General features: G+C 60.5%; 89 protein-coding genes, 4 tRNA genes, 5 pseudogenes and 1 riboswitch. Of the genes and pseudogenes, 69 read left to right on the top strand and 29 right to left on the bottom strand.

Annotation, left to right across the window (positions count from 1 at the left end; translation table 11 throughout):
- Together HBO24_RS10690 and HBO24_RS10685 are read right to left on the bottom strand one after the other, a co-directional pair.
- Positions 1-185: pseudogene (locus HBO24_RS10690) on the bottom strand (ribonucleotide-diphosphate reductase subunit beta); the annotation flags it as partial.
- A gap of 496 nt (positions 186-681) precedes the next feature.
- Complete coding sequence (locus HBO24_RS10685) at positions 682-951, bottom strand: DUF2790 domain-containing protein (RefSeq protein WP_057444078.1); 270 nt, start codon at positions 949-951, stop codon at positions 682-684.
- Positions 952-1344: 393 nt separating this feature from the next.
- On the opposite strand from HBO24_RS10685, the gene acs reads away from it, so the two are divergent.
- The 14 genes from acs to astE all read left to right on the top strand — a co-directional run bounded on the left by acs (position 1345) and on the right by astE (position 17361).
- Entirely contained in the window at positions 1345-3300 is a 1956-nt protein-coding gene (gene acs / locus HBO24_RS10680; RefSeq protein ID WP_057439717.1) for an acetate--CoA ligase, read from the top strand.
- Positions 3301-3883: 583 nt separating this feature from the next.
- Positions 3884-4669 (top strand): ABC transporter substrate-binding protein, encoded by a 786-nt coding sequence (locus HBO24_RS10675; RefSeq protein ID WP_170059670.1) that lies wholly within the window; start codon positions 3884-3886, stop codon positions 4667-4669.
- Between the two features lie 91 nt (positions 4670-4760).
- Positions 4761-5450 carry an ABC transporter permease gene (locus HBO24_RS10670; protein ID WP_029294434.1) on the top strand — a complete coding sequence of 230 codons (690 nt, stop codon included), beginning with the start codon at positions 4761-4763 and terminating at the stop codon, positions 5448-5450.
- Entirely contained in the window at positions 5447-6145 is a 699-nt protein-coding gene (locus HBO24_RS10665; RefSeq protein WP_029294436.1) for an ABC transporter permease, read from the top strand. Before HBO24_RS10670 ends, HBO24_RS10665 begins: the two co-directional genes overlap by 4 nt.
- A 1-nt stretch (position 6146) precedes the next feature.
- Positions 6147-7259 (top strand): succinylglutamate desuccinylase/aspartoacylase family protein, encoded by a 1113-nt coding sequence (locus tag HBO24_RS10660; RefSeq protein WP_057439715.1) that lies wholly within the window; start codon positions 6147-6149, stop codon positions 7257-7259.
- Between the two features lie 27 nt (positions 7260-7286).
- A complete protein-coding gene (locus HBO24_RS10655; protein ID WP_029294441.1) occupies positions 7287-8051 on the top strand; it encodes an ATP-binding cassette domain-containing protein in 765 nt (254 codons plus the stop codon).
- 228 nt (positions 8052-8279) lie between these two features.
- Positions 8280-9260, top strand: coding sequence for a GlxA family transcriptional regulator (locus HBO24_RS10650; protein WP_057439714.1), 981 nt, complete (start codon positions 8280-8282; stop codon positions 9258-9260).
- Between the two features lie 241 nt (positions 9261-9501).
- A complete protein-coding gene (locus HBO24_RS10645; protein WP_057439713.1) occupies positions 9502-10722 on the top strand; it encodes an aspartate aminotransferase family protein in 1221 nt (406 codons plus the stop codon).
- A 194-nt stretch (positions 10723-10916) separates the two neighbouring features.
- Positions 10917-11936, top strand: a complete 1020-nt coding sequence (gene aruF / locus HBO24_RS10640; protein WP_032861580.1) for an arginine/ornithine succinyltransferase subunit alpha — start codon at positions 10917-10919, stop codon at positions 11934-11936.
- Positions 11937-11987: 51 nt separating this feature from the next.
- On the top strand, positions 11988-13013 hold the full coding sequence (astA, locus tag HBO24_RS10635) for an arginine N-succinyltransferase (RefSeq protein WP_057960449.1): 1026 nt from the start codon (positions 11988-11990) through the stop codon (positions 13011-13013).
- Positions 13010-14479 carry a succinylglutamate-semialdehyde dehydrogenase gene (gene astD / locus HBO24_RS10630; protein ID WP_169961313.1) on the top strand — a complete coding sequence of 490 codons (1470 nt, stop codon included), beginning with the start codon at positions 13010-13012 and terminating at the stop codon, positions 14477-14479. Before astA ends, astD begins: the two co-directional genes overlap by 4 nt.
- 204 nt (positions 14480-14683) lie before the next feature.
- Positions 14684-16030 carry an N-succinylarginine dihydrolase gene (astB, locus tag HBO24_RS10625; protein ID WP_057439710.1) on the top strand — a complete coding sequence of 449 codons (1347 nt, stop codon included), beginning with the start codon at positions 14684-14686 and terminating at the stop codon, positions 16028-16030.
- A gap of 23 nt (positions 16031-16053) precedes the next feature.
- Complete coding sequence (locus tag HBO24_RS10620; RefSeq protein WP_029294458.1) at positions 16054-16344, top strand: hypothetical protein; 291 nt, start codon at positions 16054-16056, stop codon at positions 16342-16344.
- A gap of 12 nt (positions 16345-16356) precedes the next feature.
- Positions 16357-17361 (top strand): succinylglutamate desuccinylase, encoded by a 1005-nt coding sequence (astE, locus tag HBO24_RS10615; protein WP_170059669.1) that lies wholly within the window; start codon positions 16357-16359, stop codon positions 17359-17361.
- A gap of 130 nt (positions 17362-17491) precedes the next feature.
- Here the strand turns inward: astE and HBO24_RS10610 are convergent, their stop codons facing one another.
- Positions 17492-18001, bottom strand: a complete 510-nt coding sequence (locus HBO24_RS10610) for a 6,7-dimethyl-8-ribityllumazine synthase (RefSeq protein WP_170059668.1) — start codon at positions 17999-18001, stop codon at positions 17492-17494.
- 113 nt (positions 18002-18114) lie between these two features.
- A riboswitch (FMN riboswitch) is annotated at positions 18115-18284 on the bottom strand.
- Between the two features lie 185 nt (positions 18285-18469).
- Here HBO24_RS10610 and ltaE point away from each other — a divergent pair.
- The 8 genes from ltaE (at position 18470) to mgtE (ending at position 26246) form a co-directional block, all read left to right on the top strand.
- A complete protein-coding gene (gene ltaE / locus HBO24_RS10605; protein WP_170045737.1) occupies positions 18470-19474 on the top strand; it encodes a low-specificity L-threonine aldolase in 1005 nt (334 codons plus the stop codon).
- 146 nt (positions 19475-19620) lie between these two features.
- Positions 19621-22239 carry an alanine--tRNA ligase gene (gene alaS / locus HBO24_RS10600; protein ID WP_170059667.1) on the top strand — a complete coding sequence of 873 codons (2619 nt, stop codon included), beginning with the start codon at positions 19621-19623 and terminating at the stop codon, positions 22237-22239.
- Positions 22240-22327: 88 nt separating this feature from the next.
- Entirely contained in the window at positions 22328-23569 is a 1242-nt protein-coding gene (locus HBO24_RS10595) for an aspartate kinase (protein ID WP_057439706.1), read from the top strand.
- Positions 23570-23752: 183 nt separating this feature from the next.
- Positions 23753-23941, top strand: a complete 189-nt coding sequence (gene csrA / locus HBO24_RS10590; protein ID WP_003178872.1) for a carbon storage regulator CsrA — start codon at positions 23753-23755, stop codon at positions 23939-23941.
- Positions 23942-24003: 62 nt separating this feature from the next.
- Positions 24004-24094: transfer RNA gene (locus HBO24_RS10585), tRNA-Ser, on the top strand.
- A gap of 108 nt (positions 24095-24202) precedes the next feature.
- Positions 24203-24279, top strand: a tRNA-Arg gene (locus tag HBO24_RS10580).
- 72 nt (positions 24280-24351) lie between these two features.
- A tRNA-Arg gene (locus HBO24_RS10575) sits at positions 24352-24428 on the top strand.
- A 375-nt stretch (positions 24429-24803) separates the two neighbouring features.
- Positions 24804-26246 carry a magnesium transporter gene (gene mgtE, locus HBO24_RS10570; RefSeq protein ID WP_057960442.1) on the top strand — a complete coding sequence of 481 codons (1443 nt, stop codon included), beginning with the start codon at positions 24804-24806 and terminating at the stop codon, positions 26244-26246.
- A gap of 96 nt (positions 26247-26342) precedes the next feature.
- On the opposite strand, the gene HBO24_RS10565 is transcribed toward mgtE, so the two are convergent.
- From HBO24_RS10565 to HBO24_RS10555, 3 genes are all read right to left on the bottom strand, one after another.
- Positions 26343-26669, bottom strand: coding sequence for an Arc family DNA-binding protein (locus tag HBO24_RS10565; RefSeq protein WP_057439705.1), 327 nt, complete (start codon positions 26667-26669; stop codon positions 26343-26345).
- Positions 26670-27081: 412 nt separating this feature from the next.
- On the bottom strand, positions 27082-27261 hold the full coding sequence (locus tag HBO24_RS10560) for a PA3371 family protein (RefSeq protein WP_057439704.1): 180 nt from the start codon (positions 27259-27261) through the stop codon (positions 27082-27084).
- A gap of 11 nt (positions 27262-27272) precedes the next feature.
- Positions 27273-27497: a hypothetical protein gene (locus tag HBO24_RS10555; RefSeq protein ID WP_170045736.1), complete on the bottom strand. Its 225-nt coding sequence runs from the start codon at positions 27495-27497 to the stop codon at positions 27273-27275.
- Positions 27498-27827: 330 nt separating this feature from the next.
- Here HBO24_RS10555 and HBO24_RS10550 point away from each other — a divergent pair.
- Both HBO24_RS10550 and HBO24_RS10545 read left to right on the top strand, forming a co-directional pair.
- Positions 27828-27904 (top strand) — tRNA-Arg (locus tag HBO24_RS10550).
- A 190-nt stretch (positions 27905-28094) separates the two neighbouring features.
- Positions 28095-28727 (top strand): hypothetical protein, encoded by a 633-nt coding sequence (locus HBO24_RS10545; protein ID WP_169961308.1) that lies wholly within the window; start codon positions 28095-28097, stop codon positions 28725-28727.
- An 82-nt stretch (positions 28728-28809) separates the two neighbouring features.
- On the opposite strand, the pseudogene HBO24_RS10540 reads toward HBO24_RS10545, so the two are convergent.
- Positions 28810-29422 (bottom strand): annotated as a pseudogene (locus tag HBO24_RS10540) (recombinase family protein).
- A 206-nt stretch (positions 29423-29628) separates the two neighbouring features.
- Here HBO24_RS10540 and HBO24_RS10535 point away from each other — a divergent pair.
- A complete protein-coding gene (locus tag HBO24_RS10535) occupies positions 29629-30276 on the top strand; it encodes a hypothetical protein (protein ID WP_170059666.1) in 648 nt (215 codons plus the stop codon).
- Positions 30277-30448: 172 nt separating this feature from the next.
- Here the strand turns inward: HBO24_RS10535 and HBO24_RS29515 are convergent.
- A pseudogene (locus tag HBO24_RS29515) lies at positions 30449-30745 on the bottom strand (tail assembly protein); the annotation flags it as partial.
- On the opposite strand from HBO24_RS29515, the pseudogene HBO24_RS10530 reads away from it, so the two are divergent.
- Both HBO24_RS10530 and HBO24_RS10525 read left to right on the top strand, forming a co-directional pair.
- Positions 30733-30912: pseudogene (locus HBO24_RS10530) on the top strand (IS3 family transposase); the annotation flags it as partial. The pseudogenes HBO24_RS29515 and HBO24_RS10530 sit on opposite strands and share 13 nt — an antisense overlap.
- A 33-nt stretch (positions 30913-30945) precedes the next feature.
- Positions 30946-31234 (top strand): annotated as a pseudogene (locus tag HBO24_RS10525) (integrase core domain-containing protein); the annotation flags it as partial.
- 40 nt (positions 31235-31274) lie between these two features.
- Here the strand turns inward: HBO24_RS10525 and HBO24_RS10520 are convergent.
- Positions 31275-32198 carry a universal stress protein gene (locus HBO24_RS10520; protein ID WP_170059674.1) on the bottom strand — a complete coding sequence of 308 codons (924 nt, stop codon included), beginning with the start codon at positions 32196-32198 and terminating at the stop codon, positions 31275-31277.
- Positions 32199-32461: 263 nt separating this feature from the next.
- On the opposite strand from HBO24_RS10520, the gene HBO24_RS10515 reads away from it, so the two are divergent.
- The 3 genes from HBO24_RS10515 (at position 32462) to HBO24_RS10505 (ending at position 36114) form a co-directional block, all read left to right on the top strand.
- Entirely contained in the window at positions 32462-33535 is a 1074-nt protein-coding gene (locus tag HBO24_RS10515; protein ID WP_057444072.1) for an NAD(P)-dependent alcohol dehydrogenase, read from the top strand.
- Positions 33536-33850: 315 nt separating this feature from the next.
- Positions 33851-35089 (top strand): DUF4010 domain-containing protein, encoded by a 1239-nt coding sequence (locus HBO24_RS10510; protein ID WP_170059665.1) that lies wholly within the window; start codon positions 33851-33853, stop codon positions 35087-35089.
- A 101-nt stretch (positions 35090-35190) separates the two neighbouring features.
- The gene (locus tag HBO24_RS10505; protein WP_170059664.1) at positions 35191-36114 is read left to right on the top strand and encodes a universal stress protein; all 924 of its coding nucleotides are present in this window, start codon (positions 35191-35193) and stop codon (positions 36112-36114) included.
- A 54-nt stretch (positions 36115-36168) separates the two neighbouring features.
- Here the strand turns inward: HBO24_RS10505 and HBO24_RS10500 are convergent, their stop codons facing one another.
- Complete coding sequence (locus HBO24_RS10500) at positions 36169-36732, bottom strand: GNAT family N-acetyltransferase (RefSeq protein ID WP_170059663.1); 564 nt, start codon at positions 36730-36732, stop codon at positions 36169-36171.
- 280 nt (positions 36733-37012) lie between these two features.
- Here HBO24_RS10500 and HBO24_RS10495 point away from each other — a divergent pair, with 280 nt between their 5' ends.
- Positions 37013-38401 (top strand): MBL fold metallo-hydrolase, encoded by a 1389-nt coding sequence (locus HBO24_RS10495; RefSeq protein ID WP_170059662.1) that lies wholly within the window; start codon positions 37013-37015, stop codon positions 38399-38401.
- A 384-nt stretch (positions 38402-38785) separates the two neighbouring features.
- The gene (locus HBO24_RS10490; RefSeq protein WP_057960434.1) at positions 38786-40165 is read left to right on the top strand and encodes an MFS transporter; all 1380 of its coding nucleotides are present in this window, start codon (positions 38786-38788) and stop codon (positions 40163-40165) included.
- A gap of 60 nt (positions 40166-40225) precedes the next feature.
- On the opposite strand, the gene HBO24_RS10485 is transcribed toward HBO24_RS10490, so the two are convergent.
- From HBO24_RS10485 to flgA, 4 genes are all read right to left on the bottom strand, one after another.
- Entirely contained in the window at positions 40226-40975 is a 750-nt protein-coding gene (locus tag HBO24_RS10485) for a flagellar brake protein (protein WP_057439692.1), read from the bottom strand.
- Positions 40976-41070: 95 nt separating this feature from the next.
- Positions 41071-41538: a flagellar protein FlgN gene (locus HBO24_RS10480; protein ID WP_170059661.1), complete on the bottom strand. Its 468-nt coding sequence runs from the start codon at positions 41536-41538 to the stop codon at positions 41071-41073.
- A gap of 48 nt (positions 41539-41586) precedes the next feature.
- Positions 41587-41904: a flagellar biosynthesis anti-sigma factor FlgM gene (flgM, locus tag HBO24_RS10475; protein ID WP_057439690.1), complete on the bottom strand. Its 318-nt coding sequence runs from the start codon at positions 41902-41904 to the stop codon at positions 41587-41589.
- A gap of 141 nt (positions 41905-42045) precedes the next feature.
- Positions 42046-42810 carry a flagellar basal body P-ring formation chaperone FlgA gene (gene flgA, locus HBO24_RS10470; RefSeq protein WP_170059660.1) on the bottom strand — a complete coding sequence of 255 codons (765 nt, stop codon included), beginning with the start codon at positions 42808-42810 and terminating at the stop codon, positions 42046-42048.
- Positions 42811-42891: 81 nt separating this feature from the next.
- Between flgA and HBO24_RS10465 the strand changes: the two genes are divergently transcribed.
- From HBO24_RS10465 to HBO24_RS10430, 8 genes are all read left to right on the top strand, one after another.
- A complete protein-coding gene (locus tag HBO24_RS10465) occupies positions 42892-43824 on the top strand; it encodes a chemotaxis protein CheV (RefSeq protein WP_057439688.1) in 933 nt (310 codons plus the stop codon).
- Between the two features lie 43 nt (positions 43825-43867).
- Positions 43868-44695: a protein-glutamate O-methyltransferase CheR gene (gene cheR, locus HBO24_RS10460; protein WP_057439687.1), complete on the top strand. Its 828-nt coding sequence runs from the start codon at positions 43868-43870 to the stop codon at positions 44693-44695.
- Positions 44696-44909: 214 nt separating this feature from the next.
- Complete coding sequence (locus HBO24_RS10455; RefSeq protein WP_170059659.1) at positions 44910-45815, top strand: hypothetical protein; 906 nt, start codon at positions 44910-44912, stop codon at positions 45813-45815.
- Between the two features lie 308 nt (positions 45816-46123).
- Positions 46124-46531, top strand: coding sequence for a flagellar basal body rod protein FlgB (gene flgB / locus HBO24_RS10450; RefSeq protein WP_057439685.1), 408 nt, complete (start codon positions 46124-46126; stop codon positions 46529-46531).
- A gap of 3 nt (positions 46532-46534) precedes the next feature.
- On the top strand, positions 46535-46978 hold the full coding sequence (flgC, locus tag HBO24_RS10445; RefSeq protein ID WP_029294486.1) for a flagellar basal body rod protein FlgC: 444 nt from the start codon (positions 46535-46537) through the stop codon (positions 46976-46978).
- Positions 46979-46994: 16 nt separating this feature from the next.
- Complete coding sequence (gene flgD / locus HBO24_RS10440) at positions 46995-47726, top strand: flagellar hook assembly protein FlgD (RefSeq protein WP_057439684.1); 732 nt, start codon at positions 46995-46997, stop codon at positions 47724-47726.
- A 31-nt stretch (positions 47727-47757) separates the two neighbouring features.
- Complete coding sequence (flgE, locus tag HBO24_RS10435) at positions 47758-49077, top strand: flagellar hook protein FlgE (RefSeq protein ID WP_115128765.1); 1320 nt, start codon at positions 47758-47760, stop codon at positions 49075-49077.
- Positions 49078-49293: 216 nt separating this feature from the next.
- Complete coding sequence (locus HBO24_RS10430; protein ID WP_262153273.1) at positions 49294-50289, top strand: hypothetical protein; 996 nt, start codon at positions 49294-49296, stop codon at positions 50287-50289.
- Positions 50290-50390: 101 nt separating this feature from the next.
- On the opposite strand, the gene HBO24_RS10425 is transcribed toward HBO24_RS10430, so the two are convergent.
- On the bottom strand, positions 50391-53282 hold the full coding sequence (locus HBO24_RS10425) for a ribonucleoside-diphosphate reductase subunit alpha (RefSeq protein ID WP_115128763.1): 2892 nt from the start codon (positions 53280-53282) through the stop codon (positions 50391-50393).
- A gap of 787 nt (positions 53283-54069) precedes the next feature.
- Between HBO24_RS10425 and HBO24_RS10420 the strand changes: the two genes are divergently transcribed.
- Together HBO24_RS10420 and HBO24_RS10415 are read left to right on the top strand one after the other, a co-directional pair.
- Entirely contained in the window at positions 54070-54795 is a 726-nt protein-coding gene (locus HBO24_RS10420; protein WP_115128762.1) for a response regulator, read from the top strand.
- Complete coding sequence (locus HBO24_RS10415; RefSeq protein ID WP_170059657.1) at positions 54792-56402, top strand: ATP-binding protein; 1611 nt, start codon at positions 54792-54794, stop codon at positions 56400-56402. Before HBO24_RS10420 ends, HBO24_RS10415 begins: the two co-directional genes overlap by 4 nt.
- Before the next feature lie 18 nt (positions 56403-56420).
- Here the strand turns inward: HBO24_RS10415 and HBO24_RS10410 are convergent, their stop codons facing one another.
- Positions 56421-57137, bottom strand: a complete 717-nt coding sequence (locus tag HBO24_RS10410; RefSeq protein WP_170059656.1) for a 4'-phosphopantetheinyl transferase superfamily protein — start codon at positions 57135-57137, stop codon at positions 56421-56423.
- 148 nt (positions 57138-57285) lie between these two features.
- On the opposite strand from HBO24_RS10410, the gene HBO24_RS10405 reads away from it, so the two are divergent.
- Complete coding sequence (locus HBO24_RS10405; RefSeq protein WP_057960423.1) at positions 57286-57963, top strand: response regulator transcription factor; 678 nt, start codon at positions 57286-57288, stop codon at positions 57961-57963.
- Positions 57960-59306: an ATP-binding protein gene (locus HBO24_RS10400; protein WP_057439679.1), complete on the top strand. Its 1347-nt coding sequence runs from the start codon at positions 57960-57962 to the stop codon at positions 59304-59306. The genes HBO24_RS10405 and HBO24_RS10400 overlap by 4 nt, the downstream gene beginning before the upstream one ends.
- Before the next feature lie 118 nt (positions 59307-59424).
- Here the strand turns inward: HBO24_RS10400 and HBO24_RS10395 are convergent, their stop codons facing one another.
- Positions 59425-60423 (bottom strand): AraC family transcriptional regulator, encoded by a 999-nt coding sequence (locus tag HBO24_RS10395; RefSeq protein WP_057960421.1) that lies wholly within the window; start codon positions 60421-60423, stop codon positions 59425-59427.
- A gap of 334 nt (positions 60424-60757) precedes the next feature.
- Here HBO24_RS10395 and HBO24_RS10390 point away from each other — a divergent pair, with 334 nt between their 5' ends.
- Positions 60758-62089, top strand: coding sequence for a dicarboxylate/amino acid:cation symporter (locus HBO24_RS10390; RefSeq protein WP_057439678.1), 1332 nt, complete (start codon positions 60758-60760; stop codon positions 62087-62089).
- Between the two features lie 151 nt (positions 62090-62240).
- Positions 62241-63422 carry a CaiB/BaiF CoA-transferase family protein gene (locus HBO24_RS10385; protein ID WP_057439677.1) on the top strand — a complete coding sequence of 394 codons (1182 nt, stop codon included), beginning with the start codon at positions 62241-62243 and terminating at the stop codon, positions 63420-63422.
- Between the two features lie 804 nt (positions 63423-64226).
- Here the strand turns inward: HBO24_RS10385 and HBO24_RS10380 are convergent.
- Together HBO24_RS10380 and HBO24_RS10375 are read right to left on the bottom strand one after the other, a co-directional pair.
- A complete protein-coding gene (locus HBO24_RS10380; RefSeq protein ID WP_057960419.1) occupies positions 64227-64721 on the bottom strand; it encodes a SprT family zinc-dependent metalloprotease in 495 nt (164 codons plus the stop codon).
- Positions 64722-64849: 128 nt separating this feature from the next.
- Positions 64850-65452 (bottom strand): Yip1 family protein, encoded by a 603-nt coding sequence (locus HBO24_RS10375; RefSeq protein ID WP_057439628.1) that lies wholly within the window; start codon positions 65450-65452, stop codon positions 64850-64852.
- Between the two features lie 363 nt (positions 65453-65815).
- Here HBO24_RS10375 and ttcA point away from each other — a divergent pair, with 363 nt between their 5' ends.
- Positions 65816-66640: a tRNA 2-thiocytidine(32) synthetase TtcA gene (gene ttcA, locus HBO24_RS10370; protein ID WP_057439627.1), complete on the top strand. Its 825-nt coding sequence runs from the start codon at positions 65816-65818 to the stop codon at positions 66638-66640.
- Positions 66641-66707: 67 nt separating this feature from the next.
- A complete protein-coding gene (locus HBO24_RS10365; protein ID WP_057439626.1) occupies positions 66708-67379 on the top strand; it encodes a DNA-3-methyladenine glycosylase I in 672 nt (223 codons plus the stop codon).
- Between the two features lie 35 nt (positions 67380-67414).
- On the opposite strand, the gene HBO24_RS10360 is transcribed toward HBO24_RS10365, so the two are convergent.
- The 3 genes from HBO24_RS10360 to arsC are packed head-to-tail and all read right to left on the bottom strand — an operon-like array spanning position 67415 to position 68782.
- Positions 67415-67834 (bottom strand): DUF2069 domain-containing protein, encoded by a 420-nt coding sequence (locus HBO24_RS10360; protein ID WP_057439625.1) that lies wholly within the window; start codon positions 67832-67834, stop codon positions 67415-67417.
- Positions 67818-68432, bottom strand: coding sequence for an NAD(P)H:quinone oxidoreductase (gene wrbA / locus HBO24_RS10355; RefSeq protein ID WP_057439624.1), 615 nt, complete (start codon positions 68430-68432; stop codon positions 67818-67820). Before wrbA ends, HBO24_RS10360 begins: the two co-directional genes overlap by 17 nt.
- Positions 68429-68782 (bottom strand): arsenate reductase (glutaredoxin), encoded by a 354-nt coding sequence (gene arsC, locus HBO24_RS10350; protein ID WP_057439623.1) that lies wholly within the window; start codon positions 68780-68782, stop codon positions 68429-68431. The genes wrbA and arsC overlap by 4 nt, the downstream gene beginning before the upstream one ends.
- A 115-nt stretch (positions 68783-68897) precedes the next feature.
- Here arsC and HBO24_RS10345 point away from each other — a divergent pair, with 115 nt between their 5' ends.
- Positions 68898-69359: a TlpA disulfide reductase family protein gene (locus tag HBO24_RS10345; protein ID WP_057439622.1), complete on the top strand. Its 462-nt coding sequence runs from the start codon at positions 68898-68900 to the stop codon at positions 69357-69359.
- Positions 69360-69413: 54 nt separating this feature from the next.
- Here the strand turns inward: HBO24_RS10345 and HBO24_RS10340 are convergent, their stop codons facing one another.
- The 5 genes from HBO24_RS10340 to HBO24_RS10320 all read right to left on the bottom strand — a co-directional run bounded on the left by HBO24_RS10340 (position 69414) and on the right by HBO24_RS10320 (position 74916).
- The gene (locus HBO24_RS10340) at positions 69414-69818 is read right to left on the bottom strand and encodes an META domain-containing protein (RefSeq protein WP_057439621.1); all 405 of its coding nucleotides are present in this window, start codon (positions 69816-69818) and stop codon (positions 69414-69416) included.
- Complete coding sequence (locus HBO24_RS10335; protein WP_057439620.1) at positions 69815-70255, bottom strand: hypothetical protein; 441 nt, start codon at positions 70253-70255, stop codon at positions 69815-69817. The genes HBO24_RS10340 and HBO24_RS10335 overlap by 4 nt, the downstream gene beginning before the upstream one ends.
- Positions 70256-70326: 71 nt before the next feature.
- Complete coding sequence (locus tag HBO24_RS10330) at positions 70327-71316, bottom strand: 2-hydroxyacid dehydrogenase (protein WP_057439619.1); 990 nt, start codon at positions 71314-71316, stop codon at positions 70327-70329.
- Positions 71317-71427: 111 nt separating this feature from the next.
- Entirely contained in the window at positions 71428-74181 is a 2754-nt protein-coding gene (locus tag HBO24_RS10325) for a response regulator (protein ID WP_057960410.1), read from the bottom strand.
- 219 nt (positions 74182-74400) lie between these two features.
- Entirely contained in the window at positions 74401-74916 is a 516-nt protein-coding gene (locus tag HBO24_RS10320) for a DUF2062 domain-containing protein (protein WP_057439617.1), read from the bottom strand.
- A 136-nt stretch (positions 74917-75052) separates the two neighbouring features.
- Here HBO24_RS10320 and HBO24_RS10315 point away from each other — a divergent pair, with 136 nt between their 5' ends.
- The 12 genes from HBO24_RS10315 to HBO24_RS10260 all read left to right on the top strand — a co-directional run bounded on the left by HBO24_RS10315 (position 75053) and on the right by HBO24_RS10260 (position 86499).
- Positions 75053-77308, top strand: coding sequence for a DNA internalization-related competence protein ComEC/Rec2 (locus HBO24_RS10315; protein ID WP_170059655.1), 2256 nt, complete (start codon positions 75053-75055; stop codon positions 77306-77308).
- 75 nt (positions 77309-77383) lie between these two features.
- The gene (locus tag HBO24_RS10310; protein WP_029299724.1) at positions 77384-78019 is read left to right on the top strand and encodes a MotA/TolQ/ExbB proton channel family protein; all 636 of its coding nucleotides are present in this window, start codon (positions 77384-77386) and stop codon (positions 78017-78019) included.
- Positions 78016-78444, top strand: coding sequence for a biopolymer transporter ExbD (locus HBO24_RS10305; RefSeq protein WP_170059654.1), 429 nt, complete (start codon positions 78016-78018; stop codon positions 78442-78444). The genes HBO24_RS10310 and HBO24_RS10305 overlap by 4 nt, the downstream gene beginning before the upstream one ends.
- Positions 78444-79454 (top strand): tetraacyldisaccharide 4'-kinase, encoded by a 1011-nt coding sequence (lpxK, locus tag HBO24_RS10300; RefSeq protein ID WP_057439615.1) that lies wholly within the window; start codon positions 78444-78446, stop codon positions 79452-79454. The genes HBO24_RS10305 and lpxK overlap by 1 nt, the downstream gene beginning before the upstream one ends.
- A gap of 24 nt (positions 79455-79478) precedes the next feature.
- A complete protein-coding gene (locus HBO24_RS10295) occupies positions 79479-79664 on the top strand; it encodes a Trm112 family protein (protein WP_003174668.1) in 186 nt (61 codons plus the stop codon).
- The gene (gene kdsB, locus HBO24_RS10290) at positions 79661-80425 is read left to right on the top strand and encodes a 3-deoxy-manno-octulosonate cytidylyltransferase (protein WP_120733916.1); all 765 of its coding nucleotides are present in this window, start codon (positions 79661-79663) and stop codon (positions 80423-80425) included. The genes HBO24_RS10295 and kdsB overlap by 4 nt, the downstream gene beginning before the upstream one ends.
- Positions 80425-80889 (top strand): low molecular weight protein-tyrosine-phosphatase, encoded by a 465-nt coding sequence (locus HBO24_RS10285; protein ID WP_057439613.1) that lies wholly within the window; start codon positions 80425-80427, stop codon positions 80887-80889. The genes kdsB and HBO24_RS10285 overlap by 1 nt, the downstream gene beginning before the upstream one ends.
- Complete coding sequence (murB, locus tag HBO24_RS10280) at positions 80886-81905, top strand: UDP-N-acetylmuramate dehydrogenase (RefSeq protein ID WP_170059653.1); 1020 nt, start codon at positions 80886-80888, stop codon at positions 81903-81905. Before HBO24_RS10285 ends, murB begins: the two co-directional genes overlap by 4 nt.
- Before the next feature lie 244 nt (positions 81906-82149).
- Positions 82150-82620 (top strand): (2Fe-2S)-binding protein, encoded by a 471-nt coding sequence (locus HBO24_RS10275; RefSeq protein ID WP_169990639.1) that lies wholly within the window; start codon positions 82150-82152, stop codon positions 82618-82620.
- On the top strand, positions 82617-84938 hold the full coding sequence (locus tag HBO24_RS10270; RefSeq protein WP_057439611.1) for a xanthine dehydrogenase family protein molybdopterin-binding subunit: 2322 nt from the start codon (positions 82617-82619) through the stop codon (positions 84936-84938). Before HBO24_RS10275 ends, HBO24_RS10270 begins: the two co-directional genes overlap by 4 nt.
- Positions 84938-85924: an XdhC family protein gene (locus HBO24_RS10265; protein ID WP_057439610.1), complete on the top strand. Its 987-nt coding sequence runs from the start codon at positions 84938-84940 to the stop codon at positions 85922-85924. The genes HBO24_RS10270 and HBO24_RS10265 overlap by 1 nt, the downstream gene beginning before the upstream one ends.
- Positions 85921-86499: a nucleotidyltransferase family protein gene (locus HBO24_RS10260; protein ID WP_057439609.1), complete on the top strand. Its 579-nt coding sequence runs from the start codon at positions 85921-85923 to the stop codon at positions 86497-86499. The genes HBO24_RS10265 and HBO24_RS10260 overlap by 4 nt, the downstream gene beginning before the upstream one ends.
- Positions 86500-86636: 137 nt before the next feature.
- On the opposite strand, the gene rne is transcribed toward HBO24_RS10260, so the two are convergent.
- Positions 86637-89867 carry a ribonuclease E gene (rne, locus tag HBO24_RS10255; RefSeq protein ID WP_170059652.1) on the bottom strand — a complete coding sequence of 1077 codons (3231 nt, stop codon included), beginning with the start codon at positions 89865-89867 and terminating at the stop codon, positions 86637-86639.
- 701 nt (positions 89868-90568) lie between these two features.
- Here rne and rluC point away from each other — a divergent pair.
- From rluC to sppA, 3 genes are read left to right on the top strand one after another with little or no spacing between them, the layout of a single operon-like run.
- Positions 90569-91528 (top strand): 23S rRNA pseudouridine(955/2504/2580) synthase RluC, encoded by a 960-nt coding sequence (gene rluC, locus HBO24_RS10250; RefSeq protein WP_170059651.1) that lies wholly within the window; start codon positions 90569-90571, stop codon positions 91526-91528.
- Positions 91515-92177 carry an HAD-IIIA family hydrolase gene (locus tag HBO24_RS10245; RefSeq protein WP_057439607.1) on the top strand — a complete coding sequence of 221 codons (663 nt, stop codon included), beginning with the start codon at positions 91515-91517 and terminating at the stop codon, positions 92175-92177. The genes rluC and HBO24_RS10245 overlap by 14 nt, the downstream gene beginning before the upstream one ends.
- A 21-nt stretch (positions 92178-92198) precedes the next feature.
- On the top strand, positions 92199-93188 hold the full coding sequence (gene sppA / locus HBO24_RS10240) for a signal peptide peptidase SppA (RefSeq protein WP_057439606.1): 990 nt from the start codon (positions 92199-92201) through the stop codon (positions 93186-93188).
- Positions 93189-93320: 132 nt separating this feature from the next.
- Here sppA and HBO24_RS10235 read toward each other — a convergent pair whose 3' ends face one another.
- Positions 93321-93899 (bottom strand): nucleoside triphosphate pyrophosphatase, encoded by a 579-nt coding sequence (locus tag HBO24_RS10235; protein ID WP_170059650.1) that lies wholly within the window; start codon positions 93897-93899, stop codon positions 93321-93323.
- Positions 93900-94004: 105 nt separating this feature from the next.
- Between HBO24_RS10235 and HBO24_RS10230 the strand changes: the two genes are divergently transcribed.
- The 5 genes from HBO24_RS10230 (at position 94005) to fabG (ending at position 97573) form a co-directional block, all read left to right on the top strand.
- Positions 94005-94535 (top strand): YceD family protein, encoded by a 531-nt coding sequence (locus HBO24_RS10230; protein ID WP_057960396.1) that lies wholly within the window; start codon positions 94005-94007, stop codon positions 94533-94535.
- Positions 94536-94548: 13 nt separating this feature from the next.
- Entirely contained in the window at positions 94549-94731 is a 183-nt protein-coding gene (gene rpmF, locus HBO24_RS10225; RefSeq protein WP_004371305.1) for a 50S ribosomal protein L32, read from the top strand.
- 4 nt (positions 94732-94735) lie between these two features.
- The gene (gene plsX, locus HBO24_RS10220; protein ID WP_081044296.1) at positions 94736-95746 is read left to right on the top strand and encodes a phosphate acyltransferase PlsX; all 1011 of its coding nucleotides are present in this window, start codon (positions 94736-94738) and stop codon (positions 95744-95746) included.
- A gap of 127 nt (positions 95747-95873) precedes the next feature.
- The gene (gene fabD, locus HBO24_RS10215; RefSeq protein WP_170059649.1) at positions 95874-96812 is read left to right on the top strand and encodes an ACP S-malonyltransferase; all 939 of its coding nucleotides are present in this window, start codon (positions 95874-95876) and stop codon (positions 96810-96812) included.
- Positions 96813-96829: 17 nt separating this feature from the next.
- Entirely contained in the window at positions 96830-97573 is a 744-nt protein-coding gene (gene fabG, locus HBO24_RS10210; protein ID WP_057439602.1) for a 3-oxoacyl-ACP reductase FabG, read from the top strand.
- Positions 97574-97697: the final 124 nt, after the last annotated feature.

Raw genomic sequence — 97697 nt, 5'->3', positions numbered from 1 at the left:
AAGGCAGCCTTGGCGCGCACGATGGCGGCGGAGTCGTTGGCGGTGACGGCGCGGGCTTCGATGGCAGCGGCAGCGCCGGCACCGTCGAGGCGGTCCATGTTGGCTTCGGTGGCGTGGCCGGCGTTGGCGCCTTTAGCGGCTACTTCGCCTTCTTCTTCTTTGTCGAATTCGTCCCAGCTCAGCATGACGTGTCGTCTCCTGCGTGTGGGCCAATGGTGCCCGTGTGAAACCGGATGGTTGGGTGTTCACACGGCCCAAGGGCCGCGGTGGATCTTTAAGGAATCGTTTGTTGCAACAGCTCGCGCAGGCACTAAACGGAATAGGGCTACGGGTGTTCTGCTTGAGGCCTGAGGGGCGGAGCGACAGTGTCGTACTCCTGCGGGGCCTCAGGTCTGGCTCGTTATCCCATGTAAAGGGATATTGCAGGCCCGATTTACCCGCGCATTATAGGGAAAAATTTGCCTTTGTGTTGCGGCGGATAGCCTCAGTCGAGGGGCAAAATGAGGGTATTTCCGGCCGGGGCACGGGTTTACAAGGGTTTGCCGGGGTAGGATTTTTTTGACGGGCGGTGAGGGATTTTTGAAGCAGGGGGCAAGGCGAGGATTTTGCGGGTGATTCTTTGCCGCAAGGACAATTCCTTGCGGCGAACATTGCCAGGTTAAGTTCTAACTAACTAAGTTATTAACCGTTAGAGCAACCATTACCCATGACTTTGTAATTAAGAATATGACGCTGGCCCTGGTGGTCTTCATATTCCATGCGCGCTGGAACAACTTCGCAGACATTCGGGATGGCGCTCATGGACACCACTTTGGCGATATCCAGATCGGTGGAGTAGGTGTATTCCTCAACAATGGCGGTGTGCTGGCTGGCTACGTCAGTCGGGATCTCGTCGGCCAGGGCGGCGGTGGCGCACAGGCTGGCAAGGGCCATAACTAATAAAGCTTTCATTTCCAATTTACCTTTTTACAGTCGAAGGGGGGCACGGGGCCCTTGTGAGGCCACGTGTGTAACTTGAGTAGTGAGTTCGGATTAACGTGCCTTCGTGGGGGCTGCAACTTGGTTAATCACGGTGCCTTGTTGGCGAGGCTGATTTTAGGCGCCTGGGTTGCATTCATATACCCGTGCTTTTGATAAACACTTTTGGCGGTTTTCGTAACAATCCACCACAGAGGTTTTTTTAGAGGCTGAGAAAAGCGCCACAAGCCCCGAGCCAGAGCATTGCAAGGGGATATCAGGGTAATTTGTAGGGGCTTGTTACTACCATCGTCGAATGGTTCTATAGGCCTACCCCGGCTAAAACAGGGGCATACAACAACAACTATTGTCACCGAGGTAAGAAAGATGAGTGCGGCTTCCCTGTACCCCGTTCGCCCCGAAGTAGCAGCCAATACGCTGACCGACGAGGCGACCTACAAGGCCATGTACCAGCAGTCGGTGGTCAACCCCGACGGCTTCTGGCGCGAGCAAGCCAAGCGTCTTGACTGGATCAAGCCTTTCACCACGGTCAAGCAAACCTCGTTCGACGACCACCATGTCGATATCAAATGGTTCGCAGACGGCACCCTCAACGTTTCCTACAACTGCCTGGACCGTCACCTCGCCGAGCGTGGCGACCACGCGGCGATCATCTGGGAGGGCGACGACCCTTCCGAGAGCCGTACCATCACCTACCGTGAACTGCATGAACAAGTCTGCAAGTTCGCCAACGCCCTGCGTGGCCAGGATGTGCACCGCGGCGACGTGGTGACCATCTATATGCCGATGATTCCCGAAGCCGTGGTCGCCATGCTGGCCTGTACCCGCATCGGTGCGATCCACTCGGTGGTGTTTGGCGGTTTCTCGCCTGAGGCCCTGGCCGGTCGCATCATCGACTGCAAATCCAAAGTGGTGATCACCGCTGACGAAGGCATCCGTGCCGGCAAGAAGGTGCCGCTCAAGGCCAACGTCGACGACGCGCTGACCAACCCGGAAACCAGCAGCATCCAGAAAGTCATCGTGTGTAAGCGCACCAATGGCCAGATCAAGTGGAACCAGCATCGCGACATCTGGTACGAAGACCTGATGAAAGTGGCGGGCACTGTCTGCGCGCCAAAAGAGATGGGTGCGGAAGAAGCGCTGTTCATCCTTTACACCTCCGGTTCCACTGGCAAGCCCAAGGGCGTGCAGCACACCACCGGCGGCTACCTGTTGTACGCGGCCCTGACCCACGAGCGCGTGTTCGACTACCGCCCGGGCGAAGTCTACTGGTGCACCGCTGACGTCGGTTGGGTCACTGGCCACACTTATATTGTCTACGGCCCGCTGGCCAATGGTGCTACCACGCTGCTGTTCGAAGGCGTGCCGAACTACCCGGATATAACCCGGGTCGGGAAAATCGTCGACAAGCACAAGGTCAATATCCTCTACACCGCGCCGACGGCGATCCGCGCAATGATGGCTTCCGGCACCGCCGCCTGCGAAGGCACTGACGGCAGCAGCCTGCGCCTGTTGGGTTCGGTGGGTGAGCCGATCAACCCGGAAGCGTGGGACTGGTACTACAAGAACGTCGGCCAATCCCGTTGCCCGATTGTCGATACCTGGTGGCAGACCGAAACCGGCGCGACCCTGATGAGCCCATTGCCGGGCGCCCACGCGCTCAAGCCGGGTTCGGCGGCACGCCCATTCTTTGGTGTGGTGCCGGCGTTGGTGGACAACCTGGGCAACATCATCGAGGGCGCCGCCGAAGGCAACCTGGTGATCCTCGATTCGTGGCCAGGCCAGGCGCGTACCCTGTACGGCGACCATGACCGTTTTGTCGACACTTACTTCAAGACCTTCCGTGGCATGTACTTCACCGGCGACGGCGCGCGTCGCGATGAAGACGGCTACTGGTGGATCACCGGCCGCGTGGATGACGTGCTCAACGTTTCCGGGCACCGCATGGGCACCGCCGAGATCGAAAGCGCCATGGTTGCCCACCCGAAAGTCACGGAAGCAGCAGTGGTTGGCGTACCTCACGACATCAAGGGCCAAGGCATCTATGTGTATGTCACCCTGAAAAACGGCGAGGAGCCGACCGAAGCGTTGCGCCTGGAGCTGAAGAACTGGGTGCGCAAAGAGATCGGCCCGATTGCTTCGCCGGACGTGATCCAGTGGGCACCGGGTCTGCCGAAGACCCGTTCGGGGAAAATCATGCGCCGTATCCTGCGCAAGATTGCCACGGCCGAGTATGACGGGCTGGGCGATATTTCCACCCTGGCCGATCCAAGCGTGGTGCAGCATTTGATTGATACCCACAAGACCATGAACGCCGCGTAAGCGGGTTGATGGGACCAAGCCCCATTCGGTGTAGGCCGGGTGGGGCTTTTTTGTGGGAATTCACTTTGAAGTACCAGCAATGTGGCAGTTGGCGGCTGACAGACTGCTCTCAGCAGCAAGCCAATAAATATCGGTTTATCTCGTAGGGCATTTCTGAATGTTACCCAGCGGTGCAAATGTGTAACCTTGCGCCCAAACATGAGGCAAAGTGCTACATCAGCGCCTCGAAAATGCCCGTTTTAGACGCCCGGCGAAATAAGATCAAACGCTACACTTGCCGGGATAGAAGGGTTTGCGAATAATAGGCCCGCAATTTGCAGCGTTAATAGGTTTAGTATCTTTTGCCTCTGCATAAATTTCAGGGGTTGTCAATGTGTTGGAGTCGCTTTCTCGGTGCTTCTGTAAATTGTTGTCGCATTGAGGAAATATCGGCTTCCGGCCTGTCGTTAGAATGCCGATCACTCGCTCGTCGTCGCCGTGTTGAACTGGTGTAGGACGCAGCACCGCTATTCGGTTTCACTCAGTCGCATCGTGGGCCATGGCTCATACTGCTGTTTTTGTCCTATACCGATGGAGTCCCAAGATGAAGAAACTCGTGCTGTTGGGCGCCCTGGCGCTGTCCGTGCTGTCCATGCAAGCCTTCGCTGAAGAGAAGCCGCTGAAAATTGGTATCGAAGCAGCCTACCCTCCGTTTGCCTCGAAGGCGCCGGACGGCAACATCGTCGGTTTCGACTACGACATCGGCAATGCCCTGTGCGAAGAGATGAAGGTCAAGTGCACTTGGGTCGAGCAGGAATTCGACGGCCTGATCCCGGCGCTCAAAGTCCGCAAGATCGACGCGATTCTGTCGTCCATGTCCATCACTGATGACCGCAAGAAGTCCGTGGACTTCACCAACCGCTACTACCTGACCCCGGCGCGCCTGGTGATGAAGGGCGGCGTTGCCGTCAGCGACAGCCTGGTTGAGCTCAAGGACAAGAAGATCGGCGTACAGCGCGGTTCGATCCACGACCGTTTCGCCAAGGAAGTCCTGGCGCCTAAAGGTGCGACCATCGTTCCTTACAGCACCCAGAACGAAATCTACCTGGACGTGGCTGCCGGTCGCCTTGATGGCACCGTGGCTGATGCGACCCTGCTCGAAGACGGTTTCCTGAAGACCGACGCGGGCAAAGGCTACGCGTTCGTAGGTCCTGCGTTCACCGACGCCAAGTACTTCGGCGACGGCATCGGTATCGCAGTGCGTAAAGGCGACAAGGCCAACCTGGAGCGCATCAATGCAGCCATTGCTGCGATCCGCGCCAATGGCAAGTACAAAGAAATCGAGAAAAAGTATTTCAACTTCGATATTTACGGCGCTGACGCCAAGTAAACCTTCGCAGTTGTCTGTCCAGAATGGCGCAAGCACCAGGGTCTCTGAAGTTTGCGCCATTTTTTCATCCGCCTTTTCGAGGACCTGAATCATGTTGAAAGGCTACGGGGCCGTTATCCTCGATGGCGCATGGTTGACGCTTCAGCTCGCCTTGTCGTCCATGGCCTTGGCCATTGTTCTGGGTCTGATCGGGGTTGCATTGCGCCTGTCGCCGGTCCGCTGGCTGGCGTGGCTGGGCGACCTGTATTCCACGGTGATCCGCGGGATCCCCGACCTGGTGCTGATCCTGCTGATTTTCTACGGTGGTCAGGACCTGCTCAACCGCGTCGCGCCGCTACTGGGCTACGACGACTATATTGACTTGAACCCCTTGGCCGCCGGTATCGGCACCCTGGGTTTCATCTTTGGCGCCTACCTCTCGGAAACCTTCCGTGGCGCCTTCATGGCCATCCCCAAGGGGCAGGCCGAGGCGGGCATGGCTTATGGCATGAGCCCGTTCCAGGTGTTTTTCCGGGTGATGGTGCCGCAGATGATCCGGCTGGCAATCCCCGGCTTTACCAACAACTGGCTGGTATTGACCAAGGCCACTGCACTGATTTCGGTGGTGGGCCTGCAAGACATGATGTTCAAGGCCAAGCAGGCGGCGGATGCCACCCGCGAACCTTTTACCTTCTTCCTCGCGGTGGCGGCGATGTACCTGGTGATCACCAGCGTCTCGTTGCTGGCCCTGCGTTACCTTGAGAAGCGCTACTCGGTAGGCGTAAAGGCGGCTGATCTATGATCTTCGACTACAACGTCATCTGGGAGGCCATGCCGCTGTACCTTGGCGGCTTGCTGACCACCCTCAAACTGCTGCTGATCTCGCTGTTCTTCGGCCTGCTCGCCGCCGTGCCCCTGGGCCTGATGCGGGTGTCCAAGCAGCCGCTGGTCAATGGCGCGGCCTGGCTCTACACCTATGTGATCCGCGGCACGCCGATGCTGGTGCAGCTGTTCCTGATCTACTACGGCCTGGCCCAGTTCGAAGCGGTACGCGAGAGCTTCCTCTGGCCGTGGCTGTCCAGCGCAACCTTCTGCGCCTGCCTGGCCTTTGCCATCAATACCAGTGCCTACACCGCAGAAATCATCGCCGGCAGCCTCAAGGCCACGCCCCATGGCGAGATCGAAGCCGCCAAGGCCATGGGCATGTCGCGCTACAAGCTGTACCGCCGCATCCTGCTGCCCTCGGCCCTGCGCCGGGCACTGCCGCAGTACAGCAATGAAGTGATCATGATGTTGCAGACCACCAGCCTGGCCTCCATCGTTACCCTGATCGACATCACCGGTGCCGCGCGCACGGTGAACGCCCAGTACTACCTGCCGTTCGAAGCCTATATCACCGCGGGCCTGTTCTACCTGTGCCTGACGTTCATCCTGGTGCGCCTGTTCAAGCTGGCCGAGCGTCGCTGGTTGAGCTACCTGGCTCCACGGAAGCACTGATATGGAACGCATCGACCACGTATTGCCCTGGGGGCACCTGGGCTGCGAGCGCCAACTGACGGTGTTCCGCTTCGGCCACGGCGAGCGCAAGGCGTATCTGCAGGCCAGCCTGCACGCCGATGAGTTGCCGGGGATGCGCGCGGCCTGGGAGCTGAAAAAGCGCCTGCTTGAGCTGGAGCAGCAGGGTGCGCTCAACGGGGTGATCGAACTGGTGCCGGTGGCCAACCCGATGGGCCTCGGGCAGTTGCTGCAAGGCAGCCACCAGGGGCGTTTCGAGATTGGCAGCGGCAAGAACTTCAACCGTGATTTCGTCGAGTTGAGCGCGCCGGTGGCGGCCCTGCTGGAAGGCCGGCTGGGCGACGATCCTCACGCCAACGTGCGCATGATCCGCCAGGCGATGAGCGATGCGCTCAATGCATTGCCCGAGCCGAGCAGCCAGTTGCAAGGCATGCAGCGGGTCTTGCTGAGCCATGCCTGCACCGCCGATGTGGTCCTCGACCTGCACTGCGATGCCGAAGCTGCGCTGCACATGTACGCGCTGCCCCAGCACTGGCCGCAGTGGCGTTCGTTGTCGGCGCATTTGAATGTGAAGGTCGGCCTGTTGGCGGAAGACTCCGGCGGCAGCTCGTTTGATGAAGCCTGCTCGTTGCCGTGGCTGCGTTTGTCGCGGGCGTTCCCCGAGGCGCAGATCCCCCTGGCTTGCCTGGCAACCACCCTGGAGCTGGGCGGTCAGGCCGACACCGGTCGGGATGAGGCGATTTTTCACGCCGAAGGCATCCTCGCGTTCCTCGCCGAGCAGGGCCTGATCAAGGGTGAGTGGCCGGCGCCGCAACATGAGCCGTGTGAAGGGGTGCCCTTTGAAGGCACCGAATTGCTGTTCGCACCCCACGCCGGGGTGATCAGTTACCTGCGTAAAGCCGGTGACTGGGTGGAAACCGGCGAACCGATTTTTGAAGTGATTGATCCTTTGGCCGACCGCGTCAGCATTGTCTGTGCCGGTACGTCGGGGGTGTTGTTTGCCGTTGAACGGCTACGTTATGCCCAAGCGGGTTTCTGGCTGGCCAAGGTGGCGGGGCGCGAAGCGCTGCGTCACGGGCGCTTGCTCAACGACTGACCAACTGTTTTTGTGAGAACCGACCGCATGTACAAACTTGAAGTCCAAGACCTGCATAAACGCTATGGCAGTCATGAAGTGCTCAAAGGCGTGTCCTTGGCCGCCGCGGCCGGTGATGTGATCAGCATCATCGGGTCCAGTGGCTCGGGCAAAAGTACCTTTTTGCGCTGCATCAACCTGCTGGAGCAGCCTCACGCCGGCAAGATCCTGCTCAATAACGAAGAGCTGAAGCTGGTGGCCAACAAGGACGGCGCGATGAAGGCCGCCGACCCCAAGCAGTTGCAGCGCATGCGTTCGCGCCTGTCCATGGTGTTCCAGCATTTCAACCTGTGGTCGCACATGACCGCCCTGGAAAACGTCATGGAAGCCCCGGTACACGTGCTGGGCATGTCGAAAAAAGACGCCCGCGAAAAGGCCGAGCACTACCTGGCCAAAGTGGGCGTGGCCCACCGCAAGGACGCCTTCCCCGGCCATATGTCCGGTGGCGAGCAGCAGCGCGTGGCAATTGCCCGGGCGCTGGCGATGGAGCCTGAGGTGATGCTGTTTGACGAGCCGACTTCGGCCCTCGACCCGGAGCTGGTCGGCGAAGTCTTGAAAGTCATGCAGGACCTGGCCCTGGAAGGCCGGACCATGGTGGTGGTGACTCACGAAATGGGCTTTGCCCGTGAAGTGTCGAACCAGTTGGTGTTCCTGCACAAAGGCATTGTCGAAGAGCGCGGCAACCCGCGTGAAGTGCTGGTCAACCCGCAGTCCGAGCGGTTGCAGCAGTTCTTGTCCGGCAGCTTGAAGTAAACAGGGCTGCGTTTATGCACTGAAATAGTGCATGCTTCGCAGCCTTGAGGTTGGCCTCGATTCCCTGTGGGGGCGGGCTTGCCTGCGATGGCGAGGTGACTGGCCCGCCGCTGTCGCAGGCAAGCCAGCCCCCACATCAGATCTCTGTTTGTGTTGAGTTTTGTGTTTACTTACGGGCTAGCATTGGCCCATGCCTCTACTCCCGTTTTTCGTTTCGGATAGCATTCCATGACAGCCCATCGCATCGGTTTCCTGATTTGGCCCAGCACTAAAGCCCTGACGCTTGCGCTGGCTGAGGAGGCCTTGCGCGTTGCCCAGCGGGTGCATCCGGATGTGGTCTACGAGGTGTCATTCCTGCAGGCCGAGCCGCCGGTCGAGGGTGAGTGGAAATTGCCCGGCGAACCCTGGGCCGGCAAGCTGGAAGGTTTCCAGAAGCTGTTCCTGCTGGCCGATGAGCCGCCGACGGTGATCGCCTCGCAACTGGGCTCTGCGCTCAAGCAGCTGGTACGCGCCGGCTGCGTGATCGGTGGCTTGTCGGCAGGGGTGTATCCCCTGGCGCAACTGGGGTTGCTCGATGGCTATCGGGCTGCCGTGCACTGGCGCTGGCAGGACGACTTTGCCGAGCGTTTTCCCAAGGTCATTGCCACCAGCCATTTGTTCGATTGGGACCGCGATCGCCTGAGCGCCTGTGGCGGCATGTCGGTCCTCGACCTGATGCTGGCAGTGCTGGCCCGTGACCACGGCGCCGAACTGGCGGGCGCGGTCTCCGAAGAACTGGTGGTGGAGCGCATCCGTGAAGGCGGCGAGCGCCAGCGCATCCCTCTGCAAAACCGCCTGGGCTCCAGCCATCCGAAGCTGACCCAGGCGGTGTTGCTGATGGAGGCCAATATCGAAGAACCGCTGACCACCGACGAAATCGCCCAGCATGTGTGCGTGTCGCGACGACAACTGGAACGGATCTTCAAGCAATACCTCAACCGCGTTCCCAGCCAGTACTACCTGGAACTGCGCCTGAACAAGGCGCGCCAGATGTTGATGCAAACCAGCAAGTCGATCATCCAGATCGGCCTGTCCTGCGGCTTCTCCTCGGGGCCGCACTTCTCCAGCGCCTACCGCAACTTCTTCGGCGCCACCCCGCGTGAAGACCGCAACCAGCGTCGCAGCAGCAGCCCGTTCGAGTTGTCGTCGGTACCGTCCGAGCGCGGCTGAGCAGCGTCTTGTCCGGCGCATTCAACTGAGCAAAATTCCCACGGCACTGCCGCAACCGCCTGTCTTCTGTTTAAACTGCGCCATTGCGAAGCTATTTGTCGCATTGGCGTAAACCCACGTAAAACGGGGGTTGGCGCTATAAGAAGTTGTCGCTTGGCGGCAAGGCCGCGCTGAAAACTGTCCTTACAATCCCTGCATCGCCCGCCAGTTTCAGGCAGGCGTTCCTCTTCAGGAGACTCCGATGTCCGTTGAGCAAGCCCCGGTGCAACGTGCCGATTTCGACCAGGTCATGGTGCCCAACTATGCCCCTGCCGCCTTTATCCCTGTGCGTGGCGAAGGTTCCCGTGTGTGGGACCAGTCGGGTCGCGAGCTGATCGACTTTGCCGGCGGCATCGCAGTAAACGTGCTGGGCCATGCCCACCCGGCGCTGGTCGGTGCACTGACTGAACAGGCCAACAAGCTGTGGCACGTCTCCAACGTGTTCACCAATGAGCCGGCCCTGCGCCTGGCCCATAAGCTGATCGACGCCACCTTTGCCGAGCGTGTGTTCTTCTGCAACTCCGGCGCCGAAGCCAACGAGGCCGCCTTCAAGCTGGCCCGTCGCGTGGCGTTCGACCGTTTCGGCAGCGAGAAATACGAGATCATCGCCGCACTGAACAGCTTCCACGGCCGCACCCTGTTTACCGTCAACGTCGGTGGCCAGTCGAAGTACTCCGATGGCTTCGGTCCTAAAATCACCGGCATCACCCACGTTCCTTATAACGACCTGGACGCGCTGAAAGCCGCGGTGTCGGACAAGACCTGCGCCGTGGTGCTGGAGCCGATCCAGGGTGAAGGCGGCGTGCTGCCGGCCGAACTGGCCTACCTGCAAGGTGCCCGCGACCTGTGTGACGCCAACAATGCACTGCTGGTGTTCGACGAAGTGCAGACCGGTATGGGCCGTAGCGGCCATCTGTTTGCCTACCAGCACTACGGCGTGGTGCCTGACATCCTTACCAGCGCCAAGAGCCTGGGCGGTGGTTTCCCGATTGCCGCGATGCTGACCCGTGAAGACCTGGCCAAGCACCTGGTGGTCGGCACCCACGGCACCACCTACGGCGGCAACCCGCTGGCATGCGCGGTGGCGGAAGCGGTGATCGACGTGATCAACACCCCTGAGGTGCTGGCCGGCGTGAATGCCAAGCACGACCTGTTCAAGGCCCGCCTGGAGCAGATCGGCCAGAAATACGGGATCTTCACCCAGGTGCGTGGCATGGGCCTGCTGCTCGGTTGTGTATTGAGCGATGCCTTCAAAGGCAAGGCCAAGGACGTGTTCAACGCGGCCGAGAAAGAAAACCTGATGATCCTGCAAGCCGGCCCGGACGTGGTGCGCTTTGCGCCGAGCCTGGTGGTGGAAGATGCGGATATCACTGAAGGGCTGGATCGTTTTGAGCGTGCTGTAAAAACACTGACGCAAGCCTGATAGATACACATTTATCTAACGAACCGGATCAAATGTGGGAGCGGGCTTGCCCGCGATAGCGATCTGTCAGTCGACGTTGTTGTGACTGGCCCACCGCAATCGCGGGCAAGCCCGCTCCCACATTGGAACCTGGGTGATTCCAGGTTCGGTGTCCGGCATTTTTTTATGAAGTTTTCGAGTTAAGGAGTGACACCATGCTGGTGATGCGCCCCGCGCAAATGGCTGATCTGGGCGAGGTACAGCGTCTGGCTGCGGACAGCCCGATTGGTGTCACCTCCCTGCCGGATGACGTTGAACGCCTGAGCGACAAAATCGCCGCCAGCGAAGCGTCCTTCGCCGCCGAAGTGAGTTTCAACGGCGAAGAAAGCTATTTCTTTGTTCTCGAAGACACCGTTGCCGGCAAGCTGGTGGGCTGTTCGGCCATCGTCGCCTCGGCCGGTTATTCCGAGCCGTTCTACAGCTTTCGCAACGAGACCTTCGTCCACGCCTCCCGTGAACTGAAGATCCACAACAAAATTCACGTCCTGTCCCAGTGCCACGACCTGACCGGCAACAGCTTGCTGACCAGCTTCTATGTGGTGCCGGAGCTGGTGGGGTCGGCCTGGTCGGAGCTCAACTCCCGTGGCCGCCTGTTGTTTGTCGCCAGCCATCCGGAGCGGTTTGCCGATTCTGTGGTGACCGAGATTGTCGGCTACAGCGATGAGAACGGTGACTCGCCGTTCTGGGACGCCATCGGCCGCAACTTCTTCGACCTCAACTATGCTGCCGCCGAGCGCCTGTGCGGGTTGAAGAGCCGCACCTTCCTCGCCGAACTGATGCCGCACTACCCAATCTACGTGCCGCTGTTGCCGGATGAAGCCCAGGAAGCCATGGGCCAGGTACACCCGCGTGCGCAGATCACCTTCGACATCCTGATGCGCGAAGGCTTTGAAACCGACCATTACATCGACATCTTCGACGGTGGCCCGACCCTGCATGCGCGGGTCTCGGGCATTCGTTCGATCGCCCAGAGCCGCGTGGTGCCGGTGAAGATCGGCGAGATGGTCAAGGGCGTCGGCCGCCAGTACCTGGTGAGCAACGCGCAGTTGCAGGATTACCGCGCGGTCATGCTCGAACTGGACTACGCGCCGGGCAAGCCCGTGACCCTGGACCTGGAAGCGGCCGAAGCCCTGGGCGTCGGCGAAGGCGCCAGCGTGCGTCTGGTCGCGGTTTAAAAGCAGAGTTTCGCGGGTGGCTGCAGCCAGCGGCCCGTTTGAGGAGATAGCATGATCGTTCGTCCCGTACGCAGCAGCGATTTACCGGCCCTGATTGAATTGGCGCGCAGCACTGGCACCGGTCTCACCACCTTGCCGGCCAACGAAGAGCGCCTGACCCACCGGGTGGGCTGGGCTGAAAAAACCTTTCGCGGCGAAGCCGGGCGCGGGGATGCCGACTACCTGTTTGTGCTGGAAAACGACGAAGGCCGCGTGGTGGGGATTTCCGCGATTGCCGGCGCCGTCGGCCTGCGCGAGCCGTGGTACAACTTCCGGGTCGGCCTGACGGTCAGCGCCTCCCAGGAGCTGAATATCTACCGCGAGATTCCTACGCTGTTCCTGGCCAACGACCTGACGGGCAACTCCGAGCTGTGCTCGCTGTTCCTGCATGCCGATTACCGCAACGGCCTCAACGGTCGCATGCTGGCCAAGGCGCGGATGCTGTTTATCGCCGAGTTCCCGCAGCTGTTTGGCAACAAGATCATCGCCGAGATGCGCGGGGTGTCCAATGACGCCGGGCGCTCGCCGTTCTGGGAAAGCCTGGGCCGGCACTTCTTCAAGATGGAGTTCAGCCAGGCCGACTACCTCACCGGCGTGGGCAACAAGGCGTTTATCGCCGAACTGATGCCCAAGTTCCCGCTGTACACCTGCTTTTTGTCCGAGGACGCCCGCAACGTGATCGGCAAGGTTCATCCCGACACCGAGCCGGCCTTGAGCATGCTCAAGAGCGAAGGCTTCAGCTACCAGGGTTACGTCGATATCTTCGACGCAGGTCCGGCGGTGGAGTGTGAGACCAGCAAGATCCGCGCGGTGCGCGACAGCCAGGCGCTGGTACTGGCCATTGGCACGCCGGGGGACGACGCCACGCCGTTCCTGATGCATAACCGTAAACGTGAAGAGTGCCGCATCACCGCCGCACCGGCGCGCCTGGCTGCCGGCACGCTGGTGGTCGATCCGCTGACCGCCAAGCGCCTGCAACTGGTGGCTGGTGATCAAGTGCGTGCGGTACCGTTGTCTGCTGCCCGGGAGTCGAAATAATGAATGCGTTGTATATCGCAGGGAGCTGGCTGGCTGGCCAGGGTGAACGCTTTGAGTCGCTGAACCCGGTGACCCAGCAAGTGGTCTGGGCCGGCAATGGCGCCAGCGTCGAGCAGGTCGAATCCGCGGTGCAGGCCGCACGCCAAGCGTTCCCGGCCTGGGCCAAGCGCCCGCTGCAAGAGCGCATCAGTGTGCTGGAAACCTTTGCCGCCACCCTGAAAAGCCGTGCCGATGAAATCGCCCGCTGCATTGGCGAGGAAACCGGCAAGCCTCTGTGGGAATCGGCCACCGAAGTCACCAGCATGGCCAATAAAATCGCGATCTCGGTGCAAAGCTACCGCGAGCGTACCGGCGAGAAGAGCGGCCCCCTGGGCGACGCCACCGCTGTATTGCGCCACAAGCCTCACGGTGTGGTCGCAGTATTCGGCCCTTACAACTTCCCTGGCCACTTGCCCAATGGGCATATCGTCCCGGCCTTGCTCGCGGGTAATACCGTATTGTTCAAACCGAGCGAGCTGACCCCTAAAGTGGCCGAGCTGACGGTGCAGTGCTGGGTCGAAGCCGGCCTGCCAGCGGGCGTGTTGAACCTGCTGCAAGGCGCGCGCGAGACCGGGATTGCCCTGGCCTCAAATCCAGGTATCGACGGGCTGTTCTTCACTGGCTCCAGCCGCACCGGCAACCACCTGCACCAGCAATTCGCCGGGCGCCCGGACAAGATCCTCGCGCTGGAAATGGGCGGCAACAACCCGCTGGTGGTGGACCAGGTGGCCGATGTGGACGCTGCGGTCTATACCATCATCCAGTCGGCCTTTATTTCCGCCGGCCAGCGCTGCACCTGCGCCCGGCGCCTGCTGGTACCGGAAGGCGCCTGGGGCGATGCACTGCTGGCGCGCCTGGTGGCGGTCAGCGCGACCATTGCCGTCGGTGCCTACGACCAGCAACCGCCGCCGTTCATGGGCTCGGTGATCTCCCTGGCGGCGGCCAAGGCCTTGATGGAGGCCCAGGAACTGATGCTGGCCAACGGCGCCGTGGCGCTGCTGGAAATGACTCAGCCCCAGGCGCAGGCAGCCTTGCTGACGCCAGGCATCATCGACGTCACGGCCGTGATCGAGCGCGAGGACGAAGAGCTGTTCGGCCCGTTGCTGCAAGTCATTCGCTATACGGATTTTGAAGCGGCGATCAGTGAAGCCAACAACACCCAGTACGGCCTGGCCGCCGGTCTGTTGTCGGACTCCGAGGCGCGTTACCAGCAGTTCTGGCTGGAGAGCCGGGCCGGTATCGTCAACTGGAACAAGCAACTGACCGGCGCCGCCAGCACCGCGCCCTTTGGCGGGGTAGGGGCATCGGGCAATCATCGCGCCAGTGCGTATTACGCGGCGGATTATTGCGCGTACCCGGTGGCGTCCCTGGAAACCCCGAGCCTGGTCTTGCCGGCCGCGCTGACTCCGGGTGTGACGCTGATCTAAGTGTGGCAGCTGGCGTGTGTGGGAGCTGGCTTGACTGCGATGCGGACACCTCGATCTTTCAGTCAGATTGAGGGGATGCCATCGCAGGCAAGCCAGCTCCTACACTCGCCGGCGCCTACAGTTGATCGGGTTTGCAGAGACAGATTTGTGGTGTGTTGAAGACCTTTGATGCCTATAAAAACAGATGTTCGTGGAGCCTCGCCGATGAAATCCTGTGAAGTCAATTTTGACGGTCTCGTGGGGCCGACCCATAACTACGGCGGTTTGTCCTACGGCAACGTCGCGTCCCAGAGCAACAGCCAGCAATCTTCCAACCCCAAGGAAGCGGCGTTGCAGGGCCTGGCGAAAATGAAAGCCCTGATGGACATGGGCTTTGTGCAAGGCGTGCTCGCCCCCCAGGAACGCCCGGATGTGGGCGCCTTGCGCCGCCTTGGCTTTGCCGGTAGCGACGCCCAGGTGATCCAGCAGGCGGCCAAGCAGGCCATGCCGTTACTGGTGGCCAGTTGTTCCGCATCGAGCATGTGGGTGGCCAACGCCGCCACGGTTAGCCCGAGCGCCGACACGGCCGACGGCCGCGTGCATTTCACCGCCGCCAACCTCAACTGCAAATACCACCGCAGCATCGAACACCCGACCACCAGCCGCGTGCTGGGGGCGATGTTTGCTGACCAGAAGCACTTCGCCCACCACGCCGCGTTGCCGGCCGTGGCGCAGTTCGGTGACGAAGGCGCGGCTAACCACACGCGTTTCTGCCGCGAATATGGTGAGGCGGGCGTGGAGTTTTTCGTGTTTGGGCGCAGTGCGTTCGACACCCGTTACCCGGCGCCGCAAAAGTACCCGGCACGCCAGACCCTCGAAGCGTCCCAGGCGGTTGCCCGTTTGCATGGCCTGCAGGATGACGGTGTGGTCTACGGCCAGCAGAACCCGGCCGTGATTGATGCCGGTGTGTTCCACAACGATGTGATCGCGGTGGGCAACGGCGAAGTGCTGTTCTATCACGAGGATGCGTTCCTCAATACCGAGCAAATGCTGGCTGAGCTGCAGGCCAAGCTGGGCAAGGTTGGCGGCAACTTCCAGGCGATCTGCGTGCCCCGCGCTCTGGTCAGCGTCGAAGACGCCGTGCGCTCTTACCTGTTCAACAGCCAGTTGCTGAGCCGCGCCGACGGTTCGATGCTGTTGATCGTGCCCGAAGAGTGCCACAACAACGAGCGCGTCTGGCACTACCTGCAAAGCCTGACCCGTTCCGGTGGGCCGATCGGCGAAGTGAAAGTCTTCGACCTCAAGCAGAGCATGCAGAACGGCGGCGGCCCGGCCTGCCTGCGTTTGCGCGTGGCGCTGAAGGAGGCTGAACTGGCGGCGGTCAACCCAGGGGTTATCATGACGGCACCGCTGTATGAAACGTTGACCCAATGGGTCGGCAAGCACTACCGCGACAGCCTGCGCGAAACCGACCTGGCTGACCCGCAGTTGCTGCTCGAATGTCGCACGGCATTGGATGAACTGACGCAAATCCTTAAACTGGGCTCGGTTTATCCTTTCCAGATCAATTAAAGCCCCACGGCTGAGACCTATTTATGACCACCGATACCCTGAAGCTGATCCTTGAAGACACCGACGGCACCCAGCTGGAAACCTCCTGCACCCGCCTCGCCGTGGTGTGGCAGGGCAAGGAAATCTGGATCCAGCACGACGGCCGTGGCCAACTGCTGATCGGCGTGGACGTGGAAGAGGGTGATGCCGAATACGCCAACCTGCTGATGCGCCCCCTGGCGACCAACCTGATGAGCCTGCAACTGGAAATGGAACCGGCCGACGTTGAAGGTGATGACGACGATCACGTCCACGGCCCAGGCTGCAACCACTAAGGAAGCTGCTCTATGCTCGCCCTCGGCAAACTGCTTGAACTGACCCTCGCCGGTCGTGAACCGGCGCAAAAAATTCAACTGACTGTCGACGGCGTGCAGATGCGCTGGCTCAGTGAGGGCGCCCTTGAAGTGCGGCCTCCCGAAGCCCGGGACAACGGCGCCGATGTGCTGTTGTCGTCCGGTATCCATGGCAACGAAACCGCGCCGATCGAATTGGCCGACCGCTTGTTGCATGGCATCGCCCGTGGGGAGGTCAAGCCTCGCACCCGTATTCTGTTCCTGTTCGGCAACCCCGAGGCCATACGCCGCGGCGAGCGTTATCTCGAGCAGGACGTCAACCGGCTGTTCAACGGCCGTCACGAACAAAGCATCGGCCCTGAAGCCATGCGTGCCGCCGAGCTTGAGCAGTTGGCCCGCACCTTCTTCAGCGTGCCCGGCCGTAGCCGCTTGCACTACGACCTGCACACGGCCATCCGTGGCTCGAAGATCGAACAGTTCGCCCTGTACCCCTTCAAAGAAGGCCGTCAGCACTCACGCGCCGAACTGGCCCGTTTACGTGCGGCTGGCATGGAAGCGGTGCTGTTGCAGAACAAGACCTCCATCACCTTCACCGCGTTTACCTACGAGCAACTGGGCGCCGAGTCGTTCACCCTGGAGCTGGGCAAGGCCCGGCCATTTGGGCAGAACCAGGGGGTGGATGTGTCGCGCCTGGAAACCCGTCTCAAGCAGATCATCGAAGGTACCGAGCCGGCCACCGAGGGCCTGGACGGCCTGAAGTTGTTCAGCGTGGCGCGGGAAATCATCAAGCACAGTGACGCCTTCACTCTGCATTTACCGGCGGACGTGGAGAACTTTTCAGAGCTGGAGAAGGGCTATCTGCTGGCCGAAGACATCGCCAAGACCCGCTGGGTGATCGAGGAGGAGGGTGCGCGCATCATCTTCCCCAATCCGAAGGTCAAGAATGGCTTGCGGGCGGGGATATTGATTGTGCCGACCACAGATGTTGGCCTGGCCTGAACCCCGAGACTGACTCGGTCGAATGTGGGAGCGGGCTTGCTCGCGAAGGCGGAGTGTCAGTCAATACCTGTATGACTGATCCAGCGCTTTCGCGAGCAAGCCCGCTCCCACATTTGCTTTGCCGTGTCGCTTAAACCGCTACAGCACGCGGCTCATTGCGACGGATCGCGCGGATCTTGTGCAGGGTGTCGGCGCAGGTCTGCGCGGCTTCCTTGCCCTTGTGCACAAAGTGCTCAAAGAAGAAGTTGTGGTGCTCGCTGCCCGCGTGGAAATGATGCGGCGTGAGGGACACCGAGAACACCGGCACTTCGGTTTCCAACTGCACCTGCATCAGGCCGCTGACCACCGATTGCGCGACGAACTCATGGCGATAGATCCCGCCGTCTACCACCAGGGCGGCAGCGACGATGCCGGCGTAACGGCCGGACTTGGCCAGCAGCTTGGCGTGCAGGGGAATTTCAAAGGCGCCGCCGACTTCAAAGAAGTCGATATCCGACTCCTGGTAGCCCTGGACGAGCATTTCGGCGAGGAAGCCTTTACGGCTTTGATCAACAATATCTTTGTGCCAGCAAGCCTGGATAAACGCGACGCGCTCACCGTGGTGGTTTTTGCTCTTGCTGTCGATTGCGGTGGGTTGCATGTTCTGACTCCTGTTTATGAAAAAAACAGGGCGTTATGAATCGAATGGGATTTAAGGGTGCGAGCGGCTGGGGCATGCAGGCATGCCATCAGCGTTCGGCCCTTAGGCGCCAATCCCGTTCTCTCTTCATCCGGACTATGACCGTCGGCCCCGGGATCACACCGGGTCTGCTGACCTTGCCGCCGTCCTGCGTGAGCAGTTCGAGGCGCCAAGCGCTCGCGGGCTATGCGCATTGCGCGCAATTACCGCCGGTGGGGAATTACACCCCGCCCTGAGAACGTTGCCGCCAGAACCCTGGCGGCGGAGAGTTTTTACCATACATTTCGAAAAACTGCATAGGGTGCTTGTTAATATCGACTATCGACAGGTTTGCTGGCAGCTCCATCCAGGAGCCGGCTTGATATTTGCCGGTGATGCCCGCAGTAATCGGTTACAACAGGGAACTCCCCACTCGCAGAGGCAGATTTGATGTCGGTTATTGATCTTCGTAGTGACACCGTGACCCAACCCACCCCTGGCATGCGAGCTGCCATGGCCGACGCCCCCAGCGGCGATGATGTCTACGGTGAAGACCCCAGCGTCAACCTGCTGGAGGCCGAACTGGCCAAGCGCCTGGGCTTCGCTGCGGCGCTGTTCGTGCCTACCGGCACCATGAGCAACCTGTTGGCGCTGATGGCCCACTGCGAGCGGGGCGAGGAATATATCGTCGGCCAGCAGGCCCACACCTACAAATACGAAGGCGGCGGCGCGGCGGTGCTGGGTTCGATCCAGCCGCAGCCTCTGGAAGTGCAGGCCGACGGTTCGCTGGACCTGGCCCAGGTCGCAGAGGCGATCAAGCCGGACGACTTCCACTTCGCCCGCACCCGGCTGTTGGCCTTGGAAAACACCATGCAGGGCAAAGTCTTGCCCATCAGCTACCTGGCCGCTGCCCACGCATTTACCCGTGAGCACGGCCTGGCCCTGCACCTGGACGGCGCGCGCTTGTACAACGCGGCCGTCAAGCTGGGCGTGGATGCCCGGGAGATTACCCAGCATTTCGATTCGGTTTCGGTGTGCCTGTCCAAGGGCCTTGGCGCGCCGGTTGGCTCGGTGCTGTGTGGCTCCAGTGCGTTGATCGCCAAGGCCCGTCGTTTGCGCAAGATGGTCGGCGGCGGCATGCGCCAGGCCGGCTCGCTGGCGGCGGCCGGGCTGTATGCCCTGGACCATCAGGTGGCGCGCCTGGCCGACGACCATGCCAATGCCCACTGGCTGGGCGACGAGCTGCGCAAGGCCGGCTACAGCGTGGAGCCGGTGCAGACCAATATGGTCTACGTGCAGATCGGCGAGCAGGCCCAGGCCCTGAAGGCGTTTGCCGAGGCCCGTGGGATCAAGTTGAGCGCCGCGCCGCGCCTGCGCATGGTCACGCACCTGGACGTCAGCCGGGCGCAGATCGAGCAAGTGCTGGCGACATTTGTCGAGTTTTCCCGGAAATGACCGTGCAGACCGTCTAATTGACTGTTTCTATCGTATAAACACGCTGTACCACGGGCAAAGGGCCGATATAATGCGGCCCTTTGCCGTCGCTCCGTCTGATGACGTTTAGCACTGGCCTTTGGCCGCAGCCTCCGTGGAAGAACCTAATGAAAAGCGCAGAAATCCGTGAAGCCTTCCTTCGCTTCTTCGAAGAGCAAGGTCACACCCGTGTCGCCTCCAGCTCCTTGATCCCAGGCAATGACCCTACCCTGCTGTTCACTAACGCGGGGATGAACCAGTTCAAGGACTGCTTCCTGGGCCAGGAAAAGCGCGCCTACACCCGCGCCACCAGCAGCCAGAAGTGCGTGCGCGCCGGCGGCAAGAACAGCGACCTGGAGAACGTCGGCTACACCGCCCGTCACCACACCTTTTTCGAAATGCTCGGCAACTTCAGCTTTGGCGATTATTTCAAGCAAGACGCGATCAACTTCGCCTGGACCTTCCTCACTGGCGTGCTGAAGCTGCCGAAGGAAAAACTCTGGGTCACCGTCTACGCCACCGATGACGAAGCCTACGACATCTGGACCCAGCAGATCGGTGTGCCGGTCGAACGCATGATTCGCATCGGCGACAACAAGGGCGCGCCTTACGCCTCCGACAACTTCTGGACCATGGGCGATACCGGCCCGTGCGGCCCGTGCACCGAGATTTTCTACGATCATGGCGCCGACATCTGGGGTGGCCCGCCGGGCTCGCCGGAAGAAGACGGTGACCGTTACATCGAGATCTGGAACAACGTGTTCATGCAGTTCAACCGCACCGCCGATGGCGTGTTGCATCCGCTGCCTGCGCCGTCGGTCGATACCGGTATGGGCCTGGAGCGGATCAGCGCGGTGATGCAGCACGTTCACTCCAACTACGAAATCGACCTGTTCAAGAACCTGCTGAGCGCGTCGGCCGCGGCCATTGGCTGCGCCAACGACAACCAGTCTTCGCTCAAAGTGGTGTCGGACCATATCCGTTCTTGCGGTTTCCTGATTGCCGACGGCGTGCTGCCTTCCAACGAAGGCCGTGGCTATGTGCTGCGCCGCATCATCCGTCGTGCCTGCCGCCACGGTAACAAGTTGGGCGCCACGGGTAGCTTCTTCTACAAAATCGTTGCCGCGCTAGTGGCCGAGATGGGCGAAGCCTTCCCGGAACTCAAGCAGCAGCAAGCCAACATCGAGCGCGTGCTCAAGGCTGAAGAAGAGCAGTTCTCCAAGACCCTGGAGCACGGCCTGAAGATCCTGGAACAGGACCTGGCTGAGCTCAAAGGTACCGTGGTGCCGGGTGATGTGGTGTTCAAGCTGTATGACACCTATGGCTTCCCGATGGACCTGACGGCCGACATCGCCCGCGAGCGTGAACTGACGGTCGATGAGGCTGGTTTCGAGCGTGAGATGGAAGCCCAGCGTGTACGCGCTCGTTCCGCGAGCTCTTTTGGCCTGGATTACAACACCCTGGTCAAGGTTGACGTAGCGACCGAGTTCACCGGCTATCACGCCACCGTCGGCTCGGCCAAGATCGTGGCTATCTATAAAGATGGCAAGTCGGTCGATGTCTTGAGCGAAGGCGAAGAGGCGGTCGTGGTGCTCGATCAGACGCCGTTCTACGCCGAATCCGGCGGCCAGGTCGGTGACTGTGGTTTCTTGCGTTCGACATCCGGTCGTTTCGACGTGCGCGACACCACCAAGACCGGCGGTGCTTTCCTGCATCACGGTGTGTTGGTGCTGGGTAACCTGACGGTCGGCGCTCCGGTAGAAACTCAGGTTGATGCTGAGGTGCGGCATGCAACCGCCTTGAACCATTCGGCCACCCACTTGCTGCACGCCGCGCTGCGCCAGGTATTGGGCGAGCACGTCCAGCAGAAGGGTTCGTTGGTCGACAGCCAGCGCCTGCGCTTCGACTTCAGCCATTTTGAAGCGATCAAGCCTGAGCAATTGAAGGCACTGGAAGATATCGTCAACGCCGAGATTCGCAAGAACACCCCGGTAGAAACTGAAGAAACCGATATTGAAACCGCCAAGAAAAAAGGCGCCATGGCGCTGTTTGGCGAGAAGTACGGCGACGAAGTGCGCGTGCTGAGCATGGGCGGCAGCTTCTCCGTGGAGCTGTGTGGCGGTATCCACGCCGCGCGTACCGGCGACATCGGCCTGCTGAAAATCACCGGCGAAGGCGGTGTGGCTTCCGGTGTACGGCGTATCGAGGCAGTGACCGGTGCTGCGGCCCTGGCCTACCTGAATGCGGCCGAAGAACAACTCAAGGAAGCGGCGACCCTGGTCAAGGGCAGCCGTGACAACCTGATCGACAAACTCTCTGCCGTACTGGAGCGCAACCGCCAGCTGGAAAAACAGCTGGAGCAGTTGCAGGCCAAGGCGGCCAGCGCCGCGGGCGACGATTTGTCGGCCTCGGCCCTGGACATCAAGGGCGTGAAGGTTCTGACTGCACGCCTGGACGGTCAAGATGGCAAGGCGCTGTTGGCCTTGGTCGATCAGTTGAAGAACAAGCTCGGCCGCGCAGTGATCCTGCTCGGCAGTGTCCATGAGGAAAAGGTCGTACTGGTTGCCGGTGTAACCAAAGACCTGACTGGCCAACTCAAAGCCGGTGATTTGATGAAGCAAGCCGCCGCGGCAGTGGGCGGGAAGGGCGGTGGTCGTCCGGACATGGCGCAAGGCGGTGGTGTAGACGCCGGAGCCCTGGACGCGGCCCTGGCCCTGACCGTGCCGTTTGTCGAGGCCGGTATTTAAGGCGCTGTTAATGAGCCCATATGGGCTCGCTTAGCTGCTGGAAGATTTGTTTATTGGGCGCTCCTTTACGGGCTGAGGCGGCTTAGAAATGGCTTTGATCGTACAGAAATTTGGAGGCACCTCGGTCGGCTCTGTCGAAAGAATCGAGCAGGTCGCCGACAAGGTTAAGAAATTCCGCGATGCCGGCGACGACCTGGTGGTGGTGCTGTCGGCCATGAGCGGCGAGACCAATCGCCTGATCGACCTGGCCAAGCAAATCAGTGGCGATCAGGCGCCGCTGGCGCGTGAGCTGGATGTGATCGTGTCCACCGGTGAGCAGGTGACCATTGCCCTGCTGGCCATGGCGCTGAACAAGCGTGGCGTGCCGGCGGTGTCCTACACGGGCACCCAGGTACGGATCCTGACGGACAGCGCGCATACCAAGGCGCGCATCCTGCAGATCGACGACCAGAAGATTCGTGGTGACCTGAAGGCCGGTCGCGTGGTGGTTGTCGCCGGTTTCCAGGGCGTCGACGAGCACGGCAATATCACGACCCTGGGCCGTGGCGGTTCCGACACCACCGGTGTGGCGCTGGCGGCAGCCTTGAAGGCTGACGAATGCCAGATCTATACCGATGTGGACGGCGTCTACACCACCGACCCGCGCGTCGTGTCCGTGGCCCAGCGCCTGGACAAGATCACCTTCGAAGAAATGCTGGAAATGGCCAGCCTCGGGTCCAAGGTGTTGCAGATCCGGGCGGTGGAGTTCGCCGGCAAGTACAACGTACCGCTGCGCGTATTGCACAGCTTTAAAGAGGGTCCGGGCACCCTCATTACTATTGATGAAGAGGAATCCATGGAACAGCCGATCATTTCCGGCATCGCTTTTAATCGCGATGAAGCCAAGCTGACCATCCGTGGCGTGCCAGACACCCCGGGCGTGGCGTTCAAGATTCTCGGGCCTATCAGCGGCGCGAACATTGAAGTCGACATGATCGTGCAGAACGTTGCGCACGATAACACCACCGACTTCACCTTCACTGTGCACCGCAACGAGTACGATGCGGCCGAACGTATCCTGCAGAACACTGCCAAGGAAATCGGTGCTCGTGAAGTGGTCGGCGACACCAAGATCGCCAAGGTCTCGATCGTCGGTGTGGGCATGCGCTCCCATGCGGGTGTTGCCAGCCGCATGTTCGAATCCCTGGCCAAGGAAACCATCAATATCCAGATGATCTCCACGTCGGAGATCAAGGTATCGGTGGTGATCGAAGAGAAGTATCTGGAACTGGCTGTGCGTGCACTGCACACCGCTTTCGAACTAGACGCGCCGGCCCGACAGGGCGAGTAACGCGTTGCCAGGAAGGCGCGGTTGATCCGCGCCTTTCTTTTTTGTCGGGTGAGGGCGCAAGCCTGTTCTTTTGCCCGTGCTCGACAATACTAAGGCGTGCAGGGCCATGGCCGTTTGGTCATAGGCCCAGGGCCTTTTTTTGCAGACTGTTGTTCCCGAAATGAAATGCGTGAGGAGAAAGGTATGCTGATTCTGACTCGTCGATGCGCAGAAAGCCTGATTATTGGTGATGGCGAAATCACCGTGACCGTGCTCGGCGTCAAAGGCAATCAAGTGCGGATTGGGGTCAATGCCCCCAAAGAGGTGGCCGTCCACCGTGAGGAAATCTACCTGCGGATCAAGAAAGAGAAGGACGACGAACCAAGCCATTAATTTTTATCGTTTTTTATGTTTGCAAACGGGGATGAAGCTGGTTAATATACGCCCCGTGTTGCGGAGAGCTGGCCGAGTGGCCGAAGGCGCTCCCCTGCTAAGGGAGTACACCTCAAAAGGGTGTCGGGGGTTCGAATCCCCCGTTCTCCGCCATTATTTGCTTAGTACGTTGCAATCTGGTTTTTTCGCTAAGTGCTTGAAACTAAACGAAAAAATAGCTTTACATAGAGATTGAACGGCCTATAATGCGCGGCAACAAATGCACTCGTAGCTCAGCTGGATAGAGTACTCGGCTACGAACCGAGCGGTCACAGGTTCGAATCCTGTCGAGTGCACCATTTAAGAGTTAGTTGCAGCAATGCAGATAACTTGGCTTCAACCAGTTGTGATCTGGTATAAAACCACAATCTGCACTCGTAGCTCAGCTGGATAGAGTACTCGGCTACGAACCGAGCGGTCACAGGTTCGAATCCTGTCGAGTGCACCATACAAACAAAAAGCCCGCCTAGTGCGGGCTTTTTGCCGTCTGGGGTTTTTATTTTCCCGTGGGGGTGTGCTTGTGTAGGAATCGTCTGCGGCCTGCATGTTTTTCTCTCGGCCATGTGTTTTCTTTTCTGTCAGCGTCGTCGCAGTTTCATACGTGCGGCCAACACTCAGCTTTGTTGCGCAAGCGCTTGTTCTTTCCAGTTTTTTAACGTTTAAAACGGCCGGGCGGTGTATCATTGCGCCCGTCAGCCCCGCCGGGGCTTGTGGAATACCTCCATGGACTTACCCAGTAGTTACTCAGTACCCCGTTTTACCAATCATGAATTGACTGATTGATCCTTCCGGCGTGCCCCGCTGCTGGGAGTGGAGTTCGCCTATGACCGAAGTAGAAGTAAAGAAAACACAAGAAAGCCTGCAGGATCGCCTGGCTCAAGTCGTTGAGCTGCTGCAGCGCCAGCGTGTGGTCGAAGATCTGACCCATCGCCAGGAAGGCCCTCATCAAGACCGGGTCGAGAACCTGGTCCATCGGCAGAATCTCGTCGAGTTGCAGCGCAAGCTCGATGACCTGCACTCTGCCGACGTTGCCTACATCCTTGAAGCCCTGCCGCTGGACGACCGTCTGACGCTTTGGCAGTTGGTCAAGGCGGATCGCGATGGCGACATCCTCCTCGAGGTATCCGATTCGGTTCGTGAAACCCTGATCGCCGACATGGACGATCACGAGCTCCTGGCCGCCGCCAAGGAGATGGACGCTGACGAACTGGCCGACCTGGCCCCTGAACTGCCCCGTGATGTTGTCCATGAGCTGATGGAGACCCTCGACGGTCAACAGCGTGAGCGTGTGCGCTCCGCGTTGTCCTATGACGAGGAACAGGTCGGCGCATTGATGGACTTCGAAATGGTCACCATCCGAGAGGATGTCAGCCTGGAAGTGGTCTTGCGTTACCTGCGGCGTCTCAAGGAGCTGCCAGGGCATACCGACAAGCTGTTTGTGGTGGACTACGACGGCATCCTCAAGGGCGTGCTGCCGATCAAGCGCCTGCTGGTCAATGACCCGGACAAACAAGTGGCTGAGGTCATGGCCAGTGACCCGGTGAGCTTTCATCCTGATGAAGACGCCTACGATGCCGCCCAGGCATTCGAGCGTTATGACTTGATCTCGGCCCCGGTGGTTGACAAGAACGGCAAGCTGATTGGCCGTTTGACCATCGACGAGATGGTCGACCTGATCCGTGAGGAAAGCGAAAACGAAGTCCTCAACATGGCGGGTCTGCGTGAAGAGGAAGATATTTTTGCGTCAGTCTGGCGCTCCCTGAGCAACCGTTGGGCGTGGCTGGCGGTCAACCTGGTCACTGCGTTCATTGCCTCGCGGGTGATTGGTCTGTTCGAGGGTTCCATCGAGAAGTTGGTGGCGTTGGCGGCACTGATGCCGATCGTCGCCGGTATTGGGGGTAACTCGGGTAACCAGACCATCACCATGATCGTGCGGGCGATGGCCCTGGATCAGGTAAGCACCGGCAACACCTCGCGCCTGATGCGCAAGGAGCTGGCTGTGGGTCTGATCAATGGTCTGGTATGGGGTGGCGTGATCGGCGTGGTGGCCTACCTGCTGTATGGCAGTTGGTCCCTGGGCGTGGTCATGACCGCGGCCATGACCCTTAACCTATTGCTGGCGGCACTGATGGGGGTATTGATCCCCATGACCCTGGCGCGCCTTGGGCGCGATCCTGCGATGGGGGCCAGTGTGATGATCACGGCCATGACCGACAGTGGCGGCTTCTTCATCTTCCTGGGCCTGGCGACGATCTTCCTGCTTTGAACCTACTGGGAGCCGGCACGCCGGCTCCTGCACAAAAGTAAAAATCCCGGGCAAAAAAAAGCCAGCGCAAGGCTGGCTTCAGCTTTCAGTTGCCGATTATTCGGCTTCTGCGGCTGCCTCAACGTCATGAGCAATCAGCGACACAAGCGCATTTTGCTGACGGTGGGACAGTTGGCGAAACCGCTGTAGCAGCTCGCGCTCGTGCAGTGACAGCTCCGGGCTGTCCATACGCATGCTCGGCTCATCACCCAACGCGCCTTCCTGAATAAGGCTTTGCTCCATGCGCGCGATGATTTCAGAGTTCATGCTGCGATGATGATTGCGAGCCACCTCGGCAATGCGTTCCCGCATTCCGTCTGGCAGACGTACGACGAACTTGTCAGCCGTACGGCTGGAATAAATTGCCTGTTTCAATGGGCGCATATATTTAACCGGTTAGTTCAGGGGAGCGGTTTTTGGAATTGGCCGCAACATGTGTGTTAGGACAAGGCTTGCGGACAAATGTTCAACCCGAATTGCAAAGAGGCCGCATCATGCCTCAGTTTTGCCGGTTCCTTGGCGTCAATTCTGTGACAAATATTGAGCTTCCTACAGGCTTTGTGCCAGTACTCATTTTCAAATTTGCGGACTGGTTGGAAAACTTTTCTGCGCAAGAACCGGGCCGCAGGCTCTCGCTAAGATGGGGTTTTCGGGCGCATATCCTATAGCAATGTGGCCTTTTGCCCTTAATTTTAAGACTAGTGGCAAATGGCCGATTTGCGAGCCGGGGCGACATAAGGTAGGGCGGTCAGGCGAGCAGGATTGAGACGGTGTCAATCTCTCGTCACAGGCAGGGTCAGCGCAGGATCGGGTCGAACTTGAAGCGACGCCCGACGACCATGGCGATCACCAGCGCGACTGTGAATAGGGCGCAGGCGCCCAGGCAAAGGGCTTGCCAGTCATTCGACGGAAGGTTGAGTCCCAGAATACCCGTGGCAATGGCCAGGATCAGAAATAGCCAGACTGACTTGGTCATGATGGGCTCACTTAGAAAATCAGGTGTTCAGAAGAGCTCGCGGCCTGTGCGCCCTGTGCCAGGTGCACCGATGATTGTCCATCGCCTGTCATCAGGGCCAGTTGAGGCCGTTGTTGAGCGTGGTAGCTGCCCGTTTGGCTGATCTGCGCGGAATCGCTGTCTTTGCCGGCCTGGAAGTGGAATGTCACCAGTACGGCCAAGGCCAGGGCGTTCAGAAGCAGAAGGGTGCTGTTCATGGGTGTTTCCCCGTGTTCACGTGCAGGACAGTTTTATAAGTACAAAGAGTGCAGTCATCATGCCAGCTATTATTTTGATTTAAATCCTTTTAAAACAATAACTTAAGTTGATCTCAAAAGTATGGCTCATTGCAATATGCAATGATGGCATTTCGTGCCAATGCATTTTGCACGATGGGCTCTGCAGGCTCGTGGGCAACGGCTTATCGCCGGTTGGGTGGGATGAAGGCTGACGCCTAAAAAGCTGACGGACGACATGACAAAACCCACCCTGACCGTTAACATGCACGCCGTCCGTCGCAACGCCATCTGGCCCTGCGCCTGTCATTAGTCCCAGTAGCTCAATTGGATAGAGCATCCCCCTCCTAAGGGGAAGGTTGGCCGTTCGAACCGGCCCTGGGACACCATATAATTCTACACCTCCAGCCAATGTATGTAGTTCTTGCACAGTCTCATGGGTGCATGATGGGTGCATACGCAATAATTTAGACTGAAAAAGCCGCAACAAAATCAGTTGAGGGCTGGGTGTACGTGGAGGTATGAAGAGCGGGGTGATAATTCTGCCACCATGAAAAAGTCGACAACAGGGAAGCAGTGATGCGAATTCTATTTTTTGCGATGTGCTGTTTGTTGATCACCGCCTGTTCAAGCAACCCAGCAGCACTCTTTGAAGAGCAAGTCAAAAACAGCACCACGCCGTTAGCACGGACCCCCTCTGAGGCCATGCACAACGCGCAAGCTGTGCCCATGCCGATCAACCCAGGATGGCGGCCACCCCAGTGGAAGATCACCGCTGCGGAACCGCGCATCCTGATCAGTGGGGTACCGTCGAACTATCGATTATTCAGCGTCGCGTTGACAAAGGACAAACCCTTTCATATTGACGTTAACTCCTGGTGCGTCAATGGGTGCCTGGGGTTCAGCAAGTACGCCCTGAACCCTTATTTGATCTTGATGGACGCCAAAGGCAACGTCCAGGCTGAAGGTTTTGGCAAGGCGACTGGCATAGTGGGAGTCATCAGCCAAGTGTTGAAGGGCACGGTGACAACCAGCGGCACTTACTACCTGATAGTCGCGGCGGATAACCGTGCGCCTGGGGAAACCATTGTCATCGACAACGTGCTGCTGATTGGGGCAGCGGCGAGCCCAATCACGCCGTTGCGGATTGGGATGGGTAGTTATCCGTTTGGGTCGGTTGGGCCGTTGTTGAATACGGAAGAGACGCCTTGAGGCTGTGAGGCAAGAGAGCGAACACGGCCGCTGCTAATACTGAAATAAAATCAGTGCTGGAAGAGGTGGAGAAAGTGCCGGGTTAAGCCCTATCTCTGATTCGTAATACTGTCGTAGTCGAGCAGTTAGCATGACGTGCTGTGGCACGTACACCAAGGCCGGCACCGAGCAGTTCGGTCACCCGCTTATGCAGGTCAATGTCGACGGGGCGGCCTTGATACTTGCCGGCGGCCTTGGCCTTCTCGATGCCTTGAGCCTGGCGCTCGCGCCGCTGCTCGTAATCCTTGCGCGCGATCGCGGCCATCATCTCCACCAGCATTGAGTTGATTGCTCCCAGCATCCGCCCGGTGAACTCATCACCCTTGGTGTCCTGCATTCCCTGGTGGCTGGTCGGAAGGTCGAGCGCGACGATGCGCAGCCCCTTGGAGTCGATCGCGGCCTTGAGCTTTTGCCAGTCCTCGACCGGGAGGCGGGATAGCCGGTCTATCGACTCCACCAGCAACACATCACCCTTGCGCGCATCTTTCAGAAGGCGCAGCAGCTCGGGCCGGTCGGCGGTAGCGCCGCTGGCGTTCTCCAGGTACACGCTTGCAATGACACTTGTTATGGTCGCTGGCGAACTGCTCGAGCGAGGCCCGGGCACGGCCGGCGTCTTGTTCGTCGGTGGAGGCTCGGAGGTATGCGCGGATGAACATGATGTGTGCCTGTATCAGTTAGGGCGTTCTACTAATACTGTTGCACTTTGGGTGTTACTTATAAAGCGGAAAGCCCGAAAAAGGCAAAATAAGCCTGTATCTGGATAGGCATACTCAAAAAGGAAACGAAGCGTCAGCATCCATAGGGTGTTAGGGGCTGCAGAACCTGCTTATCATCGTTTGGATTTGAAATTAGGAGCCTGATTATGGAACCGCCTAAGCAGTTGCCCGAGTTGGACCACCTCGCCGAGTGGAACAGGCTGAATATTCAAAATGCGGAAAATGGAATGGTCTCAGTGATTTTTGAGAACATTATTGAATCAACGCGATTTTTTGATAGCTACTCCACCTGGCTCACGGTCGGCACGGGTGCGGCGGCTGCGCTTCTTCTAACAAACGTAGGAACGATTCTTCCGTATTTGACTGCCGGAGGCTTCAAGCTGAGTGGCATTCTTCTGATTTTTTCGTTGCTATTTGGCATTTTATCCAAGTTTTTTGCTATTCAATGTCAGATTGCTGACGCCCAAAGTGAAGCGAAAACGAATAGAGTCGGAAATGCTTTAAAGACTTACTTTGAGGATGCGGAAAAAATTGAGGAGGCAGCGAAGTTGCAAGGACGGCAGCTAGTTACAGCGTTAAGTATAGAGAGAGTATTTACCACTTTCTTCGAGCCCTTTCCTAAGTTAATGCGTTGGTTTTTTCTCAAAAGGATGATTAAAGGCGCATCAAATCCGCACGCTGGATATTTGATACCGCTTCGTTTTTTCAGGTACCAATGTACGTCGATGATTTTGCAGCTTGTTTTCCTGTTCTCAGGGGCAGCCGCCGCATTTCTTCATGCTCAGTCCTTATAGCCGCGATGGTGTTTTGTTGTAGAGAGCTTGAGCGCATTGGAACGCCACAGTATGTAGGTTTCAACACGGTGGCGGATCAAAGGGAGGTCATACGAATATCGAGGCCAGCACTGCTGCCACCAATGCATGAAGGCTCCTTTTACGATGATGCAACAATGGTGCTGATCCAAGATCAGACTTGATCCTCGGCGTAAATCCCGGCACTGATGATCGCCCCGCCCCAGCGCCGGTACCCGCAGCAAAGAGGAACCGGGTTGCCTGATGCGGTGGTGTTTCGGGCGCTTCCAAACGCATACGATGGTGTGTTCTTCGGCGCGGCGCTGGTCTTGAGACCGCCGGCTTGGGGGCTGAGCATTTGGATCACACCGCCGGCGACCATACCCACTCCAGATGCAAATAAGCCGGCTGATACTGGAGGCGCCCAGAAGGTTAATAATGACGCGGCGATCAGCAGGGCGCCGAGGCAACTGCCATGATAACGCCGTGGCCGAGAGCTTTTTCCAACTTCTAAAGCGGGAACGGATCAAGCGGAGAATCTAGACCATGCGTGAAGATGCTCGTAGTGATGTGTTCGATTACATCGAGATGTTCTACAACGTAAAACGCCGGCATGGTTTCAACAATCAGCTGTCACCGAGCGCAGGCGTTGCGTCGAGCCGTGAGTCAGCGTATTGCTCGGGAATGTACCAAGAACTGCACACGAAACAGGGCATCAGGTGTTCGATGATGGACGGCTACGACTGTTACCAAAACGCCCTGGCAGAGCGGGTCAATGGGATATTGAAGACGGAGCTTTTGCTCCAGCGACCACAGGATTTAACGCAGGCGAGGAAGATGGTGAGCGAGTCGGTATCGATCTACAACCACGAGCGTCCGCACCTGTCTTTGAAATACAAAACGCCCGATGCGATGCATCGGGCGTTGGAATGAAACAGGTATAAACCTATTTCAGGACTAGACACCGCCCAGCCCCGCCAGACCCACATCCCACCCTGCCTTCAAATCAGCTCCTGCGGAGAAATCACCCAAACGCTGCAGGGCATCTTGTACAGCAGGTGTTCCACCGTGCTGCCGATTAATCGGTCCATGGCCCGATGGCCTATTCGTCCCATCACAATCACATCGGTTTCATAGGCACTCGCGTAGCTGGCAAGCACCTTGGCGGGGTTGCCCATGATCATGTGCTGGCGCTCCGGTGGAATACCGTTGCGCTCCGCCAGTTCGTGGAAGGCATCGGCCTGGGCATCAAACAGTGTCCGGGCTTTGCTGGAGGAGAAGAAGGTTGCGCCATTTTCGAAACCGAATTCATCGGCACTGATAGCTGAAAGGTCGTGGGCATAAATGACGTCTAGTTCTGCGTGACAGATGCTCGCCAGTTTCGCGGCCTCTTGCACAATGGTGTCGTTGAAATCTTTGTATTGCCCGTCGCGATGAAAAGGGTCTACTGCAGCGATGATCTTGCGGGGCAGCGCGTGGTGCATATGGCTGACGAAATGCAAGGGTACCGGGCATTCGCGCAACAGGTGGACATCCAGTGGCGTAAACATCAGGCGTGAAAGCAGCGATTCATGCTCTAGCGCCTTGATCAACACCGCCATGGGTTGTTCTTTGAGGTGGATGAGGATTTCCTGCAAGGGGTCGTTCACCCAGACCACTTCAGTGGTGACATGCACCCCGATTCTGCGCAACGGGCGGGCCTGGTCTTCCAACCATTGGCGATGGCGTTCGACATAGCCGATGCGCATTTGCTCCAGCGCTTGCTCGTTGACCAGCCCGGCCGTTGCCAGCCCCTCGAGATAGTCAAATGCCACGATGTGCAATGCCGCATCCGCAGCCTTGGCCAGGGCGGCGGCTCGATCGAAAGCGGGGCTGTTCTCCATCAAGGGTGGGACGACCAACATGAAGCGTGATTGATCAGACATGACATCTCTCCCGTAGGTAAATGCGCAGGTGCCCGCCCCAATCGCCGCGCAGCCATTGGAACCTGAAACCTCGCAATTAGAGTGTGGCGGACTGCGGGAGGCCGGGTTGATCTTTGTCAAACCCAGGGGGCAATCGGGTGGCAACCCGACGTGCGGTCGGTCAGCGACGAAATTGTTGACCATTATCAATCTTTCCAGTGTTTCCTCGGCGCAGTCTTATAGGCGTGCCGAACCTGGCGCACCCACAGTGGCGGAGGATCACCATGGCGACCATGAAAGCGGCTGTTTTCGTTGAAAAGAACCGGATCGTCCTGGAAGACAAACCCATCCCCACTGTGGGGCCCCTGGATGCCTTGATCCGTATTACCACGACGACCCTCTGCGGTACCGACGTGCACATCTTGCGCGGTGAGTATCCGGTGGCCAAAGGGCTGACGGTGGGGCATGAGCCCGTAGGGGTCATTGAGCAGTTGGGCTCGCAGGTGCGCGGCTTTGTCGAAGGGCAGCGGGTCATTGCCGGTGCCATCACCCCCAGCGGGCAAAGTTACGCTTGCCTCTGTGGCTGTGCTTCGCAGGATGGCCCGGACACCCGCCACGGTTTTCGCGCCACGGGTGGCTGGAAGTTCGGCAATAGTATTGACGGTTGCCAGGCGGAGTACGTGCTGGTGCCAGACGCCACCGCCAATTTGTGCCCGATTCCGGACGGCCTCAGCGATGAGCAGGTGTTGATGTGCCCGGACATTATGTCCACTGGTTTTTCCGGGGCAGAGCGCGCCGAGGTCAGCATCGGCGATACCGTTGCGGTGTTCGCCCTCGGGCCAATCGGCCTCTGTGCAGTGGCCGGCGCGCGTCTCAAGGGCGCGACTACCATCATTGGCGTCGATGCCGTACCTGCGCGGATGAGTGTTGCGCGGCGCCTGGGGGCGACCCATGTGGTCAACTTCAAGGACGGTAATGTCGTCGAGCAAATCATGGCCTTGACCGATGGCCGTGGGGTGGATGTGTCCATCGAGGCATTGGGCACGCAAGGCACGTTCGAGTCCGCTTTGCGGGTCTTGCGCCCCGGTGGTCGGTTATCCAGTCTCGGCGTTTATTCCAGTGACTTGCGCATACCCCTGGATGCCTTCGCCGCCGGGCTCGGGGACTACAGCATTGTCACGACCCTGTGCCCCGGCGGCAAAGAGCGTATGCGCCGGCTGATGGCGGTGGTTAACAGCGGCGGTGTGGACCTGTCGCCCCTGGTAACCCATCGTTTCAAGCTCGACGACATTGAAGCGGCCTATGAGCTGTTTGCTCACCAGCAGGATGGTGTGATGAAGGTCGCGATTACGCCGTGAAGATGGGGTTAGAGGGGGTCTGGAGGTCGTCAATGCTAATTGATATCACGCAGGAGCAGGCAACCGCATGCTGGGTTGTGCACATGGAAGGTGTCGCAGTGGAATTCAAAACCCTGGAAGGTGCGCAGGCATTCGTCAGGCGACTCCGGACGCGTATAGACGCGCCGCATGCCTGGCCGATCAATGTCGATCCGCCCCCTGTCCGGCGAGCGGCCCACGCAGCCCGATAGCCCGGCGACATGGTTGCAACGGTTCGGCCGACCTCGTGGAGTCACGAGTGGGTCGCAAGGCAAGGCCAGCATCGATGACAAAACCATGAATGAAACCCTCGGCATGGCAGGCGCGGCAACCGCACTGGGGATCGGTATGCTCATTGGGCTGGAGCGCGAGCGGCACAAAGGGCAGGGACAAGGCCGCGCCTGTGCAGGACTGCGCACGTTTGCGATCACCGCGCTGTTGGGTTACGTGGCGATGCAGGTCGGCGCTGGTCTGCTGGTCGGGATCGTGGCGATAACCCTTGGGTTGCTGGTCACCGTGGCGTACTGGCGCAGCCTGAGCGATGACCCGGGCGTCACCAGTGAAGTGGCATTGATCACGGTTTTGCTACTGGGGGCGATGTGCAGTACATCGCCCGAACTGGCGATCGCCATCGCCGTGGTGATCTCGGGCCTGCTGACCTATCGACAGAAGCTGCACTACTTTGCCCGTAACCAACTGACTGATGTGGAGGTGCGCGACGGCCTGGTACTGGCGACTGCCGCGCTGGTGGTGCTGCCGCTGGTCCCTGACCGCTTTATCGGCGCCTACGCCGCGATCAACCTGCGCACCATTTGCACGCTCACGGTATTGCTCATGGTAGTGGGGGCGGTGGGGCATATTGCTGTGCGCACCCTGGGCACCCGGTATGGGTATGCAATCAGTGCCATTGCTTCCGGATTTGCCTCCAGCACCGTGACCATTGCCGCCATGGGGCATATCGCCGCCAGGGAGCCGGACAACATCAAGGTCTTGAGTGCCGCCGCGATCTTCTCCAACCTGGCGACGGTCACCCAAGTCGGGCTGATCATGGGGGCGGTCGACAGCAGTCTGTTACGTCATATCTGGGGACCGCTGTTGTGCGGCGCCGCTGCCACAGCGTTGTATGGACTGTGCTTGATGTTTCCCCGGCCCGCGAATGGCGTGGGGCAACCGATCAAGGTCGGTGGCGCGTTCAATCTCAAGCTGGCGCTGGTGGTCTCATTGACCATGACCGGCATCACTTTCCTGTCGTCGGTGATGCTCAATCACTTCGGTGAAACCGGAGTCATGCTCACGGCGACCCTGTCCGGCTTCGCCGATGCCCATTCCTCGACAGCATCAATTGCGACATTGGCCAAGTCCGGTCAGTTGCCACTTAGCGCCACCACCATTCCTATACTGATTGCAGTCAGCAGTAACACGCTGAGCAAATGCCTGGTGGCGTGGATCAGCGGCGGGCGACGGTTCGCCGCTTACGTTATCCCGGGCCAGGTCTTGCTGACGCTGGCCATGTGGGCCGGGATCTTGCTTCTTTGAAACACATTCAACCTGGTACCTGATGAAGATCAAGTTGGCTGAGTCGGGTGCGTTCACTCTATAGGTGTCAGCAACCAAAAGGCCACGTGCCGAGGTGTCCCATGTCGCAGGCTCAGCGTTTACTGTTAATTGCCCCCTCAACCCTGACCCGTACACCCGCGTTCGAGCGGGCCGGCGCGTTGGCCAAGGCGATGCAAATGCCTTTGCACATTGTCGCATTTGACTACTTGCAGGCCTTGGCGGTGGCCGGCCTGTTCGCCCCTGAACAAATGAACCGGGCCCGTGACGGTTATTTGCAAAACCACAGGCAGTGGCTCACGGAGCAGGCGGGGTTGATCAGCCAGCACGGGGTGCAGGTCACCAGCGAAGTGGTGTGGGTGCAACACCCTTACGAAGAAATCATGCACTTTGTCAGTGAGATGCCACTGGCGTTGATCATCAAGGATGCGCAGGAAGAATCAGCCTTGCAGCGGATTTTTTTCGCACCGCTGGACTGGCAGTTACTGCGCGATTGTCCAGTACCTGTGCATTTGGTGACCAACGCGCTCAACCCTCGGCCGCGCAATATCCTGGCCATCGTCGATGTGCTGCGCGACGAGGAGCAGGACAATGTGTTCAACGACCAGATCATCAACGCAGCGGTAAAGCTGGCCAACGAGTGCGATGCCCACCTTGAATTGATGCATGTGTATGACTGGGCGGCGATTTACGTCCGGGACATGGGCTTTGGTGCCTTGCCCCTGGCCACTGGGATTTATGAGGCGCTGGGCACGACTCAGCGGGAAGTGTTTGCTGCCATGGCCGAACGCCATGGTGTACCGCCAGAGTATCGCCACTTCATCGAGGGCAACCCGGTGTTGAGTATTTGTGAGTTCGCTGCCGAGCATCGCACGGACATCATTGTGATGGGCACGGTTCAGCACAAGGGGTTGAACAAGTTGCTCGGGACCACCGCTGAACAACTCCTGCAGCGGGCGCCCTGCAGTGTGCTGGCAATCAAGCCCGGGCGGGTATTGCAATCCTGAGCAGGCAACGGCCCCGCGCTTGAGCGTTGAGCGCAGCAGCGCGGGGCCGTGGTTCTAGAGGTGCCGGCTATGGATCACTTGGTGGGAGTCACGGGGATCAATGCATGACTCGAAGCCCAGTGCTCTGACCAGGTTACGCATGGGGAGATTGCTGGCGGCATCCACCGAATACATCCGGCGGTAGCCATTCTTGCTGGCGGCGTTGATCAAATGTTTCATCAGTAGAGTACCCAGGCCCAGGTGCGCCCATTCATCGGCTACTGTCACTGCGCACTCACAGTCATCCTTGCCGGTAGCGGCGTAACGGCTGATGCCGATCTCGATCAGATGACCGTTTTCGTGCGCCAGCGCGATATAGGCCACTCGATGTTGATTATCGGTGTCCATCAACGTATTGAGCAGGCTGTCACTGGGCTCGTTGATCTGCGCCAGGAAGCGCATATGTCTCGATTCGGGGGACAAGCGTTTGATAAACGCATACTCACGCTCGCGATCCTTGTCCTCAAGCGGCCGTATCAGTACGTGGCGACCGTCCCTGAGCGCTTCGATCCAGTGTTCTGCGGTGACGGTGGCATAAACTGCCGCCGCCCGATCATTGTGGTCTTTGAAGGTGGGCATGGGTGAACCTCCATCTGATGTGAAAGGCCGGCGCGCGCAGATAAACCTCGCGGTGCTTCCTTTCTACGTCGTTGAGGGCTTTGGGCGCTGATCTGGATCAGCTACTTGTGTTGGCATCCTTTATTTTCGGACGACTGAGGTGGATTACGCGGCGGCCCTGGGCGGATCAGCCATTTGTGGAATTGGCGGCCCGTCACCCAGGCAGTTGTTTGAAATCAACTGCACCTGCGTCATTAAGAGCGATCAATGGCACTTGCCTTGAGTACCCATGGAGACGGCTATGCGTATGACATTTCTCGGTGCTGCGGGCACGGTCACCGGCAGTAAATACCTGCTGCAGCACCACGACCATCATGTACTGATCGACTGCGGCCTTTTCCAGGGCTATAAACAGCTGCGGCTGCACAATTGGGATGCGCTGCCGTTTCCGATTGGTGAACTCGATGCGATTGTGCTTACCCATGCCCACCTGGATCACAGTGGCTATCTACCGGTCCTTGTACGCAATGGCTATCGCGGGCCGGTCTATGCCACGCCTGCGACCTGTGACCTGCTGAAGATTCTGCTGCTAGACAGTGGTCGCCTCCAGGAAGAAGAGGCTGAGTTTGCCAATCGGCATGGCTTTTCCAAGCACAGCCCGGCGGCGCCGCTGTATACCGAACAGGACGCCGAGCGAGCGCTGAAGCTGTTACGGCCGATCGAGCTGCATAACAGGATTGAGATCGTCACCGGCATGACCCTCCAACTGCGCGGCGCCGGGCATATATTGGGCGCGGCCACGGTCGAGGTGGTCGCCGATGGCGTTACGCTTGTGTGCTCGGGAGACTTGGGGCGACCCGACGACCCCCTGATGTTCGCTCCGGAGACCATCGAGCAGGCGGACTACCTGTTGGTGGAGTCGACCTACGGTGACCGCAAGCACCCGGCCGAGCTGCCAGAGGAACAATTGGCCGACGTCATCACCCGCACCGCGCTGCGCCATGGCATTACCCTGGTACCTTCCTTCGCCGTCGGTCGGGCGCAGTTGCTGATGTATCACTTGTATCGGCTCAAGCAGCAACACTTGATTCCCGATGTGCCGATCTATCTCAATAGCCCCATGGCCACCGACGTCACCACGTTGTACCAGCGTTTTCGCAGCGAACACCGTTTGACCGCGCAGGAGTGCGAAGGCATGTGCCACGTCGCGAAGTTTGTGCGCACCACCGAAGATTCGATCCGCCTGGACCAGCAACGCACGCCGGCGGTGATTATCGCTGCCAGCGGCATGGCTACCGGGGGACGGGTGATCCACCACCTCAAGGCGTTGGCCCCCAACCCGATCAATACGTTGCTGGTTCCTGGCTTCCAGGCGGGCGGCACCCGTGGTGCGCAAATTGTCGCGGGGGCTCCTTCTGTGCGTATTCATGGCAAGGAGGTGCCCATCAGGGCCGAGGTGGTGCCGATGCAGTCCCTGTCGGCACATGCGGATGCCGATGAAATCATGCAATGGCTTCGCGGGTTCAAGCGGCCACCGAAACACACCTATGTGGTGCACGGCGAACCCAATGCCTCGGATGTGCTGCGCCGACGTATCAGCCTGGAGCTGGGCTGGTCGGTCTCGGTGCCGGAGTATCGCGATAGCGTCGAACTCAGCGCCACCGACCACCCTTCGAACACATCGGGCTGATAGCAAACAGTCCTTGCCGCTTTACGGCAGGCTCCAGACTGGACAAGCGGTTGACGCAGCCAGCCGCTGACGCTCGGTTTTTTTCCAGAAGCAGGGCCTCGTTAGCCGTTTGGCCAGTGCCGTCTGGCTGGTGGGCGCGATATATTGTGCAGACCTTGTACCTTGCCCCCGGTCTGAGTGCGTCTGACACGTAACTCACAGAAGACGGAACTGTTGGGTGTCGAGTTCATCGAAGGCTTCATGCTTCGATAAACCCGAAGTTGTCCCGCTTGTCGGATCAAAATATTCCCGGGTGCCTAAGGTGCCTGGGCTTAACGACGCTTCGCCTTCAGGCTATCGTGTAAATAGCCTGACACCCACTGCAAGGAGCCGCTCGGAACGCCGATGCGCCAAATCTGGAAATCTTTTCGAGCCCTTTATTTCGCCTCCTTGATGATGCTGATCGGCTCCGGCCTGCTCAGTACTTACCTGGCCTTGCGCCTGGCGGCGGATAACGTCGACAGCCTGTGGGTCGGTGCGCTGATGGCGGCCAACTATTTTGGCCTGGTGCTGGGGGGCAAGATCGGGCATCGCCTGATCGCCCGGGTCGGGCATATCCGGGCCTATGCCACGTGTGCCGGGATCGTCGGTGCGGCGGTGTTGGGCCATGGCCTGGTGGATTGGCTGCCGGCCTGGATCGTGCTGCGGATAATCGTCGGCCTCGGCATGATGTGCCAGTACATGGTCATCGAGAGCTGGCTCAACGAGCAGGCCGACGCCAAGCAGCGGGGCGTGGTGTTCAGCGGTTATATGATCGCCTCCTACCTGGGCCTGGTGCTGGGCCAGCTGATTCTGGTCATGCACCCCCAATTGGGGCTGGAGCTGCTGATGTTGGTGGCGCTGTGTTTCGCCCTGTGCCTGGTGCCGGTGGCCATGACTCGGCGTATTCACCCGGCGCCCTTGCACCCGGCGCCCATGGAGCCACGCTTCTTTATCAAGCGCGTGCCGCAGTCCCTGAGTACGGTGTTGGGTGCCGGCCTGATCGTCGGCTCCTTCTACGGTCTGGCGCCGCTGTATGCGGCCCAGCAGGGGTTGAGCACCGAGCAGGTCGGTCTGTTCATGGGTAGCTGCATTTTTGCCGGTCTGCTGGTGCAGTGGCCGTTGGGCTGGCTGTCGGATCGTTATGACCGTGCGCTGCTGATCCGCTGCTTCGCCCTGTGCCTGGCGGTGGCGGCATTGCCGCTGGCGATCATGACCCAGGTGCCGTTGGAAGTGCTGTTTATAGCCGGCTTCCTGTGCTCGCTGGTGCAGTTCTGCCTGTATCCGCTGGCCGTGGCATTTTCCAATGACCATGTCGAAGGTGATCGCCGGGTCTCGCTCACGGCGATGTTGCTGGTGACCTACGGGGTGGGCGCCAGTGTCGGGCCGTTGCTGGCAGGCGTGGTCATGAAGCTGTTCGGCAACCAGATGCTGTATGCGTTCTTCAGCTTGTGCGCCTTGATCCTGGTCTGGCGCATCCGCCCCAAGGCGGTGACCAATCTGCATCAGGTGGACGATGCGCCGCTGCATCACGTGGCGATGCCCGACAGCATGTCCAGCTCGCCCCTGGTGGCTGCCCTCGATCCGCGTGTGGATGAGCAAGTGGTGCAGGACCAGATGCAAACCACCGCGCCGGAACCTGCGCCCGAAGCCGAACCTGAAGTGGAGCCACAACCTGAGCCCGAGCCGCCGGAGCATCCGGACCCGGAAGACCACCCCCATGACCTGAGCCGGGCCCGTCCCTGAAACGAAAAACGGGCAGTTCCCCAAGGAACTGCCCGTTTTTTTGTGCCTGTGGTTCGGCGCTTACATATCGTCGTCTTTATCGAACCGGCGCGCCTCGCGCTGCAGTTGGTAGACAAAACGCTCAACCTGACGCTGCACCAGGCCGCTCATGTTGTGGAAACGCACACCGGCAAAGGTGGTGTTGATCCTTTCTTCAAAGTGCAGGTAACGCAACTCCACCGCCGTGGTCATGCTGCCGAAGGGCAGGGCGGCGATAAAGCGGTCGTAGACCTGGCCCAATTGCAGGCGCTCGGAGATATCACCTTCAAAGCGCAGCTTGCAGCCGGTGGCGGAGATATCCAGCAACTTGCCGCTGAGAGGCGCCTTGAGTTTCTCGCCGCCCAATTCGATATTCACCAGTTGCGCCAGTTTCAACGCCGCACGAAAGGCATTGCGGCGCTGATGGTAGACCACTTCTTCAGGCAGGCTGCCCTTGTAGATGCGGTGGCCGTCTTTTGTGCCGATGGTCAGGCTGCCATTGCTCTCCCAGGCCACGCGCACGCCTTCGTGGAAACCTTCGATGCGAAATGCTTCGCCATTTTCCAGATAGCGTTCACCTTCTGGCGGGATCATTTCGTCCAGGCTCAGGGTCTTGCTGTCCTTGTCGACATCCACCAGGTAGCTCTGGAAGCGCTGGTTGCGTTCGTGGAAGGTTATGATCAGCGGGTCGTGGCTCTCTTGCAGCAGCCGCAGGGTGCCGGCAATTTCCAGAGGGGTGGTGAGGACCTTGGGTGGCTGCGGAGCATCTTCCGCGTTGAGGGTGTTGAACACGGTTCTTCCATCTCCAGACAAAATACGACTACACGCAAGAACCGGCATTTTGCCAGTATGTGGCGCGCCTTGATAGGGCGCGCGATAAACCGGCGTCAGGCTTGGCTGAGGGTGCTGGGCTTGACCAGCCGTGAGGTGGAGCCCTGGGCGTTATACAGTGCTGGAGGTTCGCCACCGTGGAGGATGCGCAACTGGTTGGCGGTGGTGGCTTGCTGCAGTTGGATCGACTGGCCATTGAGCACATTGGCCTCCTGGCAGCTGATCAACAACTGATTGAGCGCTGCGCTCTGAGCCAGCAACTGGTCACCGATCGATGAATGGCTGGCGAGCTGTTCCAGGCCGCTGTGATCAGCGGGCAGGCCCAGGCTGAGCAGGATCTGGCTGCGTTTCTGGCCGTGTTGTTCAAGCAGGATGATCAGCGATTGCTTGCGTGCCAGGATGTCTTCCAGCACGCGCATATCGCGGCCGCACAGGGCCACGAATTCGTCTTGAAGCAGCTCCAGCAGCTGTTGCGCCGGAGCCAGGTCTTCATTGATCAGTTGCAGCAGATTTTCGTCGTGCATGGCTGGCCTTGGGGTTTAAGCGTCCAAAAGCCTGGCGCAGGCCTTGGCCTAGCGCTCGGCTTTGATGATTTTGCCGGCTAAACGGTCGTTGTCGATCTGATAGCTGCCATCGGCAATCGCCTGCTTCAATTCGGCCACACGGGCTTTATTGACCACCGGCTGATCGCGCAGCGAGTCTGTGATCTTCTGCAACTGTTGAGCCTCGTTGCTCAAATGCACCGATTCGCCACTCTGGGTCGAAGCGGTCTGTTCTGCCTTGGCAGGCTGTGCCGGGGCCTTGGCTTCAACGCTGTCCTTGGCCGCGTTGGTACGCGTGCCGCCGGGCGTTGCCTGGGCGCTGTTCAATCGGCTGAAATCAATGACCATGTTAAAAAACCTCTGGGTATTTGGACGCTTGCCATGTTTTCGGCCATACCCGGACAAACTTTAGGCGCGATCGACAATAAACCTGTACACCGCCAGATCATGCGCACAGTGTAGGAAAAGCCAGCGTCCCACGCCAGTGATCTATAGCGCCACCTCCACTTGGCCAGGGGCTGTTACCCGGGCCTTGATCACGCGCTTGGAGTTGAGGTTCTTCACGCGAATCTGCTCGCTCATCCCGCCATTGGCCAGGGCTTCCCCCGGCATTTTCACGTTCAGCCCGCCGCTGCTGGCGGATATCACCACTTGGTCGCCCTTGCGCACCACTTCTGCCTGTTCCAGGTGAACCAGGGTGATGACCTGGTCGGTGACCATTGGTCGGGTCAGTTTCTGCCCGACGGCCTGGTCCACGGAGGTGAGGTAACCCTGGCTGATCTGGCTGATGTCCCGTTCGCGCAGGGCCACGTCTTCAAAACCGATGATGCCGGTGCGCTTGAGCGGGCGGGTGACGGTCACCACGTCGCGATACAGGCGGACCTGGGCCGGCACGAACACGGTCCAGGGTGAACTGCCGTCGCAGCGCACGCGCACGGTCACGCGGCCAATGGGCTGGGCGGGGCTTTCCAGGGAGCCTGTCAATTCCTTGTCACACATGGGCATGCGCAAACGCGGGTCCAACTGGTTGACCTGGATTTCATAACGGCCCGGTGTCTGTGTGGTCGCCAGATAATCTTCTACAGTGAACTCAAGAAAGCCTTGAGTGACGCCGATAAGTAGATCAGGCAAGGTGACGTTGTCGGCACGGGCTGCAAGGCCGGTGCCCAAGGCAAACAACGCCGTCCAGGCGCAGAGCAATCTGCGGTACTGTGGCGAGCGAAGGCGTCGGGAAACTGTCGTTTTGATGTCCATGGCCAATAAATAGCAAAGCGCGTGCCGTTTTGTGTTGGGTACGCGTCGTACCCGTAAGTTTTGTAGCGTAGGAGTCTGGGCATGGCGGGTGTAATGGATTCAGTGAACCAGCGCACACAGCTGGTAGGGCAGAATCGCCTGGAGTTGTTGCTGTTTCGTCTCGATGGCAAGCAGCTCTATGGCATTAACGTCTTTAAAGTGCGGGAGGTGCTGCAATGTCCCAAGCTCACCATAATGCCCAAGTCCAACCCGGTGGTGTGTGGCGTGGCCAACATCCGGGGTGCGACGATTCCGATTCTTGACCTGGCGATGGCCACCGGCTCTTCCGGCTTGCAGGATCGTGAGAGCCCGTTTGTGATCATCACCGAGTACAACACCAAGACCCAGGGTTTCCTGGTGCGCTCGGTGGAACGCATCGTCAACATGAACTGGGAAGAGATCCATCCACCACCCAAGGGCACCGGGCGCGATCACTACCTCACGGCAGTGACGCGGGTCGATAACCAGTTGGTGGAAATCATCGACGTCGAGAAGATCCTCGCGGAAGTGGCACCGACGTCGGAGCAGATTTCGGTGGGGGTCGTGGATGAGCAGACCCAGCAAAAGGCCGTGTCCCTGCGGGTGTTGACGGTGGATGACTCCTCGGTGGCGCGCAAGCAGGTGTCCCGTTGCCTGCAGACCGTGGGTGTCGAAGTGGTGGCGCTCAATGATGGCCGCCAGGCGCTGGATTATCTGCGTAAGCTGGTGGACGAAGGCAAGAAGCCGGAAGAAGAATTCCTGATGATGATTTCCGACATCGAGATGCCGGAAATGGACGGCTATACCCTCACGGCCGAGATACGCAACGACCCACGCATGCAAAAATTGCATATCATCCTGCATACTTCATTGTCCGGTGTATTCAATCAGGCGATGGTCAAGAAGGTCGGTGCCGATGACTTCCTGGCCAAATTCCGTCCTGATGACCTGGCATCCCGGGTAGTCGACCGGATCAAATCTGCAGATCACGGCTAGGGGCTTTCTCCCTGGCGGTCACACGAGTTAAGAGGCGGTTTCATTGTCTACGGGTAATTTGGATTTCGAACAGTTCCGGGTATTCCTGGAAAAAGCCTGTGGCATATTGCTTGGTGAAAACAAGCAATACCTGGTATCAAGCCGTCTCAACAAATTGATGGAACAGCAGGGCATCAAGTCCCTGGGCGAGCTGGTGCAGCGCATCCAGGGCCAACCGCGCAGCGGGCTCAAGGAGATGGTGGTCGATGCCATGACCACTAACGAAACCTTATGGTTTCGCGATACCTATCCCTTTGAGGTGCTCAAGAACAAGGTATTGCCCGAGGCGATCAAGGCCAGCCCTGGCCAGCGCCTGCGCATCTGGTCGGCGGCGTGTTCGTCGGGGCAGGAACCGTATTCGCTGTCGATGTCCATTGATGAGTTCGAGCGGACCAACATGGGCCAGTTGAAGGCAGGGGTGCAAATTGTCGCCACTGACTTGTCGGGCACCATGCTGACCAACTGCAAGACGGGCGAATACGACAGCCTGGCCCTGGGCCGCGGTCTGTCGCCGGAGCGCCTGCAGCGTTATTTCGACCCCAAGGGGGCCGGGCGCTGGGCGGTCAAGGCGCCGATCAAGAGCCGGGTGGAGTTCCGCTCGTTCAACCTGCTGGACAGCTACGCCAGCCTGGGCAAGTTCGACATCGTGTTTTGCCGCAACGTCTTGATCTACTTCTCGGCTGAAGTGAAGAAGGACATTCTGTTGCGCATCCATGGCACGCTCAAGCGTGGTGGCTATCTGTTTCTCGGTGCTTCCGAGGCGCTCAATGGCTTGCCGGATCATTACCAGATGGTGCAGTGCAGCCCCGGTATTATCTACCAGGCCAAGTGATGGTTTGAGCCCGTTCTTCAGGACGCGGCAAGCCGTGCAAACAAGGGAGACCCGCAAGGGTCTCCCTTTTTTTTGCGCGGGATGTTCCCCCTTCTGGAACTTATGTTTCTCAGCTCGCCACGGATGGGTGGGCAAGTTCCGTTCGTTCAAAACGTAAACCGTGTTGACGAGGGCGCGAAGTCTTTATCGCCACGTTCACCGGAAGGAGGAGGGTATGGGAAACATTTCGACAGAGCATCGTCCGGGAGGTGCACGTTTTGCGTTCGATCCGGTTATTGAATCGCGGCGTGTGCAGGATCCCCCCGCAGGGGCGGCAAGGGGGTGGGCAGGTTCCAGCCCTATGCCTGGCACTCAGGCGTCCGGGGCGCCGAGCATCAGCTTTTCTCAGGTCAATAGTGGGGTTTCGAGACGGGCTTTTAGCTACGACTCTTTTGCCTCCAGTGACTCTATGCCGACAAACGATTTCTCTTCTTTTGGAGGGGGCGATTCAGTCCGTGCCGGACTCAAGGCCGGGAAAGATACCGGGGATGTTTTTGCAGGGTTTTTTCAAGGGCGAAATGGTAACTGCGCCACGGTTTCAGCCATCAAGGCAATGATGGAGCGCTATGGCAAGAAGGAGACCGACCTCTTCAAGGATGTGAAGGAAACCCAGAATGGCTACCACATCACGTTGAAGGACGGGAGTGAGGTGAATTTGACTCGCCAGGAGATGGAGGCGGCAGAGCGTCATGCCGGCTTTAAAGGTAATGATCCTGTGATGAAAAAGACCGCAGTCCTGGCCTATGCCACCAGTGCCAAGAAAGCACAGGAAGCCAACCATGAAAATTCGAAATATGACTTTTCCAAGGCCCTGGACTCTCTTGGCAATGGTGAGCACACCAAGGACGCCTTTATCCGGCTAGGCATGAAGGATCATATTCGGCAGGGGACCGTAAGCGATCTGCAGAATGGCCGGTTGGGCATCATAGAGAAGGACGTCGCGGGGCCCGGTACGGCCCATTCGATGGTGGTGGTTGGAGGGGTAGAGGACCACTGGGGGAGCAAGGGTGGCAGGGTCCAGAGGGGAACCATGACCGGAAACGGCGTCGTATTTAAGGAAAACGTAATCCTTCTGACTTGATGGCGCCTTCAAGGCACGTGATGCCGGCAGTGGAAACCTTGCAAGAAAAGACCTTTGGTTGCTCATCGTCAACCAAAGGTCCCCGGCAGTCATCGCTGGCGGCAACGCCATTGCTTATCTACCCGGCACAAAACGGCAACACCCATTGCCGCTTTCCTGACGTTTCGCGGTCAAGCGTTGCCGCTTTTCCGGCATTGCCACCGGCAATATCTCCCTAAGCCCTTGATTTATGGGGTCTGAAAAACCTGGCATGGCGCTTGCTATAACCCTGTTACAGAAAAGCAGGTCAGCCCCTAAAGGTTTCCGCCATGAGCATCAGCTTCGATAAAGCGCTCGGTATCCACGAACAGGCCCTGGGCTTCCGCGCCCAGCGTGCCGAAGTCCTGGCTAACAACATCGCCAACGCCGATACCCCGAACTACAAGGCTCGGGACCTGGACTTTGCCGCCGTGCTCGCCGCACAGAGCGACAAGACCAAGAACGGCTCCTTCGCCTTGAACATGACCAATAACCGTCATATCGAAGCGCAGGGCCTGAGCAGTGGCGATGAGTCGCTGATGTATCGCACGCCGATGCAGCCGTCGATCGACCAGAACACGGTCGACGCGCAGCTGGAACAATCGAACTACGCCGAGAACTCGGTGAACTTCCAAGCCAGCTTCACCCTGCTCAACAGCAAATTCAAAGGGCTGATGTCAGCCCTGCGCGGAGAATAAGCCATGTCTCTATCCAGTGTTTTCAATATTGCCGGTAGTGGCATGAGCGCCCAGACCACGCGTCTGAACACGGTCGCCAGTAACATTGCCAACGCCGAAACGGTGTCGTCGAGCATCGACCAGACCTACCGCGCCCGGCACCCAGTGTTCGCCACCATGTTCCAGGCCGGTCAGAACGGCGGCAGCGATTCGTTGTTCCAGAGCCAGGATGCCGCTGGCCAGGGCGTCCAGGTGCTGGGGGTGGTCGAAGACCAGAGCAACCTCGACGCGCGCTACGAGCCCAATCATCCTGCCGCGAACGAAAAGGGTTACGTGTATTACCCCAACGTCAACGTGGTCGAGGAAATGGCTGACATGATTTCCGCCAGTCGCTCGTTCCAGACCAACGCGGAAATGATGAACACCGCCAAAGCCATGATGCAGAAGGTCCTGACCCTCGGTCAGTGATAAGGGGCGCTAAAGCATGTCTGTCACTAACGATGTGTCGAGTAATTCGACGATCCAGAGTCTGTTCGACTCCAAGGTCAAGGATGCCAAGTCCACCCAGGGCAACCTGGCCGATACGGCCAAGGCGGCCTCGGGCAATCAGTCCTTGGGCAAGGATGCGTTCCTGCAACTGCTGGTTACCCAGTTGAAGAACCAGAACCCGCTGTCGCCCCAGGACAACGGCGCGTTCGTGGCCCAATTGGCGCAGTTCAGCAGCCTGGAAGGCATCAACACCTTGAACGACTCGGTGAACACCATCACCGGCAACTACAAGTCGTCGCAGGCGCTGCAAGCCTCGTCACTGGTCGGGCGTTCGGTAATTATCGAAACCAACAAGGCCATGGTCGACACCAGCAAGAGCTTCACCGGCTCGGTCGCCGTGGGTTCGTCGGTGGGCAACGTCACCGTCAAGGTCACCGACAAGGACGGCAAGCTGGTCAAGACCATCGATCTGGGTGCCCAGAGCGCCGGCAAGTCGGACTTTATCTGGGACGGTAAAAACGAAGCGGGCGAGCAGCTTGATTCTGGCACCTACACCTTCGCCGCCAGCACCAAGAATGACGCCGGTGATCCGGTCGCCCTGAAAACCTCGCTGCCGGCCACGGTCACCAGCGTGACCTTGAGCCAGACCGGCGGCGAAATGCTGCTCAATCTTTCTGGCGGCATGGGCAGCATCAAGCTGTCGCAAATTCAGACTATCGGTACATAGAGCCGGCTAAATACGGCAAGAGGAGAGAAACATGTCTTTTAATATCGGCCTTAGCGGCCTCTATGCGGCCAACAAACAACTGGACGTGACCGGCAACAACATCGCCAACGTCGCGACCACCGGTTTCAAGTCGTCCCGCGCAGAATTCGGCGACATTTATGCCGCGTCCCGCCTGGGCACCGGCAATAAAACCATCGGCACCGGCGTTAACCTGGCGGCGGTCTCCCAGCAATTCACCCAGGGTGAAATCAACGGCAGCGGCGGCGTGTTGGATATGGGCATCCGGGGCGGCGGCTTCTTCGTGCAGAAGGGCAGCGACGGTTCGCTGGAGTACACCCGTAATGGCTCGTTCCAGGCGAACAAGGACGGCTACATCACCAACAACACCGGCACCTCGCGCCTGCAGGGCTATGCTGCCGATGAAGATGGAAAAATCTCCAAGAGCGGCCTGACCGACCTGCGGATCAACCTGTCCAACTTGCCGCCCAAAGCGTCGACCAAGGTTGACTCCAGCAGCAACCTGAACTCCTCCAAGCCGGTGATCGACCAGACGACCAGCCCGTTTGACCCGACTGTAGCGAGCTCGTTTACCGAGCAGTACGGCACCACTTTGTATGACACTCAAGGCAATGCCCATGAGATGGTGCAGTACATGGTGAAAACCGGCTCCAATACCTGGAAGTCCTACACCCTGATCGACGGACGCAATCCTGACGGTACGCCGGTCAAGGGTACAGGTGCGGTTGCGCCGGTAGCCTCCACGGTGACATTTGATACATCAGGCACGCTGAAGGGGATCGTCACTCCGCCAAGCACCGTATCCAACACCACCCTGACCATCAGCAACTGGAAGCCGGGCGTCATGGATAATGGCGTGTGGAACCCTGACAACGGGGCTGCAGCCAACCCGGGCGGTATCGCGATCAACATGTCCGATATCACTCAGTACAACTCGGCCAGCTACCGTAACCCGCCGATCACTGATGGCTATGCCACCGGCGAAATCACCGGGCTGAAAATCGACGGCAGCGGTGTGCTGTTCGCCACCTTCAGCAACCAGCAGAGCAAGGCCATCGGCCAGATCTCCCTGGCCAGCTTCAACAATGAGCAAGGCCTGCAGCCTGCCGGTGGCACCACCTGGAAAGAAACCTTTGCCTCGGGCCAGCCTGGCTACGATGCACCAGAATCCGGGACCTTGGGCTCGATCGTGGCCAACTCCCTGGAGAACTCCAACGTCAACCTGACCAATGAGCTGGTGGACCTGATCAAGGCCCAGAGCAACTACCAGGCGAACGCCAAGACGATCTCCACCCAGAGCACCATCATGCAGACCATCATTCAGATGACGTGATGCGCTAGCGCTCGACAAGAAGCCCCTCGGAAGAGGGGCTTTTTTGTGGGCGTTGGAAAATCCCCCGCGACGCGTCAGGTAACGCGGTGAAATCCTTAGGAAGGAACACGTCGCTTCTGCCTTGCCACTGATTGGTCCAGAGCCCTGCGGGCTCATCAATCATGGGGGCTGAGAATGTGGAGTTCAGGGGTGTCTGCGCCAGGTGCTGGGCGCGCAATGTTTGTACCTGCAGCATCAAGCGTGCCATCGCCTGCCCAGTCCGTAAGCGCAGAGTCTACGGTCACGACGTCGCTGCGCCAGATGTTCGATGCTGAGCAAGGCGCCAGGACCCAGACGGTTCAGGATCTACGCGACAAGTTGAATGCGCTGCGCGAGAAGCTGGGTGACGAGAAATTCAAGGAAATTCTCAACAGTGAGATCAAAGACGCTGATGACAAGTTTCTTGAATTTCTCAAGCGGTTACTGGAGGAATGGTTTCCCGAGGATGTAGCACCACCGACCCCGCCATCGCCAAGAGGTGGCGGCGGGGGTGGCGGCGGCGGTGGCGGTAGAGTGAGTCCGGGTGGGTTTGGCCCCACCGAGTCCATGAGCAATAAGCCGATTACCGAAGGCTCAAAGTATTACAGCTACAAACCGGACAATAGTAACCCCGGGAAAAAACCGAGCAATATCTGGAGCGGCTTCAGCCAGGGCGATGATGGCAACTGCATTACCGTTTCGGCGATAAAGGCCGCCATGATGCGGTACGGCCAGAAACCTACGGACATCTTCAAGGAGGTGAAGGAGACGGCTAACGGCTATGAAGTGACCATGCGCGATGGGGTCAAGGTGTCTTTTACCAAGGACGAATTGAAGCAGGCGGCCACACACGCTCGTTTCAAGGGTGACGACCCTCAGATGTTGACCGATGCCAACTTCCTGTATGCCGCAAGTGCCAAGCGCGCACAGATGGAAAACAACGACGGCACGGCCGGACGCAGTTTCACGGCTGCGATGGACAGCCTCAACGATGGTGAATACTCCCGCGAGGGGTTGGATCGTTTGGGCCTGAAGGGGCTTTACCGGCCGGCGACCGATGCCGACTTGAGAAACAGCAAGGTGGGAACCGTGGAATACAACGGCCACTCAATGGCCGTGATTGATGGCCGCATCGAGTTGTGGGGGCGGCGAGGCGGTGTACCTCAGTCGGGCCTGGCGACTGTGTTGATCTAGCCTGGGCCGGGTTTCTTGCCAGGCAAAAAAAGCCCCCGATACACCACTGGGCATATCGAGGGCTTTTCAGCCTAGGGAGTTAAACCCAGGGCAGGCTCAGCTTATTGGCAAGCTTCGCAATCCGGCTCGTCAATCGCGCAGGCCTTTGGCACTGGTGCCGGGCCGGCTGGAGCAGCGAGTACCGAATCGTCACCGTGGTTGCCGCTGGATACAGCGTTCAGCTTGCCGGTGTTGATGGTCGACTTCTCGGTGCTGGTCGCGGCCAGGGCACGGAGGTAGTACGTGGTTTTCAGGCCACGGTACCAAGCCATGCGGTAGGTCACGTCGAGTTTCTTGCCCGAAGCGCCGGCGATGTACAGGTTCAGGGACTGGGCCTGGTCGATCCACTTCTGACGACGGCTGGCGGCGTCAACGATCCACTTGGTGTCCACTTCGAAGGCGGTCGCGTAGAGCTCTTTGAGTTCTTGCGGGATGCGCTCGATCTGCTGCACGGAACCGTCGTAGTACTTCAGGTCGTTGATCATTACCGAGTCCCACAGGCCGCGGGCTTTCAGGTCGCGGACGAGGTACGGGTTGATCACGGTGAATTCGCCCGACAGGTTCGATTTCACATACAGGTTCTGGTAGGTCGGTTCGATCGACTGCGATACGCCGGTGATGTTGGCGATGGTCGCGGTCGGTGCGATGGCCATGATGTTGGAGTTACGAATGCCTTTCTGCACACGGGCACGTACCGGTGCCCAGTCCAGGGATTCGTTCAGGTCAACGTCGATGTACTTCTGGCCACGCTGCTCGATCAGGATCTGTTGCGAGTCCAGCGGCAGGATGCCCTTGGACCACAGCGAACCCTGGAACGTCTCGTAGGCGCCGCGCTCGTCGGCCAGGTCGCAGGAAGCCTGGATCGCGTAGTAGCTGACCGCTTCCATGGACTTGTCGGCGAACTCGACCGCAGCATCCGAACCGTAAGGAATGTGCTGCAGGTACAAAGCGTCCTGGAAGCCCATGATGCCCAGGCCGACCGGACGATGCTTGAAGTTGGAGTTCTGCGCCTGTGGCACCGAGTAGTAGTTGATGTCGATCACGTTATCGAGCATGCGTACGGCGGTGTTGACGGTGCGTTCCAGCTTGGCGGTGTCCAGCTTGCCGTTGACGATGTGGTTCGGCAGGTTGATCGAGCCCAGGTTGCAGACGGCGATCTCGTCCTTGTTGGTGTTCAGGGTGATCTCGGTGCACAGGTTCGAGCTGTGGACCACGCCCACGTGCTGCTGCGGGCTGCGCAGGTTGCACGGGTCTTTGAAGGTCAACCATGGGTGGCCGGTTTCGAACAGCATCGACAGCATCTTGCGCCACAGGTCTTTGGCCTGGATGGTCTTGAACAGCTTGATCTTGCCTGGGTACTGGGACAGGGCTTCGTAGTACTCGTAACGCTCTTCGAAGGCCTTGCCGGTCAGGTCGTGCAGGTCCGGCACTTCGGATGGCGAGAACAGGGTCCACGGGCCGTCATCGAAGACGCGCTTCATGAACAGGTCAGGGATCCAGTTGGCGGTGTTCATGTCGTGGGTACGACGACGATCATCACCGGTGTTCTTGCGCAGCTCGATGAACTCTTCAATGTCCATGTGCCAGGTTTCCAGGTAGGCACATACCGCGCCTTTGCGCTTGCCGCCCTGGTTCACTGCGACGGCGGTGTCGTTCACTACCTTGAGGAACGGCACGACGCCCTGGGACTTGCCGTTGGTGCCCTTGATGTACGAACCCAGTGCACGCACCGGCGTCCAGTCGTTGCCCAGGCCGCCAGCGAATTTGGACAGCATGGCGTTGTCGTGGATCGCGTGGTAGATGCCCGACAGGTCATCCGGCACGGTGGTCAGGTAGCAGCTCGACAGCTGTGGACGCAGGGTACCGGCGTTGAACAGGGTCGGGGTCGACGACATGTAGTCGAAGGACGACAACAGGTTGTAGAACTCGATGGCACGGTCTTCTTTGTTCTTCTCTTCGATCGCCAGGCCCATGGCCACGCGCATGAAGAACACTTGCGGCAGTTCGAAGCGGATCCCGTCCTTGTGGATGAAGTAACGGTCGTACAGGGTTTGCAGGCCCAGGTAGGTGAACTGCTGGTCACGCTCGTGGTTGATCGCCTTGCCGAGTTTTTCCAGGTCGAAGGTGGCCAGGATCGGGTTGAGCAATTCGAACTCGATACCCTTGGCGATGTAGGCAGGCAGGGCCTTGGCGTACAGGTCGGCCATTTCGTGGTGGGTCGCGCTCTCGGCGACTTTCAGGAAACCCAGGCCTTCGGCACGCAGGGTGTCCATCAGCAGGCGGGCGGTGACGAACGAGTAGTTCGGCTCACGCTCGACCAGGGTACGGGCGGTCATCACCAGGGCGGTGTTGACGTCGGTCAGGGCCACGCCGTCGTACAGGTTCTTCAGGGTTTCACGCTGGATCAGGTCGCCGTCGACTTCTTCCAGGCCTTCGCAGGCTTCGGTGATGATGGTGTTCAGGCGGCCCAGGTCCAGCGGCGCGAACGAACCATCAGCCAGGGTGATGCGGATCGACGGGTGAGCTTGCACGGCTTCGGCGGACGGCGCGTGTACGGCACGTTCCTTGGCGCGCGAATCACGGTAGATCACGTAGTCGCGGGCCACTTTCTGCTCGCCGGCACGCATCAGGGCCAGTTCGACCTGGTCCTGGATTTCTTCGATGTGGATGGTGCCGCCCGAGGGCATGCGACGCTTGAAGGTCGCGGTGACTTGTTCGGTCAGGCGGGCAACGGTGTCGTGGATACGCGACGAAGCGGCAGCGGTGCCGCCTTCAACTGCAAGAAACGCTTTGGTGATGGCGACGGTGATTTTGTCATCGGTATAAGGAACGACAGTGCCGTTACGCTTGATCACGCGCAATTGGCCGGGCGCGGTGGCGGACAGATCCATATTCGAATCAGCGGCCTGCGGCACGGAGCCTTGCGGGTTCTCGCGAGTTGTGTCGGTTTGCATGGGGGGGTGTCTCCACATTCTATATTTATTTGGGCACCATCACGGTGCCCACCGTTCCGTCCTGAAGCACTTACAACAGGCCTTGGCCTGGCATAACAACCTCGGGACAGGAGGAAGGGAGCTGTTCGCGCCGCTTCCATGCCGAAGTCTTCGGTTCCGAGCCTTAAGCTCTTTGCCGTATTCCTGAGTGGGTGTTGCTTGTATTGCAACACCCGTACCGCTTTCTCCCATTCGGGGTTGGAAAACAGCAGCCATCCGCGTGCGCGGTTTGGGCTTTCGAAAAAGGTTTAAGTTCCACCAAACAGGAGCAAGAAAGGGCTTGAGTTTCTTGTCTGATTTGTGTTTGGTCTTTTCGCTTGAAACCCTACATGTAGGGGTTTTTTAGCGACGAGGTACAAGATAATGCGTTTTGGAAGGCTTAGCAACGCACTACCTGTGGATAACGCTGTGGGTAAAATGTGTATGAAAGGTGGAACCGCCGTGTAGGCCGCAGTACTGCTGCATCGCGCCGTTTGTCACCGAATATGCCAAGCCGAAAACACCCGCTTGGATTTTTGCGGGCGCGAACCCTATCACAAAAAAAGGCGATCACCGAATGCATTTCCTGGCTTGTGTTTGAGGGCGGGGCCATGGCTACAATCGGCCTTCATTCCTACACGATTATGCCCTTTGTGCATGACAAATTAGGTACGGCTGGCGAAGATCAAAATAGGGGGGCTGGCTTGCCCGCTGCCACATTTGAACCTGCGCAGTCCTGACAGATCGCTTATAAAAACGAGGACCACCCGTGGAGCAAGAAGCCTGGCAGGTATTGATTGTCGAGGATGACCAGCGTCTGGCTGAGTTGACCCGTGACTACCTGGAAAGCCACGGCCTGCGGGTCTCGATAGAGGGCGACGGGGCCCAGGCGGTGGCGCGGATCATTGCCGAGCAGCCGGACCTGGTGATCCTCGACCTGATGCTGCCCGGCGAAGACGGCCTGAGCATCTGCCGCAAGGTGCGCGAGCGCTACGACGGGGTGATCCTGATGCTCACCGCGCGAACCGACGACATGGACCAGGTCCTGGGCCTGGACATGGGCGCCGACGACTATGTGTGCAAGCCGGTGCGCCCGCGCCTGCTGCTGGCGCGGATCCAGGCCTTGCTGCGGCGCAGCGAAAGCCCCGAGCCCGCCGTCCCGGAAAAGCAGCGGCGCCTGCAGTTCGGCCCGCTGGTAGTGGACAACGCCCTGCGCGAAGCCTGGCTGCACGACGGCGGCATCGAGCTGACCAGCGCCGAATTCGACCTGCTGTGGTTATTGGTGGCCAATGCCGGACGTATCCTGTCCCGCGAAGAAATCTTCACCGCCCTGCGCGGCATCGGCTACGACGGCCAGGACCGCTCCATTGACGTGCGCATCTCGCGGATCCGCCCGAAAATCGGCGACGACCCCATCCACCCGCGCCTGATCAAGACCATTCGCAGCAAAGGCTACCTGTTCGTCCCCGAAGCTGCTGCCGATATGCTGTCGTGAACTCGATCTTCCTGCGCATCTACGGCGGCATGTGCGCGGCGCTGATCCTGGTGGCGCTGCTCGGCGTCCTGGCCCTGCACCTGCTCAATGAGGTGCGCAGCGGCCAGTACCGCGAACGCCTGGCCCACGGCACCTTTGCCCTGATGGGCGACAACCTGCAACCGATGAGCAGTATCGAGCGCCAGCGCGCCCTGGCGGTGTGGGAGCGGTTGTTGGGGATTCCCTTGCAATTGCAGGCGGTGGCGGATGCCCGCCTGGACCTGAGCCAGCGCAATCGCCTGCAACGCGGCCAGGTCCTGGTGGAGCAGACCGGACCCCATGCGGCGCGGGTCTTGCGCCTGGTCAGTGAGAAAGAGGAACTGCTGCTCAGCGGCGAAGTGCAGCAGATCAGCGAGCAATTGGCCCGGGCCACCATTTATTTGCTGGCCGACGAACTGGTGCGGTTTCCGGTGGCCGAGCAGCCGCAACGCTTGGCTGACCTGAAAGAGGCCAAGGGCTTCGGCTTTGAGATGCACCTGCTGAAGCTGGACGAAGCCGACATGGACGAGGACCAGCGGCGTCGCGTGGCCGAAGGCGACACGGTGATGGCCCTGGGCAAGGGGGGCGACTCGATCCGCGTGTTTGCCGGCATGGTCGGCACGCCATGGGTTCTGGAAATCGGCCCGCTGTACCAGATGAACCCTTATCCGGCGCAATGGCTGGTGCTGATTGCCCTGATCGGCCTGACCCTGATCGGCCTGATCGTGTACTTGCTGGTGCGCCAACTGGAGCGCCGCCTGCGTGGCTTGGAAGCGGCCGCCACGCGCATCGCCAAAGGCAACCTGGAAGCCCGGGTGCCGGCACGCGGGGCTGACTCGGTAGGGCGTCTGGCGGCGGCCTTCAATGGCATGGCCGAGCACTTGCAGCGCCTGCTGGCGATCCAGCGCGAACTGGTGCGCGCGGTGTCCCATGAGCTGCGTACGCCGGTGGCGCGCCTGCGTTTTGGCCTGGAGATGATCGGCGACGCCGCTACGCCCGAAGCCCGGCGTAAATATATGGAAGGCATGGACAGCGATATCCAGGACCTCGACGGCCTGGTGGATGAGATGCTGACCTATGCGCGCCTGGAGCAGGGCTCGCCGGCCCTGAGTTTCCAGCGGGTCGACCTGAGTGCCTTGCTCGATCAGGTGATCGAGGAACTGGCGCCGCTGCGGCCGGGGATCGAAGTGGCGCGGGGGGTGTGCCTGTCATCGGCCCATCTGGACGCTGCCTGGGTCGATGCCGTGCCGCGCTACCTGCACCGCGCCCTGCAAAACCTGGTGAGCAATGCCATGCGCCATGCCCAGTCGCGGGTGCTGATCAGCTACCAGGTGGGCCAGGTGCGATGCCGTATCGACGTCGAAGACGATGGCCCAGGGGTTCCGGAAAGTGCCTGGGAGCGGATCTTTACCCCATTCCTGCGCCTGGATGACAGCCGCACCCGCGCCTCGGGCGGGCATGGCCTGGGCTTGTCGATTGTGCGGCGGATTATTTACTGGCACGGCGGGCGGGCGTTGATCAGCAAGAGCAATAACCTGGGTGGCGCCTGCTTCAGCCTGAGTTGGCCTCGGGACCAGGACAAAACTTGAGCCTGCGATAGCTATCTATCAGGCGCCGATAGCCACCAAACTCAACAACTGCCCCTCATGCACCGCAAACTGCGCCTCCAGCTCCTTGCCATAACACCACTCACTGGACAGGTCCGTCAGCAACCGCAGGCGCAGCGAGCCCGCTTCAGACCACTCCAGCACCTCGGCATGTTCAAAATAGAAGCGCTTCTGCACGATCGGGTAGAGCGCCTTGAACAGGCTCTCCTTGGCCGAAAACGTCAGCGTCACCCATTGCGCAATCTGCTCTCGTGGCCCGGCGGCCATGCGTTGCAGTTCATCCGGGGTGAGGATTTCCCCGGCCAGGCGCTCGGCCCGTTCAAGGGACAGCAGGTTTTCCAGGTCCATGCCCAGCCCGCGCCATTGCGACTTATGCCCGACGATGGCCGCGGCATGCCCGGTGCTGTGGGTGATCGAACCGCTGATATGGCCTGGCCATACCGGGGCGCGGTCCTCGCCGATGGCGGGGATGCAGTCCAGGCCTTCGAGCTGTTGCAAGGCGGCGCGGGCACACAGTCTGCCGGCGAGAAACTCGGCCTGGCGCTTGGCCACCGAGCGCTGGATACTGGCCGGTGGCGGCACGGCGCAGCGCTGGAAGTCGCCGGCCTCAAGCAATTTAGGCTCGAAGCGGGTGCTCAGGAACACCGTGCCGGGCAACGTGTCGGGCAGCGGCCAATGGTCATCAAGTGGGGTGCAGCAGGCGGGTATCGGGTTCATGCCGGCTATTCTGCACGGGGCGGCACACACCTGGGTAGCCCGCCGGTTCAGACTGTGTTCAGTTCAACGGCCGTAAACTGCGCAAGCATACCTTCAGGGCCGCTATCATGTTTCCCTGCAGGACAGTGGATTGGCCTTGGAGAGTGTTATGAAATTGCTGGTTGTCGAAGATGAGGCGTTGTTGCGCCATCACCTGTTGACCCGTCTTGGCGACAGCGGTCACGTGGTCGAAGCCGTGGCTAACGCCGAAGAAGCGCTGTACCAGACCGGGCAATTCAATCATGACCTGGCGATCATCGACCTGGGCCTGCCAGGCATGGGCGGCCTGGACCTGATCCGTCAACTGCGGGCCCAGGCCAAGACCTTCCCGATCCTGATCCTCACGGCACGCGGCAACTGGCAGGACAAGGTCGAAGGCCTGGCCGCCGGGGCTGACGACTATGTGGTCAAGCCGTTCCAGTTCGAAGAGCTGGAAGCACGAATGAACGCACTGCTGCGCCGCTCCAGCGGTTTTACCCAATCGACCATCGTCGCCGGCCCGTTGCTGCTGGACCTCAACCGCAAGCAGGCGTCCCTCGACGAGCAGCCCCTGGCGCTGACGGCCTATGAGTACCGGATCCTCGAATACCTGATGCGCCACCACCAACAAGTGGTGGCCAAGGATCGGTTGATGGAACAGCTCTATCCCGATGACGACGAGCGCGATCCGAATGTGATCGAAGTGCTGGTCGGCCGCCTGCGTCGCAAGCTCGAGGCCCCGGCCGGGTTCAAGCCCATCGACACCGTGCGCGGCCTGGGCTACCTGTTTAACGAGCGCTGCCGTTGATCCGTTCGCTCCGTGTGCGCCTGATGCTGGCGGCCACCACCCTGGCCGTGTTGTTCATGCTGGGGCTGTTGCCGGCGATGCAGGGCGCGTTCAGCCTGGCGTTGCAGGATTCCATCGAGCAGCGCCTGGCGTCGGATGTGACCACGCTGATTTCTGCCGCGCGGGTCGATAACAACCGCTTGCTGATGCCGGCACAGTTGCCTGATGAGCGCTTCAACCTGACCGACAGCCGCCTGCTGGGCTACATCTATGACCGCGAAGGCCATCTGGTCTGGCGTTCGCGGGCCACCAGGGAAGAAAACATCAACTACCGCCCGCGTTACGACGGGCGCGGTAACGAGTTTGCGAAGATTCGCGAGGCCAACGGCCAGGAATTCTTCGTGTATGACGTCGAGGTCAAGCTGCTGGGGGGCAAGAGCGCGGCGTTCAGTATCGTTGCCCTGCAACCTGTGCGCGAATACCAGGTGACCCTTGAAGGGTTGCGGGAAAACCTCTACCTGGGCTTCGGCGCCGCCTTGCTGGTGTTGTTGAGCCTGTTGTGGATCGGCCTGACCTGGGGCCTGCAAGCCTTGCGCCGGCTCAGCCAGGAACTGGATGAAATCGAAGGCGGCACCCGCGAAAGCCTCAGCGAGCAACACCCACGGGAGCTGCTGCGCCTGACCGGCTCCCTCAACCGCCTGCTGCACAGCGAGCGCGAGCAGCGCACCCGTTATCGCGACTCCCTGGATGACCTGGCCCACAGCCTGAAAACCCCGCTGGCGGTATTGCAGGGCGTGAGTGAAGACATGGCCCAGCGCCCCCAGGACCTTGAGCAGGCGCGGGTGCTGCAGTCGCAGATCGAGCGCATGAGCCAACAGATCAGCTACCAGTTACAGCGTGCCAGCCTGCGCAAAAGCGGCCTGGTGCGTCACCAGGTGCGCCTGCGCCCGGTGCTGCAGAGCCTGTGCGACACCCTGGACAAGGTCTACCGCGACAAGCGGGTGCGGGTGTCTTTTGCGTTGCCGGAGCAATGCGATGTGCCCATCGAGCAGGGCGCTTTGCTGGAATTGCTCGGCAACCTGCTGGAAAACGCCTACCGCCTGTGCCTGAGCGAGGTGCGCGTGACCCTGGATGAAAGTGCCGATGGCGTGCGCTTGTGCATCGAAGACGATGGCCCCGGCGTGCCACCCGACCAGCGCGCGCGGATCCTGCAGCGCGGCGAACGCCTGGATCGCCAGCATCCAGGGCAGGGGATTGGGTTGGCGGTGGTCAAGGACATTATTGAAAGCTATGGCGCGCGGTTGACCCTGGGGGACTCTCCTTTAGGGGGCGCGGCGTTCAGGATTCATTTTCCGGCACTGTGACCTTTATTGATTCGCCGGCCCCATCGCAGGCAAGCCAGCTCCCACATTTAACTGTGTTCACACATCAAAATGTGGGAGCTGGCTTGCCTGCGATGGCGCCCGTCCAAACACTGCATCTTCAACTCTCCTGCGCCCGATAAGCCCCCGGCGTCACCCCCGTCCACTTCTTGAACGCCCGATGAAACGCCGACGGCTCGGAAAACCCCAGTTGCTCGGCAATTTCCTGCAACGACAAATCCGCCCGCCCCAGATGAAAAATCGCAATATCGCGGCGCAATTCATCCTTGAGTGCCTGGAAACTGGTGCCTTCCTCCCGTAAATGCCGGCGCAGGGTCTGCGGGCTGATGTGCAGGTGCTGCGCCACGGCTTCCAGGTCTGGCCAGGGTGTGCGGTCGCGGCTTAGCAGGCGACGTAACTGGCTGCTCAGGCTGTCGCCTTCGTCTGGCCGGGACAGCAGGTCGGCGGGGGAGCGTTCGAGGAAGTGTTTGAGGGTGCGTTCATCCTGCAACAGCGGCAGGTTCAGGTAGCGACTGGGGAACACCAGGCTGCTGCTGGCCGCGCTGAACACCAGCGGGCAAGGGAACAGCAGGTCGTATTCGCTGGCATGGGCCGGCATCGGGTAGCTGAAGGTCGCTTGCTCGAGGCGGATACGCTGGCCAATCAGCCAACTGCCGAGGCGATGCCAGATCACCAGCAGGGACTCGCTCAAAAAGTGATCCGGATCCCACAGGTGCGAGTCATCCAGGCTCAGGCGTGCCATGTCGCCTTCACGGCTCAACCGCCAGCGCGGCCCCTGGGGGAACAGGCTGTAGAACAACAATCCGCGCTCCAGCGCTTTCTCCAGGGTGCGGCAATGAATCAATGCGTGGCACATCATGGCGAAAGTCCCGCGCTTGCTCGGTCCATCGGCAAAGCCCAGGTACTCGTCATCCAGCGCCTGCCACAACCGCTGCAACAGCTGCGTGAATTGCTCTGGCGCGATGCGCGCACGGGGTTCTGCCAGCAGTTCCGGGGCAATCCCCAGCTGCTGCAACAGGCTCGAGTAATCGTAGCCGGCCCGGCGCGCGCCGCCCAGGGCAGCGCGGGCGTAATGACTGGCGATGGTGCGTTCGCGCATGCAGGGGCCTCGTCCATTGAGTGGCCGATGGTAGCCATCGCGCCTGGGGCGGACAAGGCGGATATCCGCCAAATTGTAGGACGAGATTGGAGTGATGGGCGGATATCCGCCACCTGACTCAACCAAGAATGCTGCCGGTGCACAGCCGACAGGCCCATGGTTTGTGGGCTCCAGGGCTTTTGCGGAAAGTGGCACGCCGTTTGCGATAAGGAATACAGATCTGCCAGCCAGCAGCTCGCCAAAACAAATCCCTCCAGTGCAGGAGGGTTCGCAATTCAAGTGTCGTGGGCAATGGCGGATATTTGCCCCACGGGACTCTTGAGGAAACTTTGCAATGACGACTCGTCAGCCGTTCTACAAAACCCTGTATTTCCAGGTAATCGTTGCCATCGTTATCGGTATCCTGCTCGGTCACTTCTACCCGCAGACCGGTGTGGCCCTCAAGCCATTGGGTGACGGCTTTATCAAGCTGATCAAAATGGTCATCGCCCCGATCATCTTCTGTACCGTTGTCAGCGGCATCGCCGGCATGCAGAGCATGAAGTCGGTGGGCAAGACCGGCGGCTACGCGCTGCTGTACTTCGAAATCGTCTCCACCATCGCCCTGCTGATCGGCCTGGTGGTGGTCAACGTAGTGCAGCCAGGCGCTGGCATGCACATCGACGTTGCGACCCTGGACGCTTCGAAAGTCGCAGCCTACGTCACTGCCGGTAAAGACCAGAGCATCGTCGGCTTTATCCTCAACGTGATCCCCAACACCATCGTCGGCGCCTTCGCCAACGGCGATATCCTGCAAGTGCTGATGTTCTCGGTGATCTTCGGTTTCGCCCTGCATCGCCTGGGTGCCTACGGCAAGCCAGTGCTGGACTTCATTGATCGCTTCGCCCACGTGATGTTCAACATCATCAACATGATCATGAAGCTCGCGCCAATCGGTGCCCTGGGCGCCATGGCGTTCACCATCGGTGCCTACGGTGTTGGCTCGCTGGTGCAACTGGGCCAGTTGATGATCTGCTTCTACATCACCTGTATCCTGTTCGTGCTGGTAGTCCTGGGTGGCATCTGCCGCGCCCACGGCTTCAGCGTCCTGAAGCTGGTGCGCTACATCCGTGAAGAGCTGCTGATCGTACTCGGGACTTCCTCCTCCGAGTCCGCACTGCCACGCATGCTGATCAAGATGGAACGCCTGGGTGCGAAGAAGTCGGTGGTGGGCCTGGTTATTCCGACTGGCTACTCCTTCAACCTCGACGGTACTTCGATCTACCTGACCATGGCTGCCGTGTTCATCGCCCAGGCGACTGACACCCACATGGACATCACCCACCAGATCACCCTGCTGCTGGTGCTGCTGCTGTCCTCCAAAGGCGCTGCTGGCGTGACCGGTAGTGGTTTCATTGTACTGGCTGCAACCCTGTCGGCGGTTGGCCACTTGCCGGTTGCCGGCCTGGCGCTGATCCTCGGTATCGACCGCTTCATGTCCGAAGCCCGTGCCCTGACCAACCTGGTCGGTAACGCCGTAGCGACCATCGTTGTGGCCAAGTGGGTCAAGGAACTGGACACCGACAAGCTGCAAAGCGAGCTGGCTTCCGGCGGTACCGGTATCTCCGAAACCCGCGAACTGGATGACCTGGGCGTGGCCGAAGGCCCGGCACCAGCGCTTAAGTAAACGCTGACGCAGCACTGAAAAACCCATCTTCGGATGGGTTTTTTTATGGGCGCACGAGCACAACGGTCACTGTCGATGATGCTTACGGTGATTGCCGCTGCCGCGAAAGGTTGCCTACTCTGTGTTCCATCGAATCGGAATCGGAGCTCCCATGTCAGGCCCCTTGGCGTCCCTCAAAGTGCTGGATTTCTCGACCTTGCTGCCGGGGCCTTTTGCTTCGCTGCTGTTGGCAGACATGGGCGCCGAGGTGCTGCGCATCGAATCCCCCACGCGCATGGACCTGCTGCGGGTGTTGCCGCCCCACGACCGTGGCGTGTCGGCCAGCCATGCCTACCTCAACCGCAACAAGCGCAGCCTGGCCCTGGACCTCAAGCAGCCCGAGGCGCTGGAGATCGTGCGGCAACTGGTGGCGGAGTACGACATCGTGCTGGAGCAGTTCCGCCCCGGGGTCATGGAGCGCCTGGGGTTGGGGTATGAAGCGTTGAAGGCGATCAACCCGAAGCTGATCTATGTGTCCATCACCGGCTATGGCCAGACCGGCCCCTACAAGGACCGCGCCGGGCATGACATCAATTATCTGGCCTTGTCCGGCGTCGCCAGCTACACCGGGCGCCAGGACAGTGGCCCAGTGCCCCTGGGCGTGCAATTGGCGGATGTGGGCGGCGGCTCGTTGCATGCCGTGGTCGGCCTGCTCGCGGCGGTGATTGCTCGTCAGCACAGTGGGCTGGGGCAGTACCTGGATGTGAGCATGACCGACTGCGCCTTCAGCCTCAACGCCATGGCCGGCGCGGCCTACCTGGCGTGTGGCGTGGAGCCTGGGCGCGAAGACCAGGTGCTCAATGGCGGCAGCTTCTACGATTACTACCGCTCGCGGGACGGGCGCTGGCTGTCGGTGGGTAGCCTGGAGCCGGGGTTTATGCAGCAATTGTGTACTGCGCTGGGGCGCCCGGAGCTGGCGGCCCAGGGCTTGTCGCCCAAGCCCGAACAGCAAAAGGCCCTCAAGCAGGCGCTGCAAGTGGAGTTTGAGCGGCACAGCTTCGAGGAGCTGTGTGCGTTGTTTGCCGGGGTCGATGCTTGCGTCGAGCCGGTGCTCAGTCTGGGCGAAGCCCTGCAGCACCCGCAGTTGCAGGCCCGCGAGCTGGTGAGCCAGGTGCCCCGCGGGGATGGCTCGTTCCAGGCGCAGATGGCCTGCCCGCTGAAGTTTTCCGAAGGGGTGCCGGAGCCGAGGCATATCGGTGCTGCGGTGGGGGCGCACAGTGATCAGGTGCTGGGGGAGTTGGGTTTCAGTACTCAGCGGATAGCCGAGCTGCGGGGGGCCAAGGTGGTGGGGTAGTGGCTGTTCGGGCCCCATCGCGGGCATGGGTATCTAGACAACTGTTTTATCTAGTGCTGATTGGGTTTGTGTACATATCCGTTGCTGCGGTTACGGCGGCTATTGGTTCCGCCCTTACGGCGGCTCACTTTGGAGAAGCGCCAAAGTAAGCAAAGCGCTCTTGCCCCACCACTCGGTGCCTCGCCTAGGCTCGGCATGCCCGCAGTCAGGCATTGCTCCGTGGGCCCGCCGCGATCGGCCATCCCTGGCCGTGTCGCGGCTACCCCGGCATCCATGCCGGGGTGCCCACTGCGCAATACCTGCCTGCGGCCATCGTGGTTTAACGGGGCGCCTAAGATCAAAAGCCAGATCAAAAGCAGAGCAACAGCAACAGCAAAGCCGGGGCGCGAAGCTGCATTCCCCCCTGTGGGAGCTGGCTTCGACGATCAGGTCGGCTGTCAGGCCGCCTCGCTTTGCTTTTGATCTGAGGCGCCCCGTTAAACCACGCTGGCCGTCATCCGATTTTGATTTGGGGGGTAAACCGGCAGGACGCCGGTTTAGCAGCGCTGGGCCATGGATGGCCCATCGCGGCGGCCCCCCAAATCAATGTCGGATGACGGGCACACCGAGCCTAGGCGAGGTGCCGAGTGGTGGGGCAAGAGCCCTTTGCTTACTTTGGGGCTCTTCCAAAGTGAGCCGCCGTAAGGGCGGAACCAATAGCCGCCGTAACCCCAGCAACGGATATGTACACAAACCTAAGAATCACTAAAAAGATGTGTAGATACCTATGCCGCGATGGGGCCAGTGACCCCCCCCAAAAAAACCTCACTCCACCCGAGTCTCCCCGGTAAACACCAACGTCCCCCGACACTTGCGGCACAAGTACCGCCGCCCCTGGTTCACCAACCCATGGCGCTGGGCCGAGAACGGGAAGTCACTGTCGGCACACGGGCACCGATAGATATAGCGGGTCACCCGCCGACGCTGAATCTCATAGGTATGGCAGCGATCGGGCGGCAGTTCGTAGACCCCGCGCATGATCAACTGCCATTCCTCACCATGGGGCTGGATGCGCTCGCCGAACAATTGGTGGGCGATCAGGTGCGCCACTTCGTGGGCCACCGTCTGTTTGAGGAAGTGTTGGCTGTTTTCCCGGTACAACTGGGGATTGAAGCGCAGCAGGTTCTCGTGCAAATGCGCGACACCGGCTTTCTGCCCACGCAGCTTGAGGCTGACCTGGGGGCGTTTGAAGCTTCGTTTGAAAAAGGATTCGGCTTGCAGGAAACAATCTTCGACGCGGGTATTGAGTTGCTCGGGCATGCTGTACATATCTCCAGAGATGTCCAGTATGCCGCATCCAGGAGTGTTTCCGAATCGGTCAGGCGCCGAATGGTCATGCATAACGCAAAAGCCACCTTGCGGTGGCTGTTCCTGCGCTGAAAAGACGGCTAGTTGGTGTAGATCGGACCGACGCCCAGGCCCCAGACAATCACGGTAAACGCCATGATCGCCACCAGGACCACCAGGCCTACCGCCAGCACCGAGCTGGAAAACAGGAAGCCTTCATCGGGGTCGATGCTCATGAAGGTCGGCAGCCCCACATAGAGCAGGTACACCGTGTAGCAGATGGCGGCCGTACCGACGACCATGCCCAGCCACATATGCGGATACAGCGCTGCCAGCCCGCCGATAAACAGGGGCGTGGCGGTATAGGTAGCGAACGCCACGCAGCGCGCCATGCTGGGGTTGGCGTCATAGGTGCGCGCCATCCAATGGATGAAGGCGCCCATTACCGCAACGCCGCCGAGCATCGCCAGGTAGGACATGATGGTCATCCACAGCGCACTTTCCTGGGTCAGCATGACCGGGGAGCGATTGCCGATGACCCACCCGACCTGGGTGGTGCCGATAAAGGCTGATACGGCGGGGATCGCCGCGAGAATCAGCGTATGGGTGAGGTACATGTGGCCGATGCTTTCTTCTTTATCGCCACGAATTTCCCGCCATTCCTGGTCGGGATGGGTGAAAAGCCCCACGACGTGATGGATCATGCCAGTCACTCCTGTCGTTATTGCCATCGCCCCCCAAGCGGAGCGCCCGCCGGCCAAGTGGCCTGAAAGGTCTGGATATGTGTGCGACCTTATGTCGCAGTATAGGAAGTCATGACCGGAAAAAGTGTGGGGCTTTAGAGCAAATTGCGCTGTAAACACTGGGCTTAATCGCGCCTGGGTCTGTGACGTGGAATGCAGCCCCCTGTGGGAGCTGGCTTGCCTGCGATGGCGGTGGGTCAGCCATGCATTTGTCGACTGACCTACCGCCATCGGGCGCAAGCCCCTCCCACATTGGAACTCGGTCGTTCATATCGTTAAAATACCCGGCTTTTCGTCCCACACCTTTTCGCGGATCCAAGCGCCATGGGCACCCTTACCGTCAATCAGAACAAACTGCAAAAACGCCTGCGGCGCCTGGCCGGTGAGGCTGTCGCTGACTTCAACATGATCGAAGAGGGCGACAAGGTCATGGTCTGCCTGTCCGGCGGCAAAGACAGCTACACCATGCTGGACGTGCTGCTGCACCTGCAAAAGGTCGCGCCGATCAAATTCGACATAGTGGCCGTCAACATGGACCAGAAGCAGCCCGGGTTTCCCGAGGACGTGCTGCCGGCCTACCTCAAGACCCTGGGTATCGAGTACCACATCGTCGAGAAAGACACCTATTCGGTGGTCAAGGAGCTGATTCCGGAAGGCAAGACCACCTGCTCGCTGTGTTCGCGCCTGCGCCGTGGCACGCTGTACACCTTTGCCGATGAAATCGGTGCAACCAAGATGGCCCTGGGTCATCACCGCGATGACATCGTCGAGACCTTCTTCCTCAATATGTTCTTCAACGGCTCCCTCAAGGCCATGCCGCCCAAGCTGCGCGCCGACGACGGGCGCAACGTGGTGATCCGCCCGCTGGCGTATTGCAACGAGAAGGACATCCAGGCCTACTCCGATTTCAAGCAATTCCCGATCATCCCCTGCAACCTCTGCGGCTCCCAGGAGAACCTGCAGCGCCAGGTGGTCAAGGACATGCTCCAGGAGTGGGAGCGCAAGACGCCGGGGCGTACCGAAAGCATCTTCCGCAGCCTGCAGAACGTGATCCCCTCGCAGTTGGCCGACCGCAACCTGTTTGACTTCACCAGCCTGCGCATCGACGAAACCGCGGCTTCGCGCTTCGTCAACATTGTGAACCTCTGAGCCTTTTCCAGGCTCTGACAGACGGCGCTGATGGGCGCCGTTTTCATTTCAACCCGTAGGAGAGGGCATGCGCGATTACAAATGGCTGCACGAATACTGTCTGAACCGTTTTGGTTCGGCAGCCGAGCTGGAAGCCCACCTGCCCGCGCCCAAGACCCCGGCGCAACTGCGCCAGATCAGCGACGACCGCTACCTGTCGACCCTGTCGCTGCGGGTGTTCCGCGCCGGGCTCAAGCACAGTGTGGTGGACGCCAAATGGCCGGCGTTCGAGCAGGTGTTCTTTGGCTTCGATCCCGAGAAAGTCGTGCTGATGGGCGCCGAGCACCTTGAGCGCCTGATGCAGGACACGCGGATCATCCGCCACCTGGGCAAGCTCAAGAGCGTGCCGCGCAACGCGCAGATGATTCTCGACGTCGAGCAGGAAAAGGGCAGCTTCGCGGCATTGATCGCCGACTGGCCGGTGACCGACATCGTCGGCTTGTGGAAATACCTGAGCAAGCACGGCCACCAGTTGGGCGGGCTGTCGGCACCGCGCTTCTTGCGCATGGTCGGCAAGGACACGTTTGTACCGAGTTATGACGTGGTTGCGGCATTGAATGCGCAGGAGATTGTCGACAAGGCCCCCACCAGCCTGCGGGACCTGGCGACGGTGCAGGCGGCGTTCAACCAGTGGCATGCCGAGAGCGGGCGGCCGATGTGCCAGTTGTCGATGATGCTGGCGTTTACCGTCAACCATTGAGACCGCGATGGGGCCTGATCGGCCCCACATAATCCTCAGGCTGGCTGACCTTCCCCCGCCAACCGCCGATTCAGCTGGAACCGCCAGCGCACATACAGCAGCGCCGTGCAGAACACCGCCAGGCTTGCCAGCATCTCCAGCACGCCAAACCACTGGCGGTTCGGGTCATAGGCCGCCAGGGCGCCTTTGATGAAATACAGGTTCACCACAAAGCACATCCACGAATGCCCGCGCGCACTGCCCATCAGCATGCCCGGCGCGAGGATCAGCAGCGGCACCAGTTCGATCAGCAGGATGACCCAGGGCCGTGCGCCATGCAGGTCGGCGATCAGCAGGTAATACACGCAGAGCAACCCCACCAGGCCGAAAAACGCCAGCAGGCTCAAGGCCCGTGCCACTTTGACCCGGGGCTCCAGCCAGGCCTGGGCCGGCAGGACTTTAGGCTTCTTGGCCACGGCCACTCTCCAGTTTCGCCGCAGTCTTCGCCAGGCGCAGGCCCAGGGCACGGCACAGGGCGATTTCATGGGGGTCCAGGGCACGTTTGCCATCGGCGCCGGAATGGTGGCTGGCGCCGTAGGGCGTACCGCCGCCCTGGGTGTCGAGCAGGGCCTGTTCGCTGTAGGGCAGGCCGGTGATCAGCATGCCGTGGTGCAGCAGCGGCAGCAGCATCGACATCAAGGTGGTTTCCTGGCCGCCGTGCAGGCTGGCGGTCGAGGTGAAGACCCCGGCCGGCTTGCCGACGAGGGCGCCGGTCAGCCACAGGTTGCTGGTGCCGTCGAGAAAGTACTTCAAGGGCGCGGCCATGTTGCCAAAGCGCGTCGGGCTGCCCAGGGCCAGGCCCGAACAGTTCTTCAGGTCGTCGAGGCTGGCATACAGCGCGCCTTCGGCCGGGATGCTCGGGGCGATGGCTTCGCACTCGCTGGAGATCGCCGGCACGGTGCGCAGGCGCGCTTCCAGGCCGCCTTGCTCGATGCCTCGGGCAATCTGCCGGGCCATTTCACTGACCGAGCCGTTGCGGCTGTAATACAGCACCAGGATGTAGGGCGCGCTCACGGCAGAAGCTCCAGGATGTTTTCCGGCGGCCGGCCAATCACGGCCTTATCGGCAGTGGCCAGGATCGGCCGTTCCATCAGCTTGGGATGGGCGGCGATGGCGGCAATCAATTGCGCCTCGCTGAGGCTGGCGTCGGCCAGGTTGAGGGTCTTGTATTCGTCTTCGCCGGTGCGCAGCAATTGCCGGGCGCTGATCCCCAGCTTGCCGAGCAGGGCTTCAAGCTGCGTGGCGTCCAGCGGGGTTTCCAGGTAGCGCACCACGTTCGGCGTGAGGCCACGGGCTTGCAGCAGTTCGAGCGCACCGCGGGATTTCGAGCAGCGCGGGTTGTGATAAAGCGTCAGATCGGTCATGTGCGGGTCGCATCTTGCGTAAGGTGGCGGGTATTCTACCTGCGCTGCGGCGTGTCCTTAAACCGTAAGAGGCGATCGGCCGCAGCCCACGTTCATTTTTGCTAAGGATTACCCCATGACACGGCGACTGATAGGCGCACTGGCAGTTATCACCACACTCCTGCTCAGCGGCTGCGGCAATGATTATGGCGTTGACCAATACGGCCAGAAAGTCGCGTCCGAGCGCGTCGACAAACAATGGTTGGTGATCAATTACTGGGCCGAATGGTGTGGCCCGTGCCGCATCGAAATCCCCGAGCTCAACGCCCTGGCCGAGCAGCTCAAAGGCCAGCCGGTAAGCGTGTTCGGCGTCAACTTCGATAATGTGCAGGGCGAAGAGCTCAAGAGCGCCAGCGAGAAGCTGGGCATCAAGTTCACGGTACTGGCACAGAACCCCGAGGCGATTTTTGATATCCCGCGCAGCGAAGCGTTGCCGGTGACCTACATCATTGATGACAAGGGCAAGGTGCGGGCGCAGATGTTGGGCGAGCAGACGGCGGCGGGGGTATTGGCCAAGCTCAAGGAACTGCGCGGCTAAACGGTTGCTCGCTGGCGATTGCGGTATGCCCGGCACACCGCAATCGTCAACGGATCAGCCTTCTTCCAGCCACAAACGCAGTGGCTTGCCCTCGGCAGGCCAGAAACGGGTCTGCTCGATGGGCGAGATGTCCCAGCGCTGCACGGTTTCCAGGGCCTTGAAGAAGCGCTGTTCCTGCTCCATCAGGGCTTCGGCACACAGCTTGCGGGTGCTGCCGATCTTGCCGAAGCTGAGTTTGTCACCCTCCAGGCTGTACGGCGCGAACCAGTGGTTGCAGCCGCCATTGCCATAGGCCCGGCCATCGGCACCGAGGGTCACGGTCAGGTGGGCGTAATCCATCAGGGGCCGTTCGCCGATCCACTCCACGATGTAGCTGTGATCCTGCTTGAGCTTGACCTCGTCGCTGGCGCAGCCGGCAAGGCCTGCGCCCAGCACTGCGATCATCAGCAGGCTCTTCATGGCGCGGCCTGCTGGCATTTCGGGCAACGGTGCTTGTCGCCGACGGTGGCCCAGCCCAACTCGGCAATGCGCGCAGTGGCGGCCGGTTGCAACGGTTCCTTGGTCAACTTGGTTTCCACCGCGAACTCAAACTCCAGCACGGCGTCGCAGCTGTCGCAATTGACCTTCCAGGTGTGAATCTCCAGCTCGCCGAACTTCGGCCCTTGCGCCATGGCAACCCATTGCCCGGCCGGGCGGATGGAGTAGCGCGCATCGCCTTCGACGGTCAGGCGCATCGACAGGGTCTTGCTGCCGCGCAAAGTGACGATCAGCACGTCGCCATGCTTGATCGAGCCACCATTGCCGGTGACTTGATAACGACCGGGCACCAGGGCGCGGCATTCGATCAGGGTGTGTTGTGGGCTCAGCAAACTGAAGCGGAAATCGTGTTCGGCCATGGATCCTCCAAATAGGCGCGGCATCCTATCACGCTCGCCTGTTCACCATGCGCGCGGTAGATGACCGTTGATCATCCCTGTACCAGGTTTTGCGCCTGGCCGTTGGCCCAGGCCTGGATATTGGCCAGGGTGGTCCCGGCAATCGCCGCCAGGGCCTCGCGTGTGAGGAATGCCTGGTGCGCGGTAATGATCACGTTGGGGAAGGTCAGCAGGCGTGCCAGCACATCGTCCTGCAAGGGCAGGTCCGAACGGTCTTCAAAAAACAGCTGGGCTTCTTCCTCGTACACATCCAGGCCCAGGTAGCCCAGCTGTCCATCCTTGAGCGCTTCGATCAATGCCGGGGTGTCCACCAGGCCGCCGCGCCCGGTGTTGATCAGCATCGCTCCCGGCTGCATATGGGCCAGGGATTGCGCATTGATCAGGTGCTTGCTGTCGGCGGTCAGCGGGCAGTGCAGGCTGATGATCTGTGCCTCGGCCAACAACTGGGGCAGGCTGACATAGCGCGCGCCAAGGGCTTCGACCTGCGGATTGGGGTAGGGATCGTATGCCAGCAAGCTGCAGCCAAAGCCGGTCATGATCTTGGCAAAGGTCGCGCCGATCTGCCCGGTCCCCACCACACCCACGGTCTTGCCCACCAGGTCGAAGCCGGTCAGGCCGTGCAGGCTGAAGTCGCCGTCGCGGGTACGGTTGTAGGCGCGGTGCAGGCGGCGGTTGAGGGCCAGCACCAGGGCCACGGCATGTTCGGCCACTGCATGGGGCGAGTACGCGGGCACCCGCACGATGGTCAGGCCCAGGCGCTTGGCGGCGGCCAGGTCCACATGGTTGTAGCCGGCCGAGCGCAGGGCAATCAGTTGTGTGCCGCCGGCCGCGAGGTGTTCGAGCACCGGGGCGCTGAGGTCGTCGTTGATAAAGGCACAGACCACTTCGTGCTTATCGGCCAGGGCCACGGTGTCGAGGTTCAGGCGTGCCGGTTGGAACTGCAACTCCATGCCCGCGGGCAAGGGTTCGGCGAGAAAGCTGTCGCGGTCATAGGTCTGGCTGCTGAAGAGGATGATGCGCATCAAGGGGCTCCCTGCAAAATAGCGTGTGGTGACACAAAACCTGTGGGCGCCGGCTTACCGGCGCCCACAAGAGATGTTGCCCGTCATTGGCGTTGGGCGTGTTGCTCTGCATCAGGCGTTGACCCGGGCCTCGCTGGCAAGGCGGGCGATGGCCATGTCCAGTTCATCCAGGGCAGCCATGGCCTTGGCGTCATCCTGCTTGAGCAAGGTTTCGGCGCGTTGGCAGGCTGCGCGCAATTGCGGCACGCCGCAGTAGCGGGTGGCGCCGTGCAGGCGGTGGACCCGTTCGATCAGGGCATTGTTGTCGTTGGCTTCGCGGGCGACGCAGACGGCCTCACGGTCAGCTTCCAGGGACGCCAGCAACATGGCCAGCATATCGGCGGCCAAGTCCGCCTTGCCGGCCGCTAGGCGCAGGCCCTCTTCATGGTCGAGTACCGGCAGTTGCGCGGCAGGGCCATGGCCTTCGACTGCGCGTTCCGGGCCTTGATTGCGCAAGGCCAGGCCGGTCCATTTCAGCACCACCTGGGCCAGTTGCCGCTCGCTGATGGGCTTGGTCAGGTAGTCATCCATACCGCTTTGCAGCAGGGCGCGTTTTTCATTGGCCATGGCGTGGGCCGTCAGGGCGACGATAGGCAGCGGCGTGCCGTGGCGCTCGCTTTCCCACTGACGAATCGCCTCGGTGCTCTGGCGCCCGTCCATGCCGGGCATCTGCACGTCCATCAGCACCAGGTCGAAGGCTTCTTTCTTCACCGCTTCGATAGCGCTATAGCCGCTTTCCACGGCCTGGACCTTGGCGCCCATGTCTTCGAGCAGGGTCTGTACCAGCAGCAGGTTGGCCGGGTTGTCGTCGACACACAGCACCCGTGGCGCACGGCTGGACAACGGCTCGCCCGGTTCACTGCGCAAGGGGCGCGGGCTGATCAGGTCGGACAGCGCCCGGCGCAATTTACGGGTGCAGGCCGGCTTGGCCTGCAACTGGCTATTGGGGTTGGGCACCGACAGGTTGAACAGCATCTGCTCGGTGGTCGGGCACAGCACCAGCACTTTGCAGCCCAGGTGCTCAAGGTCCCACAGGTGTTGGTTGAGGCGCTCCGGCGGAATATCGTTGGCGGTGATGCCCAGTACCGCGAGGTCGATGGCCTGCTCGGTCTGGTGTGCGCTGGTGATGCCGTTGGTCAGGTTCTCCAGGCTGTTGAACGGCGTGACCTCCAGGCCGCAGTCTTCCAACTGGTGTTGCAGGGCCTGGCGCGCCAGTTCGTGGTTCTCCAGCACCGCCACACGCCGGCCCAACAGCGGCGGGGCGGGCAAGTCTTCGATATCGTCGCGGGTTTTTGGCAGGTTGAGGCTGATCCAGAACTCCGAACCCTCGCCTGGCGTGCTGTCGACGCCGATTTCGCCGCCCATCTGCTCGATCAGGCGCTTGGAAATCACCAGCCCCAACCCGGTGCCACCGGGCTGACGGGACAAGGAGTTATCCGCCTGGCTAAAGGCCTGGAACAGGGCGCGCACATCCTGGTTCGACAGGCCGATGCCGGTGTCCTGCACGCTGATGCGCAGTTGCACGCTGTCTTCCTGCTCGTCTTCGAGCATGGCCCGGGCGACGATGGTGCCTTCGCGGGTGAATTTGATGGCGTTGCTGACCAGGTTGGTGAGGATCTGCTTGAGACGCAGCGGGTCGCCCACCAGGGACAGCGGAGTATCGCGGTAGACCAGGCTCACCAGCTCCAGCTGTTTGGCATGGGCGGCCGGGGCGAGGATGGTCAGGGTGTCTTGCAACAGGTCGCGCAGGTTGAACGGGATACTGTCGAGCACCAGCTTGCCGGCTTCGATTTTCGAAAAGTCGAGAATCTCGTTGATGATGCCCAGCAGGTTGTCGGCGGATTTTTCAATGGTGCCCAGGTAATCCAACTGACGGGGCGACAGTTCGCTTTTCTGCAACAGGTGGGTGAAACCGAGGATGCCATTGAGCGGTGTGCGGATTTCATGGCTCATATTGGCCAGGAACTCCGACTTGATGCGGCTGGCCTCCAGGGCCTCCTTGCGGGCCAGGTCCAGCTCGATGTTCTGGATCTCGATGGTTTCCAGGTTCTGGCGCACGTCTTCGGTGGCCTGGTCGATGCTGTGTTGCAGTTCTTCCTGGGCGTTTTGCAGGGTTTCGGCCATGCGGTTGATGCCGGACGCCAACTGATCCAGCTCCTGGCTGCCCAGGGGCGGCAAACGGGTTTCCAGGTTGCCGTCCTTGAGCTGCGCCACCGCTTGTTTGATCTGGCCGATAGGCGAGTTGATCGTGCGGCTGATGCGCAGGGCCAGGGCCGCCGTGCAGATCAGGCCGATGGCAATCAACAGCAGGCTGGCGAACAGGCTGCGATAGCCGCGCAGCAGCATGCCGTTGTGGGACAGTTCCAGCTCGACCCAGCCCAGCAGGCGATCGGCTTCGTCGGGAATCAGCTCGCCGGCGAGATTGCGATGGCGGCCGAACACCGGCAGCAGGTAGCGGGTGGCGTCATTGCCGGTGCGTTGCAGCAGGTGTGAGCTGTTGCCGATGGGCGGCTGGTTGAGCATGGTCGGGCCGGCATGGGCCAGGGCCGAGCGGTCGGGCGCCAGGAAAGACACGGCCCGCACGTCGACTTGCTCCAGGGACTGGGTGGCGATGCGTTCCAGCAGGTCGGTGTTCTTGTTACCCAGTGCCGGTGCCACCAGCGGCGCCAGCTGTTCGGCGATCATCTCGCCGCGATTGAGCAGTTGGGTTTGCAGCTCCGAGAGCTGCATCCAGGTGAAATATCCGCCCAGGAGCAATGCCATCAGGCTGGTAGGCAACAAGGTCAGCAACAGTACGCGGCCTTTTATCCCCATTCTTCTTAGCACGCCACTCTCCTGCTACCACACTGATGTCGAGATTCTACGCAGGCATCCGGCCTGCGCTACCTGCGCAGTGTAGCCATATGAGGGGCTTGGAATCTTGCAAAAGATGCTTGAGGGGGGTGATGGCGGGCTTATTGAACCCATATCCACTGCTGCGGTGCTCACCGGGACACCGCGGGTTGTCAGGCAGACAAACCAGCTCACAACAGGGGCGTTCGCCGACTACCGATTACGTTGCTGCCGTTTTTTCCACTGATGCCCCACCCACCACCGCCAATACACCATGGTCATGCAGTACGCCAGTGCGCCCAAGACCAGGCCCAGCACCACCGAGCCCAGGAGGAACGGCTGCCACATGGTCGACAGTTGCCCGCTGATCCATTCCCAGGTCAGTTCATCGGGCAGGGTGCGGGCGGGGATGTTCATCAGCCAGGTGCCGGTCATATAGGTGCAGAAGAACACCACGGGCATGGTAATCGGGTTGGTCAGCCACACCAGGCTCACGGCGATGGGCATATTGCCGCGCACGGAAATGGCGAGGAAGGCCGCCAGCAACATCTGCAAGGGTATGGGAATGAAGGCGGCAAACAGGCCGACAGCCATGGCCCGGGCAACTGAATGCCGATTGAGGTGCCAGAGGTTGGGGTCATGGAGCAGCGTGCCGAGAAAGCGTAAGGACTTGTGTTCCCGAATGCTGGTCGGATCGGGCATGTACCGTTTGAATAAGTGCCGTGGCATAAGGGGTCCAGATCAGTTCGAGGGTCAAGTATGCCCGTATTCTACGAACGGGAAATTCAGACTTTGTGACAAAAAATCATAGTTCGCCCTGAACCACTCGGCTAACACTCAATGGGTCACTCTCAAGGAATGATCCATGCGTACAGGGATGTTTGCGCTGGCGTTGGGGCTGCTGGCGTTGCGCCTGCTGCCCGTCTTGCCGCCGGTCGGTTGGTTGCTGGTGTTGCCGGTGGTGGCGTTGATGCTACTGCCGTTTCGTACTTATCCGCTGGCATTTTTCCTGTTGGGCCTGGCGTGGGCCTGTTTCAGCGCGCAACGGGCGCTTGACGACCGGCTCATGCCCGCGCTGGACGGCCAGACCCGCTGGCTGGAAGGGCGTGTCAGCGGGCTACCGCAGCAGAGTAGTGGGGTGGTGCGCTTCGAACTGAGCGACAGCCGGTCACGCCAGGACCGGCTGCCCCAGCGCATCCGTGTGAGCTGGCAGGGCGGCCCTCCTGTGCGCAGTGGTGAGCGCTGGCGTTTGGCCGTGACCCTCAAGCGACCCTCCGGCCTGTTGAATTTCCAGGGCTTCGATCAAGAGGCCTGGCTGTTGGCCCAGCGCGTGGGGGCGACGGGGTCGGTCAAGGATGGCCAGCGCCTGGCGCCGGCCCGACATGCCTGGCGCGATGGGGTCCGCCAGCAGCTATTGGCGGTAGACGCCCGGGGGCGTGAAGCCGGGCTGGCCGCACTGGTGCTGGGCGATGGCTCCGGCTTGGCCGCCGAGGATTGGCGCATTTTGCAGGACACCGGCACCGTGCATCTATTGGTCATTTCCGGCCAGCATATCGGCCTGTTGTCGGGGTTGATCTATGCCTGGGTGGCCGGGCTGGCCCGCTACGGCTGCTGGCCCAGGCGTTTGCCCTGGCTGCCTTGGGCCTGCGGCCTGGCATTTGCCGCAGCGCTGGCCTATGGCTTGCTCGCCGGCTTTGCCGTGCCAGTGCAGCGGGCCTGTGTGATGGTGGGGCTGGTGTTGCTGTGGCGCCTGCGGTTTCGCCACCTGGGGATCTGGTGGCCACTGCTGCTGGCCCTGAATGCGGTGCTGCTCCTCGAACCCCTGGCCAGCCTGCAACCGGGTTTCTGGCTGTCATTTGCCGCCGTGGCCGTGTTGCTGCTGGCCTTCAGCGGCCGCCTGGGGCCCTGGCGGGCGTGGCAGGCCTGGACCCGTGCCCAATGGCTGATCGCGATTGGGCTGTTTCCGCTGCTACTGATCCTCGGTTTGCCGATCAGCTTGAGTGCGCCGCTGGCCAATCTGTTTGCAGTGCCGTGGATCAGCCTGCTGGTGTTGCCGCTGGCGCTGGCGGGCACGCTGTTGCTGGCGGTGCCATGGCTGGGCAGTGGCCTGTTGTGGCTGGCGGGGGGCGCGCTGGATTGGCTGTTCAAGGCCCTGGCCTGGCTGGCCGGGCACGTGCCAGCCTGGATGCCGGCCGAGGTGCCTGTGGGCTACTGGTTGCTCAGTCTGCTGGGCGCGGTGCTGTTATTGATGCCCAAGGGCATTCCCTTTCGCCTGCTGGGTTGGCCCCTGTTGCTGCTGGCGGTGTTCCCGCCCCGTGAGTCGATCCCGTTGGGCCAGGTGGCGGTGGAGCAACTGGATGTCGGCCAGGGCTTGTCGATCGTGTTGCGCACCCGCAACCACGTGCTGTTGTATGACGCCGGGCCACGGGTGGGGGATTTCGATCTCGGCGAGCGCGTGGTATTGCCGGCGCTGCGCAAGCTGGGGGTTGGCCAGGTGGACTTGATGCTGCTCAGCCATGCCGACGCCGATCATGCCGGTGGCGCGGCGGCGGTGGCCCGTGGGTTACCCGTCCTGCGCGTGGTGGGCGGGGAAACCCGGGGGTTGCCGGCGTTCCTCGGCACCCAGGCCTGTATCAGCGGTGAGCAGTGGGAGTGGGACGGCGTGGTGTTCCAGCTGTGGCAATGGGCAGATGCCCGCAACGGCAACGCGAAGTCGTGCGTGCTGCAGGTCCAGGCCAATGGCGAGCGGTTGCTGCTGACCGGCGATATCGACCGCGAGGCCGAGCGGGCCTTGCTGGCCACGCCCCTGGCGGTCGCCACGGATTGGCTGCAAGTGCCCCATCATGGCAGCCGCAGTTCCTCGTCCTGGCCGTTTGTCCAGCAACTGGCCCCCAAGGCGGTGCTGATCTCCCGTGGGCGAGGCAATGGTTTCGGTCATCCGCACCCGCAAGTGATGGCGCGTTACCAGTATTTGCGCAGCACCCTTTATGACAGCGCCGAACAGGGCGCGGTGCGTCTGCGCCTGGGGGCTTTCGAGGCGCCGGTCATGGCACGCAGCCAGCGCCGTTTCTGGCGCGCGCCTGTCATCGACAGTTACCAAAGGCCGGTGCCTGCGACATGATGGCTGTCGGCCGGCAGGCCCTTCCTCGCCAGCCTATATGCTAAAGTGGCGCACTTTTTCGAGGGGACATTCACTGTGTGGGAATTGGTCAAATCCGGCGGCTGGATGATGTTGCCGATCATTCTGAGCTCCATCGCCGCACTCGGCATTGTTGCCGAACGCCTGTGGACCCTGCGCGCCAGCCGTGTAACCCCTGATCATCTGCTGGGGCAGGTCTGGCGCTGGATCAAGGACAAGCAACTGGACAAGGAAAAGCTCAAGGAACTGCGGGCCAATTCCCCTCTGGGCGAGATCCTCGCTGCGGGCCTGGCCAACTCCAAGCACGGTCGCGAGATCATGAAGGAGTGCATTGAAGAAGCCGCCGCCCGGGTAATCCACGAACTGGAGCGCTATATCAATGCCCTGGGCACCATCGCGGCAATGGCGCCATTGCTGGGCTTGCTCGGTACCGTGCTGGGCATGATTGATATCTTCAGTGCCTTCACCGGGTCCGGCATGACCACCAACGCCTCGGTATTGGCCGGGGGCATTTCCAAGGCCCTGATCACCACGGCGGCGGGCCTGATGGTGGGTATCCCAGCGGTGTTTTTCCACCGATTCCTGCAACGCCGCATCGACGAGCTGGTGGTGGGCATGGAGCAGGAAGCCATCAAGCTGGTGGAAGTGGTCCAGGGCGACCGTGATGTCGACCTGGTCGAGGGCAAAGCGTGAAATTTCGCCGCAAGCCCCGGGAAACGGTCGATATCAACCTGGCGTCGTTGATTGATGTGGTGTTCATCCTGCTGTTGTTTTTTGTCGTCACCACCACCTTTACCCGGGAAACCCAACTACGGGTCGAACTGCCGGAAGCCGTCAGCGGCTCGCCGGCCGAAGACCAGCAGCTCAAGCAACTGGAGATCACCATCAGCGCCGAAGGGGTGTTTTCGGTGAACAACCAGTTACTCGAGAAAAACGACGTGACCAGCGTGATGGATGCGCTGCAGAAGGAGTCCGGCGGTGATACGCAAATGCCGCTGTCCATCAGCGCCGATGGCAAGACCCCACACCAGGCTGTGATCACCGCGATGGATGCAGCCGGCAAGCTCGGTTTCAGCCATTTGCGCATGACCACCGTCGAGGCGGCGGGGCAACCCTGATGGCCTTGTCCGATCGTTTGCTCAAGGCCTGGTATGACGGCCACCCGGCGCTCAAGCTCCTGCAACCACTGGAGGCACTCTATCGCCGGGTGGTCAGGCGCAAGCGCGAGCGGTTCCTGGCGGGTGAGGGCACGATCTACCAAGCGCCGGTGCCTATAGTAGTGGTCGGCAATATCACTGTGGGTGGCACGGGCAAGACGCCGTTGATCCTGTGGTTGATCGAGCATTGCCAGCGCAGTGGCCTACGTGTCGGTGTGGTCAGCCGTGGCTACGGGGCCAAGCCTGCGCAGTTGCCATGGCGGGTGCAGGCCAGCGACAGCGCGCAAGTGGCCGGCGACGAGCCCTTGTTGATCGTGCAGCGCAGCGGCGTCCCGCTGATGATCGACCCCGATCGCAGCCGGGCGGTGCAGGCCCTGTTGGCCAGCGAGACCCTGGACCTGATCCTGTCCGACGATGGCTTGCAGCATTACCGTCTGGCCCGTGACCTTGAGTTGGTGCTGATCGACAACGCCCGCGGCCTGGGCAATCGCCGCTGCCTGCCTGCCGGGCCGTTGCGCGAGCCGGTCGAGCGCCTGCACAGCGTCGATGCTCTGCTATATAACGGCGCCGGGGCTGATCGCGAGGATGGCTTTGCTTTCCGTCTGCTGCCGACCACGTTGGTCAACCTGCTGACCGGCGAGCGGCGGCCGCTGGACCATTTTCCCGTGGGGCAACGGGTGCATGCGGTCGCGGGCATCGGCAACCCGCAACGTTTCTTCAATACCCTCGAAACGCTACACTGGCTGCCGATACCCCATGCGTTTGCCGACCATGCGCCCTACAGCGCCGAGGTCCTGAATTTTACGCCGTCACTGCCGCTGGTCATGACCGAAAAGGACGCGGTGAAGTGCCGCGCCTTTGCCCAGGCACACTGGTGGTACCTTGCAGTCGATGCCGCACCGTCACCGGCGTTTATCGCCTGGTTCGACACGCAACTGATGCGTCTGCTGCCTGCTCGACTTTTGCCTTAAAACGTTTTTATCCAGGAAACCCCCATGGACACCAAACTGCTCGATATCCTCGCTTGCCCGATCTGCAAAGGCCCGCTCAAGCTCAGTGCCGACAAGACCGAACTGATCAGCAAGGGCGCCGGCCTGGCGTACCCGATCCGCGACGGCATCCCGGTGATGCTGGAAAGCGAAGCCCGCACCCTGACGACCGACGAGCGCCTGGATAAATGACCACTGCCTTCACTGTTGTCATCCCCGCGCGCTACGCCTCCACCCGCCTGCCCGGCAAACCGCTGCAGATGATCGGCGCCAAGCCGATGATCCAGCTGGTCTGGGAACAGGCCTGCAAAAGCAGCGCCCAACGCGTAGTGGTGGCCACTGATGATCTGCGGATCATTGAGGCCTGCAAGGGTTTTGGCGCCGAAGCGGTACTGACCCGTGAAGATCACAACTCCGGCACCGACCGCCTAGCCGAAGTGGCCACGCACCTGGGCCTGGCGCCGGACGCCATCGTGGTCAATGTTCAAGGCGACGAGCCGCTGATCCCGCCGTGTGTCATCGACCAGGTCGCGGCCAACCTGGCCGCCCACGCCGAAGCGCGCATGGCGACCCTGGCCGAGCCTATCGAAGATCTCGAGACCCTGTTCAACCCGAACGTGGTCAAGGTGGTCAGCGACATCAATGGCCTGGCCCTGACCTTCAGCCGTTCGACCCTGCCCTGGGCGCGCGACGAATTCGCCAAACAGCGTGATGTGTTGCCGGCGGGCGTGCCGTATCGCCGCCATATCGGCATTTACGCCTACCGCGCCGGCTTCCTGCATGACTTCGTCACCTGGGGCCCGTGCTGGCTGGAAAACACCGAGGCCCTGGAGCAATTGCGGGCCCTGTGGCACGGCGTGCGTATTCATGTCGATGATGCGATGGAAGCGCCGCCGGCCGGTGTCGATACGCCGGAAGACCTCGAGCGCGTGCGTCGGTTGCTGGGGGCTTGATGGAAGTCCTGTTTGTCTGCCTGGGCAATATCTGCCGCTCGCCCACCGCCGAGGGCGTGCTGCGCCACAAACTGCGGGCCGCCGGGTTGGCGGACCAGGTCGAGGTGGCGTCTGCCGGTACCGGTGAATGGCATATCGGCAAGGCCCCGGACAAGCGCAGCCAGCAAGCAGCGCTGCGTCGTGGCTACGACTTGTCGGCCCAGCGCGCCCAGCAGGTGTCGCGCGCCGACTTTGCGCGCTACGACCTGATTCTGGCGATGGACCAGAGCAACCTGCGCAACCTCAAGGCCATGCAACCGGCCCAGGGCAAGGCCGAGCTGGACCTGTTCCTGCGCCGCTACGATGGGGCGGTGGATGAAGTGCCGGATCCGTACTACGACGGCGAGCAAGGTTTCGAGCAGGTCCTGGACCTGATCGAGGCCGCTTGTGATTTGCTGGTGATCGAATTGAAGGGGCGGTTATGAGTCTGGATGTGCAGCCCCAGGTTTCCCTGAAGGCCTTTAACAGTTTTGGCATTGATGTGCGTGCGCAATGGTTCGCCGAAGCCCATAGCGACGCCGATGTGCGCGAGGGCCTGGCCTATGCGGCCGCACAGCAGTTGCCGTTGCTGGTGATCGGGGGCGGCAGCAACCTGCTGCTGACCCAGGATATCCCGGCGTTGGTGTTGCGCATGGCAACCCAGGGGATCCGAGTACTGCACGACGACGGCCAGCAGGTGCTGGTGGAAGCCGAGGCGGGCGAGGCCTGGCATCCGTTTGTGCTATGGACCCTTGCACAAGGGTTCTCTGGCCTGGAAAACCTCAGCCTGATTCCCGGCACTGTCGGGGCGGCACCGATGCAGAACATTGGCGCCTACGGTGTTGAGATCAAGGATGTCTTCGCCGGCCTGACCGCCCTCGACCGCCAGACGGGCGAGTTGCGGGATTTCAGCCTGGAGGAATGCAACTTCGCCTACCGCGACAGCCTGTTCAAGCACGAAGTGGGGCGCTGGCTGATCCTGCGGGTGCGTTTTACCCTGAACCGCGTCGCACACCTGAAACTCGGCTATGGCCCGGTGCAGCAGCGCCTGGCGGAGCAGGGCATTGCCCAGGCGACCCCGAGCGATGTCAGTCGGGCCATTTGCAGTATCCGCAGTGAAAAGCTGCCCGATCCTGCGGTCTTGGGCAACGCCGGCAGTTTCTTCAAGAACCCACTGGTCTCCCAGGAGCTGGCGGCGCAGTTGCAGCTGCAATATCCCGATCTGGTGGCCTATCCCCAGGCCGACGGCCAAGTGAAACTGGCGGCCGGCTGGTTGATTGAAAAGGCCGGCTGGAAGGGCTTTCGCGAGGGGGATGCCGGTGTGCATCGCTTGCAGGCGCTGGTGCTGGTCAATTATGGCGCGGCCACCGGCCTGGATATTTCCAGCCTGGCCCTGCGCATCCAGCGCGATATCGCCGAGCGCTTCAAGGTCGACCTGGAAATGGAGCCCAATCGTTATTGAGCTACGCTTCTAGCGTGTTGAACCAAGCCCTGCATTGCAGGGCTTTTTTGTTAATGCTGGGTTAACTTAGCAGGCTAACGATGCCTGTTTATTGTTCGATAGACCCTGTTTATCAAAGGCCCGGTGAAGACCTGTCTTCACAAGAGAGCCCGATTAGCCTGAGCCATCTGCGTGTACCGACTCCGCTCCCTTGAAAGCGGCAGATAGCTCGACCCCATAATCCAATCACTATGCGGGCGTGCCCATGATTACTCTGAAACTCAACGGTCAAGATCATCCACTGGATGCCACCGAGGATATGCCTCTGCTGTGGGCGATCCGTGATGTCGCGGGTTACAACGGCACCAAGTTCGGTTGCGGCATGGGCCTGTGTGGCGCCTGCACCATCCATATCGACGGTGCGCCGGCGCGCAGTTGCATCACGCCCATCGGCTCGGTCAAAGGGCAGAACGTCAGTACTATCGACAACCTGCATAACGACCCGATTGGCCAGGTGGTGCAGCAGGCATGGCTGGATACGGCGGTGGCGCAATGCGGCTACTGTCAGGGCGGGCAGATCATGTCGGCCACGGCCTTGCTGAAAACCAACCCCAACCCCAGCGATGCACAGATTGAAGAAGCCATGGTCGGCAATATCTGCCGCTGCGGCACCTATAACCGCATCAAGACGGCGATTCGCCAGGCCGCGACTCAGTTGCAGGGGGTCAAGGCATGAGCCAGTTACCGAGCAATTTCGCCCTGAGCAACCTTAGCCGGCGCGGTTTCCTCAAGGGCGTCGGCGCGACCGGCGCCCTGGTGGTGGCTGCCAGTTGGGGCTTGCCCCAGGCCTTTGCCGACGAAGTGAAGCAATACGGTGGGGCCGCGATGCCCAATGGCCTGGTTGATGATCCCAAGGTCTATGTCAGCATCGCCAGCGATGGCACCGTCACCGTGATCTGCAACCGCTCGGAGATGGGCCAGGGCGTGCGCACCAGCCTGACCATGGTGGTGGCCGATGAACTGGAGGCCGATTGGGCGCTGGTGAAGGTTGCGCAGGCGCCGGGCGATGAAGCGCGTTTTGGCAACCAGGATACTGACGGTTCGCGCAGCATGCGCCATTGGTTCGAACCGATGCGCCGCTGCGGCGCCGCCGTGCGGACCATGCTGGAACAGGCCGCTGCCGAGCAGTGGAAAGTCCCGCTGGCCGAATGCCGTGCACAGTTGCATAAAGTCATTCACCAGCCCAGCGGCCGCGAACTGGGCTATGGCGCCCTGGCCGCTGCCGCCAGCGCGTTGGCAGTGCCGGCGCGCGACAGCCTGCGACTCAAGCAGCCCTCGGAGTTTCGCTATATCGGCAAGGAAGCCACCAAGGCCATCGACGGTGCCGATATCGTCAACGGCCGGGCGGTGTACGGCGCCGATGTGCATTTTGACGGCATGCTGTTCGCGACCATTGCGCGGCCCAAGGTATACGGCGGCAAGGTCAAGTCGTTCGATGCCAGCGCGGCGCTGAAAGTCCCCGGGGTGATCAAGGTCCTGCAAATCGAAAGCCGACCCATACCCTCGGAATTCCAGCCATTGGGTGGTGTGGCGGTGGTTGCCAGCAATACCTGGGCGGCGATCAAGGGCCGTGAGGCGTTGCAGATTGTCTGGGACGACGGCGCGAATGCTGGCTACAACTCCACCGACTATCGCAAGACCCTGGAGGCGGCGGCGCTCCAGCCCGGCAAAGTGGTGCGCAATACCGGCAGTATCGAGCAGGCCCTGAACGATGCCGACAGCACCCTCGAAGCCACGTATTACTTGCCACACCTGGCGCAGTCGCCGATGGAGCCGATGGTGGCCGTGGCCCGTTATCAAGACGGGCGATGCGAGGCCTGGGCTCCGAGCCAGGCACCGCAGGTCACGCGGGAACGGGTGGCCGAGCGCCTGGGCTTGCCGTTCGATAACGTCACGATCCACGTCACCCTGTTGGGCGGTGGCTTTGGGCGCAAGTCGAAACCGGATTTCATCATCGAAGCTGCGCTGCTGGCCAAGGAATTCCCCGGCAAGGCCGTGCGGGTGCAGTGGACCCGTGAAGACGATATTCATAACTCCTACTTCCATACCGTCTCCGCCGAGTACCTCAAGGCCGGCCTGAACAAGGACGGCCTGCCCTCTGGCTGGCTGCACCGCACCGTGGCACCCAGCATCACTGCGCTGTTTGCGCCGGGCATGAACCACGAGGCAGCGTTCGAGCTGGGTATGGGCTTTACCAACATGGCCTACGCCATTCCCAATGTGCGCCTGGAAAACCCCGAAGCGGCTGCCCACACCCGCGTGGGTTGGTACCGTTCGGTGTCGAACATCCCCCATGGGTTTGCCATTCAGAGCTTTGTCGATGAACTGGCCCATAAGGCCGGCCAGGATCCGCTGAAATATCAACTCAAGCTGCTGGGCCCGGATCGTCAGATTGATCCGCGAACCTTGAGTGAAGAGTGGAACTACGGCGAGTCCCCCGAGCGTTATCCGATTGATACCGCGCGCATGCGCGGCGTGCTGGAAACCGCCGCCAAGGCCGCCGGCTGGGGGCGCACGCTGCCCAAGGGGCGCGGCCTGGGGCTGGCGGTGCACTACAGCTTTGTGACCTATGTGGCGGCGGTGATCGAGGTGGAGGTCAAGGATGATGGCACGCTGATCGTGCATAAGGCTGATATTGCGCTGGACTGCGGACCGCAGATCAACCCGGAGCGCATCCGCTCACAGTTCGAGGGCGCCTGCGTCATGGGCTTGGGCAATGCGGTCCTGGGAGAAATCAGCTTCAAGGATGGCAAGGTCCAGCAGGACAACTTCCATATGTATGAAGTGGCGCGTATGTCCCTGGCCCCCCGGGAAATCGCCATACATTTGGTCACGCCAGAAGGAGAGGTGCCCCTGGGAGGCGTCGGTGAGCCAGGCGTACCACCGATTGCGCCGGCGCTGTGCAACGCGATATTTGCCGCCACCGGCAAGCGTATCCGCAGCTTGCCCGTGCGTTATCAACTGCAGGGCTGGCAACAGGCGGCGAAAGCCTGATGGACAGCGTGGATCTGAACGTCCTGCGCAGCGTGCTGGAGTGGCGCCGCGCGGGGCAGCGGGTGGTGCTGTACAGCGTGGTCCAGACTTGGGGTAGCGCGCCACGGCCGCCGGGGGCGATGCTGGCCCTGCGCGGCGATGGGGTGGTGATCGGCTCGGTTTCCGGTGGCTGCATTGAAGATGACCTGATCGCTCGGCTTTACGATGGTCGCTTGCCTGACGAAGGGCCGCCGGTGCAACTGGTGACCTATGGCGTGACCCGGGATGAAGCGGCGCGCTTTGGCCTGCCCTGCGGCGGCACCTTGCGCCTGACGGAGGAGCGGGTAGGTGATCCTGCCTGGGTCGCCGAGTTGCTGGCGCGTTGTGAGGCCCATGAAATAGTGGCCCGGGAGTTGGACTTGGCGACGGGCACCGTGCGTCTGAGCGCGGCGAGCCAGTCCGACATTGTCAGTTTTGATGGTGAGCGCTTGCGGGCCATCTACGGCCCGCGCTGGCGCCTGTTACTGATCGGTGCGGGGCAGCTGTCGCGCTATGTGGCAGAAATGGCGCGGCTGTTGGATTTTGAAGTGCTGATCTGCGATCCACGCCAGGAGTTTGTCCATGGCTGGGAAGAACAACACGGGCGCTTTGTGCCGGGAATGCCCGATGAGGCCGTGCTCAATATTCAGACGGACGAGCGCACGGCCATTGTGGCCCTGACCCACGATCCGCGCCTGGACGACATGGCGCTGCTGACCGCGTTGAACTCCCGAGCGTTCTACATTGGTGCCCTGGGCTCGCGGGCCAATAGCCGCAAGCGTCGGGAGAACCTGGCGGTGTTGGGGCTGGGAGCCGAGGCGATTGCGCGGCTGCATGGTCCGATCGGTCTTCATATCGGCAGTCATACGCCGGCAGAGATTGCCTTGTCGTTGATGGCGCACATCGTCGCGATCAAGAACGGTGTGGAACTGTTGCAAGCAAAACCGGTGCGGGAGGTGGTCAGTTGACGAGCACCATTACCGCCATCGTCCTGGCGGCGGGGCAGGGCAGTCGGTTCCGCGCGCGAACCGGCCAGGACAAACTGCTGGCCCCTTGTAGGGGGCGAGATGGAGTGACACGGCCGGTCTTCGAGCAGGTGTTGGTCAATTTACCGACCTGTATCACCCGGCGCTGGGTCATCACCGCGCCTGCGCGCAGCGAGGTTATTCGCCTGGCCAGGGCATACGGTTGCGAAGTGCTGCTTGTGGATTCGGCGGGCATGGGCGACAGCATTGCAGCCGCCGTTGCCGCCAGTGGCCCGGCGGCGGGTTGGCTGGTGGTGTTGGGGGATATGCCGTTTATCCAGGCGGCGAGTATTGAGCGGGTGATAGAGCGGGTGGAGGGTGTCAGTGTGCCGGTGCATGCTGGTCAGCAGGGCCATCCTGTTGCGTTTGGCCCGGCACTGGGGCCTGCCTTGATGGGGTTGACTGGGGATCGTGGGGCCAGGGCTGTGTTTGCCCTGGCTGAGGTGCGGGAAGTGCAGGTGGATGATCCTGGGGTGTTGTGGGATGTGGACGTGCCGCAATCACTGGAATTCAGGTAGGGGCTGGAAGAGCTGGTCGGGGTGTCAGGTATTTATCCGTCATCGTTAACGACCATCGCAGGCAAGCCAGCTCCCACATGTCGCATAAAAAAGCCCCGCCTGATTGCTCAGGCGGGGCTTTTTAATTGCCGTTGGAATCAGGCGAGGGGTTTAGGCTCGTGCTCTTCTTCCAGGGCTTTTGGGTTGTGCTCTACCACTTCTTCAACGGAACGCAGGTTCTCGTCGATGGTTGGGGCAGTGTGCTCAACTTCTGCTTCGATGGCCGGTGCTGGCGCAACCGCTTCGACGACGGCCGGGGCCGCCGCCGCTGCTGCTTCGGCTTCTTTCTGCAGACGCTCGGCTTCACGCTTGCGACGACGCACTTCACGCGGGTCGTTAGGCGCACGGCCGTTTTCGGTCAGGGCGCTGACAGGGGCTTCAACCACTGGGGCGACCACTTCGGCAACCACTGGGGTTTCCACAACCACCGGAGCAGGCTCGGCAACCACAACCGGTTCTGCAACCACCGCTGGTTCGGCGATAACCACTTCAGCAACCGGTGCTGGAGCTTCTTCTACCGGTGCCGGGGCAGGTGCTTCGGCGACGACGGCCGGCTCGGCAGTCCACTGGAAGGCGGTCTGTTCTTCGCGAACTTCACGCACTTCTGGGGTTGCTTCAGCGGCTGGCGCGTCGACAACAGCTTCGACCACAGGCTGGGGCTCAACCACGATTGCAGGTGCAGCCACTACTTCGGCTTCAGGCTGGGCTTCGCGGACCGGTGCAACTTCCACTTCTACAGCGGCAGGTGCTTCGACCACGGTGGTGGCTTCGACAACCGGTGCTTCAACTGCGGCAGTTTCCTGCACGGCAGCGGTGGCACGTTCGGCCTGCTGGTTGGCTTCGGCTTCGGCAGGTGCACTGATGACCGAGCTGGCAACTGCAGCGGTAACGGCCAGGCCAGCAGCCAGTTCGGTGCTGGTCGGTTCGTTGTTGGCGCTTTCTTCAGCGGCTTCGCCGGTCTCTTCCGAGCCTTCGATCACATTGCCGTTGGCGTCACGCTGACGCTCACGGCGGTTGCTGCGGCGACGCTGGCCACGGGAGCGGCGGCGTGGACGATCGCCTTCGGCGTTGTCCTGGCCATCTTCCTGTGGCTGTTCGTCGTTGTTCAGCAGTTCTTCTTCGCTGGCTGCGGCAGCCTGCTCGGCGCGTGGTTGACGCTCTTCACGCGGTGGGCGTGGAGCGCGTTCTTCACGGGGCTGGCGGGCCGGGCGTTCTTCGGTCGCGACATCAGTTGCTACGGCGGCAACAGCTGGGGCAGCGTCCAAAGGTTCACGCAGTTCACGTACACGCTCTTCACGCTCGCCACGTGGCTTGCGATCTTCACGCGGGGCGCGAGGGGCACGCGGTGCGCGTTCTTCACGTGGTGCACGCTCTTCGCGCGGAGCACGTTCTTCACGGGCTACGGCCGGGGTTTCTTCACGGGCTTCGCGCGGCTGGCGCTCTTCACGGGGGGCGCGTTCTTCACGCGGTGCACGTTCTTCGCGAGGCTTGCGCTCTTCGTCACGGCGACCGTTGCGGTTACGGCTCTGCTGGCGACCGTTGCGACGCTCTTCGTTGCGGGCAGGGCGTTCAGCGGCTGGCTTCTCGACCACGGCTGGAGCAACAGGCTCTTCCTTGGTGGCGAACAGGCTGACCAGCGACTTCACCAGGCCCTTGAACAGGCTTGGCTCCGGCAGGACGGCAGGCGCGGCCACCGGGGCGGCGACTTCAGTCGGTACCGGTGCGTTGGCACGGGCCGGTGCGGTCTTGACCGCGGCTTCCTGGCGCACCAGGGTGCGGGTTGCGGCGGCTGGCTGGACTTCTTCGACTTCGGCAGCGGCAGCGGCGATTTCGTAGCTGGACTGGCCGCTGTGGGCTTCCGGGCTGTCATCACGCAGGCGCTGGACTTCGAAGTGCGGCGTCTCGAGGTGATCGTTCGGCAGGATCACGATACGGGCACGGGTGCGCAGTTCGATCTTGGTGATCGAGTTGCGTTTTTCGTTGAGCAGGAAAGCTGCAACCGGGATCGGCACTTGTGCGCGGACTTCGGCGGTGCGGTCTTTCAGGGCTTCTTCTTCGATCAGGCGCAGGATCGCCAGGGACAGCGATTCAACGTCACGGATGATGCCGGTGCCGTTGCAACGCGGGCAGACGATGCCGCTGCTTTCGCCCAGGGATGGACGCAGGCGCTGACGGGACATTTCCAGCAGGCCGAAGCGCGAGATACGGCCAACCTGTACGCGGGCGCGGTCGGCTTCCAGGCATTCGCGGACTTTTTCTTCCACGGCGCGCTGGTTCTTGGCCGGGGTCATGTCGATGAAGTCGATCACGATCAGGCCGCCGATATCACGCAGGCGCAGTTGGCGCGCGATTTCTTCGGCTGCTTCCAGGTTGGTCTGCAACGCGGTTTCTTCGATGTCGCTGCCTTTGGTGGCACGCGCCGAGTTGATGTCGATGGACACCAGGGCTTCGGTCGGATCGATCACGATGGAGCCGCCGGACGGCAGTTCGACCACGCGCTGGAAGGCGGTTTCGATCTGGCTTTCGATCTGGAAGCGGTTGAACAGCGGTACGCTGTCTTCGTACAGCTTGATCTTGCTGGCGTACTGCGGCATCACCTGGCGGATGAAGGTCAGGGCTTCGTCCTGTGCTTCAACGCTGTCGATCAGCACTTCGCCGATGTCCTGGCGCAGGTAGTCGCGGATGGCGCGGATGATCACGTTGCTTTCCTGATAGATCAGGAATGGCGCGGAGCGGTCCAGGGATGCTTCTTTAATAGCGGTCCACAGTTGCAGCAGGTAATCGAGGTCCCACTGCATTTCTTCGCTGCTGCGGCCAAGGCCGGCAGTGCGCACGATCAGGCCCATGTCGGCCGGAGCGATCAAGCCGTTCAGCGCTTCACGCAGTTCGTTGCGCTCTTCGCCTTCGATGCGACGGGAGATGCCGCCGGCACGCGGGTTGTTCGGCATCAGGACCAGGTAACGGCCAGCCAGGCTGATGAAGGTGGTCAGGGCGGCGCCCTTGTTGCCACGTTCTTCTTTTTCGACCTGGACGATGACTTCCTGGCCTTCGCTCAGGACGTCCTTGATGTTCACGCGGCCTTCAGGGGCTTTCTTGAAGTATTCGCGGGAGATTTCTTTGAGGGGCAGGAAGCCATGGCGCTCAGAGCCAAAATCGACAAAGGCAGCCTCAAGGCTTGGCTCGATGCGAGTAATCCGGCCTTTATAGATGTTGGCCTTCTTCTGCTCGCGTGCACCGGACTCGATGTCCAGGTCGTAGAGGCGTTGGCCATCTACCAGTGCAACACGCAACTCTTCGGGTTGAGTTGCGTTAATCAGCATTCTTTTCATGTTGTACCGTCGGTTTCCGGGCTGCCGGAAACGGCGTTCGGCACACACGACTTCTCACGGTCGGTGTCAGGTGCGTCAAGAGTGGTTGGCCACTCCAGTGTCCAGCAATACCGGCCAATTGGGCTGGTATCGCGACTTACGCGTCCTGCTTGCTGTGGTGACTTAATAAGCACTCAGTCAGGAGGAGGAATCAACCGGCGACTGTGGACGAGATGAAGCGTCTAAATATAAGCCTAGTGCTACACAGTCCGACGGTTGTGCATCTCCACCCTACACGTATCCCTGATAATTCGGGTGCTGCCGCGCGCAGAATCCGCAGCGGGTTGGCATTTACCGTGTTCTCCAATGGGGAGTTCACGCTCATGGCTAATAACAGGCGTTGTTTCCGAAGCATTCGCCGTGGTCTGGTACAAGACTGACTGCACTTTGTGAACTGGCCGTAAATATCGGCGCAAGAGACGAGTAATCACTCTGTTTCTTGCACTCGCTTCAGGCCTCATGTCACCTGCGCTTGTTACAATCTTGAGCCTTCCAGTGTGGCAAGAGCCCCGTAGGACGGCCTCGCGTCCTGATGAATTGCGATGGTCAGGGGCGGCAGTTTGCCGCGAGTCCTCTGTCCAGGCCGCTTTTGGCGGCGTTCGCGACTATAGCAGCAATGATTAAGTGCTTCAATTCCATAAAAAATTGTTATCATTCCCGACATGACGACTACCACCCCCCCGACCCCCAGCGTCCAGCTGCTTGAGGTCTCGCCGGAATATGCCGGCCAACGCATCGACAATTTTCTTCTGACCAGGCTCAAGGGCGTGCCCAAGACCTTGATTTATCGCATTTTGCGTAAAGGCGAAGTGCGGGTGAACAAGGGCCGGATCAAGCCTGAGTACAAGCTGCAGGCGGGCGATATCGTCCGGGTGCCGCCGGTTCGCGTGCCTGAGCGTGACGAGCCTGTGCCGCTGGCCCAGGGCCTGTTGCAGCGCCTTGAAGCGTCGATTGTCTTCGAAGACAACAAGCTGATCGTGATCAACAAGCCGTGCGGCATTGCGGTGCACGGCGGTAGCGGCCTGAATTTCGGGGTGATCGAAGCCTTTCGTCAGTTGCGTCCGGATGCCAAGGAGCTGGAACTGGTCCATCGCCTGGACCGCGACACCTCCGGCCTGTTGATGATTGCCAAGAAGCGCAGCATGTTGCGTCACCTGCATACCGCCCTGCGCGGCGATGGTGTGGACAAGCGCTATATGGCCCTGGTACGTGGCAACTGGGCGTCCTCGATCAAGAGCGTGCGGGCACCGTTGCAGAAGAGCAACCTGCGCTCCGGCGAGCGCATGGTCGAGGTAGACGAGGAGGGCAAGGAGGCGCTGACCCTGTTCAAGGTGCTGCGGCGCTTCGGTGACTTCGCAACCATGGTCGAGGCCAAGCCGGTGACCGGGCGTACCCACCAGATTCGTGTGCATACCCTGCATGCGGGTCACTGTATTGCGGGCGATACCAAGTACGGCGACGAGGGTTTCTCCAAGGAGATTCGTGACCTTGGCGGCAAACGCCTGTTCCTGCATGCCTACATGCTGACGGTGCCGTTGCCCGATGGTGGCGAATTGAAATTGCAGGCCCCTGTGGATGAGATGTGGGCCAAGACCGTGGAGCGCCTGAGTGTCGCGCCCTGACTACAAGCTGCTGATTTTTGACTGGGATGGCACCCTGTGCGATTCCATTGGTCGGATTGTCGAGTCCATGCACGTGGCCTCGACCCGTTCCGGCTTCGAGCTGTGCAGTGATCTGGCGGTCAAGGGCATTATTGGCCTGGGGTTGCCCGAAGCCATTCGCACCTTGTACCCGCAGATCGCTGACAGTGAGCTGGTGGCGTTTCGCGAGCATTACGCCGATCACTACATTGCCCTTGAGTCCGAGCCTTCGCCTTTGTTTGAGGGGGTGGTGCAGTCGTTGGCGGCATTGCGTGAGCAGGGCTATCACCTGGCCGTGGCCACCGGCAAAGCCCGGCGTGGCCTGGATCGGGTGCTCAAGGCCAATGGTTGGGAAGACTATTTCGACGTCACCCGCGCTGCCGATGAAACCGCGAGCAAGCCCCATCCATTGATGCTGGAGCAGATCATGGCTCATTGCGGCGTGTCTGCCCGTGAGTCGTTGATGGTCGGCGATGCTTCGTTCGATCTGTTGATGGCGCGCAATGCCGGCATGGACAGTGTTGCCGTCAGCTACGGCGCCCAGTCCCCTGAAGCCTTACAGGCTTACGAGCCGCGACTGACGATTGATCGGTTTTCGCAATTGCACGCCTGGCTCAACCAGGCCCATTAAGTTTTTGCTGGGGTAGATGGCATGACCGATGAGTGGAAGGCACCGACCAAGTCCGGTGCTGACAATGGGGATGATAAAAGCTGGAAGTTGTTGGAAAAGACCCTGCTGGCGGGCGTCCAGGAACAGCGCCGCGCCCGGCGCTGGGGGATCTTCTTCAAACTCCTGACCTTCACCTACCTGATTGGCATGCTGGTGTTGTTCAGTCCTTTGGTCGATATGGAAAAAAGCGCCGCCCGCAGTGGTAGTTATACCGCGTTGATCGAGGTGAGCGGGGTGATTGCCGACAAGGAGTCGGCCAGTGCCGACAATATCGTCAGCAGTTTGCGCACGGCCTTCGAGGATCCCAAGGTCAAGGGCGTGGTGTTGCGCATCAATAGCCCTGGCGGCAGTCCGGTGCAGTCGGGTTACGTCTATGACGAGATTCGCCGGCTGCGTGCCTTGCATCCAGAGACCAAGCTGTACGCGGTAATCTCTGACCTGGGCGCCTCGGGTGCCTATTACATCGCCAGCGCCGCCGACCAGATCTACGCCGACAAGGCCAGTCTGGTGGGTTCGATTGGCGTGACGGCGGCCGGCTACGGTTTTGTCGGGGCAATGGAGAAGCTGGGGGTTGAGCGTCGTACCTACACCTCCGGGGAGCACAAGTCGTTCCTTGACCCGTTCCAGCCGCAAAAGGCTGACGAAACCCAGTTCTGGCAGAGCGTGCTCGACACCACTCATCGCCAGTTCATTGCCAGCGTCAAGCAGGGGCGCGGTGAGCGGCTCAAGGATAAAGAACATCCGGAGTTGTTCTCGGGCCTGATCTGGTCGGGTGAGCAGGCATTGCCGCTGGGCTTGATTGATGGTCTGGGCAGTGCCAGTTCAGTGGCGCGGGATGTGATTGGCGAGAAGGAGTTGGTGGACTTTACCGTCCAGGAATCGCCGTTCGACCGTTTCTCCAAGAAGCTGGGGGCCAGTGTGGCGGAGAAACTGGCGCTGTACATGGGCTTCCAGGGGCCGGCCTTGCGCTGATCTCGCGATTGGCATAGCTCAAAATGTGGGAGCGGGCTTGCCCGCGATTGCGGTGGGTCAGCCAGCCAATGGGTTGCTGACAGGCCGTCATCGCGGGCAAGCCCGGCTCCCACATTGGTTTTTGTGGGGTTCTCAGGGGATTTGCACGCCTTCGGCCAGCAACATATCCACCAGGCGGATCAGCGGTAGGCCGATGAGGCTGGTGGCGTCCGGCCCTGCGGTGCTCTGAAACAGGCTCACCCCCAGTCCCTCGGCCTTGAAGCTGCCAGCGCAATTGTAGGGCTGCTCAATCCGCAGGTAGCGCTCGATCTGTGCCGGCGCCAGTTGGCGCATTGTGACGGTGAAGGGGATGCAGTCCACCTGGCAGTGCCCGGTGTCGCTATTGAGCAGGGCCAGGCCGGTCAGGAAGCTGACCTGTCTGCCGCTGGCTGCCAGCAATTGCTCGCGGGCCTTTTCAAAGGTGTGGGGCTTGCCGATGATCTGGCCGTCCAGGGTCGCCACCTGGTCCGAGCCGATGATCAGGTGCCCTGGATGACTACCGGCCAGGGCGCGGGCTTTCTCTTCGGCCAGGCGCTTGACCAGGTCGATCGCGGACTCATTTATGCGATGGCTTTCGTCGATATCCGGAGAGCTGCAGATGAACGGCAGATGCAGGCGGTTCAACAGTTCTCGGCGATAAACCGAGCTGGAAGCGAGTAATAAAGGCAACATGTGGCTCTCCTCAAGGCAGTCGCGGATTCTAGCGAGCGGACAGTCTGGCGCACAGGGCTGAATTTCCTTTGACATGGGCGGGTGCATCCCTATAATGCTGCGCCTATGTTGAATGACCCGATTCCACCTCACGTTGACCCGCGCAAATTGGCTGATCGTGGCACCACCCTCCAAGGTGAAGTGTTGCTGGCCGATTTGGAGAGACTCTGCGACCCGCTTTCCGACACTGTCGGTACGGTGCAGGCTAAATTCGTTTTTGAGCGAGATGAACGTAAATCTGTGGTAATCCACAGTTTTATCGACACCGAGGTCAAAATGGTTTGCCAGCGTTGTCTTGAGCTGGTCACCCTGCCGATCCACAGCGAATGCAGTTATGCTGTGGTGAAAGAGGGTGCGAATACCCAGTCGTTGCCGAAAGGTTATGACGTGCTGGAACTGGGCGAAGATCCTTTGGATCTGCATGCACTGATCGAGGAGGAGCTTTTGCTCGCCTTGCCCATTGTGCCTGCTCATCATCCGGAAGAATGCCAGCAGCCGGCGGGGCTCGATGACGAGTCCGAACCGAGCGAGGACGAGGTAACGCGGTCCAACCCGTTCAGTGTATTGGCGCAGTTAAAGCGTGACCCAAACGTTTAGGAGTTAATCAATTATGGCTGTTCAGCAGAACAAAAAATCCCGCTCTGCCCGTGACATGCGTCGTTCGCACGATGCCCTGACGGCAAGCACTCTGTCTGTAGAAAAAACCACTGGTGAAGTTCACCTGCGTCACCACGTATCGCCAGAAGGCGTATACCGTGGCCGTAAAGTGATCGACAAGGGCGCTGACGAGTAATCACTTGTCTGCTCAAGTCATCGCGATTGACGCAATGGGCGGGGACTTCGGTCCCCGCAGCATTGTCCAGGCATGCATTGCCAGCCTGTCTGCTACGCCCTCGCTGCACCTGACCCTCGTCGGTCAACCTTCCCTTCTTGAAGAACTGATTGCCAGTCATCCGGCTGTGGATCGCGCGCGCCTGACAATAATGCCGGCCAGCGAAACCATCGGCATGGATGAAAAGCCGGCCCAGGCCCTGCGTGGCAAACCTGATTCGTCAATGCGCGTGGCGCTTGAGTTGCTGCGCGATGGCAAGGTCCAGGCCTGTGTCAGCGCTGGCAATACCGGGGCCTTGATGGCGCTGTCGCGGCATGTGCTGAAAACCCTGCCGGGTATTGATCGGCCGGCGATGGTCGCGGCGATTCCGACGCAGGGTGGCTATTGCCAGTTGCTGGACCTGGGGGCAAATGTCGATTGCAGCGCCGAGCACCTGCTGCACTTTGCCCTGATGGGCTCGGTCGCGGCCGAGGCGCTGGGTGTGGTGCGGCCACGGGTGGCCTTGCTGAACATCGGCACCGAGGATATCAAGGGCAACCAGCAGGTCAAGTTGGCCGCTAGCCTGTTGCAGCAGGCGCGGGGCTTGAATTACATCGGGTTTGTCGAAGGCGATGGGTTATATCGTGGCGAGGCCGATGTGGTGGTTTGTGACGGGTTTGTCGGAAATATCCTGCTTAAGTCCAGCGAAGGCCTGGCTACGATGATTGCTGCGCGGATCGAGGCGTTGTTCAAGCGCAATCTGGCTTCGCGGCTGGTGGGTGCCCTGGCGTTGCCGTTGATGCGGCGCTTGCAGGCGGACCTGGCCCCGGCGCGGCATAACGGCGCAAGCTTCCTCGGTCTGCAGGGTATTGTGGTAAAAAGCCACGGTTCTGCAGGTGTCCAGGGCTTTCAGAGTGCTATTGCGCGCGCGCTGATCGAGATCCAGGAGAACCTGCCGCAACGCTTGCATGGCCGTCTTGAGGATCTGTTGCCTTAGGCGAATCGGGCCGGGAATGCTTAAATGTGACCGGCCAGTTCAATTGACCATCCAATCTGTCAGTTTCTTGCGCTCCCAGCTGTGGGGCGTCAATTCACCGACGACCAGATCATTAGGGGCTTGTTACATGTCTACATCCCTCGCATTCGTCTTTCCAGGGCAGGGTTCGCAGTCCCTCGGCATGTTGGCCGAGCTGGGCGCGCAATACCCGCTGATCCTGGAAACATTCAAGGAAGCTTCCGCGGCCTTGGGCTACGACCTCTGGGCATTGACCCAGGACGGTCCGGAAGAACTGCTCAATCAAACCGATAAAACCCAGCCGGCCATCCTGACGGCGTCCATCGCGCTGTGGCGCGTTTGGCTGGCCGAAGGCGGCGCACGCCCGGCTTTTGTTGCCGGTCACAGCCTGGGCGAGTACAGCGCCCTGGTTGCGGCAGGCAGCCTGACCCTCGCTGAAGCGGTCAAGCTGGTAGAGCGCCGTGGCCAACTGATGCAAGAGGCGGTTCCGGCCGGGCAGGGCGGCATGGCCGCGATCCTGGGCCTGGACGACGCGGTGGTGATCGAAGTCTGTGCCGAAGCGGCCCAGGGCGAAGTGGTCAGCGCGGTCAACTTCAACTCCCCTGGCCAGGTGGTGATCGCCGGTGCCAAGGCTGCAGTTGAGCGTGCCATCGAAGGCTGCAAGGCCCGTGGGGCCAAGCGTGCCTTGCCGCTGCCGGTCAGCGTACCGTCCCACTGCGAACTGATGCGCCCGGCGGCCGAGCGTTTTGCCGAGTCCGTCGCCGCCATCAACTGGCAGGCACCGCAGATCCCGCTGGTGCAAAACGTCAGCGCCGACGTGGCACCGGACCTGGAAACCCTCAAGCGCGACCTGCTGGAGCAACTGTACAAGCCGGTGCGCTGGGTTGAATCCGTGCAGACCCTGGCTGCCAAGGGCGCGATCCAACTGGTTGAGTGTGGCCCGGGCAAAGTCCTGGCCGGTCTCAACAAGCGCTGCGCCGAAGGCGTGTCGACTTCCAATCTCAATACCCCGGATGGCTTCGCAGCCGCCCGCGCCGCACTGGCCTGAACTAAGGAGAAGCCTGCATGAGTCTGCAAGGTAAAGTTGCACTGGTTACCGGCGCAAGCCGTGGCATTGGCCAGGCGATTGCCCTGGAACTGGGCCGTCAGGGCGCGGTAGTGATTGGTACTGCCACCTCCGCCTCGGGCGCCGAGCGTATCGCCGCGACCCTCAAGGAAAACGGCGTGCAGGGCACCGGCCTGGAACTCAACGTGACCAGCGATGAGTCCGTGGCTGCCGTGCTTGCCGAGATCACCGCACAATTCGGTACGCCGGCTATTCTGGTGAACAACGCCGGTATCACCCGTGACAACCTGATGATGCGCATGAAAGACGACGAGTGGTACGACGTGGTCGATACCAACCTGAACAGTCTGTTTCGCCTGTCCAAGGGTGTTTTGCGCGGCATGACCAAGGCGCGTTGGGGGCGAATTATCAATATTGGCTCCGTAGTGGGTGCCATGGGCAACGCAGGCCAAGTAAACTACGCCTCTGCCAAGGCCGGCCTGGAAGGTTTCAGCCGTGCCCTGGCGCGTGAAGTCGGCTCGCGGTCGATTACGGTCAACTCGGTGGCTCCAGGGTTCATCGACACCGATATGACCCGCGAACTGCCAGAAGCGCAGCGTGAAGCGTTGCTGACGCAAATTCCGCTGGGTCGTCTGGGCCAGGCTCAAGAGATCGCCAATGTGGTCTCTTTCCTGGCATCTGACGGTGCGGCATACGTGACTGGGGCTACAATCCCGGTGAACGGCGGGATGTACATGAGTTAAATTGTGACGGATCGCTTCAAAAAAATGTCATACGAGCTGTCTAAAATCCGTTATAAAGCTGCAATCTATTTATAGACAGGTGGTCGGTAGGGTACGAGGGTGAAGCTTTCAGTTGAAAAGCTGA

The sequence above is a fragment of the Pseudomonas sp. WS 5410 genome, assembly GCF_012985645.1.
GTDB lineage: Bacteria > Pseudomonadota > Gammaproteobacteria > Pseudomonadales > Pseudomonadaceae > Aquipseudomonas > Aquipseudomonas shahriarae.
The sequence above is the reverse complement of the archived record's forward strand: the minus strand, read 5'-3'. Positions and strand labels throughout refer to the sequence as shown.

Coding starts and splice junctions, on each gene's coding strand:
- HBO24_RS10685 (WP_057444078.1), bottom strand. CDS start 951: ATGAAAGCTTTATTAGTTATGGCCCTTGCCAGCCTGTGCGCCACCGCC.
- acs (WP_057439717.1), top strand. CDS start 1,345: ATGAGTGCGGCTTCCCTGTACCCCGTTCGCCCCGAAGTAGCAGCCAAT.
- HBO24_RS10675 (WP_170059670.1), top strand. CDS start 3,884: ATGAAGAAACTCGTGCTGTTGGGCGCCCTGGCGCTGTCCGTGCTGTCC.
- HBO24_RS10670 (WP_029294434.1), top strand. CDS start 4,761: ATGTTGAAAGGCTACGGGGCCGTTATCCTCGATGGCGCATGGTTGACG.
- HBO24_RS10665 (WP_029294436.1), top strand. CDS start 5,447: ATGATCTTCGACTACAACGTCATCTGGGAGGCCATGCCGCTGTACCTT.
- HBO24_RS10660 (WP_057439715.1), top strand. CDS start 6,147: ATGGAACGCATCGACCACGTATTGCCCTGGGGGCACCTGGGCTGCGAG.
- HBO24_RS10655 (WP_029294441.1), top strand. CDS start 7,287: ATGTACAAACTTGAAGTCCAAGACCTGCATAAACGCTATGGCAGTCAT.
- HBO24_RS10650 (WP_057439714.1), top strand. CDS start 8,280: ATGACAGCCCATCGCATCGGTTTCCTGATTTGGCCCAGCACTAAAGCC.
- HBO24_RS10645 (WP_057439713.1), top strand. CDS start 9,502: ATGTCCGTTGAGCAAGCCCCGGTGCAACGTGCCGATTTCGACCAGGTC.
- aruF (WP_032861580.1), top strand. CDS start 10,917: ATGCTGGTGATGCGCCCCGCGCAAATGGCTGATCTGGGCGAGGTACAG.
- astA (WP_057960449.1), top strand. CDS start 11,988: ATGATCGTTCGTCCCGTACGCAGCAGCGATTTACCGGCCCTGATTGAA.
- astB (WP_057439710.1), top strand. CDS start 14,684: ATGAAATCCTGTGAAGTCAATTTTGACGGTCTCGTGGGGCCGACCCAT.
- HBO24_RS10620 (WP_029294458.1), top strand. CDS start 16,054: ATGACCACCGATACCCTGAAGCTGATCCTTGAAGACACCGACGGCACC.
- astE (WP_170059669.1), top strand. CDS start 16,357: ATGCTCGCCCTCGGCAAACTGCTTGAACTGACCCTCGCCGGTCGTGAA.
- HBO24_RS10610 (WP_170059668.1), bottom strand. CDS start 18,001: ATGCAACCCACCGCAATCGACAGCAAGAGCAAAAACCACCACGGTGAG.
- ltaE (WP_170045737.1), top strand. CDS start 18,470: ATGTCGGTTATTGATCTTCGTAGTGACACCGTGACCCAACCCACCCCT.
- alaS (WP_170059667.1), top strand. CDS start 19,621: ATGAAAAGCGCAGAAATCCGTGAAGCCTTCCTTCGCTTCTTCGAAGAG.
- HBO24_RS10595 (WP_057439706.1), top strand. CDS start 22,328: ATGGCTTTGATCGTACAGAAATTTGGAGGCACCTCGGTCGGCTCTGTC.
- csrA (WP_003178872.1), top strand. CDS start 23,753: ATGCTGATTCTGACTCGTCGATGCGCAGAAAGCCTGATTATTGGTGAT.
- mgtE (WP_057960442.1), top strand. CDS start 24,804: ATGACCGAAGTAGAAGTAAAGAAAACACAAGAAAGCCTGCAGGATCGC.
- HBO24_RS10565 (WP_057439705.1), bottom strand. CDS start 26,669: ATGCGCCCATTGAAACAGGCAATTTATTCCAGCCGTACGGCTGACAAG.
- HBO24_RS10560 (WP_057439704.1), bottom strand. CDS start 27,261: ATGACCAAGTCAGTCTGGCTATTTCTGATCCTGGCCATTGCCACGGGT.
- HBO24_RS10555 (WP_170045736.1), bottom strand. CDS start 27,497: ATGAACAGCACCCTTCTGCTTCTGAACGCCCTGGCCTTGGCCGTACTG.
- HBO24_RS10545 (WP_169961308.1), top strand. CDS start 28,095: ATGCGAATTCTATTTTTTGCGATGTGCTGTTTGTTGATCACCGCCTGT.
- HBO24_RS10535 (WP_170059666.1), top strand. CDS start 29,629: ATGGAACCGCCTAAGCAGTTGCCCGAGTTGGACCACCTCGCCGAGTGG.
- HBO24_RS10520 (WP_170059674.1), bottom strand. CDS start 32,198: ATGTCTGATCAATCACGCTTCATGTTGGTCGTCCCACCCTTGATGGAG.
- HBO24_RS10515 (WP_057444072.1), top strand. CDS start 32,462: ATGGCGACCATGAAAGCGGCTGTTTTCGTTGAAAAGAACCGGATCGTC.
- HBO24_RS10510 (WP_170059665.1), top strand. CDS start 33,851: ATGAATGAAACCCTCGGCATGGCAGGCGCGGCAACCGCACTGGGGATC.
- HBO24_RS10505 (WP_170059664.1), top strand. CDS start 35,191: ATGTCGCAGGCTCAGCGTTTACTGTTAATTGCCCCCTCAACCCTGACC.
- HBO24_RS10500 (WP_170059663.1), bottom strand. CDS start 36,732: ATGCCCACCTTCAAAGACCACAATGATCGGGCGGCGGCAGTTTATGCC.
- HBO24_RS10495 (WP_170059662.1), top strand. CDS start 37,013: ATGCGTATGACATTTCTCGGTGCTGCGGGCACGGTCACCGGCAGTAAA.
- HBO24_RS10490 (WP_057960434.1), top strand. CDS start 38,786: ATGCGCCAAATCTGGAAATCTTTTCGAGCCCTTTATTTCGCCTCCTTG.
- HBO24_RS10480 (WP_170059661.1), bottom strand. CDS start 41,538: ATGCACGACGAAAATCTGCTGCAACTGATCAATGAAGACCTGGCTCCG.
- flgM (WP_057439690.1), bottom strand. CDS start 41,904: ATGGTCATTGATTTCAGCCGATTGAACAGCGCCCAGGCAACGCCCGGC.
- flgA (WP_170059660.1), bottom strand. CDS start 42,810: ATGGACATCAAAACGACAGTTTCCCGACGCCTTCGCTCGCCACAGTAC.
- HBO24_RS10465 (WP_057439688.1), top strand. CDS start 42,892: ATGGCGGGTGTAATGGATTCAGTGAACCAGCGCACACAGCTGGTAGGG.
- HBO24_RS10455 (WP_170059659.1), top strand. CDS start 44,910: ATGGGAAACATTTCGACAGAGCATCGTCCGGGAGGTGCACGTTTTGCG.
- flgB (WP_057439685.1), top strand. CDS start 46,124: ATGAGCATCAGCTTCGATAAAGCGCTCGGTATCCACGAACAGGCCCTG.
- flgC (WP_029294486.1), top strand. CDS start 46,535: ATGTCTCTATCCAGTGTTTTCAATATTGCCGGTAGTGGCATGAGCGCC.
- flgD (WP_057439684.1), top strand. CDS start 46,995: ATGTCTGTCACTAACGATGTGTCGAGTAATTCGACGATCCAGAGTCTG.
- flgE (WP_115128765.1), top strand. CDS start 47,758: ATGTCTTTTAATATCGGCCTTAGCGGCCTCTATGCGGCCAACAAACAA.
- HBO24_RS10430 (WP_262153273.1), top strand. CDS start 49,294: ATGTTTGTACCTGCAGCATCAAGCGTGCCATCGCCTGCCCAGTCCGTA.
- HBO24_RS10425 (WP_115128763.1), bottom strand. CDS start 53,282: ATGCAAACCGACACAACTCGCGAGAACCCGCAAGGCTCCGTGCCGCAG.
- HBO24_RS10410 (WP_170059656.1), bottom strand. CDS start 57,137: ATGAACCCGATACCCGCCTGCTGCACCCCACTTGATGACCATTGGCCG.
- HBO24_RS10405 (WP_057960423.1), top strand. CDS start 57,286: ATGAAATTGCTGGTTGTCGAAGATGAGGCGTTGTTGCGCCATCACCTG.
- HBO24_RS10395 (WP_057960421.1), bottom strand. CDS start 60,423: ATGCGCGAACGCACCATCGCCAGTCATTACGCCCGCGCTGCCCTGGGC.
- HBO24_RS10390 (WP_057439678.1), top strand. CDS start 60,758: ATGACGACTCGTCAGCCGTTCTACAAAACCCTGTATTTCCAGGTAATC.
- HBO24_RS10385 (WP_057439677.1), top strand. CDS start 62,241: ATGTCAGGCCCCTTGGCGTCCCTCAAAGTGCTGGATTTCTCGACCTTG.
- HBO24_RS10380 (WP_057960419.1), bottom strand. CDS start 64,721: ATGCCCGAGCAACTCAATACCCGCGTCGAAGATTGTTTCCTGCAAGCC.
- HBO24_RS10375 (WP_057439628.1), bottom strand. CDS start 65,452: ATGATCCATCACGTCGTGGGGCTTTTCACCCATCCCGACCAGGAATGG.
- ttcA (WP_057439627.1), top strand. CDS start 65,816: ATGGGCACCCTTACCGTCAATCAGAACAAACTGCAAAAACGCCTGCGG.
- HBO24_RS10365 (WP_057439626.1), top strand. CDS start 66,708: ATGCGCGATTACAAATGGCTGCACGAATACTGTCTGAACCGTTTTGGT.
- arsC (WP_057439623.1), bottom strand. CDS start 68,782: ATGACCGATCTGACGCTTTATCACAACCCGCGCTGCTCGAAATCCCGC.
- HBO24_RS10345 (WP_057439622.1), top strand. CDS start 68,898: ATGACACGGCGACTGATAGGCGCACTGGCAGTTATCACCACACTCCTG.
- HBO24_RS10340 (WP_057439621.1), bottom strand. CDS start 69,818: ATGAAGAGCCTGCTGATGATCGCAGTGCTGGGCGCAGGCCTTGCCGGC.
- HBO24_RS10335 (WP_057439620.1), bottom strand. CDS start 70,255: ATGGCCGAACACGATTTCCGCTTCAGTTTGCTGAGCCCACAACACACC.
- HBO24_RS10330 (WP_057439619.1), bottom strand. CDS start 71,316: ATGCGCATCATCCTCTTCAGCAGCCAGACCTATGACCGCGACAGCTTT.
- HBO24_RS10320 (WP_057439617.1), bottom strand. CDS start 74,916: ATGCCACGGCACTTATTCAAACGGTACATGCCCGATCCGACCAGCATT.
- HBO24_RS10315 (WP_170059655.1), top strand. CDS start 75,053: ATGCGTACAGGGATGTTTGCGCTGGCGTTGGGGCTGCTGGCGTTGCGC.
- lpxK (WP_057439615.1), top strand. CDS start 78,444: ATGGCCTTGTCCGATCGTTTGCTCAAGGCCTGGTATGACGGCCACCCG.
- HBO24_RS10295 (WP_003174668.1), top strand. CDS start 79,479: ATGGACACCAAACTGCTCGATATCCTCGCTTGCCCGATCTGCAAAGGC.
- kdsB (WP_120733916.1), top strand. CDS start 79,661: ATGACCACTGCCTTCACTGTTGTCATCCCCGCGCGCTACGCCTCCACC.
- HBO24_RS10285 (WP_057439613.1), top strand. CDS start 80,425: ATGGAAGTCCTGTTTGTCTGCCTGGGCAATATCTGCCGCTCGCCCACC.
- murB (WP_170059653.1), top strand. CDS start 80,886: ATGAGTCTGGATGTGCAGCCCCAGGTTTCCCTGAAGGCCTTTAACAGT.
- HBO24_RS10275 (WP_169990639.1), top strand. CDS start 82,150: ATGATTACTCTGAAACTCAACGGTCAAGATCATCCACTGGATGCCACC.
- HBO24_RS10270 (WP_057439611.1), top strand. CDS start 82,617: ATGAGCCAGTTACCGAGCAATTTCGCCCTGAGCAACCTTAGCCGGCGC.
- HBO24_RS10265 (WP_057439610.1), top strand. CDS start 84,938: ATGGACAGCGTGGATCTGAACGTCCTGCGCAGCGTGCTGGAGTGGCGC.
- rne (WP_170059652.1), bottom strand. CDS start 89,867: ATGAAAAGAATGCTGATTAACGCAACTCAACCCGAAGAGTTGCGTGTT.
- rluC (WP_170059651.1), top strand. CDS start 90,569: ATGACGACTACCACCCCCCCGACCCCCAGCGTCCAGCTGCTTGAGGTC.
- sppA (WP_057439606.1), top strand. CDS start 92,199: ATGACCGATGAGTGGAAGGCACCGACCAAGTCCGGTGCTGACAATGGG.
- HBO24_RS10235 (WP_170059650.1), bottom strand. CDS start 93,899: ATGTTGCCTTTATTACTCGCTTCCAGCTCGGTTTATCGCCGAGAACTG.
- HBO24_RS10230 (WP_057960396.1), top strand. CDS start 94,005: ATGTTGAATGACCCGATTCCACCTCACGTTGACCCGCGCAAATTGGCT.
- rpmF (WP_004371305.1), top strand. CDS start 94,549: ATGGCTGTTCAGCAGAACAAAAAATCCCGCTCTGCCCGTGACATGCGT.
- fabD (WP_170059649.1), top strand. CDS start 95,874: ATGTCTACATCCCTCGCATTCGTCTTTCCAGGGCAGGGTTCGCAGTCC.
- fabG (WP_057439602.1), top strand. CDS start 96,830: ATGAGTCTGCAAGGTAAAGTTGCACTGGTTACCGGCGCAAGCCGTGGC.